Below are 115,343 nucleotides of genomic sequence, written 5' to 3' on the forward strand. Positions count from 1 at the left end.
TTTTACAACCGAATACGACTTCACATACGGTCCTCCTGCCGTCGCACAGGAACCCATCGCGATTACCCATTTTGGTTCAGGCATTTGATCATACAAACGGCGTACAATCGGAGCCATTTTCTTCGTAACTGTACCGGATACAATCATCACATCCGACTGTCTTGGGGACGTACGGAAAAAAGAACCGAATCGATCTAAATCGTAATGTGAAGAACCGACTCCCATCATCTCAATCGCACAGCACGCAAGGCCAAACGTCATCGGCCATAAAGAATTGCTCCGCGCCCATGCTTTAATCTGCTCCAATGTCGTCAAAAATACGTTTCTCTTCAACTCTTTCATTTCCTCAGATGAAATATTGTCTAATTTTAAATCCATTTCAACACCTTCTTTTTCCATGCATAGACAAGTCCAATGACGAGCATAAAAACAAATACCAACATTTCTACTAATGCAAAGATTCCGAGTTTTTCATATGCAACAGCCCATGGATACAAAAACACAGTCTCCACATCAAAAATGACAAACATAAGCGCAAAAATATAATAGCGGACATTGAACTGGACCCGAGAATCATGAAATGGTTCAATACCGCTTTCATAGGTAGTATATTTTGCATCATAAGGCTTATAAGGACGCAAAAGCTTCCCCAAAGAAAGAGCCGCCACTGGCAACAGCACCCCAAGACACAAGAACACAAAAACAAAGAGATAGTTATTCTGATACACATTCAGAAACTCCATGCCCATCCCCCCCAAAAATCGTAAAATATTCTTAAATTTTAAAAATGTAACCGATTCCATTATAGCATTCTTACCAATATGTGTCGACAAGCCCACCTGTTCTTTATTCTAACACCGGCTAACCAAACATTGCTACCAATATATGTTAATAGCCCTCCGACTATATGGTGGAAATGCTCTCGCCCGGCGATTGCGAGTGCGCTCGGAAAAAGTGGAATTTGCCTAGAACTATGTTCGCAAATACCTCTAACAATCCTGTCTCATTAATAGTGTATTATCTTAAATAAATATCTTTCTTATTTTAGAGATACTAACACAAAAAACTTCTTATACACTTGAGAGTTGGAATATCGAAAGGTACTCTTATGGGAGTATAAATTTACGAAAGCTCATAATATACTAGCTAACGGCTCATAAAAAGAAGTAAAGGCTCATAAAATAACTTAAAAGCTCATAAATAAAACTAAAAGCACATATATTATTTTTAAGGCTCATAAAACAAAATAAGGGCTCATATATTTATTTAATGGCTCATAAGATTAAATAAAGGCTCATAAAGATTTTTCAGAGTCGATATATCTTGAAAAGTGGTTGTTAATTTCAATTTGTGGTCGTTATTATCATAATGTGGTCGATATTTTTAAAAGTGGTCGATTATTCATGAAAAGTAGTCGATATTTTCATAAAGTGGTCGATTAATCATGAAATGTGGTCGATAAATTTTTTTGCAAGTTTGCCATTTTTATAGTTTGATAGATCCGGTCTATAAATCATTAAAAAAATACTGCAAATCCTCACATTACAAAACAATTACCGGGATTTCTTTAACGTAATTAAAAAACACCTCCCGGCTTTTCGAGAAAACCGAAAGGTGTTTGGATAACACTTATTATCTTTTCTCCGCAACAGATATACGGTTGATAGCGCGTTTGAGAGCAAGCTCGGCGCGTTTGAAATCGATATTTTCCTGATTTTGTGCCCGCAAACGTTCTTCGGCGCGTTCCTTTGCGCGTTTTGCACGCTCGACATCAATTTCTTCTGATCTTTCAGCAGCTTGCGCCAAAATGGTCACTTGATCAGGACGAACTTCCAAGAATCCGCCGCTTACTGCCATGTATTCTGTTTTGCCGCCTTTTTTTAGACGGACAGCACCAATTTGCAACGGTGCAACCATTGGAATGTGCCCAGGTAAAATTCCGAGCTCACCGCTTTGAGCTTTTGTGCTTACCATTTCCACATCTGATTCATACACCGGGCCATCGGGAGTAACAACACTGACTTTAATCGTCTTCATTTTTTACCCTCCTGGTCCGAAATTAGACCTGTACACCCATGCGTTTCGCGTTCTCAATAACTTCTTCGATTCGACCTACGAGACGGAATGCATCTTCTGGAATGTGGTCGTATTTTCCTTCAAGAATTTCTTTGAAACCTCTGACAGTTTCTTTTACAGGTACGTATGAACCCGGCTGACCAGTAAACTGTTCAGCAACGTGGAAGTTTTGAGATAAGAAGAATTGGATACGGCGCGCACGGGCTACGACAAGCTTGTCTTCGTCGGAAAGCTCATCCATACCAAGGATCGCGATAATATCTTGCAATTCTCTATAACGCTGTAATGTTTGCTGTACCCGACGTGCTACTGTGTAGTGCTCTTCTCCAACGATTTCCGGAGACAATGCTCGAGAAGTAGATGCGAGCGGATCCACTGCAGGGTAGATACCCATCTCAGTAAGCTTACGCTCAAGGTTTGTTGTCGCATCCAAGTGAGCGAATGTTGTAGCCGGAGCCGGATCGGTATAGTCATCGGCCGGTACGTAAATCGCTTGGATTGATGTTACAGAACCTTTGTTAGTAGATGTAATACGTTCTTGCAATTTACCCATTTCGGTTGCAAGTGTCGGCTGGTAACCAACGGCAGAAGGCATGCGGCCTAACAGCGCGGAAACCTCAGAACCTGCTTGCGTGAAACGGAAGATGTTATCGATAAAGAACAATACGTCTTGTCCTTGCTCATCACGGAAATATTCAGCCATTGTTAATCCAGTAAGAGCAACACGCATACGTGCTCCAGGCGGCTCGTTCATCTGGCCGAATACCATCGCAGTTTTCTTAATAACGCCTGAGTCCGACATCTCATGGTAAAGGTCATTACCTTCACGAGTACGCTCACCTACACCGGCAAATACAGAAATACCGCCGTGTTCTTGAGCAATGTTATTGATTAATTCCTGGATTAATACGGTTTTACCTACACCGGCACCTCCGAAGAGACCAATTTTACCACCTTTAATATAAGGTGCAAGCAGGTCTACTACTTTAATCCCGGTTTCAAGAATTTCAACTTCTGTTGAAAGCTGTTCAAATGGAGGTGCTTCCCTGTGTATGGAATCACGGCGTGCATTTGGATCAATTGGTCCGTCAAGGTCAATCGGTTCACCTAAAACGTTAAATACACGGCCAAGTGTCACATCCCCTACAGGAACGGAGATTGGAGCACCAGTATCAATCACTTCCATACCGCGAGTTAAGCCGTCAGTGGAAGCCATCGCAATGGTACGAACTGTATCATCACCTAAATGAAGGGCTACTTCAAGGGTTAAGTTGATGTCAACTTCAGATTCGTTGCGAGCTTTATGCTCGATGCGCAACGCATTATAGATCTCAGGAAGCTGTCCGCTTTCGAACTTCACGTCAACAACCGGACCCATAACTTGAAGAACGCGTCCTTTGTTCATCTTTTTCCCTCCTATCGTTCTCTTAACACAAATACGTGCATCGAACTGGGAGGATGATGGCATCCTCACCAGTTATGCCTAGTTTTTTGCATTATGCCGTTCTATTTTTATTCAAGTGCCGCAGCACCGCTGACAATTTCGGTGATTTCTTGCGTGATTGAAGCCTGACGTGCACGGTTGTAGCTAAGGGTTAATGTATTAATAAGCTCTTTTGCGTTGTCCGTTGCATTCTTCATTGCTGTCATCCGTGCAGCATGCTCACTTGCCTTGCTGTCAAGGATTGCTCCATAAATTAAGCTTTCCGCATATTGAGGCAGCAATACTTCAAGAATTTCTTCAGCGGATGGTTCAAACTCGTAGGATGTAAGCTTATTGGAAGAAGTGATGTCCGTAATCGGAAGTAGTTTCTTCTCTGTTACATCCTGTTGAATAGCACTGACATAATGGTTGTAATACATATATAGTTCATCGAATGTTTCATCCGCAAACATGCCGACTGTCTTCGATGCGATATCTTTAATATCAGCAAAAGAAAGCTGGTCACCCACACCGACAATATCAAGAATGACATTCATGCCGCGCTTCTTGAAAAAGTCGCGGGCGATTCTTCCTATCGCAATGATGGCGTATTCATCGTTCGACTTATGGCGTCCTTGAATGGTTTGGAATACGTGACGCAATACGTTGCTGTTAAAAGCGCCCGCAAGGCCGCGGTCAGACGTAATAACCAAATAGCCGGTCTTTTTCACGGGGCGGGATATTAACATTGGATGTGCCACATCTTTGCTTCCAAGTGCGATGGATGCGGTAACCTCTTGAATTTTTTCCATATACGGAACGAATGACTTCGCATTCATTTCCGCCCGGTTCAGTTTCGCAGCGGATACCATTTCCATCGCTTTTGTAATTTGGCTCGTCTTCTTCGTAGAATTAATCCGAGATTTAATATCGCGTAATGATGCCACAGGTTCTCACCACCCTTTCAAAGTTTGTCAGACCCTAAATTACTCGGATACTGCGAAAGTTTTCTTGAATTCGTTGATCGCAGCAGCCATATCTTCATCAGCAGGCAGTTCTTTTGTTGTAACGATATGATCTAACAAATCTTTGCGGTTATGGTCTAACCAATTTAAGAACTCATCTTCGAAACGACGAATATCTTGTACAGGAATATCATCAAGGAAGCCGCGAGTCAATGCGTACAGAATCGCAACTTGCTTTTCAACTTTAAGCGGTTTGTGCAAGTCCTGCTTTAATACTTCAACAGTGCGGGCACCGCGGGCAAGTTTTGCTTGCGTTGATTTATCAAGGTCAGAACCGAACTGTGCGAATGCTTCCAGCTCACGGTAGGAAGCAAGGTCAAGACGCAATGTACCGGCAACCTTTTTCATCGCTTTAATTTGTGCGTTTCCGCCTACACGGGATACGGAAAGACCTGCGTTGATCGCCGGACGCACACCGGAGAAGAATAGGTCTGATTGTAAGAAAATCTGTCCATCTGTGATGGAGATCACGTTTGTTGGAATGTATGCAGAAACGTCCCCCGCTTGTGTTTCAATGAATGGAAGTGCTGTGATTGAACCTCCGCCCTTCGCATCGCTTAATTTAGCAGCACGCTCTAATAAGCGAGAGTGCAAGTAGAATACGTCCCCTGGATACGCTTCGCGGCCCGGTGGACGGCGCAATAATAGAGAAAGCTCACGGTAAGCAGCCGCTTGTTTTGAAAGGTCATCATAAATAACCAATACGTGCTTGCCGTTATACATAAATTCCTCTGCCATTGTAACGCCTGCATACGGAGCAAGGTACAATAATGGCGCAGGCTGGGAAGCAGATGCTGTTACGACAATTGTGTAATCTAATGCACCGTATTTGCGCAGTGTTTCAACTGCGGTACGCACTGTAGATTCTTTTTGTCCGATTGCTACGTAGATACAAATCATGTTTTGATCTTTTTGGTTTAGGATTGTATCGATCGCAACGGATGTTTTACCTGTTTGGCGGTCCCCGATAATTAACTCACGCTGGCAGCGTCCGATTGGAACTAGAGCGTCAATCGCTTTAATACCTGTTTGAAGAGGCTCATGTACGGATTTACGATCCATAACTCCCGGAGCCGGACTTTCGATTGGACGAGTTTTTGTTGTATGGATTGGACCCATTCCGTCAACAGGTTGTCCAAGTGGGTTTACGACGCGTCCGATTAGCTCCTCCCCTACCGGAACTTCCATAATGCGGCCCGTACGGCGGACCTCATCGCCTTCGCGGATTTCTGTAAATGGTCCTAAGATAACGATACCGACGTTATTTTCTTCAAGGTTTTGCGCCATCCCCATAACGCCGTTTGAAAATTCAACAAGTTCTCCGGCCATGACATTGTCGAGGCCATGAGCACGGGCGATACCGTCACCAATTTGAATAACAGTACCAACATCACTTACTTGAATTTCCGACTGATAGTTTTCGATTTGCTTTTTTATCAGCGCGCTGATTTCTTCAGCTTTGATGCTCATGAATTTCACCCCTATCTACGAATCTTAGCCTAACAATTGACGTTCCAAGCGCTCAAGCTTGCCGCGCAAGCTGCCGTCAAAAATACGGTTTCCGATGCGAAGCTTAATGCCTCCGAGCAAATTGGAATCGATAATATTTTCAATTCGAAGCGATTGTTTTCCGACTTTCGATGCAAATACAGAGGATAATGCTTCGCTTTCAGCCTCTGTTAAAGGACGGACAGAATACACTTTTGCTTCTGCTATACCTTTTTCATCATTTACCAGTTCGATAAAATGATCCGCCATATCGGCTATGTAATCTTCCCGATGCCGGTCGATTAAGATCATCAGTGTATTTAATACATACGTATTTGCAGAAGAAAATGCTTCTTTTAGAATCTCTTTTTTCTTCTCATTCGGAAGTTTTGGAGATTTTAACACAGCTTTTAATTCATTGTTTTGAATGATCACTTCTTTTACAACACGCAGTTCTTGTTCCATTTGGTCAAGAAGCCGGTGTTCTTTCGCAAGCTGGAAAAGAGCCAACGCGTAACGTTTTGCTACTGCAGAGCTGCTCATCGCCCTTCTCCTGCCTCTTGAATGTATTCGTTAATGAGCTTTTCCTGGTCTTCTGCACTTAGTTCTTTTTCAATTACTTTCGAAGCGATCAAAACGGATAATGAAGCCACTTGCTCACGAATAGCTGCAACAGCTTTTTCTTTTTGCTGTTCAATTTCAAGTTTTGCTTGTTCTTTTATGCGATCAGCTTCAGCGCGTGCAAGACTGATGATTTCTTCACGCTGCACTTCGCCTTGCTTTTTCGCATTTTCAATAAGTCCTTGAGCTTCTGCGCGCGCTTCTTTTAATAGGCTGCGCTGTTCTTCCAAAAGCTTGCTTGCTTCAGCACGGCTTTGTTCTGCCGCTTGAATTTCGTTTGCTATATGCTCTTCACGCTGTTTCATGATGCCCATTAATGGACCCCATGCATATTTCTTAAGCAATGCTAACAAGATGATGAACATCAATAACTGGAACACAATGTCCCCGCCGTTAAAGCCGCTGTGAGCCGCGCTCTCAGCTGTACCTAAAACAAAACTGCTTGTTAACACCCTCGATTCACTCCCTTCAAGAGTCGCTACTTAGGAAAACAATAAATGAAGTTTATATGAATATCCGAAAGTTTGACAGATATTATGGACATAAAGCAATGGCGAAGGTTCTCATCGAATGATCTTCGCCATTTTGAACGTTAAGTTTGCGTAATAATTATCGGCCGATTACCATGAACGCGATAACAGTCGCGATGATAGGAATCGCCTCAACTAACGCTACCCCGATAAACATTGTTGTTTGAAGCATACCGCGAGCTTCAGGTTGACGAGCCATACCTTCAACTGTACGAGATACGATAAGACCGTTACCGACACCAGCACCTAGTGCCGCTAAACCAATTGCAATTGCTGCTGCTAATAGACCCATTCTAAAGTTCCTCCTTTAATTGTATAGATAAATAATTTTGTTTTTTAGGGTTTGTCCATAAAAAGAACAGTTTATATAATTAATGGTCTGAGCTCACTTTGTGAGACAAATAAACCATTGTTAACATTGTAAAGATAAACGCCTGGATCGCGCCGACAAAAATGGAGAATCCTTGCCAAGCAAGCGTCGGAATGACGGCTGCGATATGTCCTCCTACTCCGGTTGCAAGGCCTCCGGCAAGCAAACTGAGAAGGATTTCCCCGGCGAATATGTTACCGTAAAGACGGAGACCAAGGGTTAATGTGTTTGCAAATTCTTCGATGAGTTTGATCGGGAACATAAACCAGAACGGCCTTAGGAATTCGCGGCCGTATTCCCCGACTCCCTTCATCTTAACTCCGTAGTAATGTGAAAGTCCCACTACCATAACAGCCAGCGTTAAAGTAACAACCGGATCGGCAGTTGGCGATTTCCACCACAGCTTGTCGTCAATTACGACTGAAAACGGAAGTCCTAACATGTTGGAAACGAAAATATACATAATTAATGTGATTCCAAGAACATGGAACCTTCCGCCAGTTTTCCAATCCATTGTGCTGTTAATGATATTTTTGACGAAGTCCATAACCCATTCCATAAAGTTTTGCATACCGGTAGGTTTCATGGCGAGTCTACGGGTGGAAAGAACAGCAATGATGAAAACAATTAGACTTGCAATGGTGATCATTAATACGTTTGCTAAGTTGAAGGTCAGTCCCATAAACTCCCATAATGGAGCTTCATGATGCATAGTAATTCACCTCTCTTCCCCGCTATTTACGCAAAAATAAAGACTGAAGAAAAAAATCTATCATAATGACAATATAAGATGTCATTAATCCAATAATAACGCTGATAAGGTGAAAGGTGTCCGGATACCTCATCGCAATGATTACGGCAAAGGCACCCGTTGCCATTCGGGAAAACGACCCGAGAGAGACCGTTTTATTCCCTTCCGTTACCGCTTCCCCGAATTTCCGCATTTTTCTGCCCAAGAGCCATAAGTTAAAAAGGCTCAAGCTTGTACCGAAAATTAAGCCCAAAAAGATCGATTGGTAAGATGTAACCCCCCAGCCGAGAACATATACAGCCAATAAATAAAATATGTATTTACGCTGTCTTGCAAACATTTCATTCATTACCGGCATTGTTGTTTAATCTCCTGAAAAGAAGTGACGGACTAATCGAAGCATGGCAAATATTCCTGCTGCAAGTCCTAACATAAGCCCAATTATTAAGAAAAGCGGTTCGGTTCCGATGGTACGATCCAACCATCTTCCTAAAAATATACCTATTAAAATGGAACCTACTAATTGTGAAAGAATGGCGGACATTAATGCCATCGCTTGAAACGGGTGGCGGTCTTTATGACGCATATAAACGCATCCTCACATTCAGAGAATGGTAAAGAAGGCTGCGGCAACAAATTCGCATTACCATCGTGCTAAAGCAAAAAACTGAACTGCACGATAATTCTGAAAAACTTGTCATTTATACCCTTTGTAAGCATACAATAGGGGCATGTCAATGTCAATGTGTTTTGGGGGAAAACTTCACAATTACATCGACTCATAAAGCGTATGTTCACAAATTTTTCAAATTTATTTTACGATTTTTGTCTTGCATTTTTTGTGAGAATTGTTCCGGCCTTTTTGAGTCTTTTTTAACCGTGATTTTTTCCTGTTTGAACCCGCTTATTTCCATCTACTTTCCGTTAATTCCGGAAGGATCTCAATCATTGCTTCAATCATGTCTTCTTTCCCTTTTTTCTTTACAAACACTTTTACTAGGTACAATCCTTCTTTTGGAAGGCGGTCGCGCTTAATCTCCTTTTGAAGGAGCCCTTTGCCGACATTTCTTTCCCAATCAAGGAAGCCGATAAACCGGTAATCATCCGGCTGAAAAAGCGCAATTCCAAATTCTTCCGCACCGCCCGGCAAATACACTTCATAACGGTAAGTGTTTTCTTTATCTCCTATGCCAAAATCAAATCCCATGACTCTTGGATAATCAGGTTCCTCCAGCACATATATATACGGAATTCTTATTTCATTTGAGTCTTCATGAAGGATAAGGTTCCCGTCATAAAGCTTTTTTGTTAATACGGCAGGATCTGCACTCATTCGAATTTCCAGTTTCTTTTTTTCCCGTGGTTTCAAGCGAAAAGAGAGAGGAAATTTCCATCGGATGCCCGCGGTCTGTTTCGGAATTGAAAAAGAATAGTTTTTAGTGCTTGAGCCGACATTTTGCACTTCAATAACTGCCTTATGCTCATGCAATTTATCTGAGAGCTGAAACATTCCGAATTGAAGCGAACCTGGTATCACAAGTGATTCTGGTTTTACAGCTTTCTCAAGCTGAATTCTTCCAGCTCCTTGTTCAAATGTTCGATATTGTGTTCCGTTTTCGTTCATGATCGGTTTTGCGGTGTTCATTAAAGCCGACTTAATTTGCGCAGGCCCCCAATCAGGATGCGCTTGTTTAATTAAAGCACAAGCACCGGCAACATGAGGGGCAGCCATACTTGTTCCCTGAAGCGACAAGTATCCTCCGGGAATGGTGCTCTCGATGGCTACACCTGGAGCGACAACATCCGGCTTAATTTCCCACGTACCAGTGACCGGACCCCGCGAACTGAATGATGCTAAAGTATCCTTTTCTTCAATTAATATCGTTCTGGTAAAACGCTTTCCTTTTTCAATCAGTCTCTTGATCCGTTCTCCATCCTTTTTTGAAAGAGCAGCTACGGGAATCGGGATATTTCCGTCAAGATTTCCAATAAAACTCCCATTTGTGTTGTTGTATATAATAACGGCTGAAGCACCTGCTTTTTGTGCATTTCTTGCTTTTTCAGTAAAAGTTAACTTGCCTCTTTCTATGAGTACAATTTTTCCTGCACAATTTTTCAGATCCTTTTCTTCTCCTAAATATCCGAATGTTATTTCTTTTGTTCTGTCAATCTTCCAATGATCAGAGCCATGCATGGGCTGAAGCTTGATTCGATCTCCTTCTCCTTCAATGGTAAGAAAGGGAATTTGCCGGGGCGGTGTCGAGGCTCCCACAGAGATTGCTTTTGAGGCGGTTCCCGGCGAGCCGACGGTCCAAACGTTTGGACCTGAATTTCCCGAAGAAGCAACTGCTGTAATTCCCCTTTCGACCGCTTTATTAAGGGCAAGGCTGATCGGCAAATCCGGTCCGTTCACATTGTTGCCGAGCGATAAATTTAATACATCAACTTTATCTTTTACTGCCTGTTCAATCGCAGCAATGACTTGTTCGGATGTGCCGGCTCCGCCCGGACCAAGAGCTCTGTAAGCAATTATGGTAGCTTCAGGAGCAACTCCTCGGATTTTTCCATTTGCCGCTATGATGCCTGCAACATGCGTCCCGTGAAGCGTACTTTGCCAATGCGGTGCTTTCGTTTTCATTGAATTTTTATTGTCATTGATCTTGTCGTGCCCGCTCCCGTAGCCTTTTCTTTGGTTGTAGTCAATCCCGGAATTGGTTTCTTTCTTTTCCATCGGATTGTTGCCACCATCAACAAAGTCTTTTTCGCCTCCGTCAGGGTTGTTGTATTTAACCCCAGCAGAATTGGATCCTTTCGTTTCCATCGGATCCTTGTCACTATCAACAAAATCATGCCTGCCTACGTCTGGGTTGTTGTAATTAGTCCCGGAATTGGATGCTTTCGTTTCCATCGGGTCCTTGTCACCATCAACAAAATCATGCCCGCCACCGTAGCTTCTTCTTAAATCAGGGTGGTTGTAGTCAATCCCGGTGTCGATAACCCCTACAGTGACACCTTTTCCAGTCAGACGTCTATCCGCGCGGTCAAAGATCCCTCTGACTTTGTCGCCGCCAATTAGCTTTATGTTTTCTAACGTTTCTACTCGGTACGTTTTCACCGGTGAAACCAGTGCTACTTCCCGTCCTTTTGACAGCTCATCCAAAGAACGTGCGTCTCCTTTTACGGAAAATCCGTTGATCGTATGTTCAAAAACATAGCGAAGCTTTACATTTGGATACTTGCTGATAAACGTTTTGATTTCCGGCACCGTTCTTTTTTCTTTTAATAAGATAATGGCAATTTTTTCAGTTTCCGGTGACTCTTTTGGTATTGGCGGATGATCGAGGTTTCGGGCGTAAGCCTGCGTGAGAGACATAAGTAACAATATCACGGTCAAAAGCGGGATGATTTTTTTCAAACCAAGCCACCCCTTCTCTTTTTTCATAGGATTTTCATGACAGGGGGAGAGTATGCAACTGAAAATCACTTTACATTTGATTTACGTATAGGACAACGGCACTTAAAAAATGGAAGGAGTGAGGAATGCGCGGTATATGACTTTCATTTCATTTATATCATAGGACAACGGCGCTCTAATAAAGGAAGTAATGAGAATATGTGAAATATGACTTTCATTTCATTTTAAATCTTAGGACAACGGTACTCAAATAAAGGAAGCTGATTAATGGTAGGTCAACCAAGCATGAGAAATTTTGTGAAAAACAACGGTACTCAAATAAAGGAATCAGATTTACATCTCGGGACGGTGGTAGATTCTTCCTTTGTTGGTGCCTGAGAAGGGGAGGTTCATGGAGGCTAACAGCTTGCTTGCAATACTACGTGAGGAAATTAAAAGAAATTCTCGAAAAGCCCGATTGGAGATTGAGGAGTTTATAAGGAGAAAATAGTCATTTAACGCTTGGATATGAGCTTTTTTGGAAGTAAATTTGCACAAAGAGCAATACCAGGTGCTAAATTTTCTGACCATTGGATATGAATTGCAATTGGGGCATTGGACTCCCTTTATCAGTTCTGAAGGGTCGATCCCATACTGTTGAAGAATATTATCGGTAATTGGAAAGTTATTCTTCATTAAAAGGTCGGTTATTTCTTGAATTTGTTTCTTTTCTAAAATTGGTTTATCGTATATTGCTTCCAACTCTTTTACCTTTTCTTCAAGATGGTCTGCATGAAGAACTCTGTTATAAATATGGTAGTTTCCATTTGATGTTTTTAGGATAGTAGAAGACTTGCTAACCACAACTAAATATTCGATTGGTACAGGAAGTAATTTTTGATGATCCATCCACTCTTTCAATCTTTGTTGCTGGCGTTGGACCTGTGTTAAAGGATTTGGGAAGCCTTCTTCATTACCTTCAATCAACCGTATTAGCTGTTTCGAATATTTTTCAAAAATTAATGTTCCAGAAATATTTTTTACTTCAATTATGAGGAAAAAATTAGGAGATAGTATAAGTGTGTCTATTTGGAAGGGAACACTATGATGGAGTCGCAAATCATGGAGAATATAGTATTCCTTATGGTTTAGGAATTTAAGATGATAATCTAAGCTTTGTTCGGCTCGAAAACCGGCCTCTCGCTTTGCTAAATCTTCCTCAATTTGAGGCCGTTTACGATGGTCTTTTGGCAATCTTCTTAATAATGCTTTGATCTGTTGAATTCTAAGCGGAATCGTTCGTTCTTTCACGATCATTAATCATTTCACTCCTTTTCATAAAATAATTATTAATTTCTTGTTTCGTAAAGAGATTCCTGCAAATATTTTAGAATTTAGATTTTTTATGAGCCACTTTTGATCATTTATGATCTCTTTTAAGATTTATGATCCACTTTTTGCATTTTATGATCCACTTTAGGGAATTTATAAGCCATTTAATAAAAATATTAAAAAGCCAGCCCATGATAGGCCGGCTTTCTGCTTGTAAAGCTTACTTCGTTCCAAATAAACGGTCTCCTGCATCTCCAAGTCCAGGGACGATATAGCCGTGGTCATTTAGTTTTTCATCAAGAGCGGCGATATAAATATCTACATCCGGATGGGCTTCCTTCACGACTTCAACTCCTTCAGGAGATGCGATTAAGCACATGAATTTGATGTGTTTGGCGCCTCGTTTTTTCAATGAGTTGATTGCTTCAACGGCAGTACCGCCTGTTGCCAGCATCGGGTCGACGACAATGAAGTCTCGTTCTTCCACATCGCTTGGAAGCTTTACATAATATTCAACCGGCTTTAACGTTTCAGGATCGCGGTATAAGCCGATATGACCGACTTTCGCAGCTGGAATCAATTTTAGTATGCCGTCCACCATTCCGATGCCTGCCCGCAAGATCGGAACGATTCCTAGTTTTTTGCCGGATAATACTTTTGATTTTGTTGAGCTTACCGGTGTTTCAATTTCAATTTCTTCAAGAGGCATGTCACGGGTGATTTCAAATGCCATTAATGTTGCGACTTCATCGACAAGTTCGCGAAATTCTTTCGTGCCTGTATTTTTATCCCGAATATATGTAAGTTTGTGCTGAATGAGTGGATGATCAAAAACATAAACTTTTGCCATGACAATCTCTCCTTTTTCTGTTTCATAACACGTTGATGTATGTAAAATATACGAACTACACACTTCGTCTAATTTTACAGAAAAAAAGTGCGTAGAGCAACAAGGAGAAAAAACTGTAATCGAAACAACAAAACAGATGTTTCTTTACCACTTTAAAGTGGTGCGGGTCTGGCCCTCAATGATTTAACGCTTTAACGTAGTGCGGGTCTGGCCCTCAATGATTTAACGCTTTAACGTAGTGCGGGTCAGACCCTCAATGCTTTAACGCTTTAACGTAGTACGGGTCTGGCCTTCAATGCTTTAACACTTTAAAGTAACGAGGGCCAGCCCCTCAATGCTTTAACGCATTAAGGGGCTGGCCCCGCACAACAATTAATATTCAGGGTATAAAGTGAATTTTCCGGTTAAAGCTTCGACGCGCTGTCTTGCTTCATTAAGCTTTGCTTCGTCTTCATGGTTTTTAAGGGTAAAGCCGATAATGGACGCAATTTCGTCCATTTCTTCAAGACCGAAACCGCGGGATGTTACAGCCGGTGTACCAATGCGGATACCGCTTGTTACAAACGGGCTTTCAGGATCAAACGGAATAGTGTTTTTATTTACAGTGATTCCAATTTCATCAAGAACTTTTTCCGCCACTTTACCGGTTAATCCCAATGAACGAACATCGACAAGCAGCAAGTGGTTGTCAGTTCCTCCGGAAACAAGGTTAAGGCCTTCTTTCTGAAGTCCTTCTGCAAGCCGCTTCGCGTTGGCAATCACATTTTTCGCATATTCTTTAAAGCTGTCCTGCAATACTTCGCCAAGTGCAACGGCTTTTGCCGCAATCACATGCATAAGCGGACCGCCTTGAATGCCAGGGAAAATTGATTTATCAATCTTCTGAGCATACTCTTCTTTGCAGAGGATCATACCGCCGCGAGGACCACGCAATGTTTTGTGGGTTGTCGTTGTTACAAAATCAGCATATGAAACAGGGCTTTGATGCAGACCTGCTGCCACTAAACCGGCGATATGGGCCATGTCGACCATCAAATAAGCGCCGACTTCATCGGCAATTTCCCGAAAACGTTTAAAGTCAATTTCACGAGGATAAGCGCTCGCACCCGCAACGATCATTTTAGGCTTATGTTCTCGTGCTTTTTCAAGGACATCGTCAAAATTAATCCGGTGCGTTTTTTCATCTACACCATATTCAACAAAGTTATATTGAACTCCGCTGAAGTTGACCGGACTTCCATGCGTCAAATGGCCGCCGTGGGACAAGTTCATGCCCAGCACTGTATCACCAGGCTTTAACACCGCATAATAAACCGCCATGTTTGCCTGAGCACCGGAGTGAGGCTGCACGTTGACATGTTCAGCACCGAAAATTTGCTTAGCACGGTCCCGTGCAAGGTTTTCTACTACATCGACATGTTCACAACCGCCATAATAACGGCGGCCCGGATAGCCTTCTGCATATTTATTTGTTAAAACCGAACCTTGTGCTTCCATGACCGCTTCACTGACAAAGTTTTCAGAAGCGATTAATTCGATTTTTGTACGCTGCCGCTTTAACTCATCTTGAATTGCTTGAAATACTTGCTCGTCCTGTTGCGCTAAGTGCTTCATCGTTATCCTCCCTTTTGAATTGCATTCATAAAATATGTATCCTTTAGAAAATTCTTTTTTATTTTATCACGTTTTCGTGATGAAAAGAAATAACCTATCACGTTTTTGGTATGAAAAGAAAAAACATCCCGTTTTCGGGATAAAAAGGTAACAGGAAAAGTAGAAACTCTCTTTTCTTGTTTCTTCTTCCAAATCCTGACGCCCTACTCTCCTTTCCGGTCAACGTTTTACTGTTATCCGTTTATTTTTTAGTGATAATATTTACTCTAATAATAAAGCCGACCCAATCTAAGAGCTAAGCACCCACGGGGCGCCAGGCACTTATAGGTCAGCCCTTTGCATTTACCGGTATATTTAACGGATCGAAAACCCCACCGGCCATATACTTTGCAGCCGGAAGGTGATGCCCTTCTCTTAAAAACGGTCTGAACTTCGCTGTTCACTTTTGCTTAATTCTTTCTCAACGGCATGAAGAAAAGTTCTGGACTTCTTCTACAAAAATTCCTTTTTTGCTTAACTCTTTCTCAATGACATGTATGCGTATCAGAACGCTCATAAACTGCGCGGGCGCCGCCGATCAGCTTTGGGCGGGTTTTGGCAAGAGTGACATGGGCATGGCCAACGTGTTTCAACGATACTCTGACAGGTACCGCAACATGTTTCAAATGCATGCCAATGAACGTATCACCGATATCAATCCCTGCACTGGCTTTAATAAATTCCACTACCACCGGTTCTTTAAAATGTTCATAAGCATATGTTGCCATCGCTCCGCCGGCGCTGCGGACTGGAATAACGGATACTTCCTCGAGGCCTTTTTCTATTGCGGTAGTTCGTTCGACGACGAGCGCTCTGTTCAAATGCTCGCAGCATTGAAAAGCAAGCTGGACGCCGGTTTGCTCTTGAAATTTTTTCATTTGTTTAAAAATCATGGCAGCAACTTCTTCTGTCCCGGCCGTTCCGATTCTATTTCCCGCTACTTCGCTAGTGCTGCAGCCTACGACTAAAATATCGCTTCCTGTCAATGAAGTTTGCTGTTTAAATTCTTCTAAGATCGTTGCTAATTCTTTTTCCCATTGTAAGATGGACATGAAAGCACATCCTTTCAGGAAGCTATTTTAAAAAAAATCGCTTCTTTTTTCCAGCGGCGCATGCCGACCGACCGCTTAAATCTGTATAAAATTCACATTTACGCTTGGGGCGATTAAGAGATCCCACCCTTGTTCTTTGGAGTTTACCAGAAAGGACTTACCCGCATCAAGGCGCGTTCCGCTATCGCTCCGCTTTCGACCTTAAATGATCTTAGCTTGATCGCACTATTACACGTTTACGTTTTCGTATTCGCAGATTTTTTCTATTCGATTTGCATGTCGTCCGCCTTGAAACTCTGTTGTCAGCCATGTTTTAGCAATTTCCCTGGCTAGTCCAGGTCCGATCACTCGTTCTCCCATTGCGAGAATGTTGCTGTCGTTATGTTCACGGGTTGCTTTTGCGCTAAAAACATCGTGGACAAGCGCACAGCGAATGCCTTTTACTTTATTAGCTGCAATACTCATCCCGATGCCTGTTCCGCAAATTAGGATCCCTCTATCAAACTCGCCTTTTGCCACTTTTTCTGCAACCGGCAAAGCATAATCAGGATAATCGACGGATGTTGTACATTCACAGCCGAAATCCTCGTATTCGATGCCCATTTCTTCCATTAAATTAATAATTTCTTGACGTATATTTACTCCGCCGTGATCCGATGCAATTGCTACCTTCATAAAAAAACTCCTCCCATCTTTTCATTACGGCCGCTTCTTGGCCAGTTTTTTTTATTATTGCATAAAATAAAAAAATTATAAAGAATTTCGTATTTTAGAAAGATTCCATTTTATATTCGAAGAAAATGTGATTTGATGAAAAAACCCTTTCTTTAAAAGGAAAAAGCTCCCTTCCGAAAGGGAAAAGAGCTTGGATCTTATAGTTTGAATCCGGCTGCACCTTGAATAGCAGGTTCATATTTCTCTTAAAAGAGCTTGGATCTTATAGCTTGAACCTAATAATGGTGCTTTTTAGATTTTCAGCCTGTTCTTTTAGTTCAACGGCGAGTTTTTCGACATTAGCGATAACTTCTGTCTGATGCTGTGTGGCGGTTGCCACTTCCTGGGCGCCTGCTGATGTTTCTTCTGCAATGGCGGCAACTTCCTGTGATTGTGTGGAAGTATGCATGATGCTTTCCATTTGCCGGTCAACCAATTCTGTTATTGTCTCAACGGATTCCGCCATTTCGTTGACAGTTTTTGTCATTTCTTCAATTGCTTCGTTTGTTTTTGTTCCTTTTGACACTTCCTCGTTGGCTGTTTCAACTTGTTCAGAAATTTGTTTTACGACATTTTGCACTTCTTGTTGAATATTTTTAATAAGATCTGATATTCCTTGAACAGCCTTCGCACTTTCATCTGCAAGGATGCGGACTTCTTCTGCCACGACTGCAAACCCTTTCCCATGCTCGCCTGCCCGGGCCGCTTCGATGGACGCATTGAGCGCAAGCAGGTTTGTTTGAGCGGCGATATCGCCGACAAGCTGAATGATTTGTTCAACTTTTGCTGCATTTTCCTCGAGGCGCTTGACCGTTTGCAAGGATTCCTGGTTTTCTTTTGCGAGGCGTTCGATTCCGGCAATTAATGAATGGATCACTTTTTTCGATTCCTGCAGATCTTTTACCATTTCTTTCGAGACGTTGCCGGAAGCTTTCGCTTTTTCCTGAACTTGTTCGGCAATTCTGATTACATCATCAACGGATTCAGCAGTCGCTTGAATCGAAACAGCGGAATTATCGGCACCTTGTGAAATTTCGTTTATCGTCCGGGCAATCGCTTTCGCCTGGTCAGCAGCAGCAGCAGATTCTTGTGAAATGGCGATGACTTTCTCATTTGTTTCACGGAAATTCTCTTCAATGCTCTGGACCATTTCTCTTAAACAAAAAAGCATATGATTAAAAGCAATGCCAAGAGAGCGGATTTCATCATCCGATTTAGATAATTCCACATCTTCTTGTATATTTCCATGGGCTGCTTTTATCGCCGTCTTTTCAAGTTTTTGAAGTGGTTTCGTAATAAAGCCTGCAGCGAAATAGGCTAAAATTCCCGACCAAATAATGCCTAAACATAATGTAATAATCGTAAAAAACATATCTCCTATCTCTATGAAGTCATTAATCAAGGGATAAAGTACATAAATAAAAAATGCACTCGTTGAATATGTAATTACAGCAAGAATAAAAGTGAATAAAACTAGTTTCTTTTTAAGCCCGAACTTATATCGTTTTTTCTCCTCCATCATTTTCCCCCTGAAACTTTGTACAATCTTTTTCTAGTTTCTCAATTAATTTCTCAATCGCTTTCTTTATTTCATTAAACGTTTTCCGGTATGCTTCGATCGGACCGCCAAAAGGATCTGCAATATCACTGACCTTCCCATGCGCAAACTCATTTAACGTATATGTTTTTCCTGCGGCTTCCGGGAATCGGCTGATCACCAAAGCTTTATGTCCTGATGTCATCGTTAAAATGTGTGTAGCCCACTCAATTAATTCATTCGTCAATAACGTAGATTGATGCTTTTGTTTAATGTTATTTTCTTCCAGTACTTTTTTTGCGTTAGGAGAGGCCTCGCTTCCATTAACGGCAAAGACACCTGCCGACTTGACTTCAACGCCGGGAATCGATTTGCTTTTTAGAAATGCTTCCGCCATCGGACTACGGCATGTATTCCCTGTACATATAAATAAAATGCGAGTCATGGAATACCTCCTTCTTTTTCATTATAAGCCAAATTTCAGTATTTCAATAGGCACTCTTTATGAAGTTTTTGAAAATTTTACATAAAAAAAGTAAAAAACACTCCGGCTGAAGTGATTGCTTCTTGCTTATGTTATGTAATTTTAAAAAGGCAAAAGAAGCCGAATCCCGAAAACAAGCAAAATGCTTCCTCCGAGTGCTTCACTATATTTGCCGATCCACGCCTGGACTTTACGGCCAATTAATAAGCCGATCCATGTCAGAATGGTTGCCGCTCCGCCAAAACAAATGAGGACAAGAATCGTCTTTGCTCCAAATATCCCTAATGTTAATCCGACAGAAAAACTGTCGAGGCTTACGCTTAATGCAAAAAAAAGCAAGCCAAAGCCAACAGGTGTGATGAATTTGTTTTCTTCCTTCTGAAAGCTGGCCAAAATCATTTGCAACCCCAGAACAAGAAGGAGCAAACCGCCAATATAACCGGTAATGGCTCCAAATTGATTTGACAAAAATTTGCCCGCAGTAATCCCTATGAGGGGCATCCATACGTGAAACATCCCGATTGTAATACCGATTTTAAAAATTTGTCTCAGCCGGAGTTTAAACATCCCCATTCCGAGACCGACGGAAAAGGCATCCATCCCCAAGGCGAATGCCATTAATGCTAATGCTAAAATTTCTCCAACCATTGGTGCCATCTATTTTCGCCCCCTTGGACCTGCTAATTCAACATATGCACGTCCAAAAGAAAATAGAATCTGATTGGAATCGTCTATAAAAAAGAACCGGGCGGGCATTCGGGCTCTTTTATAATGAAAGAACCGCATGAAAAAATGCGGTTTTTGTTCATCCTACCTATGTTCTGAGAAATCTGAGGTAAACGAAATCTGAATTCTTAATCCATCTTTTGAAATTCTGTCAAGACCCGGTGCCCGGCCGCTTTTAAAAGGCGGTTCATGATCGCCTGCCCAACGCCCTCTTCCGGGAACACTTCGCTAAATATTATATCTACTTCCGAATCATTAAATTTCCGTAATGTTTCATAAAGTGAACTTGCGACCGTTTCAAGGTTTGAGCGGTTGCCGCATGCAAGAACAAGATAGGCATCATAGAACCTTTTTCCATCCTCTGTCGTCAAGACGCCTGCCTTCAGTCCTTCGGTTTGTTTTTCTTTTATCAATTTTTGGATATACTCCCGGCTGCCATCCACCAAATAAAAAGGTGCATTTGGAGCGTAATGCCGGTATTTCATCCCCGGTGATTTCGGAGCCTGCCCGGTATCAAGCAAAGCAGGATCGACTTTTACCGGTCCAATGACTTTCTCAATCTGTTCCTTCGTGATTCCACCCGGCCGCAAAATGACCGGAACCGGTTCTGTACAATCAAGCACCGTTGATTCAACTCCGACACCTGTTGGACCGCCGTCGACGATGCCGGCAATTCGCCCGTCTAAATCATCAGCGACGTGTTTTGCTGTTGTCGGGCTCGGTTTTCCCGAACGGTTCGCACTCGGTGCTGCAATTGGAAGCCCTGATTCCTTAATTACTGCCAGTGCGACAGGGTGATCGGGCATTCGCACTGCAACAGTTGACAATCCTGCTGTCGCTTTTTCCGAAAGAAAGCCGTCCCGTTTGTTTAAGACAAGCGTCAGCGGACCCGGCCAAAATGTCTCCATTAATATTTTTGCATTTTCAGGAATGTTCTTTGCAAATCGATTTAATTGGTTTATTTCAGCTATGTGGATAATTAACGGATTATCAGACGGCCTGCCTTTTGCTTCAAAAATCTTCTGTACCGCTTCGTCGCATTCCGCATTGCCGCCAAGGCCGTATACAGTCTCTGTAGGGAACGCAATCACTTCATTTTTTTTCAACAAATCAGCAGCTTGTGAAATTTGTGGATAATTTTCGATATTATCCACATGTTTATCCACAGACCAAAATTGTGTTTTCATTTTCATCCACCTTTTATCATTAGGTCCAATTACCTGACACTTTCAAAAAAATATTGGATTTACAGGTATTTAGAATCTATTATCCTTTGAAAGTATAAAAGAAGATAAAGGGGAACACAAGTTTTTATCCACAAATTGTGTATAACAAAGGTAAATTCGTGGATAACTTTGTGGATGTATCCACAATTTCACAATTTTTGCTTTTAAAATTAGAGTTATCCACAATTAAAAACTTATTCAAGATTTGAAAATCTTTTCCCACAGTTCGACTAGAAAGAATTTTACTTTAACCGGTTCTTCATCTTCTGCGGTATAAAGTGAAGGCTTCTCTTTTTCCGTCGTTTTCGCTTCCCCTTTTACAGCTATTTTTTCAGTTTTTCCTTCTACCTTTTCAGATGTTTCCTCATTCATATCGCCGCTTACTGCTACTCCGTTTGAAAAATCAAGAAAACATAGTGGAGGAAATAGTACGCACCACCAGTTGGCCCCTTTTCCTTCTCCCAATGTAATTAAAACAGCTTCGTATTCACCGGCCGGATAAAGAAATTGGCCGTAAAGTTTTGTCGGGAATTGAACTTTAGCAAACTCTGCTTTCACTGTCTGAGAAGATTGTTCTTTTTCAACAACCTCTTCCGCAATTTGCTTAATTTCCGGAAGCCTCGACTTAATTAAGTTTCTCGCTTCTTCAATAGATGTTAACTCTTCAACCCATTTTGTAATTTCCGCGTTTACGGCATCTCTTACTTTTCGCTTTAAAGCTTGGTCAGCTTCTTGATCGCTATTGGCAAGGATCCGTAAACGAATGGCTTCATTTGGGATGACAATCGCTTCATCAGCGATCGCTTCCGTTTTTGGCATATATATATTTAAAATCGTTGCAATTGATAATAGAATGACATAAGTAAATGAGATTGTTTTTGTTTTCATATTTGGCACCGTCCCTTCCTAGCCTCAGTGTGGACAAAATGCCAGATTGTTAAACTAGTAAAATGAAAAAATCTAGAAAACTTTTAAAAAGAAGGCGCGGTCTTTGGAATGAAGGCTCATAAATTTGATCGAAGGCTCATAAATCAAATTAAGGGCTCATATATGAAAATAAAGGCTGATAAACGAGAATTAAGACTCATATCCCAAATTAAAAGCTCATAAACAAAAATTAAGGCTCATATCTCAAATTAAAGGCTCATAAACGAAAATTACGGCTTCCCTTGATAGTCAAGTCCTTAATATTGTGTAAAATACTAATTACAAGGTTTTAGCCTATTTATTTAATTTGATTGGAAGGGGGTACCCCCTTCCAATCAAATTAAATTTCGCGCTCGCGCGGGACATTCTCGTTTTTCGCAAAAATGCTTTTTTTCTTGGCTTGTTCCTCATCATAATCCATTAAGACAGCTCCAATCAGCCGATAGGCAGACTGCGTATTTGGAAATATGCGGATCACCCTTTCACGACGGCGAACTTCCTGATTTAATCGTTCCAGAGAGTTGGTGCTACGGATTAAGCGATGCCATTTTGCGGGATGACTTAAATATTGGATGGCGTCTTCAAAGCCCTCATCTAATATCTCCAGTGCCTTTTCAAGTTTCGGATTCTCTTCATAGCTCTTAAAGAACACATTGCGAAAGAAACGGGCATCTTCTACCGTAACGGCTTCGAATATCCTTTTTAAATCGACAATGACCTCTCCCATGCCTTTTTTAGGCAATGCTTCGATGATATTTCGTTTGAAATGAACGGTACAACGCTGCCATGATGTTCCGATAAATTCCTTTTCTATCGCTTTCTTTAATCCTTTATGGGCATCTGAAATCACCAGCTTGGGGGATTGCAACCCCCTTGACTTTAACTCACTCAAAAATTCCCGCCATGCTTCATAGCTTTCTTTATGATCGATTTTAAAACCGATCACTTCCCTTTTTTGGTCCTGGTTAATGCCGGTCGCAATATACACCGCTTTAGAGACGACTTTATGGTGTTCACGCACTTTGATATACATGGCATCTACAAAAATATAAGAGTAATATTGGACATTTAACGGTCGGTTTGCCCATTGTTTGACAACTGGATCAAGCTTTTCTGTCAAGGATGAAACAAAGGATTTCGAAACTTTTTCCCCGCATAATTGTTCTACAACATTCGTCACTTTGCGTGTAGACACTCCATTTACAACCATCTCGAGCATGGATAAGACAAAGGTTTGGTCCACACGCGCATAGCGTTCAAAAACAGATGGTGAAAAGTCACCATTACGTGTACGGGGAACTCTTAATTTAATCTTTCCAATACTTACAATAAAGTCACGGTCATAGTAGCCATTTCGGTAGTCTTGGCGTTCGGAGGTGCGCTCATAAGCCTTAGCCTGTAAATACTCATCACGCTCTTTTTCCATGTACTCATTCAAGACTAAAACAATGGTTGATTTAACTACCGCATCAATATTTGAATTCATGACCGAATCTTTTAAAAGGTCCATATTTAGGGTAAACTGTAATTGGGTCATAATTAAATCTCCTTTTCAATGTTTTATGTAGGCATTAAAACATTGTAACCAAAAGGGATTAATTTGACCCTTTTTCTTTTTACACAATTATACGGACTTAATCCCCTTGATCTTGTTTCAAAGAGCATTTTCAAGCTAAAAATCAGCTTTTTTTATGAAAAAATCGCCATTCAGACGGACAATTCAACGAATCTAAAGACATTTTACAGAGCTAAAAAACCCTTATCCAAAGAATTACTTTATTGCGAATTTCAATTGTTGTCTGTGACAATTTACAAAGCTAAAAAACCCCTTACCCAAAGGGCAAGGAGCTAGTTAGTTGTTAATTTCGGCAAAAACGATCCGGTCTTTGCCGTTTATATCATTCACTACTTCCACCGCGGCATTCGGAAAAGCCTGTTGTAAAAGATTGGCAACTGCTTTTCCCTGACCTGCTCCAATTTCAAAGCCTATGAGCGCTTTTTCACGTAACACAAATGGCAGTTCCTCCGTCAATCTTCTATATATATCAAGTCCGTCTTCACCGGCAAACAAAGCTTGATACGGTTCGTGGTCTTTTACAACCTCGGACAACACGGCCAAATCTCCGACTGGAATATAGGGTGGATTGGAAAGAATAATATCGAATTTTTTTCCGGATTCGATAAAAGGTTTTAACAAATCTCCGTGCACAAAATGAATGGAAGCACCAAGAGAAGAAGCATTTTTTTCCGCAACCTCGAGAGCTGCTTTTGATAGATCGGAAGCTGTTACCGTTAAATCCGGCCGCTCCAGTTTCATCGTAACGGCAATGACTCCGCTGCCCGTACCGACATCAAGAAGCTCAAGCTTTTTTTGCCTCGGAAAAAATGTTTCAATTCGCTTTAGCGCACCAAAAACGAGCTCTTCTGTTTCAGGTCTTGGGATAAGGATTGCTTCGTTCACACAAAATGTTCTGCCGTAAAATTCTTCAGCGCCTGTAATATATTGAACCGGTTTTCCTTGTGCATGAAGCAAAACAGCTTCGCGAAAAAGGTTCTCTGTTTCAAGGTCAAGATCCATTTTCAGTTCGGCGAGGAGCCGGGACCGGTCCATTTTTGTATAATGACGCAGCAATAGTTCTCCCGCATTTTCGTCACGGCCGTGTTTTTTTAAAAAAGAAGAAGCCCAGTTCAGGGCTTCGAATACTTTTACCATTTTATGCTTCGCCCGCGCTTTCCAGTTTCTTGGACTGGTCTTCAAGAATTAACGCATCAATCAGTTCATCAAGTTTTCCTTCAAGGATTTGATCAAGTTTTTGAAGCGTTAAGCCGATGCGGTGATCCGTGACGCGGTTTTGCGGGAAATTATACGTACGGATTCTTTCAGAACGGTCACCGGTACCGACTGCGGATTTACGCTGTTGATCGTATTCTGCCTGCGCTTCTTGCTGGTATTTATCATAAATGCGGGCGCGCAAAACTTTCATGGCTTTTTCTTTGTTTTTAATTTGCGATTTTTCATCTTGGCAGGAAACGACGATTCCTGTCGGTATGTGGGTAAGGCGAACAGCCGACATTGTCGTGTTTACACTTTGTCCGCCTGGTCCGCTTGACGCAAATGTATCAACGCGGATATCTTTTTCGTTAATTTCTACTTCAACTTCTTCTGCTTCCGGCAGGCATGCGACCGTTGCAGTTGACGTATGAATACGTCCACCTGACTCCGTTTCAGGAACACGCTGAACACGGTGGGCTCCATTTTCAAATTTCAGCCTCGAATAGGCGCCTTTCCCGGAAATCATAAAAATGATTTCCTTGTAGCCGCCCAAACCGGTCGGGCTTGCTTCGATTACTTCTGTTTTCCAGCCCTTCATTTCCGCATAACGGCTGTACATGCGGTATAAGTCACCGGCAAACAGCGCCGCTTCATCCCCGCCCGCAGCACCGCGGATTTCAAAAATAACGTTTTTATCATCGTTCGGATCTTTCGGCAATAACAGAATTTTCAGCTTTTCTTCAAGATCTTCAATGCGCTCTTCAAGTTCATCGATTTCTTCTTTTACCATTTCGCGCATTTCCGGATCGAGTTTTTCCTCGAGCATCGCTTTTGCATCTTGGTACTGCTTTTTCACTTCTTTATATTCACGGTACGTTTGCACGGTTTCTTGTATATCAGACTGCTCTTTTGAATATTCCCGCAGTTTTTTTGGATCATTGACAATTTCAGGATCACTTAAAAGTTCATTTAACTTTTCGTAGCGGTCCTCAACAGCTTGAAGACGATCGAACACAGTCATTCACCTCAATTTTGTTCCATAACATTCTAATTATAGTATAGGTGAAAGACACAGTCAAAACGAATTCAAGAAAAATGATTGTCGGGTCGGTAATTTATCAAAAATTCGAGTGCTTCACCATCACTAAGTACGGTCTTCCCGGACTCTGACTTCGATGTCATAACGGGGCAAAGCTTGCAGCAACATTTTGTGAATGCGGGATTGTGCGTCCATTTGATCTCTTTCGGAAAGCATTCCTTTTTTATAAACCGTAACCCACATATCCTCTCCATTTACCCAAATAGGGCCGGGCTCAAATTCTTTCGTTTGTTTCACAACATCGCGCGCCTTATCAACATCTTTTCCAATATCATTGCGGTTGCCGCTGAAATTAACAAAGTTCGGGTTTTGATCGCTAATCGTCCGATCCATGGGAGGGTCGTTGTCGATATCTATTTTTTGCAGTGCTTCCTCACGGCTTGTAATGAGTCGTGCTCCATCTTGATCTTCATTTTGGCCGTAGATCCCGCCATCTGCAGCATTTTGGTTGCACCCCGTTATCAATATAAGCAGCAAGAACATCATAAAGATCGCTTTTTTCATTGTTTATATACACCTCCGTTATTAAGATTTCCACATTCACGGAGGTGTCATCAGACCAATTTTAGGGAAAAATTTAAGGGGGATTGTTCTTGAGTAGTTTTTTCAAATTTGAAGTTATCAATAATTTCAAAGAAATGGCAATATGAAAAGTGTATATCCTTCTGAACAAGCAAAGCTTATGTTTTATGATCCACTTTTAATCAAATATGATCCACTTTTGACCATTTATGATCCACTTTTTAAGATTTATAAGCCAATAAGCCTGATTGATTCAACTAACGATCAGTGGGGGATGAACTCTTCGCCGGAACTCGTACGTCTGTACTTTGAAATCCCCCACTGATAGAAGTTTCAGTTATGATAATAATGTTTCAGAAGTTTCCTGATTGGAGTTTGCATTTGAAGTTTTCGGCACTTCGTGGTGGTGGCGGCAGCGCGGTTCGTAAGCTTCCGAGGCGCCGACTAAGATAACCGGATCATCGTAAGAAGCAGGCTTGCCGTTGATTAAGCGTTGTGTGCGGCTCGCCGGTGATCCACAAACTGCACATACTGCCTGGAGTTTCGTCACTTGCTCGGCAATCGCCATAAGTTTTGGCATTTCCCCAAAAGGCTCACCGCGAAAATCTTGGTCCAGTCCTGCTGCAATGACGCGATATCCGCTGTTTGCCAACTGCTGGAGTACATCCACAATGTCTTTGTCAAAAAATTGAACTTCGTCAATTGCAATGACATCTACATCCGTGTCAATATGCTGAAAAATTTCAGTCGAATGGGAAATCGGGGTTGCCGTAAAGGATGTTCCGTTATGGGATACAACTGCTTCATCACTGTAGCGATTGTCGATTTTCGGCTTAAAAACTGCAATTTTTTGTTTTGCGAATAGAGCTCTTCGAACACGCCGAATTAATTCTTCCGATTTTCCGGAAAACATGCTGCCGCAAATGACTTCAATCCATCCGCTTTGCTTCATGACGTACATGGTACGGCCTCTCCTTCCTGGTACTAGCGATAAAAATCCGGCTACCTTTCTATGTAAAAGCTAGCCTTCGTTTGAGTATTATACGTAAATGTAATAATAAAAAACAGGCAAGCGTCGAAACCTTCTTGCCTGTTTTATTGCAATCATTATTTAAGACCGTATTTTTTGTTGAATCGGTCAACGCGTCCGCCTGCATCAGCGAATTTTTGACGACCGGTATAGAATGGATGGCACTCGGAGCAAGTTTCAACGCGCACCTCGTCTTTTACGGATCCGCTTTCGAACTCGTTGCCACAAGCACATCTTACCATTACTTTTTTGTAGTTTGGATGAATTCCTGCTTTCATTCTTTTCATCTCCTTCCGCCCTGAATCTTTCGAAACAGAGTTATATGTTACGGCTTCATAAACCGCAATCTTCAAAAAAACACTGAACCTATTATAACAACCAGGCCTTTATTTTGCAAGAAAGGTTTTTACAACTTACAGAGAGTGTTTCGCCGAAATAGCCGCTCAGCCCATTAGAAAAGTTTAAACAACTTACAGAGTGCGTTTCGCCTTCATTTCTTCGTCAAGCTGTGCGAAAAACTCCTCGTTTGATTTAGTTTGCTTTAACTTGCGTAAAAATTTCTCGGCAAAGTCAGGAGAATCTGACATCGACTTCCTGATTGCCCATAATTTATCAAGGTGCTCTTTCGGAATGAGCAGTTCTTCTTTACGCGTTCCGGAACGGCGAATATCAATGGCCGGAAAAATCCGCCGTTCAGCCAGCGAACGGTCAAGATGCAGCTCCATATTTCCTGTTCCTTTGAATTCTTCATAGATGACATCGTCCATTCGTGAACCGGTATCAACAAGAGCTGTTGCTAATATTGTTAAGCTTCCGCCTTCTTCAATATTACGGGCAGCCCCAAAGAAACGTTTTGGACGATGGAACGCGGCAGGGTCAATTCCTCCGGATAATGTACGTCCGCTTGGAGGAATGACAAGGTTATAGGCGCGGGCAAGACGGGTAATGCTGTCCATTAAAATGACAACGTCTCTTTTATGCTCAACGAGGCGCATTGCCCGTTCCAAAACAAGCTCTGCGACTTTAATATGGTTTTCCGGAACTTCGTCAAATGTTGAGCTGACCACATCACCTGCAACCGATCGTTCAATATCGGTTACTTCTTCCGGGCGTTCGTCGATGAGCAATACAATCAGTTCAGCTTCCGGATGATTGGTTGTGATGCTATTGGCAATCTCTTTTAACAGCATCGTTTTTCCCGCCTTTGGAGGGGCAACAATCAATCCGCGCTGGCCAAAGCCGACAGGAGCAATTAAGTCCAAAATTCTTGTCGATAAATTTTGGGAGGTTGTTTCAAGTTTCATCTGGCGGTTTGGGTACAACGGGGTTAATGCCGGGAAGTGAACCCGTTCTTTCGCTGTTTCAGGGTCATCCCCGTTAACAGCTTCTACGTGCAGAAGACCGAAGTACCTTTCATTCTCCTTTGGAGGACGCACCTTTCCGGATACTTTATCCCCGTTTCTTAAGTCAAAACGGCGAATTTGCGATGCAGAGATATAAATATCTTCGGAGCTCGGCGAATAGTTGATCGGCCTGAGGAAACCAAAACCTTCGGACTGGATGATTTCAAGAACGCCTTCCATGAAAAAGTAGCCCTGCTGTTCGGCTCTTGCTTTTAAAATGGCAAAAATCAGTTCTTTTTTTGTTAATTTGCTGTAATAAGATATTTTATATTCTCGAGCAAGCTCGTAAAGCTCTTTTAATTTCATATTTTCTAAGCTTGAAATAGTTAATTCCATTTAGACACCACGCTTTACCATATTCGATTATTTCCTCCATATGAGTTTTTTGAGATAGGTTTTAAGAAGATATGGATGGAAAAGGAAGATAAGTTTTCACCAACTAGAGGGTTAATGAAGACGCTCTTTTCAAAAAGATTGCTGCTTGTAGAAAACCTGTGGGCTGCTTGTGTCTGTTCCCGTCAAACAAAGCGTGCATTCTCGGAATTTGGAAATCCTGTAGATGATCATAGTTTATTATAGAACGAATGTTCCCGCAATTGCAATAGCAGCACTATCTGCAAAAAGAGCCTTAATATAAATCTGTTAAATTCGCCAAAACAATTTATATTTTACCCTTTATCTTTAAATTTAATCAACTTATTTTTTTACAAGGGGTTTTGAGGAAAAGAATTAGAGGCTCCCTTGTCCTCGGAACAAAAGGCGCAAGCGCCCCGATTAGCCCCGACAAGCACAAGACGAATCACGCAAGAGTCGGTAAACTCTGGAGTGATTTGGCTTGTGACCTCGAGGGGCTGGGCGCTCCTCGAAAAGCTAACGCTTTTCTTCGTGCGATGAATCGCTTCCGCAGCGTTCCTTGTGGAGCCAGATTACGACAAACTCATTTCAAAGTTATACACAACGATGAAATTTATAATTGCCTTAACAACAAGAAAAGGGAGCATGGTGTATGGGATAGCAGCAGTTTAAAGATTTTTAAGGTTTGATCACTAAGTTTGGTTTCTTTTTCAAGCTGTGCCGGCCTTCGATGAAGCGCACTGTTCCTGATTTTGCACGCATAACAACGGAATGGGTTGAACCATATGAGCCTTTAAATTGTACGCCGCGAAGCAGTTCACCGTCTGTAACGCCGGTTGCTGCAAAAATCGCGTCATCCCCTTTTACAAAGTCTTCCATGCGCAGCACTTTATTGACATCAAGCCCCATTTTTTTGCACCGCTCTACCTCTGCATCGTTTTGCGGCAGCAGCCTTCCTTGCATTTCGCCGCCAAGGCATTTCAGCGCTACTGCAGACAGCACCCCTTCCGGTGCTCCGCCAGAACCGAATAAAATGTCAACCCCTGTTGACTCAAACGCAGTGTTGATCGCTCCGGCAACGTCTCCGTCGTTGATCAGCTTAATTCTCGCTCCGGCTTCGCGAAGCTGGGCAATAATATGCGCGTGCCGCGGACGATTTAACACTGTTGCCACTAAATCTTCAATATCTTTGTTTTTCGCTTTTGCTACCGCTTTCAAATTATCCAAAACAGGTGCATTAATATCGATCATTCCAACTGCTTCAGGACCTACTGCAATTTTATCCATATACATATCAGGTGCATGAAGCAGGTTTCCGTGATCAGCTACAGCCAGTATGGCAAGGGCATTCCATCCTCCTGATGCGACGATATTGGTGCCTTCAAGCGGATCAACGGCAATGTCTACCCGCGGTCCATCACCGGTGCCGAGCTTTTCGCCGATATAAAGCATCGGAGCCTCATCCATTTCTCCTTCACCAATTACTACAGTCCCCTTCATTGGCACCGTATCAAAAACATCTCTCATTGCCGATGTTGCCGCTCCATCAGCTTCATCTTTTTTTCCCCGGCCCATCCAGCGGGCCGATGCAAGGGCCGCAGCTTCAGTAACACGGACAAGCTCCATTGTTAAACTTCTTTCCATCAGTAAGTCCTCCCCATGATGTTAGTTCCTGTCAGTCGTTTTGGAAGAACCGGATCAAGCGTTTTCCATTTGTTCTTTTTCTTCCTGGCTTAAATCTTCCCGCCATACCGTCGCACCGAGGCCATTTAGTTTTTCGACTAGATGGCTGTAGCCCCTGTCGATATGCTCAATGCCGGTTATTTCTGTAATCCCTTCTGCCATAAGCCCGGCTATGACAAGAGCAGCGCCAGCCCTGAGGTCACTGGCTTTCACTTTTGCCCCTTGAAGACGCACAGGCCCGTTTACAATTGCTGAACGGCCTTCCACCTTAATATTAGCATTCATTCTCCTGAGTTCGTCAATATGTTTAAAACGGGCACTATAAATTGTATCTGTGACGACACTTGTTCCTTCTGCTTTCGTAAGCAATGATGTAAACGGCTGTTGAAGATCTGTCGGGAAACCCGGATAGACAAGCGTCTTAATATCAACTGCTTTTAATTTTTCCGCAGGAGCAACAAAGACTTGGTCATCTCCGGACTCGATCTGGACACCCATTTCTCTTAGCTTGGCAATCAGTGATTCAAGATGGTTCGGAATCACATTATCAATAAGGATCCCTTCTCCGACAGCGGCTCCAAGAATTAAATACGTACCTGCTTCAATCCGATCAGGTATGATTGTATGCCGGCAGCCATGAAGCCGGTCCACTCCGTCAATGCGAATAACGTCCGTTCCGGCACCTTTAATTTTCGCGCCCATATTGGTCAGCAAAGTTGCTACATCAATGATTTCCGGTTCCTTTGCGGCATTTTCAATGATCGTCCGTCCCTTTGCGCGGACAGCAGCAAGCATAATATTTATGGTTGCCCCTACACTGACAACATCCAAATAGATACGCGCTCCCTTTAGTTCATCGGCTCGCAAATAGATGGCACCCTGCTCATTTGTAACCTTTGCCCCGAGCGCTTCGAATCCTTTAATATGCTGGTCGATCGGGCGCGGCCCCAGATAGCACCCGCCGGGTAAACCAATTACTGCTTTATTAAAGCGGCCCAGCATGGCACCCATTAGATAATAAGAAGCTCTCAGCTTTTTCACTTTTCCATTCGGCAACGGCATAGAAATCATGGAAGACGGATCAACAGTCATCTCATTATTAGCAAATTCAACTTTCCCGCCAATTTCTTCAAGCAAAGCCTTTAAAATTTGAACATCTGAAATATCAGGCAAACCTTCAATGGTTACAGGCGAATCAGCTAAAATTGTTGCGGGAATCAATGCAACTGCACTGTTTTTTGCACCGCTAATACGAACAGTTCCTTTTAACGGATAACCGCCTGCGATCTTTAGCTTTTCCATTCGTGACTCCCTTCTGCCTTGCTTTACACTTATTATCATATTTTTCCAACACAATAAGGTATATTTCGACAGTTTGTCCTATTTTATAGTTTACACGAAATGACGGAATTACATGTATGGATATCCAAAAAAATTTTATTAAAAAATTTTTCCTGATCGGATCGACTGTTGACCGCATTCTAAAATCTTATTGCCCGCGTTTTTTCCAATCCGCTAAAAAGGCTTCAATCCCTTTATCTGTTAATGGATGTTTAAATAATTGAAGGAAAACTTTGTAAGGTAAAGTCGCAATATGCGCCCCTCTTAGCGCCGCTTCGGTCACATGCTGCGGATGGCGAATGGATGCCGCAATGATTTCAGTATGAATCTTGTGAACCGCAAAAATTTGAGCTATTGTCGATATTAACTCAAGACCGTTATGTCCTATGTCATCCAATCGTCCTAAGAAAGGAGACACATATGTTGCACCTGCACGTGCAGCAAGCAAAGCCTGGTTGGCACTGAAAATAAGGGTCACGTTTGTTTTAATTCCTTCTTTTGACAATGCATGAACTGCTTTCAAGCTTTCCGCGGTCATCGGAACTTTCACTGTGATATTCGGAGCAATCGCAGCCAGCTCTTTTCCTTCTTTGATCATTCCTTCCGCATCAAGAGCAAGTACCTCAGCACTGACAGATCCGGGAACAAGCTCTGCAATTTCACGCAGCCGGTCATGAAACTTAACATTCTTTTCTTTTGCAACAAGTGATGGATTTGTAGTTACACCTGATAAAATTCCTAAAGAATGAACCTCGCGAATTTCATCTATGTTGGCTGTATCAATAAAAAATTTAATAATGACTCCTCCTTTATTTCTCTGGATGCTGTTCTCAGTCATTAGTTTTCATACAATATATTATATTACCTTACGTTTTTATAAAAACATTTTACACTACCCGTTCCAAAAGTATTCGACGAAATTTTTAAACATGTAAAAATGAATTGAAACCGCCTTAAAAAAGGCGGTTTCAAGCTTTTATAATCTGGGCGTTTTCTTCGGTTTGCGCTTTGCCGGAAGAACCGAATTCGCGCATTTTGCCGATGACCGTTTCTTTAATCGCATCGCGGGCAGGGCCTAAATACTTGCGCGGATCGTACATATTTGGATTTTCTGCAAGAACTTCACGGACTTTTTTTGCGGAAGCAATTTGGTTCTCTGTATTAACATTAATTTTTGCAGTACCAAGGGAAATCGCTCTTTGAATATCTTTTGTCGGAATTCCGGTGCCGCCGTGCAATACTAGAGGAACACCGGTAATTTTTCCAATTTCCTCCATTTCCTTGAAGCCAAGATTCGGCTCCCCTTTATAAGGACCGTGGACAGAACCCAATGCAGGAGCAAGACAATCGATTCCTGTACGTTTTACAAGTTCTTCACACTCTTTTGGATCTGCGTAAATAACTCCGTCTGCTATTACGTCATCCTCTTGACCGCCAACTGTTCCAAGCTCAGCTTCAACAGAAACGCCTCTCGCATGAGCATATTCTACTACTTTTTTAGTCACTTCTACATTCTCTTCAAAAGGATGATGGGAAGCATCGATCATAACGGAAGTAAAACCTGCATCGATCACTTCTTTACATTTTTCGAAACTTGAACCGTGATCAAGGTGAATCGCTACCGGAACGGTAATTTTATAATCTTCCATTAATCCTTTAACCATGTTGACAACGGTTTTAAAACCGCCCATGTAGCGGCCGGCTCCTTCAGAAACGCCTAAAATAACAGGGGACTTTTCTTCTTCTGCAGCCAGAAGAATGGCTTGAGTAAACTCAAGATTGTTTAAGTTAAATTGGCCTACAGCGTAGCCTTCTGCTTTTGCTTTATTCAGCATTTCAGTCATTGAAACTAAAGGCATTTTTCTTCCTCCTCATAGGGGATCGTTTCATTTTAACCATATGATCCATATTAAGTTTTTCCTGCATCGAATTTGAATATGTACCTTTTGAAACTCAGTCAAAACGAAAGGACGATCCTTCAAAATTTCACTTGTATCATACCAAAAAGAAAATAGAAATGCTATTAAACATTTGCTTTTTTCAAATTATTTAAATATTCAATTAAATGCAATCGCTGACATCTGTTTAGTTTGTCGAAATCGGTATATATTTTTTTACTGCCGCACGAATATCATCAATGTCAAACGGCTTGGCAAAATGAGTGAGAGCACCCAATTCTTTTGCTTCCTGAATCATATCCAATTCTCCGTATGCAGTCATAATAATGACTCTGATGTCAGGGTCAATGACTTTTATTCTTTTTAAAATTTCGATTCCATCCATTCCGGGAATTTTCATATCTAAAAGGACTAGATCCGGGGAGTACTTGGTGACAATTTCAAGAGCGTGGACTCCGTTGGCGGCCTGGTATGTATCATACCCTTCTTTTTGCAGAACTTCATTTAGAAGTATTCGTATACCAAACTGATCATCGACAATTAGCACTTTTCCTTTCATAAACTCACCTTCCCATTATCTATTTTTTCCCCTGTCTTATAATGATAGCGATTTGTTGGCGGATATATATGTATACTTTCACTAGATATATTCTACTTTCTTTCTGATGATTCCTGCCTTTTTATTTGGTTATTTTTTCTTATCGGATTCAAATTTTACCCTGTCTTAAAAAAATTTTATAATGAAATAGTATTTCTTATGAACTTGGATATGATGGAGGCGAATACAATTGCTAAAAATGTTTTCTACCCAATTAACAGGGCTTTTTAATAGAATTCATGACAAGGAAGAATTCTCAATTGAGGATGGCGCCCGCCTGCTTGCCCAAGCAGCTGTCGGCGATGGATCTATTTATATTTGCGGATTAAAAGAAATGGCTGCTGTTGAAGCGGAAGCGACAGAGGGTGCTGAACCTTTGATTTCTGCAAAAAAATGGACTGCACTTGATGATATACAAGATACGGATCGAGTTCTGCTGCTATCCCGCTTTTCCCAAGACAAGGAAGCTGTTGAGATCGCACGGGCTTTATCCGAAAAACACATTCCTTTCGTTGCGGTTTCGACTGCTGTAGAAAACGACAGTGACGATTTAACGAGCCTTGCGGATATTCATATCGATTTAAGGCTTGTAAAAGGTTTGCTTCCTGATGAAAAAGGCGGCCGGTTTGGCTACCCATCGTCGATCGCTGCGTTATTTGTTTACTTCGGGCTTAAATTTACGATCGATGAAATCATTGGTGAATATGAATGATGTTTGATAACGAAGGTTTATGATTTATGTGGAAGGTTTATGAATAAGGATAAAGCCTCTTGAACGCGGCTGACGGATCATAATTGAGGATGAAGGCTCGTAAATGCGGCTGACGGATCATGATTGAGGATGAAGGCTTATATTTTTGAACGAGGGCTCATATGTTCGAACAAAAGCTCATAAATTCAAACGAAGGCTCATAATTGGTTCAGACAATTATAGTAACCTAGCAAGACAAGCACAAAGTATTGATTTTTTTTTAAAAAACCCCCCGGAATTTCATCTTCCGGGGGGTTTTTCGATTAATTTTCTGCCGCTTTTAAAGATGCTTCAATAAAATCGCGGAATAACGGCTGCGGACGGGTCGGCCGTGATGTAAATTCCGGATGAAATTGAGATGCAACAAACCATGGGTGGTCTTTAATTTCGATAATTTCTACTAAGCGGCCGTCAGGGCTGGTGCCTGAGAATACGAATCCGGCCTCCTCCATTGTCTCGCGGTAATGGTTGTTAAATTCATAGCGGTGGCGATGGCGTTCGTAAATAACTTCGTCTTGATACGCCTTGTAAGCTTTCGTATTTTCAGAGAGCTTGCATGGGTACAGGCCGAGGCGAAGTGTTCCGCCAAGGTCTTCAATATCCTTTTGTTCAGGAAGCAAGTCAATGATCGGATGCTTTGTATCAGGATCAATTTCAGAGGAATGTGCTCCTTCCAGGCCAAGAACATTGCGGGCAAATTCAACGGATGCCAGCTGCATTCCAAGGCAAATGCCGAAGAACGGCTTTTTCTGTTCGCGGGCATATTGGATTGCGAAAATTTTTCCATCAATACCGCGGTTACCGAATCCACCCGGTACTAAAATTCCGTCCGCATCATTCAGAAGCTCTTGTACATTTTCAGCAGTGACTTCTTCTGAATTGATCCATTTAATTTCCACTTCCGCATCAAAGTAATAGCCTGCATGTTTCAAAGCTTCGACAACGGAAAGATAAGCATCCTGCAGTTCAACATATTTTCCGACTAGTGCAATTTTCGTTTTCCGAGAAAGATTTGTTACCCGTTCCACGAGCTGGATCCACTCGGTCATGTCCGCTTCGCCGCACTCAAGCTTTAAGTGTTCACATACGATTTTATCCATGTTCTGCTCTTGAAGTGCCAACGGTATGGAATAAAGCGTATCTGCATCCCGGCACTCGATGACCGCCTTCGGATCAATATCGCAGAACAATGCAATTTTATCTTTCATATCTTGCGAGATCGGCATTTCAGTACGCACAACAATCACATTTGGCTGGATTCCGAGGCTGCGCAATTCTTTTACGCTGTGCTGGGTCGGTTTTGTTTTCATTTCACCGGCTGCTTTAATATAAGGAACGAGTGTACAATGTATATACATGACATTGTCCCTGCCGACATCACTTTTCATCTGGCGGATCGCTTCCAAGAACGGCAACGATTCAATGTCTCCGACTGTTCCGCCGATTTCGGTGATCACAACGTCTGCATTCGTTTCGCGGCCTGCGCGGAAAACACGTTCTTTAATTTCGTTCGTGATGTGAGGAATGACTTGAACGGTTCCGCCCAAATAGTCGCCTCGGCGTTCCTTTTTCAAAACGGCTGAATAGATTTTCCCGGTCGTAACGTTGCTGTATTTATTTAAATTGATATCAATGAAACGCTCATAATGGCCTAAATCAAGATCCGTTTCAGCTCCGTCATCCGTTACAAACACTTCCCCATGTTGGTAAGGGCTCATCGTCCCCGGATCGACGTTTATATAAGGATCAAATTTTTGAATGGTTACTTTTAAACCGCGGTTTTTCAGCAGCCGCCCTAATGAAGCTGCCGTAATTCCCTTTCCAAGTGACGACACAACGCCGCCTGTTACAAAAATATACTTTGTCATGTGTGTATTCCCCCTCTTAAACAGTTTGTGCATTATGCCTTCTCTTTAAAGGCTTAATCAGTAAAAAATTAATTTAAAAACAGGGAAAACGATTCATTAAAAGCTTTTATAAAAAAATAAAAACGCTCCGCCTACATTTTGTAAGGGAGCGTTTTACCGCTTTATTTTAAGACCGTTCCTAATTTATAGAGCCCAAAAAAGATTGTACAAGCCTTGTCGAAAAAAGTCAAGCTGATTATAAATCCTCTTCGTCCTCCAGATCTTCTAACTCATCATCGAGCAGCTCTTCTTCTTCATCGAGGTCATAATCATCCTCGTCATCTATTATATCACTTTCGTCATCATCTTCGTCTAAGGCGTCTAAGTCTTCATCAATTAAATCGTCGTCAAGAAGATCCTCGTCCTCATCTTCTTCAAACGCATCGATATCATCGTAATCAATTTCGTCTTCATCGATGTCGTCATAATCATCGACATCAAGATCATCATCAAGAGCCTTTTTCGCTTTTTTCTTCTTAGGCTTAACAGTTGTAATCGTTTCATCCTCAGTCTGGTCTATAGGATACCAAACACGAAGCCCCCACCGGTTTTCTCCAAGTGAAATAAACCGGCCGTCTATGTTCATATCTGTATAGAATTGCGCCAATTTCGCTCTTACTTCTTCTTCACTAAGGCCAAGAAGCTGCGAAACTTCATCTACAATGTCTTTAAATGGAACTGCTTGTTTCTTTTCATTCAACAGTTCATAAGCAATTTCAATGAAAGACATTTCTTTCAATTCCTCTTTTGAGTATTGGTTCAGACTCAATATCGGCACTTCCTTTCTCTATATCAAGCCACTATAAAGGGCTTCATCCCTTTATTGGCAAGTATTTCCCAAAATACATATTCTTCATTATAAACAAATTCCTCCTGTTTATGCTAGTTCTATCTTCTATTTCTCACACTTTTTTCGTTTATAAAATCATTATTTGTTAATGATCGGTCTGTTTCCGTTTCATCCGGGCGTTTGGAAAGCTGGTTAAAAGCTAAACTGAAGAAAAAAATCGATAAAATGAAAAAGGATATGGCGCCTAACTGACGCTGGTAAAGATAATATAATGCACCTAAGGCACCGATAATTGAAATGATGAAAAAAAATGATTTCAAATTGGTCACATCCTGTATCTTCATCTTCCTATGATGGCCGTTTTTAAAGCCCCAGCTTCCATATAGTTTGATTATAATGGAAAGTGTGCCAATTTGAAAAATCTTTATATACAAAAATGGCTTATAAACATAAGCCATTTTTTTATGAAGATTACATATTTCTGCGATATTGTCCTCCAACTTCGTAGAGAGCTCGGGTGATTTGGCCGAGGCTGGCCACTTTGACTGTTTCCATCAGCTCCGCAAAGATATTTCCTCCGCTTACGGCTGTTTGCTTCAAGCGGTTAAGCGCCTCGGCTGCGCGGTCTTTATTTCGTTCTTGGAATGAACGGAGGTTTTGGATTTGCAGCTCTTTCTCTTCTTTCGTTGCCCGCGCCAATTCCATGTTGTTAAGCTCATCTTCTGATGGCGGATTCGGATTTACATACGTATTCACGCCGATGATCGGCAGTTCTCCTGAATGTTTTTTCATTTCATAATACATCGATTCATCCTGGATTTTCCCGCGCTGATACTGGGTTTCCATCGCACCGAGAACCCCGCCGCGGTCGTTCAGGCGGTCGAACTCCTGAAGGACTGCTTCTTCCACTAGGTCTGTCAGCTCTTCAATAATAAATGACCCTTGAAGAGGATTCTCATTTTTCGTTAATCCATGTTCTTTTGTAATGATCATCTGGATGGCCATCGCCCGGCGAACCGATTCTTCTGTCGGAGTTGTAATCGCCTCGTCATAAGCATTTGTATGAAGCGAGTTGCAGTTGTCATGAAGTGCCATTAGTGCCTGAAGAGTTGTCCGAATATCATTAAAATCAATTTCCATGGCATGCAGCGAACGGCCCGATGTCTGGACATGGTACTTCAATTTCTGGCTTCTTTCATTCGCCCCGTATTTATCTCTCATCACAATTGCCCAAATTCGGCGCGCTACCCGGCCAATTACTGAATACTCCGGATCAAGTCCATTTGAAAAGAAGAACGATAAGTTTGGTGCAAAGTCATCGATCTTCATCCCGCGGCTCAAATAATATTCGACATACGTAAACCCGTTCGCAAGCGTAAACGCCAGCTGGGTGATCGGATTGGCCCCTGCTTCGGCTATATGATAGCCGGATATAGACACCGAATAGTAATTTCGCACCTTATGATCAATAAAGTATTGCTGAATATCTCCCATCATTCTTAATGCGAACTCTGTTGAGAAAATACATGTATTTTGTCCTTGATCTTCTTTTAAAATATCGGCTTGAACCGTTCCCCTGACTGCTTGCAAAGTCATTGCTTTCACTTGTTCATATTCTTCGCCGGTCAGCTTTCGTCCAAGTTCTGCTTCTTTCTTTTCTATTTGCTGTTCGATCGCTGTATTCATAAACATGGCTAAAATAATCGGCGCCGGACCGTTGATTGTCATCGAAACAGATGTCGACGGATGGCATAAATCAAAACCGGCATAGAGCTTTTTCATATCATCAAGGGTACAGACATTGACACCGCTTTCACCGACTTTACCGTAAATATCCGGCCGGTAGTCCGGATCCTCGCCATAAAGGGTGACGGAATCAAAAGCGGTGCTTAAGCGCTTTGCCGGGTCATCTTTTGACAAGTAATGGAAACGGCGGTTTGTCCGTTCAGGTGTTCCTTCGCCGGCAAACTGGCGTTTCGGGTCTTCTCCCTGGCGTTTAAATGGAAAAACACCGGCCGTATACGGGAATGACCCGGGAACATTTTCACGGTAAACCCACCTTAAAATCTCTCCGTAATCTTTGTATTTCGGAAGTGCAACCTTCGGAATCTCTAATCCTGAAAGGCTCTTTGTTTTTAACTCTGTAACGATTTCTTTATCACGGATTTTCGCAACGAACTTGTCGGCAGAGTATTTTTCTTTCAGCTGTTCCCACTCAAGTAAAATCTTCTTTGATTCCGGTGAAAGCTTAGACTCAATGTCTTCTTTCAGTGCTTCAAGAGACGAGAGAATTTCACCATTTGTTTCCCGTTCCTTCAACGCTTCAATGGCACCCTCCACTTGGAACAAGCGGCGGGCAAATGCAACTTGCTCTTCCGCTTTTTTATGATAGTTTCGAACCGTTTCGGTAATTTCCCGCAAATAATAGCGGCGTTCGTTAGGAATAATGACATTTTGCTTTTCGACATGCGCTTCTTTTGAGAAGGATGTCGACCAATTCGTTCCTGCTTTTTCATTGATTTTTTCAATCAATGCCGTAAAAAGCGCATTTGTTCCGGGATCGTTAAATTGGCTCGCAATCGTCCCGTATACAGGCATTTCCGAATAATCTTTGTCAAACAGCATGCGGCTTCGCTGATACTGTTTTTGCACTTGGCGCTTCGCGTCCTCTGAACCTTTCTTCTCAAACTTGTTAATCACAATTAAGTCCGCATAGTCAATCATGTCGATTTTTTCAAGCTGTGACGGCGCTCCGAATTCACTTGTCATAACATAAATGGAAACGTCGCATATTTCGGTAATTTCCGCATCTCCCTGTCCGATTCCGCTTGTTTCAACAATAATTAGGTCGAAGCCGGCTGCTTTTACAACAGAAATCGCATCTTTAATGGCTAATGACAGCTCATTTTTTGATTTCCTCGTTGCCAGGCTCCGCATATAGACGCGCGGTGAAAAAATGGCATTCATGCGGATCCGGTCTCCGAGAAGAGCGCCGCCCGTTTTTTGTTTAGTAGGGTCGACGGATAAAATGGCTATTCTTTTCTCGGGAATTTCATTGAGGAATCGGCGGATCAGTTCATCGGTTAAGGAGCTTTTTCCGGAGCCGCCAGTTCCGGTAATCCCGACGACAGGGGCGGATTTTTCCAGTGATTTCACTTTTTCCATTACCGACTCAACGGCCGCAGCTGTTTCTTTCTGAATGCTGACATGCTGTTCGGCAAGTGTGATCAGCTTGGAAACAGCGTTCACCTCGCCGGTTTGAAGTTTTTCGACATAGCCTGCCGCATCAAGAGTGACCGTCGGAAAATCACATTCTTTTAACATGAGTTCAATCATGCCTTGAAGGCCAAACCGGCGTCCGTCCTCAGGCGAAAAAATTTTTGCAATCCCATATTCGTGAAGTTCTTTTATTTCGCGGGGAATAATGACACCGCCCCCGCCTCCGTATATGCGAATGTGGGAAGCACCTTTTTCTTTTAACAAATCGTACATATACTTAAAATATTCGACATGCCCCCCTTGGTAAGAGGAAACGGCAATTCCTTGGACATCTTCCTGAATAGCGGCATTCACTACCTCTTCAACAGACCGGTTATGGCCAAGGTGTATGACTTCTGCTCCGCCGGCCTGCAGAAGCCTTCGCATAATATTAATGGAGGCATCGTGGCCGTCAAATAAGCTTGAGGCAGTAACAAAACGAATGTGATGCTTTGGCTTATACATGCTTCTCTACCCCCTGTTCGTTTAAGCAGATCCCTTTAAAAAGCAATTCCGTTTGCAATTCAATGTACTCTTCGAGAGTGTAAATTTTTTGAAGCGCCCAGCGGCGGAATCCCCACATCTGCCCCTGAACGAAAATATTGTGAGCAATCATTTGCACCTGCTTTTTTGTCAGTACCAGTTCCCCGTTTTCCACACATCGATTGATGACATCTTCAAACATGCCGACCATTTCAATTTCTTTTTTCAGCACATATGGAAGCGCATCTTTTGAGAGTGATTTCGCTTCCTGGTACATAACAAGCACTTCATCCTGCATGTCATCCATGACTCGAAAGTAATTTGCAATTCCACGCTTTAAGCTTTCCAGTGTACCCTGACTCGTATCAAGGTCTTTTTGAAGGCGCTCCCGCACTTGATCATAGATGCTGTCACAGACAAGGTATAACACATCTTCCTTCGTCCGAATGTATTCATATAGCGTACCGATGCTGAATCCGGCTGCTTTCGCTATCTCCCTTGTTGTTGTGCGGTGAAACCCTTTTTGTTTAAAAAGGCTGACAGCACCTTTAATCATTTGATTGCGTCGTTTATTAACAAGGCTCTCATCTTTGACAGAAGCATGCACTTCACGTTTTTCCATTGTCTTTTTACCGCCTTTACAAAAAAGGAATTTTGTACACTTTTTAAGTACTATTTTGTCAGCATCCGGGAAATAACAAGACGCTGAATTTCCTGGGTTCCCTCGTATATTTGTGTAATCTTCGCATCACGCATAAAGCGTTCAACCGGATAATCCTTCGTATATCCATATCCTCCAAAGATTTGGACTGCTTCGGTTGTCACTTTCATCGCTGTATCACCCGCAAACAGCTTTGACATCGCCGATTCTTTTCCGTATGGAAGGCCGGCGGACTCAAGCCATGCCGCCTGATAGGTTAATAGTCTTGCCGCTTCAATACTCGTTGCCATATCGGCCAGCTTAAAGGCGATCCCTTGGTGAGCGGCAATCGGACGGCCGAACTGATGGCGCTCTTTCGCATATTCAATGGCAGCATCCAATGCTCCTTGAGCAATGCCGACTGCTTGGGCTGCGATGCCGTTGCGGCCGCCGTCAAGGGTCATCATTGCGATTTTGAAGCCTTCTCCTTCCCGGCCGAGAAGGTTTTCTTTCGGAACCTTGCAATCTTCAAAAATAATCTCGGTTGTTGGGGACGAACGGATTCCGAGTTTCTTTTCTTTTTTGCCGACTGAAAAGCCGGGGAAGTCTTTTTCAATAATAAAAGCGCTTGTTCCCTTATGTTTCATTGATGGATCGGTAAGGGCAAAGACGACATAAATATCTGCTACACCACCGTTTGTTATGAAAATTTTCGAACCATTTAATACGTAATGGTCCCCTTCAAGGCGGGCCGTTGTTTTCATCGCGCCGGCATCGGAACCGCTTCCGGGCTCTGTCAGTCCATAAGCGCCGATTTTTTCTCCCTGTGCCATCGGCCGCAAGTATTTTTGTTTTTGCTCTTCAGTGCCAAATTTGTAAATCGGCCAACATGCAAGGGAAGTGTGGGCAGATAATGTGACCCCTGTAGAAGCGCACACCCTTGATAATTCTTCCACTGCAATACAATACGCCAAATAATCGCCGCCGATTCCGCCGTATTCTTCCGGCCACGGAATTCCGGTTAAGCCGAGCTCGGCCATTTTATCAAAAATCTCCCGGTCAAACCGTTCTTCTTCATCCCGTTCAGCCGCTGTTGGCGCTACTTCATTATTTGCAAAATCGCGGACCATTTTTCGAATCATTTCATGTTCTTCCGAAAGTTGAAAGTTCATGTCCTTATCCCCCGTTTCCTGTTTTACAGCTGTTTGCTGATAACAAGCCGCTGAATCTCGCTTGTTCCTTCATAAATTTCCGTTATTTTGGCATCACGGAAATACCGTTCAACAGGATAATCTTCCGTATAGCCGTAGCCGCCAAAAATTTGAATCGCTTCCGTTGCCGCTTCAACAGCTGTTTTTGAAGCAAACAGCTTGGCCATTGAAGCTTCTTTTCTGCATTGTTTTCCTTTCTGCCTTAAGTCGGCTGCCCGATAGATTAATAGTTTTGCAGCTTCGACATTTGTTGCCATATCTGCAAGCTTAAAAGCGACGCCTTGCTGCGCGGCAATCGGACGGCCGAACTGGTGCCGCTCTTTTGCATAGCCTGTTGCGGCCTCAAGTGCGGCCTCTGCAATTCCGAGTGCTTGGGCCGCAATGCCGATCCTGCCGGCATCGAGGTTTGCCATTGCAATGTTAAAACCTTCCCCTTCTTTTCCAAGCAGGTTTTTTGCGGAGATGCGCATATCTTCAAACGTAAGTTGAACGGTTCTTGAACCATGGAGCCCCATTTTATGTTCGTCTTTGCCGACAATAAATCCGGGCGTTCCTTTTTCAACAATGAACGCAGAGATCCCTTTCTTACCTGCCTCAAGGTTGGTTGTGGCAAACACAATATAAACATCTGCTTCGCCGCCATTTGTAATAAAAATTTTTGAACCGTTGATCATATAGTCGTCTCCATCTCTCACTGCCCTGGACTTGAGGCTTGCGGCATCGGAGCCTGCGCCCGGTTCTGTGAGGCAAAATGCCCCTAAATATTCGCCTGAAGCCAATTTCGGCACATACTTTTGCTTCTGTTCTTCCGTTCCGAAATAAAGGATCGGAATTGTGCAGACAGACGTGTGGACAGACAGGATGGCACCTACGGCTGCACTTACTTTTGACAGTTCATGAATGGCAATAATATAGGATGTAAAATCCATATCCGCACCGCCGTATTGTTCCGGCACAGGTATGCCCATTAAACCAAGTTCACCCATTTTTTTAAGGATGCCGCGCGGGAATTCTCCCTTTTCCATGTTTTCAACAAATGGCGCGATTTCGCTTTGGGCAAAATCACGGACCATTTTTCTCATCATTTCTTGCTCTTCCGTAAATCTCAGGTTCATATTTTGATCCTCCTGATGAAAAAAAAACATTCATTTGCTATTCCGTCTGAACGTGGAGTAAACTTTCCTTCGATGTTATTCGTATACATAGAAACCGCGGCCTGTTTTCTTGCCGAGCCAGCCTGCTTTTACATATTTCCGAAGCAGCGGACAAGGCCGGTATTTATCGTCTCCAAATCCTTCGTGAAGAGTTTCCATAATATACAGGCACGTATCAAGGCCTATGAAATCAGCAAGCGCAAGCGGCCCCATCGGGTGATTCATGCCCAGTTTCATCACTTCATCGATCGCTTCCTTTGTGGCTACCCCTTCGTACAATGTATAAATCGCTTCGTTGATCATCGGCATCAGCACACGGTTTGAAACAAATCCCGGAAAGTCATTTACTTCGACCGGAACTTTATTTAACGTTTTCGTGATGTCTTCAATTGTTTGATAAACCTCATCCGCTGTCGCCAGCCCGCGGATAATTTCAACAAGCTTCATAACCGGCACAGGGTTCATGAAATGCATGCCGATCACTTTTTCCGGCCTCTTCGTCGCCGCGGCAATCTCCGTTATTGGGAGCGAAGAAGTATTGCTTGCAAGAATCGTGTGTTCTTGGGCGATCCCATCTAGTTGGGCAAAGATTTTTGTCTTAATTTCCATGTTCTCTACTGCCGCTTCGATTACAAGATCGGCGTCTTTCGCATCGTGAAGGTCTGTGGAAACTTGAATGTTTCCAAGAATCTCTTCTTTTTTCTCTTTTGACATGCGGCCTTTTTCTACTTGGCGGGAAAGGTTTTTATTGATCACTCCAAGGCCGCACTCGACAAATTCCTGTTTTACATCATGTAAAATGACGCTATAGCCTGACTGGGCGCATACTTGGGCAATTCCTGAGCCCATTTGGCCTGCACCGACGACCATGATTTTTTTTACGTTCACTGCTTTTCCTCCTCTAAAATCAAACCTTTGGCACTCCTAAGATCGATTCCGGCATCACCTTATGTTTCATTGCTGCTTCGGAACTTCGATCATCACAGCGTCACCTTGGCCGCCGCCCGAGCAAATGGCTGCGATTCCGATTCCTCCGCCGCGGCGTTTCAACTCATGCATTAATGTGATCATGATGCGGGCTCCGCTGGCGCCAATCGGATGGCCGAGTGCAATTGCACCGCCGTTTACATTTACTTTTTCAGGATCGACATTTGCAATTTTTCCGCTTGCAAGAGCAACAGCTGCAAACGCTTCATTGATTTCAAATAAATCAATATCCTCTATCAATTTTCCGGTTTTCTTTAGCAATTGTTGAATGACAAGACCAGGTGTTTTCGGAAAATCCTTCGCTTCCACCGCAACGGCTGCATGTCCCAAAAGATAAGCTTCCGGTTTTCTGCCTTCACGCTCGGCCCGTTCTTCGCTCATCAACACTAAAGCTGCCGCCCCATCATTGATACCGGGCGCATTCCCGGCTGTAATCGTTCCGTCAAAATCGAAAACAGGTGCGAGCTTTGCCAGTCTTTCCAATGAGGTGTCTTTTCTTGGAGACTCGTCGTTCTGCACAATTATAGGTTCGCCTTTTCTTTGGGGAACTTCCACCGGAACAATTTCCTCGGCGAGCTTTCCGGCTTCGATTGCGGCAATCGCGCGTTCATGGCTCCTGTAGGCCCATAGATCCTGTTCCTCGCGGCTGATTTCCATTTCTTTCGCCGTGCCGTTACCGTAAGTTCCCATATGAACGCCTGTAAAGCTGCAGGTGAGGCCGTCATGAATCATCAAATCCTTTACGGTAGAATCACCCATCCTGAATCCCCAGCGAGCTTTCGGCAATAAATAAGGAGCGTTGCTCATCGATTCCATACCTCCGGCAACAATCAGTTCTTCATCACCGGCGCGGATCATTTGGTCCGCAAGGGTAACGCTCCTCATTCCCGATGCACAGACCTTATTAATGGTCTCCGTTTTTACTTCCCATGGAATTCCTGCATAACGCGCCGCCTGTCTGGATGGGATCTGCCCCTGTCCTCCTTGTAAAACGGTTCCCATAATGACTTCATCAACCTCTTCCGGGTTCACGTTTGCCCGTTTCAGCGCTTCTTTAATGGCAATTCCCCCAAGTTCAGATGCTTTCAGGCTGCTAAGCGCTCCTCCCAATTTTCCAAAAGGTGTCCGGACTCCGCTTAAAATAACCGTTTTTCCCATTCCATTCCTCTCCTTTTATTTGCTTATTTATTTTAAAAAATCAAAAAACTTTAAACGAAATAAGGCTCATTTGTTTATGATTAGAGTTATGCTGAAATGATTAAGATGCCAGCAGGTTGGGCGACTGAACGCTCGCTCAATTTATGTGGAAAGAAAAAGGGTAAATCCTTTTTTATAAAATTGAAAGCGTTTACCTATGCTCTATTTTACTGTAAGAATAGTAGAAATCGAAACACTTTTTAAAAAATTATAGGATGTGTTTCAATTTCTACTTGAAAATTAAAATAGATTTTACGAAACGAGGGTTTGTTTTTCCCCGATCACAGCTTTTTCCAAGAGCTCTGCCACGTCATACGTATGAACGGTTTCTTCCACTTCTTTCGCTTTCGTTCCATCTGACAGCATAGTCAAACAGTAAGGACAGCCGGAGCTGATTACAGAAGGATTAACGGCTAAAGCCTGCTCTGTACGCGCGACATTAATTCGATGGCCTGTTTTTTCTTCCATCCACATTAAGCCTCCGCCGGCACCGCAGCACATGCCTGTTTCACGGTTGCGTTCCATTTCTACAAGCTTCACGCCCGGAATGGATTTTAAGATTTCCCGCGGCGGATCGTACACGTCATTATATCGGCCTAAATAACAGGAATCGTGGAATGTGATTGTTTCATTAACTTCATATTTCGGAACGAGCTTTCCTTCTTTCACGAGTTTTGCGAGCAGTTCCGTATGGTGGTAAACTTCTGCTTTAAGCCCGAAATCAGGATACTCGTTCTTAAAAATGTTGTAGGCATGCGGGTCGATCGTAACAATCTTTTTCACTTCATTCTTTTCGAATTCTTCGATATTTTTCGTTGCAAGCTCTTGGAATAAAAATTCATTTCCCAGACGCCGCGGCGTATCGCCGGAGTTCTTTTCCTTGTTGCCAAGGATGGCAAATTTTACACCTGCTTCATTTAACAGTTTGGCAAAAGAAAGAGCAATCTTCTGGCTTCTGTTATCATATGATCCCATGGAGCCGACCCAGAATAAGTATTCAAACTCTTCCCCTTCTTTTTTTAACTCTTTTACTGTAGGAATATAAACATCTTCGCGGGCTTCACGCCAGTCTTCGCGCTCTTTCCGGTTTAGCCCCCAAGGATTGCCTTGGCGTTCAATGTTTGTCATGGCACGCTGTGCATCTGCATCCATTTTTCCTTCGGTTAAAACAAGGTAGCGGCGAAGATCAATGATTTTATCAACATGTTCATTCATAACCGGACACTGGTCTTCACAGTTCCGGCAAGTTGTACATGCCCAGATTTCCTCTTCGGTAATGACATCGCCGATCAGGCTTGGATTGTAGGCCAACCCGGCCGCCGCTTCTTCTGCGCCTTTTCCGGCTGCCGCTAGCGCAAGCTGATTTCCTTGTGTATGCTTAAACGCAAATGTCGGCACCCACGGCTGCTTTGAAGTAACAGCTGCCCCATAATTTGTTAAGTGGTCGCGTAGTTTTACAATCAGGTCCATCGGGGAAAGCATTTTTCCCGTTCCTGTCGCCGGGCACATATTTGTACAGCGCCCGCATTCCACACAGGCGTAGAAATCAATCATTTGAAGCCGGGTAAAGTCTTCAATTTTTCCTACACCGAATGATTCCTGAGATTCGTCTTCAAAATCGATTTTTGTCAATTTTCCTTTTTTATCAAGGCGGTCAAAATAAACGTTTGCCGGCCCTGCAATCAAGTGGGCATGCTTTGATTGCGGTACATATACGAGGAATGCAAGCAAGAATAATAAATGAATCCACCAGGCGATATAAAATAAAACAACTGCACCGGTTGCTCCTGTCCACGAGAAGGCTTGGGCTATAATCGAAGCAACCGGCTCTGTCCAGCTTGGCTCATGTCCGTGCCAAATGATGTTCATGCCGTTGCCAAATAAAACAGAAAGCATTAATCCGCCGATAAACAGCAATACAATCCCTGATTTGAAACCTCTTTTTAGACGAACCAGCTTTTCAATGTAGCGGCGGTGAAAAGCCCATAGAACCGCTACTAAAATCATGAGCGTTACGATTTCCTGAAAAAATGTAAAACCGGAATACAGAGACCCGAGCGGCAAATGGGAACCCGGGTTTAATCCTTTCCAAATAAAATCAATTGCTCCGAATTGGACAAGTATAAATCCATAAAAAAACATGACGTGGATGGCGCCGCTTTTTTTATCTTTCAAAAGCTTTTTTTGACCGAATACATTCACCCAGATATTTTTAAGACGTTCCTTCACACGATTGTCAAATTCCGTCTTTTTTCCGAGCTTAATGAATGCAATTCTTGTCTTCACCACGTATACAAACAAACCGACAGCGTAAGCGGTTACAAGCAGGAATGCAATAAGGTTTACCCATAACAATGGGGTCATTATGTGCAGCGCTCCTTTCATCGAAGTTTCAATTGCTTCAAATAGTATCAGGTAATTTGGGGAAAATTTTATTGTTTTAAAATTTTCAGAATACATCTATAGTTCCATTATATAATGAATGAGCATTCAGTCAACCATTTTTTTAACTTCCCTCCGATTCAAAAATGAATAGGAATTCGTAATAGAGGAACGATTTTCGGCAACAATAAGAGAAATGAATTGAGGTGCAGATTCCATTGACTTTTATCATCATTAGTATTCTATTGATCATCATCTTATGGCTGATCATTGATTATACACTCGGAAGAAAAAATCACTTATCTCAGTTAGAACGGAGAACTTTTCCGATACGCGAAAGCAATATTCAAATTTTTACAAATGGACCCGAGCTTTTTCATGATTTATTTTCAGAATTGAAAGCCGCTAAACAGCATATTCATATTCTATTTTACATCGTGAAAAATGATCAATTCAGCCAAGAGTTTCTCACCATTTTAACAGAAAAGGCGAAAGCAGGCGTGGAAACCCGCCTTCTTCTTGACTGGGCCGGTAGCTTGACTATCTCACGTACAACGATACGTGATTTAAAAACAGCAGGAGTAAATTTTTCCTTTAGTCAAGTTCCAAAACTGCCCTTCCTTTTTTATTCTTCGCAGGTTAGAAACCACCGGAAAATTACAGTGATCGATGGAAAAATCGGTTATATCGGCGGTTTTAATATCGGAAAAGAATACATTAATAAAGATCCGAAGCTGAGCCCGTGGCGGGATTATCATTTAAAGGTGACTGGCGAGGGGGTTCATGACCTGCAAAGAGAATTTTTATTTGACTGGCGCGAGGCTGCAAAGACAGATTTGCTGTATAACACTGTCTATTTCCCTGACCTTTCAAAGGGCCCGTTTCGGCATCAGATTCTCCCGTCTGAAGGTATTTTTATTGAGGAAACCTATTCTGCGCTTATCCGAAAGGCGGAATCATCCATCATTATCGGAACGCCTTATTTTATTCCGAGCCCGCAGTTGTTCAGCGATTTAAGAAATGCATTAAAAAGAGGGATTTCCGTAACGATTCTTGTTCCGTTTAAATCGGACCATTTGCTTGTAAAGGAAGCTTCTTTTTTCTATTTTAGGAGGTTGATTAAGGAAGGAGCAAACGTCTATGAGTATATGAAAGGATTCTATCACGCAAAAGTCATCATCATTGATGATTGTATTTGTGATATTGGAACAGCAAACTTTGACAAACGAAGCCTTTTTTTAAATCATGAAATAAATTGTTATGTATTTAACAAAGTTTTTATCGACGAGGTAAAAGCAATCTTGCAAAAAGATATCCAAAATGCGAAAAAAATGGAGTTAAGCGATATATACAATATCAGGTTATGGGGAAAAATAAAAGAAATGGCAGCAATGTCGATTTCTCATTTTTTATAATACAATTGAGGGCGGGTCCGAGGAGTTTGGATCCGCCCTTTGTTTATTTTATTTTATTGCAAAACCCCCAATGACAGAAGTTTCACTTAATTTTATTGTAAGACTCCTACTGACAAAAGTTTCACTTAATAAAATTTCCCAGCCAAGGAGTGATCAGTTCAAAGGCTTTAAATCCAAGATAAATGCCGATAATGCCCATAACACCTGCAAGTGCAGGCGGCGCCGGAATCGGAAGCTTGAAGAGTGCAAAGATAAAACCGACTGCAAAGCCTGTAATTAATGATAAAATGATGATTTTCATGGTTACCTCCTTGATTAGACAATCTACTGTTATATTCACCAAAAAATTTGCTTTAATTTTTTCGCGGAAATACCATCTTTATTTTTACGGAAAATGGGATGACAGTCATTAAAAAAGCTCCCGTATTTGTACGAGAGCCTTTATTGAGCTTTGCTTTACATTTTTTCAGGTGCGGAAACTCCGATCAAAGCAAGGGCATTTTTCAACGTAATCTGAACTGCTTTGACAAGTGCAAGGCGCGCTTTTGTTGTCGTTTCATTTTCCGTATCAAGTACTTTTTCCGCGTTATAGAAGCTGTGGAATGCGGAAGCGAGATCAAAAATATAGTTGGTAATCCGGTGCGGCATCCGCTTTTGGGCGGCTTCTCCAACGGCTTGCGGGAACTCGCCGAGCTTTTTCAAAAGATCTGTTTCTTTTTCAGACTGAATAACAGAAAAATCAGCGTTCCGGTCAATTGTTAATCCTTGCTCTTCTCCTTGGCGCAGGATGCTGCAAATCCGGGCATGCGCATATTGAGCATAATAAACCGGGTTTTCATTCGATTGAGAAACAGCTAAATCCAAATCAAAATCCATATGCGTATCCGAGCTTCTCATCGCAAAGAAATAGCGCACAGCATCGAGGCCTACTTCTTCGACAAGTTCACGCATTGTAACTGCTTTTCCTGTCCGTTTACTCATTTTCATTTTTTCACCGTTCTTGTATAGGTGAACGAGCTGGATGATTTCCACTTCAAGAGCGTCACGGTCATAGCCGAGCGCCTCAATGGCGGCTTTCATGCGCGGGATATAGCCGTGATGGTCCGCGCCCCAGATGTTAATCAATTTTTCAAAGCCGCGCTCAAGCTTATCTTTATGGTATGCGATATCAGGAGTTAAATACGTGTACGAGCCGTCCTGTTTGATTAATACTCTGTCTTTGTCATCGCCAAGTTCTGTCGAACGGAACCATGTAGCTCCATCCTTTTCATAAATATGGCCGTTGTCTTTAAGCAATTTAAGTGCTTCATCAATTTTTCCGTTATGATAAAGAGAAGTTTCCGAATACCATACATCGAATTTTACGCGGAAATTCTCTAAATCATTTTTTAATTTCTCCATTTCGTACTTCAATCCGTATTCACGGAAAAAGTCAAAACGCTCTTTTTCATCGGCATTTACATACTTGTCGCCGAACTCTTCAGCTAATTTTTTGCCGATCTCAACGATGTCCTCGCCATAGTAGCCGTCTTCCGGCATGTCTTTTTCAATTCCAAGAGCCTGGAAGTAGCGGGCTTCGACCGAACGGGCCAGATTGTTAATTTGATTTCCGGCGTCATTAATATAATATTCACGGGAAACATCATAACCGGCCTTGTCTAAAATATTGCACAAAGAGTCCCCGACCGCTGCACCGCGGGCATGGCCTAAGTGAAGGTCGCCCGTCGGATTGGCCGAAACAAACTCGACCAAAATCTTTTGATTTCCGCCGACTGTTGTTTCCCCGTAAGCATCGCCTTTTTCAAGGATTGTAGGAATCAAGTCCGTCAAATAGCTATTATTCATGTAAAAATTAATAAAACCCGGTCCGGCAATCTCGATTTTTTCAATCGATGCTTTTGAACGGTCAAAATGGGAAACTAATTGTTCCGCTATCATTCTCGGCGCTTTTTTTGCAATCCGAGCAAGCTGCATCGCCATATTTGTAGAATAGTCGCCATGTGACTTTTCCTTCGGCACTTCTAAAATGACTTCAGGGATCTCGTCAGGAGCAGCAAGATTCGCTTTTAATACAGCCGCTTTAATTTCTTCCTTTAATTTGCTTTGGACTTGCTCGACTATGTTCATTATTCATTCCTCCTCATATCGGATTGTCATATGATATGTACCCGAGTCTTGGCCTTGCATTTGCAAATCGTAAACAAGCTCAAGGGAACCGGTATTATTATATAGTGATTGGTTTATTCTTTTGGTAGAAGCAGAAGTTTGCAGGACTCCATAAGGCGTTTCGTATGTTCCGGCAAACGTTTTTTGCTCTTGGAACCTCATTCTCATTTTAACAGCTCCGCTTCTTAAAATGAGGACTTCCTGTCCGGATATTTTTACGGTTGTGTTAATTCGGCCTTCTTCCAATACTTCTTCATATTGCAAAAAGGAGCTTTCGCCTTTTTGATAATATCGCCCAAATGTAATAAGTTCAAAAGTTTCTTTATTTCCATCTTGGTGAATTTCAGTTTTTATCTTAATTTTAACAGGCATTTGTTCCGCTGGACGAAGTGGCAACGGCAACACTTCCTTTTAATTGTTGTAAAGAGAATGAGTATGAGTTTCTCCCTGTGTTCAATGGTTTGCATCTATTATAACCTTTTTAGTATAAATATTCTGTCGTGAAAGTGCAAGAAAGCGGGGGTATTATGTACTGCAATATATAAAAAGAACCGGACTGCTGACTCCGGTCGTTTTTAGATATATTGGAATGGAAGCTTATAAGCTCATAAACGTGGGCGACGGCTCATTTATCGGAATGAGAGCTCATATATCGGAATAAAGGCTCATATATCGGAATGACGGCTCATTTGTTGAAATAAAGGCTCATATCTCGAAATAAGGGCTCATTTTTCGAAATAAAGGCTCATATCTCGAAATAACGGCTCATTTTTCGAAATAAAGGCTCATAAATTAAAATAACAGCTCATAACCTACCCTTGATCATGATTCAGAACGAGTAAACCCCTCAACTTTTAGCAAATACGCCTTGCTGAATGATCAAATCTAAAACTTTCCTATCTTTTTTCAGATCGATGCCAGGCCCCTATCGTACATTAACGCTTTAACGCATTGAGGGCCTGACCCTCATCACGTTAACGCTTTAAAGCGGTGCGGGCCAGACCCTCAATACATGAAGTTTTATTTAATCCAGCCTAGTATCATTTCTCTTATTAGTTTGCTTGCTGTATTGGCTGTTTGTTCAGATGGGTCGTAAATAGGGGCGACTTCCACGAGATCTGCGCCTACTACTTTTACATCTGAATGAGCAATTTCATGAATGGAAGCGAGCAGCTCTCTTGAAGTAATTCCGCCGGCATCAACTGTTCCTGTTCCCGGAGCATGAGCCGGGTCGAGTACGTCAATATCAATGGTGACATATACAGGGCGACCGGCAAGTTTCGGCAATATTTCTTTTAAAGGCTTATGAACTTCAAATTTTGAAATATGCATCCCGACTTGTTTCGCCCATTCGAACTCTTCTTTCATTCCGGAACGAATCCCGAATGAAAAAATATTTTGCGGACCGATTAAATCCACTGCTTTGCGAATTGGCGTGGAGTGGGAAAGAGGTTCCCCTTCATAATGTTCACGCAGGTCGGTATGGGCATCCATATGGATAACTGCAAGATCTGGATACTTTTTGTACATTGCTTTAATTACAGGCCAGGAAACGAGATGCTCCCCGCCCATCCCTAATGAGAACTTGCCATCTGCCAGCAATTTATCGACATATTCTTCGATAAGGTCAAGGCTTCTCTGTGCGTTTCCAAAAGGAAGCGGGATATCGCCGGCATCAAAATATTTTACCTCTTCGAGTTCCCGGTCTAAATATGGGCTGTATTCTTCAAGGCCAATTGATACTTCCCGGATGCGGGCAGGGCCGAACCGGGAACCGGGCCGGTAGCTGACCGTCCAGTCCATCGGCATTCCATATAACACTGCCTCGCTCTCCTCATAGCTCGGATGGCTCTTAATAAACACGTTGCCGGAATAAGCTTCATCAAAACGCATACTGCACCCTCCTAAACGGGGATTCCCCCGGTATTTTGCTTGGGCCAGGGCCCCAATCACACATTAACGCTTCACAGCACTGAGGGCCTGACCCGCACTACATTAACGCTTTAAAGTGGTGCAGGACTGTTCCCTCAGTTTTCACTCCATTATTTTGTTAGGTCGCTGACGAATTTTGGCAATACGAACGCCGCTTTATGGAGTTCTTTTGTGTAGTATTTCGTGTCAATGTCATGGAAGCGGTCTTCGCTTACTTCAAAAGGATCATATTTCTTAGATCCAAGTGTGAATGCCCACATGCCGCTTGGGTATGTTGGGATGTTGGCAATATATAGGCGTGTAATCGGGAAGATTTCTTTCACATCCCTTTGCACATTACGGATTAAATCTGCTTTAAACCAAGGGTTGTCAGACTGGGCTACAAAAAGACCGTCTTCTTTTAACGCTTTTGAAATTCCCGCATAGAAGCCCTTTGTAAATAAATTCACTGCTGGTCCAACAGGTTCAGTGGAATCGACCATAATCACATCGTATTCATTTTCACTGTTGGCAATGTGCATAAAACCGTCATCAACTTTCACTTCAACGCGCTCATCATCAAGCTTTCCGGCAATCTCCGGCAAGTATTTCTTTGAATACTCAATTACTTTGCCGTCAATTTCAACAAGAGTCGCTTTTTTCACGCTCGGATGTTTTAACACTTCACGGATTACCCCGCCATCGCCGCCGCCAACAACGAGGACGTTCTCAGGATTTGGATGAGTGAAAAGTGGAACGTGGGCCACCATTTCATGGTAAACAAACTCATCTTTAATAGATGTCATCACCATGCTGTCCAGCAGAAGCATGTTGCCCCATTCTTCTGTTTCAACCATATCAAGCTTTTGGAATTCTGTTTGTTCTGTATGTAATGTTCGATTTACCTTCATCGTAATTCCGAAGTTTTCTGTTTGTTTTTCAGTAAACCAAAGTCCCATTTTGCATTCTTCCTTTCATCTATTGAATGGCTATTTCTATGTCTAATTTCTTTTATGTTTCCCCAACATGATAATTCCAAACATGAGAAAAAGTATAGTGGAATCTAGCAAAATTGCAAGAAAAAATTTGTTTTTTTCATAGAGAATGTTTAAAACTCCGCTGTTTTTTTCATACTGTGACTAAGGTATTTATTTTGTCATTGTTACAAAGGAAAACAGTGAGGTGATTCATATGGAAATTATTACGGATCAGCGCTTTCGCAAAACAATTAAATACGTTAGAGCCATAGTGATCCTAAGTTTAATAGGAATTGCCTTCATGCTGCTTATCCTTCTCGGGATTTTCGGTTATGCAAAGCTGCTGGGCCCTCCGCCCCTCGCTGTTCCGCAATCCACACTATACTATTCGGATGACGGGACCGTTATTGGAGAAAGCAACAGCGGCCAAAAACGATACTGGATTTCTCTTGATGAAATTTCGCCTTCACTTGTTGAAGCGACTATTTCAATAGAAGATAAAAACTTTTATGATCATAACGGCTTTGATTTCAAGCGAATTGCCGGTGCCGCTCTCGCTGATATAAAAGCGATGGCAAAGGTGCAGGGCGCGAGTACAATCACTCAGCAGTATGCCAGAAACCTCTTTCTCGAACATGAAAAAACTTGGAAGAGAAAGCTGCTTGAAGCGTTTTATACAATCCGGCTCGAAATGAATTATTCCAAAAAAGAGATTTTGGAAGGATATTTGAACACGATTTATTATGGTAATGGCGCTTATGGTGCTCAAGCTGCCAGCCAATATTATTTTGGGAAAAACAGTGATGAATTATCCGTTGCAGAGGCATCGATGCTGGCCGGAATTCCAAAAGGACCGGGAATTTACTCACCTTTTGCCAATTATGAAAAAGCGAAACAGCGGCAAAAAGTTGTGCTGAAATCAATGGTCGAGAACAAGTATATCAGTTCAGCCAAAGCAGACGAGGCTTCACTCGAACCTTTGGCTCTTAACGGAAAGCATCTTCATACAAAAACAGAGTTGGCGCCTTATTTCCAAGACGCCGTTCGGAATGCCTTAAAAACAGGATTACATTTTGATGACCGGACGATTGCTCTCGGCGGCCTAAGGGTCTATACAACGCTTGATCTGGACCAGCAGAAAAAAGCAGAAGAAACAATCGAAAAACTGATTTCAAAAGATTCAGAAATTCAAGTGGGCTTCGTGTCGATGAATCCGAAAAACGGGCACGTAAAAGCGATGGTCGGAGGGCGAAATTATGAACAAAGCCCATTCAACAGGGCCGTTCAGGCAGTTCGGCAGCCAGGATCAACAATAAAACCGATTTTGTATTATGCGGCCCTTGAAAATGGGTTTACCCCTTCAACATTAATGAGAAGCGAGCAAACAACTTTTCGCTTTGAGGATGGAAGGCCGGAATACACTCCTCATAATTTTAACAACCAATATGCGGATTCCGACATTACAATGGCTCAGGCACTCGCTTTGTCAGACAATATTTATGCAGTAAAGACGCATTTGTTTTTGGGCGAAGACTCCCTTGTGGAAAAAGCAAAGAAATTCGGCATTCATACAAAAATGTCAAAAGTGCCTTCTTTAGCTCTTGGAACTTCAGGAGTCCGTGTCATCGAAATGGCCAATGCATACAGTTTATTTGCAAACGGCGGCAAAAAGGTGGAACCTGTTTTGATCACCCGGGTAGAAAACCATCGCGGCGAAGTAATTTACGAGAAAAAAGAAGATTCAGAAAACGTTTTGCGCCCTGATCTTGCTTTTGTAATGACCCACATGATGACAGGGATGTTTGACACAAAACTGAATGGATATGCGAGCGTGACCGGAAGTACGATGATCAAAGATATGACCAGGCCATATGCAGGAAAATCCGGGTCGACAGAAACGGACAGCTGGATGGTTGGATTTACCCCCCAGCTTGTTGCGGCAGTCTGGACAGGATTTGATAAAGGAAAGCCGCTCGAACGAACCGTTGATAAAATGTACGCAAAAAATATTTGGATTCATTTTATGGAAAATGCCTTAAAAGATAAACCAGTAAAAAATTTTAAGGCGCCCGACGGAGTAGTAGGTGTTTATATCAATCCGCAAAACGGCAAATTGGCAACGGACGATTGTCCTGTAAAAAGGTTTACCTATTTTGCCGCAGGAACCGAACCGATCGAATATTGCAGCGAGCATCTTGAAAATTCGGACGGCTCCAGACCCAAAAAGAAAGAGAAAAAACACCCACTACCATGGTATAAAAGGATTTTTGACTAGTCATAAGAAATGAAAAACCTCGGGAAGAATTCTTTCCCGAGGTTTTTCGTGTCCTAGTTTTACGTGTGTTCACGCTGAATATAAGTTTACTTTTTTTAACCAATTTGGGCAAGTAGTTGGAAAAGTTTGTTCAAAAATATGTCATAATTCCGTCAAATTATTGTATGTTTTTCTCAGTTCACGTTCAAGTCTTTCTTTAACTGATCTGAAGAGCGTTCCCACATGCCGCTGTCATGATTGCGCAAAAAATCGGCCAGTACGGATTTTGATTTATCATCCATATGATCAACGATAATATGGCGTTTGATCGATTTATCGAGGCGGTTTACGTGCTCAGGAAGCAATTTATAGCCTCTCCTGATTTCTCTGTCAACCGTCATTTCACAAGCCGTTACGCCCGCATAATAAGGCCCTTCTTCTTTTCTGTCAATTGTTACCCAGACAAGCCAATAAGGCTTTCCATTTGGAACAGCTTCCCGGTCAGGAAGAAACTTGATCCCTTTTTCAACCGCACTTCTGGCATGCATTGCTCCAACATCAACCACGGCTTCCCCGGCTTCGACATCGATAATAACCGGCGATACGTTTTCAAGGCTGAGCGCGCCGGTTCCAAATCCGCCATGTCCGTCAGTAGGATCATTTTTGATTATATTAAAACCGATGTTCTTTTTCTTTTTTTCTTCCACTGGTTTTTCCTCCTTGTAAAACATCCTTACATTTATTCTACCCCATAAACAACTGATAGAAAAAGTTGTTAAACCCGTTTAAAAGGACAGGCAAGACGGTATTGAAGATGGGCTGTATCGTATATTGATTAAGGGGAGTAATGACAAGTATTAAAAATATTAATGAGCCGTAAACCTCAAACTGCGTCATTTTTACACGAAAATCTGCCGGAGCGAGATCTTCAAGAACCCTGTATCCGTCAAGGGGAGGAAGCGGCAGAAGATTAAAAACAAACAGCACGAAATTCAATGGAATAAAGATATTGAGAAACTCCTGCAGCATACTTGGCGCCAGTCCCGCTCCCTTAAGCGAATACCAGACAATAAACCCAACAGTACCTAAAAACAAGTTGCTGAGCGGCCCTGCAACGGAAACAAGAATTCCGGCAAGACGCGGATTTTTAAAATAAAAGCGGTTAACAGGAACAGGCCTTGCCCAGCCAAAACCGGCAATAAAAATCAAAATTGTTCCGATCGGATCCAAATGCTGAATCGGATTTAATGTCAATCTTCCTTGGTTTTTTGCAGTCGGATCCCCGAATTTATAAGCAACATACGCATGGGCAAACTCATGCAGTGTGAATGCAACAATTAACGTTGCAGCAACATACGGAATTTCTTGGAATGAATAAGCTAAAAATTGTTCCACTTCCCCGGCTCCTTTGCTTCTTTTCTAATAATACTGTTGTTTATTTGCATGATTTTATTTAAGTATACATGAACGATTCGCAGATGTGATTAAGAAGATTTGATAAAATCTTGCACTTTTCTTAAAAATATGAAAAACTACTTCTAGAATGAGATGGACAAGGAGGTATTCACATGCCATATGTAACAGTAAAAATGCTGGAAGGACGCTCTGAAGAACAAAAGAAAGCGCTCGTTGAAAAAGTAACCGACGCGGTCAGTGAAACAACCGGTGCTCCGAAAGAAAAAGTCGTTGTTTTTATTGAAGAAATGTCAAGAAACCACTACGCAGTTGCCGGAAAACGTCTGAGCGACGAATAAATAGAAATGCGTAAGCGCCTTGATTAGACCCGACAAGAAAAGATATGCTCCTTACGGAAATCCTGATTTCCGTAAGGAGACGGCTTATGACCTCGATGGCCTAGGCGCCCAAGCTAGACAAAATGAAAGCTAAGCCCAACGATCATTGGAGCTTAGCTTTTTGTTTTAGTTTCTCAATATATGAGTAAGCTTCCTCGATTTCGTCTTCTGTATAGCGCTGCTTGCTTTTCAGCGTGAAAATTTTCTCGCGGACTTCCTCTTTTGTTAAATTATCAAAATATAAGACCGTCGAAACAAGCTCTAAAAACCTGGCACTTTTACTGTTCATATCTGTTAAGCAGTCTGCTAAACAAGGTATTTCAATCTCATTTAAACTCAAAAACTCTTCGCCTGACTCTGTCAGTGTGTAACGATATTGATAATAGCCGCCTTTTTTCTCTTTTACTTCATTCAAAAATCCCATATTGCAAAGTTCTTCGACTCTTAAAGTTAATTCTTCAGAATATGGACCGTAGAAGTGAAATTGAAATCTTTCTTGAAAGGGAAAAGCAATTTTTTTCGCAATGTAAATAATTTTTTGCAGCTTTTTCCGTCCGATTATTTCCCCTGCTGCTGAAACAGCGTACATGATTTTTGCATGGTCTTTTAACAAAACTCGTCAACTCCTACTCCGTTTAATACCGTTTGCTGATCATAATTGGCTTATTGCTAAATCTCCAATAGCGAACGAATTTGCTTCTTAATATTTCTCTTTGTACGATCGTCATGAATGAAGTCAGCAGGATAATACAGCTTGTGGTCTGTTCTTCGTTTTCCTGAAATGGCATCGACAATCTCCGATTCTCTAGACAGCTCCCGAATGTCTCCGTTTTTCATCAATAAATGGATCGGCAGCCTTTCCTCTTCTTCTCCCGGACGGTAAAAATCATATGGCAAATCGGACGAAGAATCGACGACAAGATAATATTCCGGATCCAATCCTGCTTTTGTAAACAGAGCAGACAACTCCGCCAATTTTTTATACTCTTTTGCCGGATCGAACTCAACATACTTAAATAAATTACGGTTCATAAATCTTCGGCATAAATCGCTTAAAATCGGATCTTTTTCATCCTGCCAAATTTGAAAATAGTATTGAAATACAGCTTCATCCATTTTTAAATAATCTTGCAACGTACAATTTCCCTCAAACAGTGAATAAAAATGAACAGGGGGCAGTAAAAAAGAGTATGATTGCTCATAAAGATGTTTAGCCCGATGAAAGATTTTTGTCAAGATGACTTCTGCACTCCGTGTTACCGGGTGGAAATAAACCTGCCAGTACATTTGATACCTGCTCATTATGTAGTCTTCAACTGCATGCATGCCACTATGTTTTATAACAACTTGATCTTCCCTCGGACGCATGACACGCAAAATCCGTTCCATGTCAAAATGCCCGTAGCTGACCCCTGTAAAATAAGCATCTCGCTGCAAATAATCCATCCTGTCCGCATCAATCTGGCTTGAGATTAAGCTGACAACCAGTTTGTTTTTATACGTTTTTGCTATGACTTCCGCTACTTTTTTCGGAAAATCATCAGATACTTTTGAAAGAATTTTATTAACTTCTGTATCTCCTAAAATAATTTTCAGGGTAAATTCTTCGTGGTCGAGGTCAAAAACTTTTTCAAACGAATGGGAGAATGGACCATGGCCAAGATCGTGGAGCAGACCCGCACATAATGAGAGCAATCTCTCTTCTTTGTTCCATTCCGGTCGGCCGTCAAAGACATCATCAACAATGCGCCGGATAATCTCGTAAACTCCGAGAGAATGGGAAAACCGGCTGTGCTCCGCTCCATGAAATGTGAGAAAAGTAGTTCCGAGCTGTTTAATTCTGCGAAGGCGCTGGAATTCTTTCGTACCGATTAAATCCCAAATGACTCTATCACGAACATGAACATAACGGTGAACCGGATCTTTAAAAACTTTTTCTTCACTTAATTTCTCAACCGAATAGTCCATTTTCTTACCCTCTTCCTGAATATCCCGTTCTTTGTTTTTACGCCGAAACAAACCTGCAACCGAGCTGATGGCAGTTTCCCATTTTCTTTTTTCTATTATATCCCGTTTCTATCCTCAAATCATCTTATTTTCCGGCAAATTTCGACGCATTTTTTGACAAAACCACCGCCAGTGTAGTGGGGGCGACTTCAGAAAAATTATCAAAATCAAAGGGTCAGACCCCTGACAAACACTAAAAAACCATTCTATTTAGTGTCATTGTCGCAGGAGTCAGACCCTTATGAGATATGCCCTCTATTTTTTAAGTTTTTTCTCGATTTTTTCCATTAATTCCTCTTCTGTCAACGCAGCGACTGGACGGTTGTTAACGAATGTGAATGTTTTTTTCCGTCCGGGTCCGCAGTAGGACTGGCATCCTATGACTATTTTCGCTTCCGGATCAAGCTTTTTTAGTCGGGGAATTAACGTTTTTAAGTTTACTGCTTGACAATCGTCGCAAACACGAAATTCGTTTGCCATTTATATTACAACCCTTTCTGCGGTCTAATCTCTTAAATGATGCTAAAGGGTATTTTACAGTTTCCAACCAGCTAATGCAAGTTGAAAACACTGCTGAACGGGAGTAAAGGCACCCTGAACGAGAGTAAAAGCTCCCTGAACGAGAGTAAACGCACCCTGAACGAGAGTAAAAGCTCCCCGAACGAGAGTAAACGCACCTTGAACGTGAGTAAAAGCTCCCCGAACGAAATATTTTCCTAAAAAATCTACTATCCTTTCATTCCTGTTGTATAAAACTCGAAATAATGGGACAAGATGAGACTAGAACTTTTAAATAATCGCAAATTTTTAACAAACAAGGGAGTTGAGGAAATGAAAGTTCGTCAAGATGCATGGACAGATGAAAATGATTTATTACTAGCAGAAACTGTTTTACGCCATGTAAGAGAAGGAAGCACACAATTAAACGCGTTCGAGGAGGTAGGCGATAAGCTTAACCGAACATCTGCAGCATGCGGTTTTCGCTGGAATGCAGTTGTCCGCCACCGCTATGAAAAAGCATTGCAGCTGGCGAAAAAGCAGCGCAAACAAAGACAAAGAATTCTTGGAAAAGATCAAAGCGGCAAGAAAAAGCTTCTTTATAACCCGCCGGCTCCAACTATCGAAGATATAACACCTATTGAAGCAGCTGAGACAATGGACGTACAAGTTCCTGTTTCCGCTCCGGAAACCAGTTCAGATCATGAGCATGCAGCAGTTTCCCAAAATGGACTAACAATGAGCATGGTGATTTCTTATTTACAAAACTTAAATAGTTCTAATCTTCAAGCTGATATTTTGAAAATTGAGAATGAAAGATTAACGCGGGAAAACTCTGATTTGAAAAAGCAAAACGAAGAGCTTGAAAGCAAGATCAGCGAGCTTGAGCAAAATACAGTCACGATGCAGGAAGATTACGAGACGTTGATGAAGATCATGAACCGGGCAAGAAAGCTTGTTTTATTTGAAGAAGAGGACCGTCCGGCAACAAAATTTAAAATGGACCGGAACGGAAACTTAGAAATGGTTGCAGAGTAATTTTTTGCGACGAATAAAAAATAGTGAAGGAGAAGGCAACAAACCCTCGAATTCCATAGGAAAAAACCGCTGCAATGGCGGTTTTTTCTATTTGTACAGCTTCGGCGCTTGTCCGGATTAACCTAAAAGCTTGCGATTTCTTAATCTGCAATCAATCCGAGCATTTTTTCGTTTCGTTCGATGACACGGTCGTAATAACTATCAAAAAGAGGAATTTCCTCTTCTGTCAGTTGTCCGGCATAAAAATTCGCACTGTACTGTTTTATAACTTTTAAAAAGCGGAGCATCACATCTTGAATGGTAAGATTTATCCCAAGCAACTCGGATAATGAAGCCATGACATCAGGAATAATTTCCGGATACTTGAATTTCGTTTGTACTTGTTTTTTTGAAATCGAATAAAACTCTTTCAGCAGCTGAGCCCTTTCGCCCCCGCTTCCATTCACGCACAAGTAGATTTGTACAGCTATCCCGCTCTTAAGACGCCGCTGTGAAATTCCCGCAAATTTCTTTCCCCCGATGCTTAAATCGTAGCTCCCCGGACAGTAAGAGCCGTAAATTTCTCTTGCTTCAATTTCCTTTTGAAAATCAGCGAACATTTCTTTGACAAGAAGCCACATTGTATCATATCCGCGATTTATATCGATTCCTTTATCTTTTTCAGGAAGAATAAGAGAGAGGTTCAATACTCCTTCATCAAGTACGACCGCAAGCCCTCCGGAATTTCGGACAATATATTGATAACCTTTTGATTCAAGGAATTTCAGCCCGTCCTCTAAGAATGGCAGCTTTGAATCTTGAATGCCTAATACAATGGTATGATGATGGACCCAAGATCTCGCCGTTGCCGGAGCCAGCCCGGCACCGACCGAAGCGCAAAGGGCATCATCCATGCCAAAAGACTGGAGCGCACTAAAGTGAACGCCTAAAGCTGATTGATCGATAACCCGCCACTCTTCCTGACGCAATAACGAAAGCGCCTCGTCCATAGTTGTTACTCCTTTTATGCGCAAGTAAGTTTCGTGACCATTATAACATATTTAGAAGGAAGCACTTTGGGGGGAAATTGCAGCAATCTCAGACCTTTAAATTGATTTCAATGAAGATTTTGCTGTTTTAGACGGTCAAAATAATGATAGAACCGTGCAGTTTTATCTAATATAATGCTGGTTAATGTGCCAATAAGCGCACTTCCGATAATATCTGATGAGTAATGATGTCCTACCCAAATGCGCGAGAAGCCTGTTAACACAGATAATCCCCACATCATTGACCCAAGGACACGTTTATGAAGAAAAATAGAAGCAGACACAGCAAACGCAAGCAAAGTATGTTTGCTTGGAAATGAAGAATCCATCTTTGAAGGAATGAGTATGCCAACACGACGTTTCACAAACGGACGGGGCTTATAATAAAACAACTTAATCAACATGTTAATAAACAAAGTAGCCGCCGCTGATGTCACCGCATGAAAAGCCGCTTTTTTATAAGAATTGTTTCTAAACCACATGAAAATCAAAACGAAAATAAACACATAACGAATTTTATTTGAAATGACTATCATCAGCAAATCAAACGGTGAAAAACGATCTGTACGCTTTGACCTAATTTTTTGCTTCTCTGTAAAACGAACACAGTAATTGACGTTTTTTTCTTGGAGCTTTTTTCTATTTGATGCCAAATTTTGAGAGCTCTTCCATTACCCGAAACCTTATTTACAATAAAACAATACAAAAGTCTCACCTATTCAAAAAATTTTAACAAAATTATAGCCTATTTTACATGTGAATATTCAAGAAATAAAGTCGTTTCTATTTTGAAGTTGAACTAAAGACATGAAGATGTTGAGGCAGCACCTTAAAATTTAAATTTTTCACATATGCTTTTTCTCCGTCAAGATTGAGAGAGACGGAATCTGGAATCGTAAAGCTTCCGGTTTTTATTTTCGTATGATGGATGATTGATGGATTAGGAGTTATCATATGGAAAATATGATTGAACCGATCGACAGGGTTGCGATCGATCTCGGTCCGATCCAACTATACTGGTACGGTGTTATTATCATTGCCGGCGCCCTTCTCGGCCTATGGCTCGCCATGCGTGAAAGCGAGCGACGTGATCTGCCAAAAGAAACCTTTGCCGATCTCGTCATTTATGCATTTCCAGTTTCAATCATATTCGCACGCATTTATTACGTCATTTTTAAATGGGAATATTATGCCGAACATCCCATTAAAATTTTTGCCATCAGGGAAGGCGGACTGGCCATGCACGGTGTACTATTCGGGGCGGTATTGTCGATTATCGTGTTTGCAAAGGTACGACAAAATATCGTTTTGGAAACTTGCCGACATTTTGGCACCAAGCCTGATTTTGGGCCAGGCAATTGGACGCTGGGGAAATTTTATCAACCAGGAAGCCCACGGTGGACCTGTATCGAGGGAATTTCTCGAAAATCTGTATTTGCCCGACTTTATCATTAACCAGATGTACATAGACGAGACGTATTATCATCCGACGTTTTTATATGAGTCACTTTGGAATTTTGCAGGTTTTATCGTTCTAATGTTCCTCCGACGGGTAAATTTAAGGCGCGGCGAGTTGTTTTTGATTTATATTATCTATTACTCGTCCGGCCGTTTCTTTATCGAAGGAATGAGAACAGATAGCTTAATGCTTACGGAAAATTTCCGGATGGCGCAAGTCGTTTCCGTCGTTTTAATCTTTGTGGCTACGCTGATCATCTGGTACCGCCGAAAAAAAGGTTATGCAGATATCCGCTATTTAGATAATGGCATGTAATAGAATAAGGAAATGATCGAGATGAGAGGCAGGTTGTTGTCTTATATTATTCAGAAATACATTCCAATGGGCACATCTGCCTCGGCCGGGTAAACCAAAGTAAGTAACTCGGCTATGGTAAAAAAGAGGAAGCAGGAGAAATCCCCTGCTTCCTCTATACTCTATGTCCCTAAAAATTACTGCTGCAGCGCCTGGGCAGCTGTAATTAAAGCTAGTTTGTAGACGTCCTCTTCATTGCATCCGCGGGAAAGGTCGTTTACAGGGCGGTTTAATCCTTGAAGAATTGGGCCGACTGCTTCAAAGTTTCCTAATCGCTGAGCAATTTTGTATCCGATATTTCCTGCCTCAAGGCTTGGGAATACAAATACATTGGCATCCCCTTGGATTGGTGAATCCGGAGCTTTCTTTTTCGCTACAGATGGAACAAACGCAGCATCAAATTGGAATTCTCCATCTAAAACAAGTTGTGGATCGCGTGATTTTGCCTCTTGAACGGCTGCAACAACCTTTTCTGTTTCCGGTGATTTTGCAGAACCTTTCGTTGAAAAACTTAACATTGCAACGCGTGGTTCAATATCAAACATTCTTGCAGTTCTAGCACTTTCAATTGCAATTTCTGCAAGATCCTTGCTGTCAGGAGCGATATTAATGGCACAGTCTGCAAATACATATTTTTCATCTCCGCGTACCATGATGAATACGCCGGATGTTTTGCTTACTCCTTCTTTTGTTTTAATAATTTGCAAAGCAGGGCGAACCGTATCTGCTGTCGAATGGGCCGCACCGCTTACTAAGCCGTCAGCTTTGTTTGTATAGACGAGCATTGTTCCAAAATAGTTTTCGTCAAGCAAAATTTTGCGTGCATCTTCTTCTGTTGCTTTCCCTTTCCGTCTTTCAACAAATGATTGAACGAGTTCATCCATCATCGCATAGTTGGCCGGATCATAGATTTCCATTGCGTCCAATGATACGTTAAGGTCACGAGCTTTTGACTGGATTTCTTCAATATTTCCGATAAGGATCGGTGTTAAAACTTTCTCTTCTGCAAGTCTTCCCGCTGCTTTTAAAATGCGTTCATCAAGCCCTTCCGGAAAAACAATTTTTAGATTTTGCCCTGTAATTTTTTGTTTTAATCCTGCAAATAAATCGCTCATTTCTAAATCCTCCTTACATCTACATGTTTAGCATACTTCACCCATTTTAAAATTCAATCATTTAGAGTGATGTAAGCGTTTTCAAACAAAATGTGTTTGTTTTGAAAACTTTCATAATAATTTTGAAACGACTGTTTTTGCTAGAACATCATTAATATCTGCCTTCTATTTGTAAAATATCCTTGTTTTATGTAACTATAACCGTGAACTGCCAATATTCAGTGTTTATTCACATCTGTTTTGGCGAAACTATGTTATAGTATTGTTATCATAAGTTTTTAGGAGTGATAGTGAATGAGTGAAGCAACACAAACTCTCGATGGCTGGTATAGTTTGCATGATTTCCGCTCAATTGATTGGACCGCATGGAAAATGCTTTCCAGTGACGAACGCCAAGCAGCCATCCACGAGTTTTTAGGCCTTCTTGAGAAATGGAATGCAACTCAAGATCGCAAAGAAGGAAGCCACGCTCTATCCACAGTTGTCGGACAAAAAGCGGATTTCATGATGATGATCTTACGTCCTACAATGGAAGAATTAAATGAAATTGAAACGGAATTTAACAAAACGAAATTAGCTGAATATACAATTCCAACCTATTCTTATGTTTCAGTGGTTGAACTTAGCAACTACTTGCCATCTGAAGAGGATCCATATCAAAATCCTCATGTTCAAGCACGTCTTTATCCTATTCTACCGAAATCAAAATATATTTGTTTTTATCCAATGGACAAGCGCCGTCAAGGAAATGACAACTGGTACATGCTTCCGATGGAAGAGCGCCGCAACTTAATGAGAAGCCACAGCATGATTGGCCGCAAATACGCAGGCCTTGTAAAACAAATTATTACAGGTTCTGTCGGATTTGATGACTATGAGTGGGGCGTTACACTGTTTTCAGATGATGTCCTTCAATTTAAGAAGCTTGTTTACGAAATGCGCTTTGATGAAGTGAGCGCACGTTACGGCGAATTTGGTTCCTTCTTTGTAGGAAACCTTTTGGAAGAAGACCGTATCAGCAAGTTTTTACATGTAAATTAATTTAATATTATCAAACTCCCGGTAATGAAATGCCGGGAGTTTTTTTATCTATCTTCTTACGCAAAATCAACATCACTGAATAGGTTACAATCCGTGATATAGGCATAAAGGCATAAGGAAGCGAACTACACCTTTCTTTTTATGCATAAACTTCAAAGCAAAACATATGTATGAATCAGTGGGTATTTATCAAAGTTATCATTCAGTGCTGAATGTCATTTCACCAGCGAAATCTGCCATGATGTAAAGAGAGGTGAAAGGCAGAAAAGAATGTTCATAAAAACAATGTATGACGTTAAAAATTTCACCGCTTTTTTCATCAATGGCATTAGATCATCCAAGTGTTGATTAAGAAAATTCATTTTGATTCGGATATTTAGGAGGGAACTGCATGAATCAAACGAATCCTTATGCAAGTTATGGTACCTATCCATATGGCTATGGCTTTTATAATTATGGCGTTCAAGGCCAGCGCCAGCAAGCAGGTTCACAACAAGGCTATCCGTATCCGCAAGCCGGAGGACCTATGTATAGTGTTCCTATGCCGCAAAGCACTCCTACGACAGGGCCTCAAGTACCGGGAATGCTTCCCATAGAAGAATCATACATTGAGAATATTCTTCGTTTGAATAGAGGAAAGCTTGCGACTATTTATATGGCATTTGAAGACAAAGAACCGAGAGCTTTCAAGGGGATTATTGAAGCAGCCGGAAGAGACCATATTATTATCAGTGATCCACAAACCGGAACACGCTATTTGCTGCCAATGGTTTACTTAAACTATGTTACTTTTGATGAAGAAATTGAATATGAATATCCATTAGGCGGCGGACCCGGATTAGCTTCTTATCCTCCGAGGTAACATATGTTTTCAGAAACATTGGATAACTAACAGGAGAAAGACGTTAAAAATTTTTAAGAAAAGGACCGGGCAAGCTTGCCCGGTTTTTTTCTTTTTTAGAATATTGGAATGGAGGCTCATAAAATTGATCGACAGCTCATAAACGAAAATTATAGGCTCATATTTCGGAATGAAGGCTCATAATTCGAAATAAAGGCTTATATTTCAAAATGAAGGCTCATAATTCGAAATAAAGGAGTCAAGTCCTTAATATTGTGTAAAATACTAATTACAAGGTTTTAGCCTATTTATTTAATTTGATTGGAAGGGGGTACCCCCTTCCAATCAAATTAAATTTCGCGCTCGCGCGGGACATTCTCGTTTTTCGCAAAAATGCTTTTTTTCTTGGCTTGTTCCTCATCATAATCCATTAAGACAGCTCCAATCAGCCGATAGGCAGACTGCGTATTTGGAAATATGCGGATCACCCTTTCACGACGGCGAACTTCCTGATTTAATCGTTCCAGAGAGTTGGTGCTACGGATTAAGCGATGCCATTTTGCGGGATGACTTAAATATTGGATGGCGTCTTCAAAGCCCTCATCTAATATCTCCAGTGCCTTTTCAAGTTTCGGATTCTCTTCATAGCTCTTAAAGAACACATTGCGAAAGAAACGGGCATCTTCTACCGTAACGGCTTCGAATATCCTTTTTAAATCGACAATGACCTCTCCCATGCCTTTTTTAGGCAATGCTTCGATGATATTTCGTTTGAAATGAACGGTACAACGCTGCCATGATGTTCCGATAAATTCCTTTTCTATCGCTTTCTTTAATCCTTTATGGGCATCTGAAATCACCAGCTTGGGGGATTGCAACCCCCTTGACTTTAACTCACTCAAAAATTCCCGCCATGCTTCATAGCTTTCTTTATGATCGATTTTAAAACCGATCACTTCCCTTTTTTGGTCCTGGTTAATGCCGGTCGCAATATACACCGCTTTAGAGACGACTTTATGGTGTTCACGCACTTTGATATACATGGCATCTACAAAAATATAAGAGTAATATTGGACATTTAACGGTCGGTTTGCCCATTGTTTGACAACTGGATCAAGCTTTTCTGTCAAGGATGAAACAAAGGATTTCGAAACTTTTTCCCCGCATAATTGTTCTACAACATTCGTCACTTTGCGTGTAGACACTCCATTTACAACCATCTCGAGCATGGATAAGACAAAGGTTTGGTCCACACGCGCATAGCGTTCAAAAACAGATGGTGAAAAGTCACCATTACGTGTACGGGGAACTCTTAATTTAATCTTTCCAATACTTACAATAAAGTCACGGTCATAGTAGCCATTTCGGTAGTCTTGGCGTTCGGAGGTGCGCTCATAAGCCTTAGCCTGTAAATACTCATCACGCTCTTTTTCCATGTACTCATTCAAGACTAAAACAATGGTTGATTTAACTACCGCATCAATATTTGAATTCATGACCGAATCTTTTAAAAGGTCCATATTTAGGGTAAACTGTAATTGGGTCATAATTAAATCTCCTTTTCAATGTTTTATGTAGGCATTAAAACATTGTAACCAAAAGGGATTAATTTGACCCTTTTTCTTTTTACACAATTATACGGACTTAATCAATAAAGGCTTATATTTCAAAATGAGGACTCATAAATCGAAATGAAGGCTTATATATCTAAATGACGGCTCATTTATCAAAATAAAGGCTCATTTATCAAAAAAATGCTCATAACCCAGCCAAAGCTTTTCTTATAAATATTTCACAGCGGCAATCACGAGCAGCGCCCAAGCAGCGAGAAATGAAATTCCACCGAATGGGGTAATTGCTCCGAGAATACTGATTCGGGTTACACTTAAAACATAAAGGCTTCCTGAGAATAATACAATTCCAATGAACATGAGCCAGCCTGACGAGGACAACAGCGAACTAGCCGGAACCTTACCCAAAAGAATTCCGATTACCAATAATCCGGCAGCATGAAACATTTGATATGTAACACCGGTCTTCCATATTTCCAGATATTTCGGCTCAATTTTCCCTTCCAGTCCATGAGCCCCAAAAGCTCCTAAAGCTACGGATAAAAAAGCATTAATCGCTCCTAGTAATATAAAAAGCTTCATTTTTCTTCCCTTCTTTTCCATATTGAATTTTCATTGAACTTTTTTCACTGCATACAGATTTTAAAAATCGAAAATTGACTCACCATTTGCGTCATCTTCCATTTCCATTCGCCGAGGCTGCTGTACGTTTATTTTTCCTGACGGAGAGGCAGAAACAAACTTGGCAGCTTCCACCTCTGTCGGCCATTCGGTTTCTGACTCTTCTAAAATCAAGTCACACATCGTTTTAATCGCATAAATTTTTTCCCTAACCAATGAAACGGATGAAACATTTTTTGCCGCCTGTAATTCCTTTTCTATCTTACCAAGCATTTTCTGTATAGAAATATTCATATTTCCACCTCATTAAACGGTTCCAAAAATTGAGTTTTCATCAAACAATACTATTCTTTTCGTTCATATTTCAGGCAAGCCCGGCCGGAAGCGCGAAAAACTTCAACAGAAGGAAGGTTTCTTGTTTTAAATTGAAATGCTTTGCAGCCTCTTGGAAAATTCGGATCCCATGTAACATAAAAGTGGCTGCATTTTACACAGTTAATTTTTCTTTTCTCCAATTTCGCCTCTTCCTTTTCATCGCGAACTCTTATTTATCATACAATATTTTTCTTTCGGTGACACCATACCAACTCTTTCTGTTTTGCTTCCACTATCAACAAGAAAGAACGGGGCTGACTCATAAGCAAAGGGTCAGCCCCCTCCAATACAACTTATACACAAACTCTGAAAAAGCCATTCTATTTATTTTCATTGCCGGAGGGGGCCAGACCCCTTTGTCTGTTTCACGTGAAACATGTCATTTTCTGTGGAAAAGGGGCGGAGCTACGCTAACAAAAATAAAAATGCCAACTTATCTTTAGCAAGATACTTGTTTGGCTTTGTAAATATTAAGAGCTTAGCTTCGCTCACACCTCCTTATTATTTTGGTTCTGTTTTATAATGGAAACTATTTCCATGTTAGAGTTGGGAGTTTAAAACTCATGCTCGTTTTTCGTCAAATATTCTCAATCTGCCAGTCAATTTCTTTTTCACCCAATTCTTGTAGAATCTTATTGATTCTTGAAAAAGGGCGGCTGCCAAAAAAGCCTTTGGAAGCAGACAAAGGGCTCGGATGAGGGGATGTAATAACAAAGTGTTTATCGTTGGTTATTAATTTTTGCTTCATCTGTGCCGGACGGCCCCAAAATACAAAAATAACCGGCTTTTCCCGTTCATTTAGTAGGGTGATAATGCGATCCGTGAAAAATTCCCAGCCTTTCCCCTTATGGGAATGAGCTTGTCCTTTTCTTACTGTTAAAACAGTATTTAGTAGCAAGACGCCTTCCTCAGCCCACTTTACTAAATATCCATTATTCGGAATAAAGCAACCAAGATCATCGTTTAACTCTTTAAAAATGTTTTTCAAAGACGGCGGAATGTCCACCTCAGGCTTTACAGAAAAACTAAGGCCATGCGCCTGGTTTGGGCCATGATAAGGATCTTGTCCCAATATTACTGCTTTGACATCTTTATACGGGGTATAGTGCAAAGCATTGAAAATTTCGGTTTTAGGAGGATAAATCGTTCTTGTTTTATATTCTTCTTCAAGAAAATATTGCAGCTTCATAAAATATGATTTCGTAAATTCGCCTGCCAAAAGCCGGTCCCAGTCATTCCGGAAAATTTTTTCGGTAAATTCCAAATCACTCACCTGCTGGTCATTCGTTTTCCCCACATAAATGGGTTTCAAACTAAAGGGGCTGACTATAAGCAATGGTCAGACCCCTCAAATACAACTTATAGACAAACTTTGAAAAAGCCATGCTATATTTTGTCTTGCTGAATGGAGTCAGACCCTTTTCAATCGAATTTATTACCCGTGTTCATTATAAAGGAATGGCAGCCGGTTTGCCGCTTCAGACCCTTTTCATTTTATTACCCCCCGCTTACCGGAGGAATAAAAGCGATTGTATCTCCATCCTTGATGACTTCTTCATTTCTTGCAAATTCTTCATTAATGGCTGTCATAACGGTTTTCGGTACTTCAATCCCGTACTTTTCAGCAATTAAATCTTTTAGTTCTGCAATTGTCTTTCCGCTTGCATCCAGCTGAACGAATTCTTCACCGACCAATTCCCGCAAATGAGCAAAAAATAAAATATTATTCATTTAAATCTTCCACCTCCGGTTTTCCAGTCGGGTAAGCAACGGTTTCCAACTGGTTGCCGACCCATTCTTCCCCGTCTTCCCAATGTTCCTTTTTCCAAATCGGCACAATTTCTTTTATTCTCTCAATAGCATAGCGATTCGCTTCATAGGCGTCCGCACGGTGGGGAGTGGAAACTGCAATTACGACAGCGACATCCGTAATATCCAATTTCCCGACTCTATGAGTGATCGCAACTTTTGCACCTTTCCACCGCTCCTGAATTTCATTTCCAATCTGCTCCAGCTTTTTCACAGCCATTGCCTCATATGCTTCATAAATGAGGAACAGCGTTTTTTTTCCATTCGTCAGCTCGCGCACTGTCCCGATAAAAACCGTGATGGCGCCGGCCTCACGCTGAACAACTTTATCAATGACCGATTGGATATTAATTGGTTCTTTGGAAACTTCATAGTTCATCGTGCTCACCTCTATTTTTAAATCATGACCGGGGCCATTTCCAGCACAGCAACAGTCCGAAATCCAATGATTTTTCCCTTACTATATTTATATTCTGTATATTTAACAGATTTCCTTTAGTATAGTTCTTGCTTGAAGTATTTTGAGACCAGGAAGATGGATGTACCCCCCTATCTCAACTGCCGTTAACCCCTTCTATTTTCGGACTGTATTCTCAATGCCTGTTCGTATTCTTCGGGATGGTTCATGTTAAATAAAAATTTTTCGTTCAGAGTAAAGGGAAAGTCGTTTTCCTTTACGGTTTTTGCATTCACCATCTTGAGAAAATGACGGATTTTTAAATTTTCATCAGCTATGGCCCGATTCACCGTTCCAAGTGTTTCTTTTCGATAGGCGGCGTATAAAGGATGCAGCCTTCCGGAAACTTCAGGGACGGCTGCCTCGTATTCGTCGAGTGTTTGTAAAAGAAATGCCCCAAGTTCAGCGGAGATAAAAGGCATATCGCAAGCGACAATTAAATTCTTTTCATTTTTGCTTTCGGCCAGACCGGCCTGTATTCCGGCCAAAGGACCTTTTCCTTTAATTTTATCCTCAACCATAGGAAGATTCAGAAATTGATAATCTTCAAAATTATTGGTTGCGATGATGATTTCAGTGGTTATTTTTCCAAGTTCTTTAGCAATTCGTTCAATGATTGTCAATCCATCCACTTTTAGCAGCGCCTTATTTGTTCCCATTCTCCTTGATTTTCCGCCGGCCAGAATAATTCCCGTTGCTTGCACTTTTATCACCTCTTTTTAGCTGGTCGTTTTTTGTGGAAAAGGGGCGGAGCTACGCTAACAAAGATAGAATTGCCAACTTATCTTTATTTAGCTTTCTAAATATTTAGAGGTTGGCTTCGCTCACACCGCCTTATTATGTCGGTTCTGTTTTATATTGAGGGTTGGGAGGTTAAAACTCATGCTCGTTTTTTGTTCGATAATTCCGATTCCTTTTTCTTGATATTCTAGCATACTTTCATACAATTTCGGTTTATTCGTTCAATGGCCTTCTTTTTGTAGTTTTTAGTATTTTGTACTCTCTTTTTGTAGTGATATAATTTTAAAATAAACGAATATTTGGACTTTTGGACTGCAAGGGGGAAGCAACGAATGACAATGAAAAAAGTTTTAACGATTGCCGGATCTGATTCCAGCGGAGGCGCCGGGATTCAGGCAGATTTAAAAACATTCCAGGAACTCGGCGTCTATGGAATGACGGCGTTGACGACGATTGTGACAATGGATCCTAAAAACCACTGGCATCATCATGTGTTTCCGATTGCAATCGAAACATTGAAAGCACAGTTAGAAACAATCCTTTCGGTCGGTATTGACGCGATGAAGACAGGCATGCTCGGATCAGTTGAAATCATTGAATTAGCAGCCAAAGTAATTGATGAAAATAAATTGGACAAAGTCGTCATCGACCCTGTTATGGTATGTAAAGGGGAAGATGAAGTGCTTCATCCGGAAACCGCGGAAGCTTTAAGAGAAGTGCTTGTTCCAAGGGCAACCGTCGTTACGCCAAATCTGTTTGAAGCATGGCAGCTTGCAAAAACAGGTCCGATCAAAACCATTGATGATATGAAAGAAGCTGCGGCAAAAATTCATGAACTTGGTGCAAAATTTGTGCTCATTAAAGGCGGAAGCAAACTTCAGCATGAAAAAGCAGTTGACCTTCTATTTGACGGAAAAGAGTATCAATTTTTAGAGTCTGAAAAAATCGATACAACCTATACTCACGGAGCCGGCTGTACGTATTCTTCCGCTATTACCGCAGAATTGGCAAAAGGAAAAACTGTTCTTGAAGCTGTGGAAGTGGCAAAAGATTTTATTACGGAAGCGATTCGCCACGGCTTTAAATTAAACCAATATGTCGGACCGACTATGCATGGCGCATACCGCTATTTTGGCGCAGGCCGCCGTCTTGAACATGCTGCAAATTAAGTAATGACTGCATGTTAAACCACGGTTTCTGGTTACTACCCCTGCAACGTCGATGATTTGGAATGGGAATTCGACAACAATTTTCACCAAAAACAAAGCCGGGAGAAACCCGGCTCTTTTTATGCATAATGATACAAATGACCTACCCCTCTATACCGCATTAACGCATTACCGCAGTGCGGGTCTGGCCCTCATTGCATTAACGCTTTAAAGTGGTGCGGGCCTGGCCCTCGTTGGATTAACGCGTTAAAGCATTTAGATTTTTGTTGCAGCTGTGACAAGCGTCTGTTTCGCATTTGTGAGTGATTTTTAGTATGATAATAAAAAGCGCAAACGTTTTCGGAACAAGCGAATTTGTTCCTGAGATCACTTTTCTAAAAGCAGCTATCCCATTCTGATAGATATTTTTGTGTTGAAAGGAGAACTCTCCGATGGAACCTGTGATTCCTGAAAAAGTTCAAAATGAAATCGATTCATTTGCCAATAAAAAGGTTTATTTGCATTTAGAAACGACGAATGGAGCTTATGCTTCCCACTATAATCAATCTTTTTTTTCCGCAGGAGCTTTTATCCGAAATGCTCAAATTCAGTACGAACACGGAAAAATTACCGGAAATGGCCCTTACCGTGTTGGACTTAAAATGGAATTTGGCTGGGTTTATGCGGAAGGGATTACCCATTTTGAAATCGACGAAAACGGACGGCTTTTGCTCGCCGGCCATGATTTTAACGGCAAACTCGCAGTAGCGCTGCAAATAAGCCTGACCCCATTTGAATAATCAGAACATTTGAAAGGAGCATAAACGTGGAGAAAGAACGGCAAATATTAATTGTTTTCCCCCACCCTGATGATGAAGCATTTGGCGTTTCCGGCACAATTGCCTCTTATACCCGAAATGGCACACCAGTAACATATGCATGCCTGACACTTGGAGAAATGGGGCGGAATATGGGAAATCCCCCGTTTGCTAACAGGGAGAGCCTTCCGAAAATCCGAAAGCAGGAGCTTCAGGAAGCTGCAAAAATTCTCGGCATTCAAGACTTGAGAATGATGGGTTTAAGAGATAAAACAATTGAGTTTGAAGATGAAGAGAAACTGACGAACATGGTTTCTTCCCTCATTGAAGAAGTAAATCCTTCGTTAATTATCACATTTTATCCCGGCTATTCTGTTCATCCCGATCATGAAGCAACAGGCGCCGCAGTTGTCAGAGCGGTTGAGCGGATTCCGGAACAAGAGCGGCCGAAACTCCATTGCGTTGCTTTCTCCAACAATTGCGAGGAAGAACTGGGACCACCGGATATCGTCAACGATGTCAGTGCAGTAAAAGAAGTGAAAATGAAAGCTATGAAAGCCCATAAGTCGCAAACACAGCTTATGACAGCAGAAATGGAGGAAAAACTGAAAAAGAATGATCCTCAGGTTCTCGCCTGGCTGCAGTACGAAAGATTTTGGACGTATAAATTTTCTGCTCCAACGAATACTTTTCATCCGCCATTGTAAAATCGAATGGAGGGGGTGACTAGCCCCCTGCTCGGTTTGTTTTTTCGATTACTTCTTTCAATGAGTCAGCAAACCTCTGATAGTCTTTTCATCTGGAAATCCCCATTATACATGATAGGCAGATGCTTTACTCACCATTTTACATGATGTGGATATTTTTCATATCAAGGCTAGAAGAGGAACAAGATAGCGTTTTACGTGCGGTTAAAAAGAAAAGCTGACCGAAAACAAGTGTCAGCCTCTGTATGTGAGGTTAAACATGGATTGGTCAGCTTCTTTGCGTTAAAGTATATGTTTTGCGAGTTCCTCTTTTTCCTCATCAGATAGCATTCTTTCAGCCATAGGGAAGAGGACATTTTCTTCTTTCATAAAATGTTCTGTTAAAATCATATATGCATTGATGACATAGGAAGCTAATTCTTTTGCCGCCTCCATGTTCACTTCTTTATCTAACATGGTTGTTTTTTCAAGAAATGCTGCAATATTTCGTTTTGCTTGGTCGTGTTCATATTCCATTACTGCAATAGGGCCAGTCGTACTGCCGATGTACTTCGCCATCATTGGAAATAGTACGCCTTCTTCACGTTCCGAATGTGGGTCAAGATGAGAAAGAAATAGTTTTACTTTCTCGCGCAACTGCAACAGCTCTTCTTTCCAATCCGCCTGTTCTGCATTGTTTCCAATTTGCTTCGCAGTTTCAAATAAAGCCTGTTTTTCTTCATTTAATGGTCCATGCTCAGCTAATAATTGCTGGAGAGCAGGACATAAAGTCACCGAACCATTTTGTAACATATGGCAAGGAGAAAATTCCATCGCGAGCACCTCCTAAAATCTCTATGCTTTTATTGTACAAATGATTTCTAAGAAATGATGTGATACTCATCACGTTGTCCATTCATTATGTTTCCTCATGGTGTCTATTTGAATCCGGAAATCAAACGATTAAAAAGTCGAGTTGGTCAGTGGGAGTTTCCGTTTTGACCGATAGAAAAGCAGTGAAAAGCGTTGTTTTGGCAGTAAATTTGTTCCATTGGAATATAAGATGATTAAAGAAATTTCGCTTCCTGTTAAAAATTTTTACAATAATGAGTGATTACTCACTTTACAAATCATCTGTTTCGATTTACTCTATAAGTAAGTGATTACTCACTTTAAAAAATGAGGTGAAACTATGAATAATGTGGAAGCCATTATATCCACAAGGAATGTTTCAAAGTCTTTCGGCAAACAGGAAGTCTTAAAGGATATTAACCTGGAAATTTTTCGCGGAGAAATTTTCGGCCTTCTTGGCCCGTCCGGTGCAGGCAAAACAACGCTCGTCAAGCAGCTGGTGGGGCTTGATTTGCCAACAAGCGGCGAAAATTTTGTTTTTCAAAAACGGATGCCTTCTTTATCTCTTATTGAAAAAATCGGTTATATGGCGCAATCCGATGCGTTATACGGGGAACTTTCGGCAAAAGAAAACCTTGAATTCTTTGCGGCTCTATATGGATTAAAAGGAGAGCGGCGCCAAAAAAGAATAAAAGAAGTGATGGAAATTGTCGAGTTATCGGAGCATCTCAACAAACTCGTGTCCAATTATTCAGGCGGAATGAAGCGGCGCTTATCATTGGCGATTGCCTTGCTGCATGAGCCCGAGCTTCTGATCCTTGACGAGCCGACTGTCGGGATTGACCCGGTCCTGAGAAAAAACATTTGGAACTCTTTTTACGACCTAAAGAAAAATGGCACTACCATCATTGTTACAACGCATGTGATGGATGAAGCGGAAAAATGCGACCGGCTCGGAATGATTCGCAGCGGGGAATTGATTGCAGTCGGAACTCCGGAAGAGTTAAGAAGAAACACAAACACTGCAACGATTGAAGAAGCCTTTCTTGTATTCGGAGGTGCGGAGTCATGAGAGTGACAGCCTTGATCATACGGATTTTACGGCAATTTATCCGCGACAAACGGACGATGGCTTTAATGATATTTGCCCCGATTTTAGTTCTGACAATGCTTCATCTCGTTTTTAACGGCGATGACTACGAACCGAAAATCGGGCTTGTCGATGTTCCCCAGGCTGTTCAAGATCAATTAAACTTAAAAAATGCGAATCTTTCAGACTATGAAAATACCAAACTGGCAAAAAAAGATCTTAAGGAAAAAAAGCTGGACGCCTATATCGCGATTAATGAGCAAATCCCGTCCATCACGCTTGAAGGAAGCGACCCTAGCGTCAATGGGGCTGTTATAAAATGGTTCCAGGAAGCGTTCAAGCCGCTGCAGCAAACTGGAACAACCTTGGAACCGGACATCAGCTATTTACACGGATCCAAAGATATGGGGCAGTTTGATTACTTTGGGCCGGTGCTGCTCGGATTTTTTGTCTTTTTCTTCGTATTCTTGATTGCCGGCGTTTCATTTTTAAGGGAAAGAACGACCGGAACATTGGAAAGACTGCTTTCGAGCCCGCTTCGCCGCTGGGAGATAGTCGCAGGTTATATCCTCGGTTTTGGAATTTTTACAATGCTGCAAGCAGGGATTATTGCATGGTACGCCATTTATGTCCTAGGTATGTTAATGGAAGGGTCGTTTGGCTATGTCCTGCTGATCATCTTGCTTTTGTCCTTGACAGCTTTAACACTTGGAATCTTTCTGTCGGCTTTTGCAAATAATGAGCTTCAAATGATTCAATTCATTCCGATCGTCGTAGTGCCGCAAATTTTCTTCTCCGGGTTGTTTAACCTAGAAACCATTTCCGAATGGTTAAGCTGGATTGGACCGTTCACTCCGCTCTACTATGCTGCGGACGCACTCCGGGATGTTATGGTAAGAGGATACGGCTGGAATGATATTTATGTTGATTTGCTCGTCCTTGCAGGTTTTTCAGCTATATTTATCACACTAAATATTTTTGCGTTAAAGAAGCACAGGAAGATTTAAGAACGATGATGGCTTTTTTCGGTATGAAGGCTGTCTCAAAAGCCTAAGGGTCAGACCCCATAACACAATATATAGGACATAATGTTGGATAAATGTGCTATATGTTGATAAATGCAAATGAGGTCAGACCCTTACGATACAGCCTTACACTTTGGCAGTACTTTAACAAAAAGATTTATTTTATTTGAAGGAGCACATGATGTACAACGAAGATTTTATGATGGAAGAATTTTTTGAGAATGAAGAAGGACTGACAGAAAAGCAGAAAAAAATCATCATTGCAGCGATTGAGTCCTTTTCTGAAAAAGGCTATGCCGCAACTTCAACAAGTGAAATAGCCAAAAAAGCAGGAGTCGCCGAAGGCACCATTTTCAGGCATTATAAAACGAAAAAGGATTTGCTTGTTTCGATTGTCGCCCCGATGATGGCGAAATTTATAGCGCCATTCGTCATTAAAGATTTATATAAAGTCCTTGACCAGCGGTTTGAGCGATTTGAAGATTTCTTACAAGCAATGATCGAAAACCGGGCAGAGCTTTTAAAGAACAACTTGCCGATGTTTAAAATTTTCATCCAAGAGATTCCTTTTCATCCTGAACTGAAAGCATTGTTTAGAGAACATATCGCAAATAAGGTCTATGAACGGTTCTCGGAGCTTGTTAAACATTATCAGGAGAAAGGACAGATTATTGAAATGCCTGCTTATAGCGTTGTCAGGCTTGTTGTTTCGTCCATTTTCGGCTATTTATTTGGCCGCTATCTGTTATTCCCGGAAGCAGATTGGGATGACGAAGCAGAAATTGAACGAACCATCCATTTCATTATGCATGGACTGGAACCGAAAAACGAATAACACTCCAACACACTAAAGCGTTAATCCGTTGAGGGTCTGGCCCGCTGTGCTTTAAAGTGTTAAAGGCCTGGCTGAACTCAATCAGCCAGGCCTTGCTTCTTATAAATCGGGTAGTGATATTTTATATAGTTTATCATCGTTTTCGTCAGGGGTTCCGCGGCCGTCTGTGTTATTGCTGATAAAGTAAAGATCGTTTCCTTCAATAAAAACGTCGCGGATTCGGCCAAGCCCGTTGACAACTTCCCTTGTCGTCCCTTTTTCTAAGTCAAACTCCTTTACCGCGATTCCCCTCAGTGTTGCAACGTACAGTTTGCCATTATGATAAACCATGCCGGATGGCGCCCATGTGTCTTCTCCGGATTGGAAGAGGGGCGGGATCATCCCTTTTTGCTTTTCTTCGCCCATAATGACAGGCCAGCCGTAATTTCCGCCGGCTTTTATTAAGTTAATTTCATCGTGGCCGGACGGTCCGTGCTCACTTTCATACAGCGTACCATCAGGGCTCCAGGCAAGCCCTTGAGGATTCCTGTGCCCGTAACTGTACGTATAAAAACCGGAAATCGGATTATCATCAGGTACGGATCCATCGAGATTCAGCCGCAATATTTTTCCTCCGAGAGATTTAGGATCCTGGGCAGTTTCCGGATTGGTGGCACCGTCTCCTGCAGTTGCGTACAGCTTGCCGTCAGGGCCAATTTCCAGCCTTCCGCCGTGATGAAATTGGCCGCTTGGGATTTTATCAAGCAAAACACGCTGTTCATTCCATTCCCCGTCTTGAAAAACAAGTTCAACAATCTGATTGAACTGGCCTGTTTGATCTTCGTATGTGTAATAGGCAAAAGCTTTATTTGTCTTTGAAAAATCAGGAGCGAGCACAAAGCCAAGAAATCCTGCTTCCTCTGCACCGGCCAGCCGTTTTCTTAATTTGACATTCTGTCTCTCTGTTTTGCCATTTTCAATTTTTACGATACTTCCTGTTCTCTCGCTTATGTAAAAAGTGTTCCCGGTTTTGTTAATGGACCAAGGAATTTCAAGGCGACCAGCAATGATTTCCGGTTGGGTCAGCTGCCTTACAGTTTCTTGCTCGCCGGAATCAGTGTGAAGCTGACCTTCTTCTTTCTCCGGTTCATTCGAACATCCAAACAGCAGCAGTAAAAGACTCAACGATAATAAAATTTTTTTCATTTGCTCGTTCCTTTCATTTATTTTTTGTACGCTGCCTCCTTAAGAACATCAAAAATGGCTTTGCCGACGCCGCTTTCTTCATTCGTTGCCGTTACAAAATGGCATTGTGCTTTGATATTTTCATCGGCATTTCCCATTGCTACCGATCGGCCCACAAGTTGAAACATGGAAAGATCGTTGTAATTGTCCCCGATGGCCATTGTTTCTTGCAGGGAAATGCCTCTCTCCTCAACAAATTTTTTTAAGGCAATTCCTTTCTGGGCATTTTTATCGGTTATTTCCAGGTTTTCATAACCTGAAGAGCTAACTGCAAGCCCTTCGATCTTCTCCAGCGATTGCATTGCAGCTTCCAGTCTGATTGGGTCTGTACTGAAAGCCAACAGCTTATATAGGTCATGCTCATCGTTGGTAAACAGTTTTTCATAATCATCTATTTTTTTTACAAACCCTTGATCAAGCCGATCTTCTGCAGCTTTATGAATCTTTTCGATAGGTGTATCCGGATTGGCTGTTTGAAAAATATCTGCGATGGTCGATATGGCCTTATCGGTATCTTTCGTATACATGCCCTTATTTGTATAAACCTCAAAATAAACATTGTTTTCATCAAGTGCTGCAGCAGCCTTTTGTGCCGCTGATTTGCTTAAAGGGTTTGAATCGATAATTTTTCCTTCATTCGATCGGATCTCAGCTCCGTTTACGCAAATAACAGGGCATTTTAACCCATATTGATTCAAAACGAAACTCGCTTCCTGATAGGATCGGCCCGTTGCAATGACAACTTCAATGCCTTTCTCTTGCGCTTTTTTAATGGCTGCTACATTTTCTTCAGTAACAGTCTGTCCAGCAGTCAGCAATGTTCCGTCCATATCGATTGCAATGCATTTAATCATGTTCTCACCTTCTGTTTGAAAATTTTAAAGGGGTCTGTCCCCTGATCCAGTAACGCGATAATGCGGTGACGCGTTAATATAACGGGGGTCTGGCCCCCAACGCGGTAATGCGGTAATGCGGTATCGCGTTAATACAACAGGGGTCTGCCCTCCGACTTTTATAGATATTTGCTCCCCTCTCGTACACTTAAAGGAGCGAGGCGATTGTTTTCTATAAAGTGTCTGACGGAGTCGGGATTCGTCTTCGAATATTCCCGGAGCGCCAAGCCGATCGCCTTTTGAATAAAAAATTCCTTACTTTCAGCGTTCATTTTTATATATCGATAAAGCAACTCTTCATTTGTTTTTTTCTTATATTTCAGCTGAAACAAAATAGCCGTTCTTCTCAGCCACAAATGATTGCTGCCGGCCCATTCTTCGATTGTTACCGGGATGATCTCAGGGTCATCAGCTGCAATCTTGCCAACCGCTTTTTGTGCAAGCATATCAACAGTATCCCACCAAGATTTTTCCGTAATCAAAAATTCCAACAGCTTTACGTGCTCTTTGCCAAGTTTTTTCAGCGATTTCTCGATATATGTTAGAGCTGTGTATTGATACTCTCGTTCCAGCAAATTCCATAGCTCTTTGACAAATTCAGGATAAAAAGGTTCCTTTAAAATGCCTGTTTTCTTAAAAAATTCTTTTTCTATCTGTACTCTTTCCGGCTTTTTGATCCCCAAAAAAGGAAAATGCCCTTTCATATATTTCTCCATTGCTGCAGCGTTTTCACTATTGCGGCTCAATTCCATCATTTCTTTTAACTCATTTACCATTTTGATCATATTCGATTCTCCTTAAACCGGGGCCCGGCCCCATTACGTTAATGCGTTAAAGCGATGAGGGTCTGGCCCGCGCTACGTTAACGCGTTAAACCAAAGAGGGATTGCCCCCCCTCCGCTATATATTTCCATTTTAAGATGTTTCACCTGACATTTCCAATGGAAGAGGATTTATGATTTTAGGAATAATTTGTCGAAAAATTTAATTTTACTATTTTATGGTTTTTGGTATTCTTTATATGAATAGAAAAATAAATTATTCATATATTCATAAGGTGGGAGACCGATGCGAGGTTTTACAGAACAGGAACGCGATTATATTCGCCAACAATTGCTTGAAAAAGGGAAAGAGCTTTTCTCTGTTCACGGATTAAGAAAAACAAGCATTAAAGATCTAACTGAATCAGTCGGAATTGCCCAGGGATCCTTTTATTTATTTTTTCAATCAAAGGAAGAATTATATTTTCGGATTCTTGAAAAAGAAGAAGAACAAATTAAAGAAAGCCTGTTGCATCATCTTAGCAAGCCGAAAACTCCAGAAGATTTCGCTTCCTTCCTTCTGAAAGGAATGGATCTGATTCAAGGCAACTCTTTTATACGGCGTTTATATTTTGAAGGGGACATGGAGCTGCTCGTCAGGAAACTTCCCGTTGAAACGGTCGCTTCCCATATTCAAAAAGACGATAACTTGTTAATGCCGCTTTTATATTCATGGGGTTTTTCCGGATTTGATGAACAGACAATAAGCGGGGCGGTTCGTGCATTCTTTTTAATGACGCTGCACCGGAAAGAAATTGGTAAAGACCATTACGAAAAAACAATACGTTTCCTTGCCGAGGCCATTTCAAATCAGATTTTTAAAGGCGTGAATTCACATGATTGAAGTAAAAAACTTAACTTATACATATCCCGGGAAAAATAGCCCTTCCGTAAAAGGAATTCATATGTCGATTCATAAAGGAGAAATATTCGGTCTTCTCGGCCCATCGGGTGCGGGAAAAAGCACGACGCAAAAAATATTAATCGGACTTCTGAAAGGCTACAGCGGTTCCGTCCGTGTTTTTGGAAAAGAAGTCCGCGACCTTCAATCCGATTATTATGAAAAAATCGGCGTTGCTTTTGAATTTCCTAACTTTTACAGTAAATTCAGCGCCATTGAAAACTTGCGCCATTTCAGCAGGCTGTATTCTGTTGAAACTGCTGATCCGGATGAGCTCCTTTCAATGATGGGTCTGTGGAAAGACAAGGATACAAAAGTATCAGCCTTTTCAAAAGGGATGAAAATGCGGCTGAATTTTTGCCGTGCATTATTAAACAATCCTGAAATCATCTTTCTGGATGAACCAACTTCCGGATTGGACCCGGTAAACGCAAAGATGATGCGCAACAAAATTTTAGAATTAAAAGCAGCCGGAAAAACCATTGTGATTACGACCCATAACATGCGTTTAGCGGAAGAATTGTGCGACCGGGTTGCCTTTATCGTAGACGGCGAGATCCATTTGATTGATTCCCCTAAAAATTTAAAACTCCAAAAAGGAAAAAAGACAGTAAGAATTGAGTATATGGAAGGAAACGAAACGAAAGAAAAAGATTTTCCGTTATCAACATTAAAGGACAACAGCGAATTTCTATCGTTAATCCAGTCCGGTCAGATTTTAACGATTCATACACAGGAAGCCTCACTTGAAGATATTTTTATCGAGGCTACTGGAAGGAGCCTGTTATGAGACTATTGGCAGCCATTCATACTGATATTAAGTTTCAATTCCGGAACTATCTTTACTATGCATACTTTATTGTCTGCATGCTTTATGTGGCGCTTTTATACTGGATTCCTTTTCACTGGAAAGAGCAAACAGCCATGTTTCTGTTGTTTACAGACTGTTCCTTCCTTGGATCTTTCTTTATCGGAGGAATTGTCCTTTTAGAAAAAGAACAAGGGATCTACGACCACCTTTTTGTCACACCATTGAAAATTTCCGAAGTTATATGGTCGAAAGTTATTTCTCTTGGTATTTTATCGGTTGTGTCAGGTTTGTTTATCTTTTTGCTTTCTTTCGGGTTTTCCTTGCAAATATTTTCTCTGGCAATTGGAATAGCCCTTAATTCCGTATTTGCAAGTTTATTAGGATTGATTTTTGCTGTCAGAGTCAAATCGATCAATCAGTATTTAATGATTTCCCCTTTATTCGCAACAGTCTTCTTCCTTCCCGTTTTGGAAGTGATGCATTTCTATGAATCTCCTTTGTTTTTACTTATTCCGGGAAAGGCAGGGCTTTTATTGATGGAAGGGGCCTTTCATCCGTTATCTTCTGCGGATTGGCTCTATGCGCTATGTATGTTTTGTGTCTATATTTATCTGGCATACCGGCTTGCCTACAGAGCTTTCTATCAACATATAATTTTGAATATCGGAGGCTGACCAGCCATGAAAAAAATATTGGCTCTCTCTCTTTTTGATCTGAAATACGCATATCGGGATTTTATGCTCATGGTTTCGATTCTAGCCCCTCTGTTGCTTGCTCTCATATTCCGTTTCGGAATCCCGTTCATCTTTTCTTATTTAGAGGGCCGGTTTTCGATTACATTAAAAGACTATTCCGAATTACAAGCCATCATCCTTATGATCACAGTGCCAGTCTTACTTGGGATGTTTGCAGCGTTCATCATTTTAGATGAACGGGATGAAAACGTACTAACTTTTTTAGCCGTTACCCCTCTTTCGAAAAAAGAGTATTTGGCATATCGGTTAGGGACTCCTGTTTTCATCAGCACGCTGCTATCTTTTGCGGCTCTCTTTATAGCAGGATACGCGGATATTATTTCATGGCGGACGATCCCGGTTATATTGCTGCTATCTCTCGAGGCACCGCTCGTTGCTTTGTTCGTGGCCGGAACAGCAAAAAATAAAGTTGAAGGCCTTGCAGTCGCCAAAGTAGCAAGCATTTTGCTGCTTGTGCCGCTTATGTTCGATTTTATCGAAGGACCGTGGAAGTATATCGCAGGGATGTTACCGCCATTTTGGCTTGTTGCTGCTTTCTTTTCTGCACTGCATTCAGAAGTGGATAAGTGGTTGATATTTATAGGGGTTTCTTTATGTGCCCATTTATTTTCTATATGGATTTTATTCATTCGATTTAAAAATGCCGTTTTATAGAAATTGGGGGTGTGTTTACATCCCTTTTTTGTGGAAAAGGGGCGAAGCTACGCTAACAAAAATAGAAATACCAACTTATCTTTAGCAAAATACTTGTTTAGCTTTGTAAATATTTAGAGCTTTGCTTCGCTCACACCGCCTTATTATATTGGTTATCTCTTAGAATGAAACCTATTTCCATGTTAGGTTGGGAGATTAAACTTGTGCTCGTTTTTTTTGTTTTATTGATTTTCAAGTTGCGTTAGGGTTTATGATAGAGAAAGAAAAGATTTCTATACTTTTCCCTTTTTCCAAAGAGGAAGAATAATAGGCTGCATAAGCTTTTGACATTTTCATAGCGAAAGAAGGGATTGTGCTGAATGGAAAAGAATCGTGAAATGCCTGGTAAAGAAAATTGGAAAGCTTTCTGGGGGCTGATCAATAGCGCCAGACCGCCAAAATGGATTTTTGCAGCTGCAATCATTCTTAGTTTAATAGAGACTGGCGCCGGGCTTGTCGTTCCCTGGTTTACTAAGTCGCTTGTCGACCAGATTTCCCGGTCTGCACTTGAAATGTCTGTTATTATTCTGCTTGCTGTATCATTCATTGTACAGACTATATCCTCCGGTTTTTCCTACTATTTCATGACCTATATCGGTGAGTCTGTTGTTGCGTCAATCCGGAAAATGCTCTGGAATCACATTTTATTATTGCCGATTCCATTTTTTGACCAGCATCAATCCGGCGAGACAATGAGCAGAATCACTCAAGATACGAACACAGTAAAAATGCTGATCACCCAGCATTTAATATCTTTTCTGACCGGGTTGATTTCGATCATTGGAGCGATTTCCATCCTGCTCATTATCGACTGGAAAATGACTCTTATCATGATCACCGCTGTTCCGGTTTCGATCTTGCTTCTCTGGCCTCTTGGCCAAAAGATGTACAAAATTTCGAAAGCTACCCAGGATGAAATGGCCAATTTTTCAGCGAATCTTGGAAGAGTGCTTTCGGATATCAGGCTTGTGAAAGCATACCATGCTGAGAAAGCGGAACAGGAAAACGGTGAGAAGGGGATTCGCCATTTATTTCAATTTGGTCTAAAAGAAGCGCGGATTCAGGCAATCATCTCCCCATTTATGACATTTGTGATGATGCTCGTTTTAGTCATCTTAATCGGCTACGGCGGGGTCCGTGTCGCTTCAGGCACTCTTTCAGCAGGTTCTCTTGTCGCGATTATTATCTATATGTTTCAAATTGTTGTTCCTTTTAGCCAGATGGCTGTATTTTTCACCTCATTTCAGAAAGCAATGGGTGCAACGGAGCGAATTCAAAGCATTTTATCTTTAGAGAAGGAACCTGTCGAAAGCTTGCTGCCGGTTGATAACCCTGCGCAAGACTTATGTTTTCGAAATGTTTCTTTTTCCTATAAAGAGGGTGAGCCTGTTTTAAAAAATGTGACGCTTACAATTCCTTCGGGCAAGACAACTGCTTTTGTCGGTCCGAGCGGGAGCGGCAAAACGACTTTGTTTGCGTTGCTGGAGCGTTTTTACACCCCTGAGGAAGGAGATATATTGCTCGGAGAAACGAATATTGAAAATTTTCACCTACATTCGTGGCGCAGTCAGATTGGATACGTTTCCCAAGAAAGTCCGATTATGTCAGGGTCCATTCGGGATAATATTTGTTACGGACTGGACCGAGACGTTTCAGACGAGGAAATTGAACGGGTCGCAGAACTCGCAAATGCGGCAGAGTTTATTAACAGGCTTCCGGAGGGGTATTCGACTCAAGTTGGAGAACGGGGCATTAAATTATCCGGAGGGCAGCGGCAAAGGATTGCAATTGCCCGTGCTCTTATACGCAACCCGAAAATTCTCCTTCTTGATGAAGCAACCTCAAACCTCGACAGCTCATCAGAAGTTCTTGTCCAAAAGGCGCTGCAACGGCTTATGGAGGGAAGGACCACGCTTGTCATCGCACACAGACTTTCGACCGTTGTCGATGCGGACCAAATTGCCGTGTTAGAGAACGGAACCATCACCGGAGTCGGACCCCACCATCAACTGCTCGAAAACCACCCGCTCTATCGAGAACTTGCCGAACAACAGCTGCAAACTTCGGGGGATGTCGATTCATCACGTTAATGCGTTAAACTATTGAGGATCAGTCCTGCACCGAATTAATGCGTTAATGCTTTAATTTGATGAGGGCCAGACCCCTATAAGTGGTCTGGCCCTTTGACAGGTACTTTTCTTCTTTTCTCTTCTAAAAACATTGGAACGAACGGATTCTTTGCAAGTCTGTTCCGTAGTATTCCCATCTGTTTCCTCTCCAGCGAAAACCTGATACAGATGTTCTGCCGACATAGGTTGGATAAAACCAGAAGCTGCGGCCGTTTTCTAACCAAATATAAGTATATCGGTATAAACAGCCCCTTATCGCTCCTGGGTCGACCGCCTGAAGGGAAACAGTCTGCTGTGGTGTAAACGAAGGCGGAGGCGATGTCGGCGCTCCTCCTGTTTGCTGGCCTCCTGGGAATGGAGATCCTCCTGTTTGCTGGCCGCCCGGGGATGGAGATCCTCCAAATTCATCGGAAGGATTTCCGGGGGCGCCGAACGGCGGGGATGTCGGATATCCCTGCTGACTTCCCTGGTACGGTGAACTTCCGATATCGCCGGAAGGAGATCCGGGAGTACCGAACGGCGGGAACGTCGGATATCCTTGCTGGCCCCCGGGGTACGGATAACTTCCGATATCGCCGGAAGGAGATCCGGGAGTGCCAAACGGCGGGGATGTCGGATATCCTTGCTGGCCTCCGGGGTACGGATAACTTCCGATATCGCCGGAAGGAGATCCGGGAGTGCCAAACGGCGGGGATGTCGGATATCCTTGCTGGCCTCCGGGGTACGGATAACTTCTGAAATCACCGGAAGGATATACGGCACTACCGAAAGGAGGGACTGATGAATACCCTTGATGACCGCCGGACACTGGCAGAATATTAAATTGGCGAAACCCGTCTTGAGGTGAGAAATTTGGGAAAACTGTCGGGAAATACGGATAAAAATTCAATTTTTAATCCCCTTTCAAATGTCTTACTTTGTAATGTATGCAAAACGCCTATTATGGTGAAAAAAGAATTAAACCGTAATTTCTGCCAGTCTCTTAAACTCATTTGTGATGTTGTCCGTGAGCCGGTCAACAACCGAAAAATTCATAGCTTGAACATATATTTTCTCAAGCTCATCATGTAAAGACTTTGCCAATTTTAAATACGAAGTGGCCTCTTTCATTTTGAACCTGTACTGCTTTGACAGCATTTCAATTTTGTCGGCAAATATTTCATCGGTATTTGGTTCAATAATGCTTTTATACATATCGATAATCTCGTCACCTTCCCTGCTTGGGAAGTATTCATGTGGAGCAGTGCTGTCAAAAATGCAAATGCCAAGCTCCCGGATAATGACCATATCAAGACTGTTCGGATCAAATCCACAATGATACACTTCCGCATCAAAACCGGTTTCTTCTGCTTTCGCAGCTATTTTTTTCAAAAGTGTTGATTTCCCTGAGCCGGGCCGGCCTTTAATAAAATACCTTTTCGGAACATCTTCGGTTAAATTTTGAACAAAATTAACCGCTCCTTTCGGCGTCGCGGCCCCGAGGAAACGATGCTTTACGATTGATTTCTTATTAAGAATAATGTTTCCAAAGAAATCTTCTAGAAGGGTACTGGTCAGTTTGTTTGCTTTTTCAAAATCCATATTCTCGATATAAATTTTTTCCCATTCATCGTGAATTTTTAATGCCTCTTTAAATACGGCATATGCTGATTTAAACGCCTTGCTGATGTCATTTGTAAGTTTCTTGATTTCCTCTTTTTGGCCGGAAAGAACATCTGCATCCCATGCTTCCCCTAAATTAATATAATTCTCGATCGCTCCCGGCACTTTCGGCTCAATCACATGTGGAGCCGTTCCGTCAACGATCCCTGCTTTTAACGCCGGAATGATCACACCATCAATGGAATCATTATCAGAAGAACAATGAATGTATTCAATTGTAAATCCTTTTTGAAGCCATTCTTCGCCCACTTTTTTCATTAGCGTCGATTTACCGGTTCCCGGTCCGCCTTTTAAAATAAACAAACGATTTAAATTTTGCAGATTTGATTCGAATAAGCTGTGAAAACCACGGGCTGTATTTCCGCCGGCATAGTAATTCAAGACTTTCCCCGCCACTATCAACACTCCCTCTTTTCGTTTCCTGGACTTAACTTTCATCCATTAAAATATGCATAGGTTTACAATTAGGTGAATGCCTATGCGATCATTCGTTTTACAAAAATGAAAAAGACTGATATTGGGTTTTAACCCTGTAATATCAGTCTTTTTCTTTTAAAGCATTATATGTCTTAATTTAAGTAAACATCAGGTGTTTCATTTTGAATACATTTGAAAATTAATTTCTCAAGATTCTCAAGATTTAAATCTTTTAGAGAGCTTTAATAGAGCTTAAAACATTGGTTCCAGGATATACATATGGATCACTCATACGATAGTTCTAGAACCTTTCTTAGAAATTCCTCTTCAGAAATCAAACCCAATGTTTTTGATTTTATTATCTCCTCTTCTTTATCTCGTAAATAAAATCCTTCAATTGCCAATGTTGCTTTTACCTGTTTCATTCCTTCATTCATATCAAAAACAGGACTTTCTGACAAAGGAGTTAAACCTCCCCTCATAAAATGACTTGTAATTCTATTTCTTTTCTAAATGCACGAGAGAACGTTCTATTTTTAAATTTGCCTTTTTTTACCCTAGATGGAACAGACGATTTAGCAAATTTTATTCCTTGTCCATATAATGACATAAAAAACACTCCCATTAATTATTGCAAGTCAATAAAAAGAAGTCAGTCGTATATTGTAACTTTTATTATATCATTTATCGCAATATATTTCAGAAATTGACATTTGTTTTCGTTTTTTGTATTAACAGCACTCAATTTGTTCTGATATATAGATTATAGTAGAAAAAGCCAACACCTTTTACAGGTATGAGCTAAATTTATTTTTTTAAATTAGCCAATGTCCCTTCAGTCACTGATAAAAGATCTTCAACAGCTAGTTCCATTTGCACACCGATTTTCCCGGCGCTGACAACAATGGTTTCCCATTCAGAGGCTGATATTTCAAGGAATGTTTTGTACTGCTTCTTCATGCCGATAGGTGAACAGCCGCCTCTGATATAACCTGTTAATTTTTGAATATCTTTTACAGGAACAAGGTCCACTTTCTTTTCCCCGGCGGCTTTAGCTGCTTTTTTCAAATCCAGTTCTTCGGCTACAGGGATAATGAATACATATACTTCCTTGCTTGTTCCTTGCGCTACCAGCGTTTTAAAAACTTGCCGCGGGTCTTTATTAATTTTTTCCGCGACGGAAACCCCGTCAATTTTTCCATCCTTATTGTCGTATGCAGTAGTTTGGTAATCGATTTTCTTAGCGTCAAGAATTCGCATCGCGTTCGTTTTTGTCTGTGCCATTCTTTCGTTGCTCCCTTGCTTGTTATCTTTTATTTATTTTAGCACTTGAATGAACGATTTCAAAAAGAAGGGTCTAGCCCCTACAATACTTTAAAGCGTTAATGTGGTGAGGGTCTGGCCCGCTATGCTTTAAAGCAATAAAGCACGATGTTGAATGAATAACTTTCTTAGGTAAGGGAAATAATGGTAATAGAGTGGGGAATTTGTGCATTTTGGCCTTATTGCGAGGAGGAAGATACAGGAATGCTGATTTTTGAGGAGGTAGAAGAATGGCTGAAAACTATGATGTTAGCAAAAGAATGCCTCAGTTTCCCGAACCGTATTGGAGGAAATCTGCCAATTTTCCGTCATTTGAAAAACTGAACAGTGACAGAGAAGCAGATGTGGTCATTGTCGGAGGCGGAATTACCGGGATCACTGCCGCTTATTTGCTTGTAAAAGAGGGGCTTCAAGTTGCCCTTATAGAAGCCGGGAATATTTTAAACGGAACGACCGGCCATACAACTGCTAAAATTACTGCCCAGCACGGCTTGATTTATGGTGAATTGATCAGCCACTTCGGGGAAGAGAAAGCGAAGCTTTACTATCAAGCAAGCATGGATGCACTGACATTTATAAAGAATACAGTAAAAGATCAGCAAATTGATTGTGATTTAAACGAAGAGGATGCCTATATTTATACAAACTCGAGTAACTACACGCAAAAAATCATCAATGAATTCAAAGCTTATGAAAAATTGGGGATTGACGGCGAATTCCTATCTGAAATTCCCATTCCGGTAAAAATGAAGGCTGCAATTGTCATGAAAAAACAAGCACAATTCCATCCTTTAAAATATTTATCGAGATTTGTCGAATATCTATCTCAAAACAACTGCAGCATATACGAAAATACAACAGCCGTTAATATCGAGAAAGGCGAACAGCCCGTTGTCATAACAAGAGATGGCCATAAGATCACTTGCCGGAATGTCATCATCGCTTCCCATTTCCCATTCTTTGAAAAAACCGGCGGATATTTTGCGAGGATGTATGCAGAACGCTCGTATGTTCTCGGGGTAAAAACAGAGAAAGCATATCCAGGCGGAATGTATATTAATGCTGAACAGCCGACCCGCTCTATCCGTTATGCAGATTTAGACGGGGAAAAACTCATCTTATTCGGCGGCGAAGGCCATAAAACCGGACATGCCATTAATACCATTAAACATTATGAAGCTCTTGAAGCATTTGCCGAAGAAACATTCGGCATAAAGGAAATCGCGTACAGATGGTCTGCACAGGATCTAACTACATTGGACAAAGTTCCATATATCGGACCGATTACATCAAACAATCCAAATATTTATGTCGCAACCGGTTACCGGAAATGGGGAATGACAAACGGAACGGCAGCTGCCATGTTGATTACAGATCTCATTTTGAAAAAAGAAAACCGTTATGAAGAATTGTTTACACCTTCCAGATTTAATGCTGATCCAAGCTTAAAGAAACTTATATCGCAAAATGTACAGGTTGCAAAAGATCTCATTGAAGGAAAGCTTGAACTCCCTGCAAAACACCCCGATGATTTAGGTGCTGACGAGGGAGCGGCTGTGACTGTCAATGGCAAAAGAGCCGGAGCTTACAAAGACGAAGACGGCAAGCTGTATGTTGTAGATACAACATGTACGCACATGGGCTGCGAATTAGAATGGAATAATGGGGAACGAACATGGGACTGCCCGTGCCACGGCTCGCGTTTTACTTATAAAGGAGAAATAGTCGAAGGCCCTGCGGAAGTTCCTTTAAAACAAATCGAAAATCAATAGCATTGATAATGACACGCGTAGTAGATTAAAAAAGTGCAGAGATCGACCCCTCTGCACTTTTACACTTTAAAGCAGCGCGGGTCTGGCCCTCAATACATTAACGCTTTAAAGCAGCGCGGGCCTGGCCCGCACTCCATTAACGTTTTAAAGTGTTAGTGTGTTGTTTTTAATAAACTTTTATGGATCCATATGGCTGCCTGAGAACCTTCTCCCATGGCAAGGGTGACAAGCTCTGAATGAGCAACAACATCTCCAGCCGCCCAAACATTTTGGATATTCGTCATTTTCGTTCTTGGATTGACAAGTATATGGTTGTTTTCGAGGACTTCCACCCCAAGTTGTCTTGCAAGATCGGAGCGGACCTCATTGCCTCCAAAAGCGAGAAAAGCTCGGCTGCTCATGACATTATTCCCGTCTGCAAGCACGACTCCCAGAAAATTCTCCCCATCTGCCATCACTTCTTTAATAGGAACACTCATATACTCAATATTTTTTGCTTTTAGCTTTTCTAAAATCTCTTCATCCACTTCGGCTTGTTCATGATTAATATAAATAATTTCCTTTGTCCAATACTTAAGCGTCATTGCCATATTAGCGCCCGTATTTCCCGAACCCAATACAATTGTTCGTCTATTTTTGACCTCATAGCCATCACAGTCCGGACAAACAAACACACTTACCCCAAGACATGGGAAAAGCGGAGGGAAGTTTGGAATTCGGTCTTTCACTCCTGTTGTAATCAAAAGCCTTTTTCCGGTGTATTTTCTTCCATCCTTGCCGGTCAAAACAAAATTCCCTTCAATTAATTCAGCTTTTTCAATTTTATCATCAGCAAAATGCACTCCAAAGTTTTCGGCCTGTTTTTTGCCAATCTCCCTTAGCTTCGGGCCGCTAATACGGTCCGGCCAACCTAATATATTGTTATAGCCCTTGCATAAGTTGGAGCGGCCGTCGCCGGAGTCAATGACAAGCACATTGTGATCATATCTTCCAAGCTGGATAGAGCTTTGCAGACCGGCAATTCCCCCGCCGATGATTAAACAATCGTAAATCATATGTACCTTTCCTCTCCTATCATGAAATGATTCTCCTTACTATCGTGTCCTCTTTTCCGGCCTGCAACACATCAAAAAAAACACCTATTTCTCCCGGGCCTCCGGCTCGAAGCATTCCATTTGAAGCCTGATTAAGAAAAAATTCAATTCAAATTTATAATGGTTCCTTAAAAAATAAAAAAACCAAAGACCATTGTTGGATCTTTGGCTTAAAGATGTACTTTCACTTATTCATCTGTTCAAGAAATCCTCCAAGCAGGGTATCTAGGTCGTCTTCCTCTTCTTCTTTTTCATCCTCAAAACTCGACTGTTGTTTTGCACTGTCCCAACTAAAGTTAGCTAGGTCATCTTCCATTTCATTGAAATTTTCATTCGATTCATCAAGTGATTGATTCACAGGTTCATCCGAACGTTCGTCAAGTTCAAAATCAACTATTGGTTCTTCTTCCTGCAAATACAGGGCTTGATCAATATCAGTCGCTTTGCTGTTTAACGCTGCAAGAAGAGATGTGGAACGAACCGGATCATTTATCAGGTGATAAAGAATACTCCCTAACAGAGCCTCTGAATGCTCATGTTTAAGCCAGTCCCGCTGAACTTTGCTCAGCTTCTGCGGAAGAGGAATGCTAATCATTTCCCGTTCTTTCGAAAGTGACTGGCTGACACCTTGAATTACGAATTCAGCAATTTTACTCGAAAAATTCCTCTTCTCTGTTTCTTTCAGTTTCTGGAGCTGTTTGACTATGTGGTCGGGAGTATCCGAAGGTATACGAAAGGCAATGGTTTGGCCTCTTTTAATCCCGTTTGATGATGATTTGCTCATAATATCACCTTATTTAAGCCTTCACAGGTTTTTGTTCCTCTCCCTTTTTCTCTTTAGCCGTTCTGCGAACATAGTCAGAAATTAATTTATAATAAGCATTCGCCATCATCCAGATGCTTTCTTTTTCATCTTCAAAAAAATCAATATTATAGCCGTCTAAATTATTATTTAGCGTTTTTATATAATCTTTTAAAATAATGGAACCTCCACCTACAAAGTAACAAATCTCTGTTTGGGAATTCTTTAGCCACATATTTCGTAAAAGGCGATACTGCTTCTTCGCCAAATCAAGGAGGATCCGGTCGGTGATATCATGGACACTTGTACGGCTGCCCCTTACCATAATATGATTCCGATCGTTCTTCTTTGTAATAATCTCCACAACATCGCGGCGACTGTCCAATTCCACTCCGTGCCGGGAGCGAATCTCTTCCCTGATCGCCTCTAAAGCCTCAGAAACGCCAAGATTAAATCCTTGCGCTTTATCATCATCCACTTTTCGGTCTTTAATGACGGCGATATCCGTCGATAACCCGCCAATATCTTGGATAAGGATTCTTTTATTAATTAAATCTTTATTAATAATGTTCAACTCATTATCCATGACAAGGTTTATAAAAGCAGCAAACCCTTCAGGATACACCTTCACTTCATCAAATTTGATATTTACTTTCAATCCTTGATATTTAGGGGTAATCAAAAATTCAACTTGGTGAACGGAACCTAATAATTTCGAGCGGTAACCGGTATCTCTTCCTTCTTTTACTTCGCGAAGAGGCAAGCCCGTGCCCAAAGTATAATTCGCATCGATGACATTTTTCGACTTTGGAAACACTTTGGCATTTTCCGGCCTCGCTGCATCTAAAGCAAGGGAAGCAAACAGCAAGATCAATGTTTGATCCTCTGCCGACTTGCTGCTGCCGGGGTCTAATTCAGAAGCATTGTCGCTTTTCGTCGCTAAATGGCCGACGCGGTAAATCACGTTATTTTCTTTTAGAGCAGGGGAGTGTACTTTTATATGTATACCGTCCAAAGGATCTTGATTATCTAATTCTTCTATACCGATAACAGGTCTGTCCTCGATGTCTCTGGCAATCACGTTCGGAATATTTAATTCATATTCTAATTTTCCAAAAATTGCTTTTAACGAATCATTTCCAACGTCTACCGCAGCAATTCTGCTATTGCTCATAAAAAATCCTTCCTTTCTTTCGTCAGCTTATAGTAAGCGTAAATGACTGCGGCCGACGATTCAATCATATTGGAAAATATTAATGAAAACGTAAACATGTACACGAAAATGTAAACTTAAAAACAAAACTGCAAACATGTCGAATTATAAGGAAGTAAACGGTTTTGTAAACATGCAAACAAACTTGTTTACAATCGCAAACACTTTTGCAAACACGTAAACATATTTGTTTACAAACGAAAACAAAACATAAACACGCAAACATTTTTGTTTACAAGGAATGATCGTATGGTTCTGTTCTATAAAGTCACTTACAGAAAAAAGCAGAAGTCTTCAGTGGTCTTTATGCCCACGATAGACTTCTGCTTCAGCTTCCGTAAATATTAGCTTTTTTTACCATCTTTTAATTCATCAACTAGCTTTTCCGCTACCCTTCTATATAAGTTGCTAATGCCAACAAATGCAGCGATTAATAACACCTTCTCCAAATACTGTGAATCTTGTTCTTCCAGCTTTTTGATTTCTTCGTTTACTTCTTTCGCCTTTTCTTCAATATCTTCTTTAAAGGATTCGACATTTTTCTTAAAAAGATAGAGATAGCTTTCGTAAAAAGCCTCTAAATTGAAATCCCCTGCTATGATCTTTTCATTCAAACCATCAAGAGTCGTTTTAATATCATTGAGCGACAGCGCCCCTTTTAACTGATAGATCAGGCTGATTAAAAGTAAATGTTCTTTTGAATATTTTTTATTCTTAATAGGAAAAAACAGTTTTCCTTTGGCATAGTTATTGATCATCGTTTTCGTTAAAACTTTTTCATCTTCCGTACGTTTGGATGCACCATATTTTTGTTCAAATAATTGAATTACTTGATCCATGTACAAGTCAATTTTCGGAAGGTCCTCCAATGTAATGATATTTTCTAACCCAAGATCTGCAATGATTTCATTTACATTCTCCATTGTTCCAACCTCTGTTTTTTCTTTCATTTTATCCTAATAAATTTTTAAAGTAAATTATTGACTACTTATCATTATGATTATATTATTATATATAGTATTGAAAACTACATATTGCCATAGGAGGACGATTCAGTGAACAATTATATACGCGAACCAATTAACGGACTGACACATTTAGCCGGTGCAATTTTATCATTTGCCGGACTGCTTGCGATGGTCATCAAAGCTTCGATGGCAACATCATCGGCACTTGCCATTACATCTGTGATCATTTTTGGCATCAGCATGATCCTTTTATATTCTGCTTCTGCGACGTATCACATGGTCATTGCGAAAGATAAGGTTATTGCCTTCCTTAGACGGCTCGACCATTCGATGATCTTTGTTATGATTGCAGGATCGTATACGCCTTTTTGCCTCATTACCTTAAACGGGACAACAGGCTGGACGATTTTTGCCATTGTCACATCAATAGCTGTTTGCGGCGTGCTATTCAAAATGATCTGGTTTAAATGTCCGAGATGGCTGTCAACTTTGCTTTACATTCTGATGGGATGGATTATTATTTTTGCTTTTTCGCCCCTTGCCGAAACATTAGATCGTAATGGCGTGTTCCTTTTAGTGCTCGGAGGGATTTTCTATACGGTCGGCGGCATTATTTACGCAACAAAGCCGAAATTTTTACAATCAAAATACATGGGCTTTCATGAGATTTTTCACATCTTCATTCTGCTCGGAAGCGTCTCCCATTTTTTGAGCGTCTTTATGTATGTTCTATGAATAGGCCGGTATTGCAGTTCTGAGCGAAACTGCAGACCGGTCTTTTTACTTTCGTTTAGAAAAATTTTTTCATTTATATTTGCATAAAATCAGCTGAAGCATATTCTGAACAATAAAAACCTTAACTGACTTCTTCCCTAGTTCAATCGAGTCGACAACAAACAACTTTATTGCTACAATAAAGTTGTTACTTTGTTAGGGGGAATAATATGATACAGTTTCAAAACATCGTTAAGAAGTATGGCAACAAAACAATTATCAACAATTTCAATTTGGATGTTGAAGCAGGACAGCTTGTTGTATTTATCGGACCGAGCGGCTGTGGAAAAACGACCTTGCTTAAAATGATTAATAAACTGATTCAACCGACATCAGGGAAGATTTATGTAAACGGTACGGATATCTCGAGAGCAGATCCGATTGAACTGAGAAGAAACATCGGTTATGTCATTCAAAATACCGGGCTGTTTCCCCATATGTCCATAAAAGAAAATTTAGAATTGATTCCGAAGCTCAAGGGAGAAGATCCGGCTGCAATCGAAAAGAAAACGGAAGAATTGCTTGAATTAGTCGGTTTGGACCCGAAGGAATATTTGCATCGGTTTCCTAAGGAATTAAGCGGTGGACAGCAGCAAAGGATTGGGGTAGCAAGAGCCTTCTCTACAAACTCCGATATTATTTTAATGGATGAACCCTTCAGTGCTTTAGATCCCGTCACAAGAAGCTCCCTTCAAGAAGAACTATTCCAAATGCAAAAGGAATTAAATAAGACGATTATTTTTGTTACACACGATATGGATGAAGCGATAAAAATAGCAGATAAAATTTGTCTATTAAAAGACGGGAATATTCTCCAATATGACACACCGGAGAACATATTAAAAAATCCAGCTTCTGAGTTTGTAGAAAGTTTTATTGGCAAGAGAAGAGTTTGGAACAACCCGGAATTATTAAAAGCAGAGGATATTATGATTTTTAATCCTGTGAAAATTTCTCCTAAGCGAAATGTGATTCAAGCGATCGAAATTATGAAAGAAAATAAAGTGGACAGCTTAATGGTTACAGACAGGCACAATACCCTTTTAGGATTAGTGACGTTAAAAGCGATTCAGCTATTGAACAGAAATTCTTTGATAGAAGATGTAATGGAGAAAAATGTCCTGGCTGTATCAGAAGATGCTAATTTAATATCTGTTTTGAAGACGATGAATGAGCATAAAATTGGCTATGTCCCTGTTGTGAACAGTACGGGACATTTAACCGGACTCATTACAAGAAGCTCCATCCTGTCAGCATTAAGCAGTCAGCTGATTGATTTGGAGGTGACCTTTTAATGGGCGGATTATGGAATTTTATAATGACGAAATATGATCAAATCTTAAGTTTACTTGGCCAGCATATTTATTTAAGTGTGATTTCTGTCTTAATCGCCATCATCATCGGAATTCCTCTCGGCATCATGATTTCGAAAGAACAAAAGCTTGCAAAACCTATTATCGGGGCAGCCAATGTTATTCAAGCAGTACCGAGCTTGGCCCTGCTCGGTTTCTTAATTCCTTTCATCGGAATCGGAAGCGCCCCTGCCATCGTGATGGTCGTCCTTTATTCCCTGCTTCCAATTGTGAAGAATACGTATACAGGATTAACAAATATAGACTCAGACATCCTTGAAGCTGCAAAAGGAATCGGATTAACCAAGAGCCAAACGATGAGAAAAGTGCAGCTGCCTTTAGCCTTCCCGATGATTATGGCAGGAATCAGAATTTCGGCTGTAACAGCTGTCGGATTAATGACAATCGCAGCATTCGTTGGTGCCGGTGGACTCGGCTATCTCGTATTTTCGGGTGTTCAAACAGTCGATAATTACATGATTCTAGCCGGCGCCATTCCGGCTTGTATTCTCGCCCTTCTCATCGACTATGTTGTCGGCAAGCTGGAATCCAAACTTTCGTATACAAATAAACAGCGTCCTTCACAATCCGGAACAAAAGTATCCACCAGTCCATTGAAAAGAATCGCAATTCCTTCGTTGGTGATCTTACTTTTTGCAGCAGGAATCATCACGGTCTATTCGAACGTAAATTCAAAAGATAAAATTGTGATTGGTTCAAAAAATTTCAGTGAACAATTGATACTAGGGAACATGTTAGCAGATATAATTGAAGACAAAACTGATATTCAAGTAGAAAGACAACTGAATCTCGGCGGAACACAGGTCGCCTTCAATGCCCTCAATAGCGGCGATATTGATCTATATGTCGAATATACAGGCACCGGTTTAGTGAATATTTTAAAAGAATCGGCAATGAACAATCCTGATGAGGTCTATCATGTCGTGAAAAAGAAATTTCATGAAAAGTATGGGGTTGAGCTATTAGAGCCTCTCGGGTTCAATAATACGTATACTTTGGCGGTAAAGCAGGATACGGCCGAAAAGTTCGGACTGGAGACGTTTTCCGACTTGGCCAAGGTAAGCGACCAGTTAATACTTGGTCCGACAGTCGAATTTCCTAATAGAAGTGATGGTTTAATCGGGCTTTCCAAAACCTATCATATGAACTTTAAAGATGTGAAAGCTGTTGACGGCGGCTTGAGATACACGGCATTGAAAAATCAAGAAAGTGATGTCATCGATGCCTTTTCGACCGACGGCTTGCTGGAAGCATTCCAGTTAAAGGTGTTAAAAGATGATAAAAACTTCTTTCCTCCGTATTATGCTGTACCCATTATTAGAGAGGATACGTTAAAAGAATATCCGGAGCTGAAAAGCGCCATCAATACCTTAGCAGGCAAGCTTACCGATGAGAAAATGAGAAAGCTAAACTACAAAGTTGACAGTCTGAGAGAATCTCCGGAGAAGGTAGCAAAAGAATTTTTAAAAGAAGAAGGTTTGATTGATTAATAGGATCGTTTTTAGCATTAAAACCGGGCTCAGTCCCGGTCCTTTTTTGTTACTATATGGAGTGAAGGCTCATAAATGTGATCGATGGCTCATATTTTGAAATGAAGGCTCATAAATTTGGATAAGGGCTCATTTTTCAGAATGACGGCTCATATATCGGCATAAGGGCTCATATTTCAGAACGACGGCTCATATATCTGAATGAAGACTCATATATCGAAATGACGGCTCATAACCCGAAAAACTCTAGAATCGTTTGGCTAATTTAGATACGATTTTATGCTCAAAACGCATTAAACGCCCTGTTGTATCTTCGAAAAAAGCTGGTTTAACCCGCTTTTCTTATTCTCCCAAAAAATGCATGACCCGGTCATATGTTTTTTCGTCACCGATAATGAGAAGCACATCTCCTTCGAGTATGCTTGCGTAAGGTCCCGGAGAAATGATTAGTTTTCCGTTCCTCTTGATTCCAACCACGGTTCCCCCGGTATTTTGCCAAAACTTCACTTCCGAAATCGTCTTTCCGATATGGCTGCAGCCCGGAACGATCTCCACCTCAATGGGCACCATTGGATTTGTATGACGGAGCTTTCCTGAATAATCAATGATTTTATTCACCGTGTCAAAAATCTGTTGATCCAGTTCCTCTCTCTTACTAAAAAGCGACTTCATTTGCTTTTCTAAATCCTTGATAGTCTCCAAACTTGAAAACCTGTTTATATATTTAAATGCATTTTCCCGGGATGAAACGATAATTCCACTTCCCTTGGCAGATTGAACAATCCCTACGTCTTCTAAGATTTTAATGGCTCTCCTTACCGTTTCGGGAGACACATTATATTCGCTCGCTAAAGTTGATCGCCCATGGATTTTTTCTCCGACTTTAAATTTCCCATCGTATATTCGATTTGCAAGATCGATCGCGATTCGTTCATATGTTGGTATTTGTGTTCTCTGCTGCATAATATCCTCCACCGCAATAAAATCGTTTACTTTTACTATACTCTTTTCTACGTGCATATGCGAATATCCAAACGCTGCCCATGCTTTGATAAGTAAAGTAGGAGTCTGGTAAGATGAAAATATAACAATCAAAGGGAGATGAAGGAAAATTGAAAGATGAAATCATTAAGAGGTTTACTACTTATGTGAAGGTAGACACGCAGTCCAATGATGAGAGTAATACATGTCCTTCCACGCCTGGACAGCTGACCCTTGCCAACATGCTGGTGGAAGAATTAAAAGCGATCGGGATGGAAGAAGTGACAATTGATGAAAACGGATATGTAATGGCAACACTCCCTTCCAATACAGAAAAACAAGTGCCTACAATCGGATTTTTGGCACATGTTGATACAGCGACCGATTTTACCGGCGCGGGCGTTAAACCGCAAATTGTAGAAGACTATGATGGCAACGATATTGTATTAAATAAAGAATTACAGATCGTGCTGTCTCCGAAAGACTTCCCAAATCTTCTCCAATATAAGGGCCACACGTTAATCACAACAGACGGAACGACTCTTCTCGGCGCTGATAACAAAGCCGGCATTGCTGAAATTATGACAGCAATGGCTTATTTGATAAACCATCCGGAAATTAAGCACGGAAAAGTAAGAGTAGCTTTCACGCCTGATGAAGAAATTGGCAGAGGTCCTCACAAATTTGATGTGGCCGCTTTTAACGCCAAGTTTGCATATACGGTAGACGGAGGTCCGCTCGGAGAACTAGAGTACGAGAGCTTCAACGCTGCCGCTGCAAAAATTACGATTAAAGGAAGAAACATTCATCCTGGTTCAGCCAAAGGGAAGATGGTGAACTCTGCTAAAATCGCCATGGAATTGCACAGAAAGCTTCCGGCGAGTGAGGCACCTGAATATACAGAAGGATATGAAGGGTTCTATCATTTGATTTCTATCAATGGCGACGTGGAACAAACAAAACTGCACTACATAATCAGGGATTTTGATAGGGACAGCTTCAATGCAAGAAAAGCCACGATCGAAAAGATTGTAAATGAATTTAGAGAAACATACGGAAAAGACAACATCATCCTGGAAATGAAAGATCAATATTACAACATGAGAGAAAAAATTGAACCGGTAAAAGAAATTGTCGAAATTGCTTATCAGGCAATGGAGAATTTGGGTATTCAGCCAATCATTAAGCCAATTCGGGGCGGCACAGACGGTTCGCAGCTATCTTTTATGGGACTGCCGACACCGAATATTTTTACAGGCGGAGAAAACTATCACGGCAAGTATGAATATATTTCAGTCGATAATATGATCAAAGCAACAAAAGTGATCATTGAGATCATCAAACTATTTGAACAAAGAGCTTAAAAAAGCGGCAGGCACCATCAGAAGACAAATGTCCACGGATGGTGCCTATCAGTCTAATTGCGCGCTGCTTCCATTAGCTTTTTCAGCTCAGTAGGATTAAAGCCTTTTACCGCTTGATCTGCAACTACAGTTACGGGTATTCCCATAAAGCCAAACTTTTCAACTTCTTTTTGATATTCCGGGTTGGCCAACACGTCTCTAACCTCAAATGGAATTCCTTCCTGAGTGAGCATTTGTTTGACCATGTTGCATTCATTGCAGCCCTGTGCAGAATAGACAATTACTTGTTTGTTCATTGATTTACCGCCTCACTAATAGATTCCTTCGTAATCTTCCAATGGGAAGTATTCCAGCGTACTTTTCCATCTTCAAGAAGGAAAATTTGCGGAGATTCATGCTTAATTCCAAATTCCTCTGCAATTTTATTGGAAACCGGGCGGTCTTCAATTACGTGGACTACAGCAGCAGAAATGTCCGTTTCCTTCAGGAATGATTGAAACTCCTCATAGGCTTTTGCACTGATCGGACAAGTGGTGCTGTGCTTAAAAAGCAACTGTTTTCCCGGTTGTTGAACAAATTGATGAAAATCTTCTATTGTTTGAAGTTGTTTCATTGCCATGGCTTTCACTCTCCTTGATTCATTTATGCTTTTACCGTGTTCAAAAAAGCCTCAATTTTATCACGGTCAAACACATGAAAAGTTTGGCTGCCCATCACGATAAAAGGTGTAGCAATCCCCCCTCGCTCAAGCATTTGGTCAAACTTCCGCTGATCGAAAGTAACATTGAACACTTCATAAATTAAATCTTTTTCCTTGAAAAAACGCAATACCTGTTCACATGACTCGCAATGGTCGCTTACATACAGGGTTATTTTCATGTAAAAACCACCTGTCTATTGTTGAATATTTTCAGATTACCCCATCAAAGCGGCCATGACTGTAAGATAGTTTACATAAAAGATATTACAAAATTATCTTTCTTTTTTCCAAAATTAATACCTATTTTTTTAAGAATTTTTAAAAATTAATTTAAGCGAATCGACCGGCCATAAAAAATAATGAATTACCCTTTCAAAAGTGCATGAACAAAGATTTTCTAAATTGAAATCAAGCAATTTGTTTCTAGCCAAAAAGCTGTCCTTTTGCCAGTTCACGATGAATAGAAATGATTTTGCGGCCTGTTCGCACAATATCTTCCTTAACCAGTTCATTGATCGTTGAGGTTACTGATTCACGAGTGGCACCTATCATGTTGCCGATTTCCTGATGAGTGAGAGGGAGATCAATTCGGTGATAGCCATCTTCTAACACACCAAATTCTTCGGAAAGATTCAGCAAAAGAAAGAGAAGCTTCTCTTTGACCGTACCTAAAGCCATCTTCTCCAGCATGTCGTTTTTTTCTTTCAATTGATCGCTCAAAATCCTCATAATCCGTTTCATAATATAGGGGCGGGTGGATATGAATTTTTCAAACTGTTCACTGCCTATGGAGCAAAGCAGAGTGTCTTCAATCGTTTCAATATACACTCCATGGGTCCCTAAAGAGACAGAATCGATTTCACCAAACGTACTCCCTTTCCCTAAAATACCGACAGTAAACTGTTTCCCTTCCGAATTGACAATATACAGACGCAAAGCCCCTTCTTTTACAAAAAAAAGCCCTTCCCGAACCATATCAGGGGTTTGAATAATCGTATGTTTTCGTATTTTGGCATGGTGTGTCCCTTTATTAATCTCTTCCATATCTTCCGGAGAGACTTTGTCAAACAATTTTATTTGAGACAAATACCACAGTTTGTCAATCATGAACCTTCTCCCCCAAACTTTGTGGTCTATTTTTACTTTAACATAGGAAGGATATGCATGACTAACTTAAAGATTGGTCATCATAATGTATGCTACTTCACATTTAATAAAGGAACTGGATTACAGACTTGCTATTCAAAACGAAACTATAATGAAACCATAAACAGAAAGCAAACCAAAGGAGAGATATACATGAAAAAAGTAGCAATTTTTGTTCACGCAACTGAAAACGAACTAGGAAGAGCAGTTCATGCATTGGTGTATGCAGATGAGATCCACGCTGTCGGCGGAGAAGTAAAAGTAATTTTTGATGGTCAAGGAACACAATGGATTCCTCGTCTTGAAGACGAAAGCCATCCGATGAACCCGTTGTACAAAAAAGTGAAAGGTTTAGGCGTGATCGAAGCTTGCGAATCTTGCGCCGGAGCTTTCAATGTTCAGGAAGACATTCAAAAAGCAAACATTTCATCATCAAAAGGCAACGACGGCCACGCAAGTATTGCAGACCTAATCAAAGAAGATTATCAAATTATTACGCTATAATTCAAGCGAATTTGGACAATATATCAGTGGGGTTTTTTATCCCCACTGATTATTTTATTTATCATGGGAGGTTTATAAAATGGCTCGCATACAATTAAGAGCTTCAGGTGTTGCTGAAGGAACTACATCCGAAATTAAAACAGGCAACCACACTTTTTATATTGACGAACCGGAAAGCTTAGGCGGCAACAACAAGGGACCCAATCCGCTTCAAACAGTTTTGGGCGCTCTTATCGGCTGCGAAAACATTGTTGCAAACATGGTGGCAAAAGAGATCAACTTTGATCTTCAAGGAATTATTTTTTCTGTCAAAGGAGAACTCGACCCGCGCGGTTATAAGGGAGATCCAAATGTCCGCACTTACTTTCAAAAAGTAGAAATTTCCGCAGAAGTAAAGACGAGTGAATCGGAAGACCGTATTCAGGAGCTGAAAAAGATAACAGACAGCCGCTGCCCGGTATTTAATTTGTTGAAAGCAGCCGACGTTGAAATCGTAACGAACTGGAAAAAAGCCGAGTAGTCGGAAAGCAAAAGGAGCGGTGCGTTTGGTGACGCGTAACGAATTTTCTCAAAATTTGTTCTGCCTTGGACATTGATAAGACAATAGGAGTGGCGTATTCGTTGCCACTCCTTTTTAAAAAGTTAGGAAAATTTGATTATACAAAAGCTGTTTTTTTGCGTAACTGGCATAAAACGAAGCATTCTGTAATCTATCGGGTATGAGTTTTTAAATATATGAGCCTATATTTTCGTTTATGAGCCCTTATTTGGATTTATGAGCCTTTATTTCGGTTTATGAGCCGTCATTTCACTTTATGAGCCGTCGTTCTGATTTATGTTTAAAAGGTCCATATTTAGGGTAAACTGTAATTGGGTCATAATTAAATCTCCTTTTCAATGTTTTATGTAGGCATTAAAACATTGTAACCAAAAGGGATTAATTTGACCCCTTTTCTTTTTACACAATTATACGGACTTAATCGATTTATGAGCCTTCGTTCCGATTTATGAGCCGTCATTCTGAATTATGAGCTGTCACTCCATATTATGAGCCGTTATTCCAACTTATGAGCCGTCACTCTAGTTTATGTGCAGTCGATCACATTTATGAGGCGGGCATTGCTTTCATTCCAATTTAAAGAACCGGGCGGCAAGCCCGGCTTTATTTACTTCGATAACTATAAAAGCAATTCCGCCCAGTGCGGATGTTCATCAAGTCTACGGTCCATGTCACGCAATGCTTTGAGAGAGCGGCTCAGCTTACTGTAAGCGTCGCCCCCCTCGCTCCAACCTTGATAGCCAACCATTCCATTAAAGCCGATCTTTTTAAGCTGCCCGAGCAATGCGAAATTGTCCAGCTCGCCGACGTCCAATGGCTCGATTGTCGCAACGTTCCCAAAACCGAGCGGACTCCGACGGCTTCCGGATAAGTTTACTTGCCTTAAGTATGGTGCTACCTCTCCAAGCGTAGCCTGAATGTCTTCCCCGTCAACGGCGTACCAGTGGTAGCCACAGAATACGATCCCAAGATTTGGATGATTCAGCCGCTGACACAACCGCACTGCATCTTCGTGGCGCTCTACCCAGAAAGATAGGTGAGAATAAAGCAAGAGGTTGATGTTTCGCCGCTCGCAAATCTCGAGCGCTTTTTCCAGCCATTTTACCGCAATGTCGTCACCCGCCGGATCGGAAGGACGAATATGCCTTGCAACGGATTGGATCGCCAGTTCAACTGTTGAACCCTCATCGATCGTCTCCAACATCGTATAAATGCCTTCGTTTCTCGGATGACTCTCGCCTACTGAAAGATCCAACACGACGTATACACCCGCGACGTCCAGCCCGTACTTCTGCTTCACATCGCTGAGTTTCTTCACGTCCCACCAACGCTCTCCGTTCCAAACGGACAAATGCATGGCATCGTACCCGATCTCTTTCAGCATCTCGCACCGCGCCTCAAAGCTGTAAAGTCCCATTGAGTTGTAGAAAGCAAAATCCATTGCATAAAAACGATAAGCCATAGAAGCTCGTTCCTCCTTTTTTGCGAATCGGTGCACTGACTATTTGAATATCCAATAAAACAGCAGGGCCGATAGGAGGTCAATTTTCATACCAACCACCTAAAAGATAGTATGACCGGTTAGCGATCCATAAATGCCACCTGAGCTACTATTTACATAAAACGTAAGAGACTTAAAATTTACCTGATCTAAAAATAGAAAAAAGGATCCAAAGAAACATCACTGTAGCGACCACAAAGCCGAGTTCAATCGCGGGAATTCTCCATAGCAGCGTCGATTGTCTTCCGATCGATGAACCGATGATCAATCCGACCATAATAATGCTAAAAGAAAGTAAAACAATACTGAATGAAAGACGGTTGCTGATTCTGTCCATTTTCGTCAAAAAAAGATGAAGTTCGGGAATGGTAATTTCGATTCGCAATTTCCCTTGTTGCATAATGGAGGTTATTTCTCTTAACTTTTTAGGCAAATCGGAGATGATTTCCGAGTATTCAACGATATGGCTCCAAGCGTTTTCTGCAAGTTTTTTCGGATGATAGCGATCCTTCATCAAACGTTCACCGAAAGGTTCTGCCACACTCATAATGCTAAACTCCGGATCCAATGATTCCACAACTCCTTCAACGGTTAGAAGGGCTTTACCAAGTATTGTTAAATCCGCAGGGATCCGAATGCGATGATGGAACGCAACGGTAAATAAGTCATTGACAGCTTCTCCAAGACTAATTTGACTTAAAAGAACGTCATAATACTTATCCCTTAAGTCATCGATATCTTGCCGCAATAATCCCATATCAGCATCTTCCGGTATTAGTCCCATGCGGGAAACGGCTTTGATGATCGCATCCGTATTTCCCCGCTTCAAAGAGATAACGAGAGACGCAAACTGGAATTTCATGTCATGATTTAGACGGCCCACCATACCAAAATCCATCAAAGCAATCACTTCACCGGGAAGTACAAGTACATTCCCCGGGTGAGGGTCGCCATGAAAAAATCCTTCCATTAATATTTGATGAAAAATAGAATGAGCAAGCCTTTCAGCAATTACTTTACGGTTATATCCTTTTTCATCCATTTTTTTCAGGTCATTTACTCTTATTCCTTCTATGTATTCCATCGTTAAAACGTTTTTCGTTGAAAAGTCCCAATAAATTTTTGGAATGCGGATCGCAGAATTACCGGTAAATTGATTGGCTATTTTTTCTGCATTTCTTCCTTCGGTGCGATAATCTAATTCTTGGCGCAACGATTTGGCAAACTCTTCAATCATATCCCGTAATTGATATCTCTTTGCCCAATCGATTCGCAATTCCATCAGTCTCGCCAAATCTTCAAGTATTTCCAAATCTGTTTCGATGACATGACGAATGTTCGGCCGTTGAATTTTTACCGCAACTGATTCTTTGGAATGCAGCCTTGCATAATGTACTTGTCCGATCGATGCAGCAGCGAGGGGCTTTTCATAGAATTCATCAAAAATAGTTTCGAGTGTATCTCCTAATTCTTCTTCGATAATTTGTCGTACTTGATCAAAAGGAAAAGGCGGTACACGGTCCTGTAATTTTTCCAACTCTTTTATAATATGCTCAGGAATTAAATCACGCCGGGTACTTGCAATTTGACCCATTTTTATAAAAGTTGGACCCAACTCTTGCAAACAAGACCGAATTCTACCGCCAATCCGTCCCTGATTCAAATCTGTATCTGTGTTCAATTTTTTATTAGGAATAGACATAATCTCTGATATTCCTAAATCTTTTACAATATAACCAAAACCATTGCGTAAAAGAACATTGATAATTTCCTGATAGCGCTGAGCGTGTTTCATTCTCTTACCGAGCATAAATAATTCCTCCCGAACTAGGACTCGTCTTCAATCACCTTTTCTTTCTCTTTCCAACATTTCGATTCTCCGCTCTAATTCACGGACTTCATCTTTTGAAACTAGGTTTAGTTCATCCAACACTTGTTTAATTCTCAATTTAACCATTTCATCTATCTCTTTCCTGGCTTGATCGCCTCTTTCCGTCAGCTTATCAATCCATTCTTTTGATTCCGCCTTACTTAGTTCTCCCTTTGATACAAGATCATTTACAATTTTTTCAATTTGCTCTTTACTGGTAATTGCCACGCCTAATCCTAACGAAAAAACTTGATTGATTAAATTTTTCATGCTACATTCCTCCTTTATAAGTTAAGCAATGATTTTAACTCTTTGATTTTTCTCTCAGCTGCTCGTTCTCCGGCATCAATGCATTCTTTTGCTTTTGTCGTGTCTAATGCTGCAATATGCCCTACCTCAGGACGAATAACGACATCCGCATGGCGCAGCCTGGAACGGCGCACTTCCCTCGTCATTAACGTATAAGAACGATAAACAACTTCAAAAAGGCTTCTCGGTTCACGTTCCTCGTATCCTCGTTCGACATCAACACCAACAACTATATCTACCCCTGCTTTTCGGGCAAGGTCAGCCGGCAAGTTGTTTAGAACACCACCATCTACTAATACTTTATCTTCATACGAAACAGGTGAAAAAATAGCAGGCATCGACGTTGTCGCCCGAATTGCCAATGATAAATTTCCTTTGGTAAAAACAAATAATTCCCCTTTATTCAAATCCACGGAAACTGCTTGGTAAGGTATTGGAAGATCCTCAATCTGAATTTCATTTAGACCGTTTTGTTTAAATAATTGATCTAAAATCGTAAATATTTTATTGCCGGCAAAGATTCCCCGATTGGGAATACCGATTTCTAAAATTCGATATGATGGAGTTTCCAGAACAAACCTTTCAATTTTTTCAATATCAATCCCGGCAGCAACCAGCCCTCCAATTGCAGCTCCCATGCTAGTACCCACAATGAAGTCAATAGGGATGTTGTGTTTTTGGAATACTTTTAAAACACCAATGTGTGCTAATCCCCGGACTGCTCCTCCTCCTAAAGCCAAACCTATCTTTTTCATTTTTCCCTCCATTTGAGATTGTAAACTTTTCGTTCAGACGAATTGATTAGAATTACTTTTCCTTATATAAACAAGATCTATGTAATCGTAAGTTTATGTGTCTTTTTTGGTTTTTGGGTATTTTGGGTTGATAATACTAGATTAACTAACTATAATCAAGATGTAAATATTTTAGGGTGGTTTTACTCATGAATCTAACAGAACGAAAAAAACAGTTTTTGCAAAAATTGATGGATTTATATGAAAGAACCGAACTGCCCGTTCATTACGAAACTTTAGCGAAAGCAATCGGTGTTAGTAAATGGACGGCTTATGATATGTTGAAACAGCTTGAAAAATTAGGTTTTCTAACTCGCGATTATACGATTAATAATCGCGAAACCGGCCGCTCCCAAATCGTGTACACACCATCAAAAAAGGCATTTAACTTATTGAATAACTCGTCTTCAATCGAAGTAAGTATGGAAGAATGGGAAGAGATTAAGAAAGAAGTGTTGGCTTTCTCTAAACAATTAAAGGACTTAAATCCTAATTTAGCGATTCAAAAAGTTTTAGAGGAAATGTCAAAGATTAAGAAGAAAGCAATTCTTTGTACTTATATCTTATGTCTGCTCATTGTTTATTTAAACAATTCCAGTGAAGGGACGATTTTTTTGATTAAACATATCGTTGAAGACATTCATGAACACCATACAAGACTCATCATGTTTGTTGGAACGGTTATAGGTACAATTATTCAAACAGCGAACAAAAATTTAGGAAGTGAATTAGCAAAATTAGGAAGCGAGTTTGTCGGTATGATTGGGCAGCTTTCAAAAAAAGAAAAAGAAATGATTTCCAACTTCCTTATCGAAAGTGTATCTTAATTTACATTCAATTTTTCAATAAATGTTTCCGATCATGTTTTTTTGTTTTTTGGGGGATCTATTCATGAAAATCTTATTCAAGTTTTTCTGGCTGTCCGAAAATAACGTGCATGAGTTTTAAACTCTCAACCCTAACATGGAAATAGCTTTCATTATAAAACAGAACCAACATAATAAGGCGGTGTGAGCGAAGCAAAGCTCTAAATATTTACAAAGCTAAACAAGTATCTTGCTAAAAATAAGTAGGCATTTCTATCTTTGTTTGCGTAGCTCCGCCCCTTTTCCACAGAAAAGCCCTTCATTAAGTGAAACAATAGGAGTTGATTCTTTTGGGAGGAAAAACGGCATTGATAGCAGGAGCAAGTGGTCTTGTCGGCAGAGAGCTGCTTTATTACTTGCTGGACGGAAATCAATACGACAAAGTTGTTGCAATAGTACGTAGACCTCTTGGCATCAAACACCCAAAACTCGAGGAAATAATTGTCGATTTTGAAAATCTGTTCAACTATAAATATCATTTTAGAGTTGATTATGTGTTCTGTTGTTTAGGGACTACGATTAAAAAAGCCAAATCGAAAGAAGCAATGTTAAGAGTTGATGTTGATTATCCATTAATCATTGCAAGGGTTGCAAAAGAAATGGGGGCAAAACAGTTCCTGGTTATTAGTTCCATAGGGGCAAACCCTAACTCTTTCATATGGTATACCCGAATGAAAGGGTTGCTTGAGGAACAACTTAAAGAGGTCGGGTTCCGTTCACTACATATATTCAGACCATCCCTTCTTCTTGGAAAAAGAACAGAATTCAGACTTGGTGAAACAGTGGGGGCATTTCTGTCTGGAAAGCTTTCGTTCGCTTTTATTGGTCCGTTGAAGAAATATAAAGCTATATCAGGAAAAACAGTCGCTTTATGTATGTATAAAATTGCTCAAAATAATAAAAAGGGAGTAAATGTTTATATCTCGGATGAAATTGAGACGATCGCGCAAACACAATAAGCAGTTCCAAAAAGGGCTGCTGTTTTTGTTTTGGGCGGTCGGTACACAAATTTATACGATTACTCTCGTTCGACGGGTCTTTACTCTCGTTCAATGGACGTTTACTCTCGTTCGGCACGTCTTTACTCTCGTTCATTACACGTTTACTCCCGTTCAATATTCTTTTACTCTCGTTCAGCCAAATTTCCATTTCAAATCTCAACTACTTTTATCAGACTCGATAGAAACAAATTATTTGATTTTATGATCATAAATTACTAATATTGAGATATCGTAATTTCTCGATATCTCAATATTAGTATTGATATTTCTTGTTTTACAAACTGTAAAAAGAAAGGGGGCAGACATTATTGACTCAGGAATTTCTTGGGATGACTGATGAAAAAGCGGTTGAAATCTTTAAAGCACTTTCGAATCAAACAAGGGTGAACATTCTCCAAATGCTAAAAAATCCAGAAACAAACTTTTCGACAGAAGCACATGTCATTAAACAAGGAGAATTTGAAGGCGGGGTTTGTGTAAGTGATATACACAAAAAATCAGGAGTATCCCAGTCCACAACTTCCCAATATTTATCCATTTTGCTGCAAAGCGGTTTATTGGAAATGAAAAGAATAGGACAATGGACTTATTATCGCCGAAACGAAGAAACGATTAAACAATTTGAACACTACATCCGTACAAAACTATAACTTTATGAGATATTAACGCTTTAAAGCGAAGCGGGCCAGACCCTCAATACATTAACGCTTTAAAGCAGCGCAGGACAGACCCCTCAACATGAAAAAATAACTAGAAAGAGGATGATTATATGTCAGAAAATAAAAAAGCAAAACGAATTACCGATATTCCGTTTTCGGTACTTGATCTTTCTCCGATTGTAGTTGGTGGTACTCCATCCGATTCTTTTCGAAATACGCTCGATCTTGCTCAACATGCGGAAAAGTGGGGTTATCACCGGTACTGGCTGGCAGAGCACCATAATTTTTCTGCCGTCGCCAGTTCTGCAACATCTGTTGTCATTGGCCATGTAGCCCAAGGAACTTCAAAAATCCGAGTAGGTTCAGGCGGAATCATGCTGCCTAACCACGCTCCGCTGGTCATTGCTGA

116 protein-coding genes and 1 pseudogene (2 of these 117 cut by a window edge) are annotated in these 115,343 nt (G+C 41.3%); 30 read left to right on the forward strand and 87 right to left on the reverse strand.

Annotation, left to right across the window (positions count from 1 at the left end):
• From C0966_RS13305 to C0966_RS13475, 35 genes are all read right to left on the reverse strand, one after another.
• Positions 1–378 carry the 5' portion of a NuoB/complex I 20 kDa subunit family protein gene (locus tag C0966_RS13305; RefSeq protein WP_274856217.1) on the reverse strand. It extends 135 nt beyond the left edge of the window, so only the first 378 of its 513 coding nucleotides appear in the window; it begins with the start codon at positions 376–378; its stop codon lies beyond the left edge, outside the window.
• A complete protein-coding gene (locus C0966_RS13310) occupies positions 369–743 on the reverse strand; it encodes an NADH-quinone oxidoreductase subunit A (RefSeq protein WP_274856218.1) in 375 nt (124 codons plus the stop codon). The genes C0966_RS13305 and C0966_RS13310 overlap by 10 nt, the downstream gene beginning before the upstream one ends.
• An 889-nt stretch (positions 744–1,632) precedes the next feature.
• Positions 1,633–2,037, reverse strand: a complete 405-nt coding sequence (locus C0966_RS13315) for a F0F1 ATP synthase subunit epsilon (RefSeq protein WP_274856220.1) — start codon at positions 2,035–2,037, stop codon at positions 1,633–1,635.
• Positions 2,038–2,059: 22 nt separating this feature from the next.
• Complete coding sequence (gene atpD / locus C0966_RS13320) at positions 2,060–3,481, reverse strand: F0F1 ATP synthase subunit beta (RefSeq protein ID WP_274856221.1); 1,422 nt, start codon at positions 3,479–3,481, stop codon at positions 2,060–2,062.
• A gap of 107 nt (positions 3,482–3,588) precedes the next feature.
• Positions 3,589–4,446, reverse strand: coding sequence for a F0F1 ATP synthase subunit gamma (locus tag C0966_RS13325; RefSeq protein WP_274856222.1), 858 nt, complete (start codon positions 4,444–4,446; stop codon positions 3,589–3,591).
• Between the two features lie 39 nt (positions 4,447–4,485).
• Complete coding sequence (gene atpA / locus C0966_RS13330; RefSeq protein ID WP_274856223.1) at positions 4,486–5,994, reverse strand: F0F1 ATP synthase subunit alpha; 1,509 nt, start codon at positions 5,992–5,994, stop codon at positions 4,486–4,488.
• Between the two features lie 24 nt (positions 5,995–6,018).
• On the reverse strand, positions 6,019–6,555 hold the full coding sequence (locus tag C0966_RS13335) for a F0F1 ATP synthase subunit delta (RefSeq protein ID WP_274856224.1): 537 nt from the start codon (positions 6,553–6,555) through the stop codon (positions 6,019–6,021).
• Positions 6,552–7,085 (reverse strand): F0F1 ATP synthase subunit B, encoded by a 534-nt coding sequence (locus C0966_RS13340; RefSeq protein WP_274856225.1) that lies wholly within the window; start codon positions 7,083–7,085, stop codon positions 6,552–6,554. Before C0966_RS13340 ends, C0966_RS13335 begins: the two co-directional genes overlap by 4 nt.
• A 157-nt stretch (positions 7,086–7,242) precedes the next feature.
• Positions 7,243–7,455, reverse strand: a complete 213-nt coding sequence (gene atpE / locus C0966_RS13345; protein WP_274856226.1) for a F0F1 ATP synthase subunit C — start codon at positions 7,453–7,455, stop codon at positions 7,243–7,245.
• A 79-nt stretch (positions 7,456–7,534) separates the two neighbouring features.
• Positions 7,535–8,245 carry a F0F1 ATP synthase subunit A gene (atpB, locus tag C0966_RS13350; protein ID WP_274856227.1) on the reverse strand — a complete coding sequence of 237 codons (711 nt, stop codon included), beginning with the start codon at positions 8,243–8,245 and terminating at the stop codon, positions 7,535–7,537.
• 22 nt (positions 8,246–8,267) lie between these two features.
• The gene (locus C0966_RS13355) at positions 8,268–8,642 is read right to left on the reverse strand and encodes an ATP synthase subunit I (protein ID WP_274856228.1); all 375 of its coding nucleotides are present in this window, start codon (positions 8,640–8,642) and stop codon (positions 8,268–8,270) included.
• 6 nt (positions 8,643–8,648) lie between these two features.
• A complete protein-coding gene (locus C0966_RS13360) occupies positions 8,649–8,870 on the reverse strand; it encodes an AtpZ/AtpI family protein (RefSeq protein WP_274856229.1) in 222 nt (73 codons plus the stop codon).
• 318 nt (positions 8,871–9,188) lie between these two features.
• On the reverse strand, positions 9,189–11,699 hold the full coding sequence (locus tag C0966_RS13365) for a S8 family serine peptidase (protein ID WP_274856231.1): 2,511 nt from the start codon (positions 11,697–11,699) through the stop codon (positions 9,189–9,191).
• A 333-nt stretch (positions 11,700–12,032) separates the two neighbouring features.
• Positions 12,033–12,995 (reverse strand): nuclease-related domain-containing protein, encoded by a 963-nt coding sequence (locus C0966_RS13370; RefSeq protein ID WP_274856233.1) that lies wholly within the window; start codon positions 12,993–12,995, stop codon positions 12,033–12,035.
• Positions 12,996–13,230: 235 nt separating this feature from the next.
• On the reverse strand, positions 13,231–13,860 hold the full coding sequence (gene upp, locus C0966_RS13375) for a uracil phosphoribosyltransferase (RefSeq protein WP_274856234.1): 630 nt from the start codon (positions 13,858–13,860) through the stop codon (positions 13,231–13,233).
• Between the two features lie 372 nt (positions 13,861–14,232).
• The gene (gene glyA, locus C0966_RS13380) at positions 14,233–15,474 is read right to left on the reverse strand and encodes a serine hydroxymethyltransferase (protein WP_274856235.1); all 1,242 of its coding nucleotides are present in this window, start codon (positions 15,472–15,474) and stop codon (positions 14,233–14,235) included.
• A 524-nt stretch (positions 15,475–15,998) separates the two neighbouring features.
• Entirely contained in the window at positions 15,999–16,565 is a 567-nt protein-coding gene (locus C0966_RS13385) for a TIGR01440 family protein (protein WP_274856236.1), read from the reverse strand.
• 228 nt (positions 16,566–16,793) lie between these two features.
• Positions 16,794–17,240 carry a ribose 5-phosphate isomerase B gene (rpiB, locus tag C0966_RS13390; RefSeq protein ID WP_274856237.1) on the reverse strand — a complete coding sequence of 149 codons (447 nt, stop codon included), beginning with the start codon at positions 17,238–17,240 and terminating at the stop codon, positions 16,794–16,796.
• Positions 17,241–17,502: 262 nt separating this feature from the next.
• The gene (locus tag C0966_RS13395) at positions 17,503–18,798 is read right to left on the reverse strand and encodes a methyl-accepting chemotaxis protein (RefSeq protein ID WP_274856238.1); all 1,296 of its coding nucleotides are present in this window, start codon (positions 18,796–18,798) and stop codon (positions 17,503–17,505) included.
• Positions 18,776–19,261: a low molecular weight protein arginine phosphatase gene (locus C0966_RS13400; protein ID WP_274856239.1), complete on the reverse strand. Its 486-nt coding sequence runs from the start codon at positions 19,259–19,261 to the stop codon at positions 18,776–18,778. The genes C0966_RS13395 and C0966_RS13400 overlap by 23 nt, the downstream gene beginning before the upstream one ends.
• Before the next feature lie 141 nt (positions 19,262–19,402).
• Entirely contained in the window at positions 19,403–19,957 is a 555-nt protein-coding gene (locus C0966_RS13405; protein WP_274856240.1) for a manganese efflux pump MntP family protein, read from the reverse strand.
• Positions 19,958–20,154: 197 nt separating this feature from the next.
• The gene (locus C0966_RS13410; protein WP_274856241.1) at positions 20,155–21,213 is read right to left on the reverse strand and encodes an L-threonylcarbamoyladenylate synthase; all 1,059 of its coding nucleotides are present in this window, start codon (positions 21,211–21,213) and stop codon (positions 20,155–20,157) included.
• Between the two features lie 237 nt (positions 21,214–21,450).
• Positions 21,451–22,140: a stage II sporulation protein R gene (gene spoIIR, locus C0966_RS13415; protein WP_274856243.1), complete on the reverse strand. Its 690-nt coding sequence runs from the start codon at positions 22,138–22,140 to the stop codon at positions 21,451–21,453.
• A 379-nt stretch (positions 22,141–22,519) separates the two neighbouring features.
• On the reverse strand, positions 22,520–23,716 hold the full coding sequence (locus C0966_RS13420) for an IS256 family transposase (RefSeq protein WP_274853204.1): 1,197 nt from the start codon (positions 23,714–23,716) through the stop codon (positions 22,520–22,522).
• A 315-nt stretch (positions 23,717–24,031) separates the two neighbouring features.
• On the reverse strand, positions 24,032–24,892 hold the full coding sequence (gene prmC, locus C0966_RS13425) for a peptide chain release factor N(5)-glutamine methyltransferase (RefSeq protein ID WP_274856244.1): 861 nt from the start codon (positions 24,890–24,892) through the stop codon (positions 24,032–24,034).
• 1 nt (position 24,893) lies between these two features.
• Complete coding sequence (prfA, locus tag C0966_RS13430) at positions 24,894–25,967, reverse strand: peptide chain release factor 1 (protein WP_274856245.1); 1,074 nt, start codon at positions 25,965–25,967, stop codon at positions 24,894–24,896.
• 129 nt (positions 25,968–26,096) lie between these two features.
• Positions 26,097–26,555: a hypothetical protein gene (locus C0966_RS13435; RefSeq protein ID WP_274856246.1), complete on the reverse strand. Its 459-nt coding sequence runs from the start codon at positions 26,553–26,555 to the stop codon at positions 26,097–26,099.
• Between the two features lie 355 nt (positions 26,556–26,910).
• On the reverse strand, positions 26,911–27,534 hold the full coding sequence (locus tag C0966_RS13440; RefSeq protein ID WP_274856247.1) for a thymidine kinase: 624 nt from the start codon (positions 27,532–27,534) through the stop codon (positions 26,911–26,913).
• Positions 27,535–27,680: 146 nt separating this feature from the next.
• Positions 27,681–27,881 carry a 50S ribosomal protein L31 gene (rpmE, locus tag C0966_RS13445; protein ID WP_003346847.1) on the reverse strand — a complete coding sequence of 67 codons (201 nt, stop codon included), beginning with the start codon at positions 27,879–27,881 and terminating at the stop codon, positions 27,681–27,683.
• 192 nt (positions 27,882–28,073) lie between these two features.
• Positions 28,074–29,342, reverse strand: a complete 1,269-nt coding sequence (gene rho, locus C0966_RS13450) for a transcription termination factor Rho (RefSeq protein WP_274856248.1) — start codon at positions 29,340–29,342, stop codon at positions 28,074–28,076.
• A 696-nt stretch (positions 29,343–30,038) separates the two neighbouring features.
• Complete coding sequence (glpX, locus tag C0966_RS13455) at positions 30,039–31,004, reverse strand: class II fructose-bisphosphatase (RefSeq protein ID WP_274856249.1); 966 nt, start codon at positions 31,002–31,004, stop codon at positions 30,039–30,041.
• A gap of 54 nt (positions 31,005–31,058) precedes the next feature.
• Positions 31,059–32,345 (reverse strand): UDP-N-acetylglucosamine 1-carboxyvinyltransferase, encoded by a 1,287-nt coding sequence (locus C0966_RS13460; RefSeq protein ID WP_274856250.1) that lies wholly within the window; start codon positions 32,343–32,345, stop codon positions 31,059–31,061.
• Positions 32,346–32,532: 187 nt separating this feature from the next.
• A complete protein-coding gene (gene fsa, locus C0966_RS13465) occupies positions 32,533–33,180 on the reverse strand; it encodes a fructose-6-phosphate aldolase (protein ID WP_274856836.1) in 648 nt (215 codons plus the stop codon).
• A 172-nt stretch (positions 33,181–33,352) separates the two neighbouring features.
• Positions 33,353–34,243: a class II fructose-bisphosphate aldolase gene (locus tag C0966_RS13470; RefSeq protein WP_274856251.1), complete on the reverse strand. Its 891-nt coding sequence runs from the start codon at positions 34,241–34,243 to the stop codon at positions 33,353–33,355.
• A gap of 226 nt (positions 34,244–34,469) precedes the next feature.
• Positions 34,470–34,841 (reverse strand): response regulator, encoded by a 372-nt coding sequence (locus tag C0966_RS13475; RefSeq protein WP_274856252.1) that lies wholly within the window; start codon positions 34,839–34,841, stop codon positions 34,470–34,472.
• Between the two features lie 229 nt (positions 34,842–35,070).
• Between C0966_RS13475 and C0966_RS13480 the strand changes: the two genes are divergently transcribed.
• Positions 35,071–35,592 (forward strand): DUF2529 domain-containing protein, encoded by a 522-nt coding sequence (locus C0966_RS13480; protein WP_274856253.1) that lies wholly within the window; start codon positions 35,071–35,073, stop codon positions 35,590–35,592.
• Positions 35,593–35,894: 302 nt separating this feature from the next.
• Here the strand turns inward: C0966_RS13480 and C0966_RS13485 are convergent, their stop codons facing one another.
• The 10 genes from C0966_RS13485 to C0966_RS13530 form a co-directional block, all read right to left on the reverse strand.
• Positions 35,895–37,499, reverse strand: coding sequence for a CTP synthase (locus C0966_RS13485; RefSeq protein WP_274856255.1), 1,605 nt, complete (start codon positions 37,497–37,499; stop codon positions 35,895–35,897).
• 235 nt (positions 37,500–37,734) lie between these two features.
• Positions 37,735–38,307, reverse strand: coding sequence for a DNA-directed RNA polymerase subunit delta (rpoE, locus tag C0966_RS13490; protein WP_274856256.1), 573 nt, complete (start codon positions 38,305–38,307; stop codon positions 37,735–37,737).
• A gap of 119 nt (positions 38,308–38,426) precedes the next feature.
• Positions 38,427–38,648: a hypothetical protein gene (locus C0966_RS13495; protein WP_274856257.1), complete on the reverse strand. Its 222-nt coding sequence runs from the start codon at positions 38,646–38,648 to the stop codon at positions 38,427–38,429.
• A 151-nt stretch (positions 38,649–38,799) separates the two neighbouring features.
• On the reverse strand, positions 38,800–42,051 hold the full coding sequence (gene icmF / locus C0966_RS13500) for a fused isobutyryl-CoA mutase/GTPase IcmF (protein WP_274856258.1): 3,252 nt from the start codon (positions 42,049–42,051) through the stop codon (positions 38,800–38,802).
• Positions 42,044–42,691, reverse strand: coding sequence for a TetR/AcrR family transcriptional regulator (locus C0966_RS13505; protein ID WP_274856259.1), 648 nt, complete (start codon positions 42,689–42,691; stop codon positions 42,044–42,046). The genes icmF and C0966_RS13505 overlap by 8 nt, the downstream gene beginning before the upstream one ends.
• 50 nt (positions 42,692–42,741) lie before the next feature.
• Entirely contained in the window at positions 42,742–43,881 is a 1,140-nt protein-coding gene (locus C0966_RS13510) for an acyl-CoA dehydrogenase (protein ID WP_274856260.1), read from the reverse strand.
• A 23-nt stretch (positions 43,882–43,904) separates the two neighbouring features.
• Complete coding sequence (locus C0966_RS13515) at positions 43,905–45,035, reverse strand: acyl-CoA dehydrogenase (RefSeq protein WP_274856261.1); 1,131 nt, start codon at positions 45,033–45,035, stop codon at positions 43,905–43,907.
• 75 nt (positions 45,036–45,110) lie between these two features.
• Positions 45,111–45,962: a 3-hydroxybutyryl-CoA dehydrogenase gene (locus C0966_RS13520; RefSeq protein ID WP_274856262.1), complete on the reverse strand. Its 852-nt coding sequence runs from the start codon at positions 45,960–45,962 to the stop codon at positions 45,111–45,113.
• A gap of 66 nt (positions 45,963–46,028) precedes the next feature.
• Positions 46,029–47,219, reverse strand: coding sequence for an acetyl-CoA C-acetyltransferase (locus tag C0966_RS13525; protein WP_274856263.1), 1,191 nt, complete (start codon positions 47,217–47,219; stop codon positions 46,029–46,031).
• 291 nt (positions 47,220–47,510) lie between these two features.
• A complete protein-coding gene (locus C0966_RS13530) occupies positions 47,511–49,622 on the reverse strand; it encodes a (Fe-S)-binding protein (protein ID WP_274856264.1) in 2,112 nt (703 codons plus the stop codon).
• Between the two features lie 236 nt (positions 49,623–49,858).
• On the opposite strand from C0966_RS13530, the gene cls reads away from it, so the two are divergent.
• Positions 49,859–51,055: a cardiolipin synthase gene (gene cls / locus C0966_RS13535; protein ID WP_274856266.1), complete on the forward strand. Its 1,197-nt coding sequence runs from the start codon at positions 49,859–49,861 to the stop codon at positions 51,053–51,055.
• A 121-nt stretch (positions 51,056–51,176) separates the two neighbouring features.
• On the opposite strand, the gene C0966_RS13540 is transcribed toward cls, so the two are convergent.
• The 5 genes from C0966_RS13540 to speE form a co-directional block, all read right to left on the reverse strand.
• Positions 51,177–51,356 carry a XapX domain-containing protein gene (locus C0966_RS13540; protein WP_274856267.1) on the reverse strand — a complete coding sequence of 60 codons (180 nt, stop codon included), beginning with the start codon at positions 51,354–51,356 and terminating at the stop codon, positions 51,177–51,179.
• A 155-nt stretch (positions 51,357–51,511) separates the two neighbouring features.
• Positions 51,512–53,182 carry an arginine--tRNA ligase gene (gene argS, locus C0966_RS13545; protein ID WP_274856268.1) on the reverse strand — a complete coding sequence of 557 codons (1,671 nt, stop codon included), beginning with the start codon at positions 53,180–53,182 and terminating at the stop codon, positions 51,512–51,514.
• A 3-nt stretch (positions 53,183–53,185) separates the two neighbouring features.
• Entirely contained in the window at positions 53,186–53,626 is a 441-nt protein-coding gene (locus tag C0966_RS13550; protein WP_274856269.1) for a DUF1934 domain-containing protein, read from the reverse strand.
• Between the two features lie 615 nt (positions 53,627–54,241).
• The gene (gene speB / locus C0966_RS13555; RefSeq protein WP_274856270.1) at positions 54,242–55,114 is read right to left on the reverse strand and encodes an agmatinase; all 873 of its coding nucleotides are present in this window, start codon (positions 55,112–55,114) and stop codon (positions 54,242–54,244) included.
• A 149-nt stretch (positions 55,115–55,263) separates the two neighbouring features.
• Entirely contained in the window at positions 55,264–56,091 is an 828-nt protein-coding gene (speE, locus tag C0966_RS13560) for a spermidine synthase (protein ID WP_274856271.1), read from the reverse strand.
• A gap of 232 nt (positions 56,092–56,323) precedes the next feature.
• Between speE and C0966_RS13565 the strand changes: the two genes are divergently transcribed.
• On the forward strand, positions 56,324–58,384 hold the full coding sequence (locus C0966_RS13565; RefSeq protein WP_274856272.1) for a transglycosylase domain-containing protein: 2,061 nt from the start codon (positions 56,324–56,326) through the stop codon (positions 58,382–58,384).
• Between the two features lie 173 nt (positions 58,385–58,557).
• Here C0966_RS13565 and C0966_RS13570 read toward each other — a convergent pair whose 3' ends face one another.
• Both C0966_RS13570 and C0966_RS13575 read right to left on the reverse strand, forming a co-directional pair.
• On the reverse strand, positions 58,558–59,070 hold the full coding sequence (locus C0966_RS13570) for a YwhD family protein (protein WP_274856273.1): 513 nt from the start codon (positions 59,068–59,070) through the stop codon (positions 58,558–58,560).
• Between the two features lie 37 nt (positions 59,071–59,107).
• Entirely contained in the window at positions 59,108–59,758 is a 651-nt protein-coding gene (locus tag C0966_RS13575) for a site-2 protease family protein (protein ID WP_274856274.1), read from the reverse strand.
• A 173-nt stretch (positions 59,759–59,931) separates the two neighbouring features.
• On the opposite strand from C0966_RS13575, the gene C0966_RS13580 reads away from it, so the two are divergent.
• Positions 59,932–60,117, forward strand: a complete 186-nt coding sequence (locus C0966_RS13580) for a 2-hydroxymuconate tautomerase (RefSeq protein WP_274856275.1) — start codon at positions 59,932–59,934, stop codon at positions 60,115–60,117.
• A gap of 142 nt (positions 60,118–60,259) precedes the next feature.
• On the opposite strand, the gene C0966_RS13585 is transcribed toward C0966_RS13580, so the two are convergent.
• The 3 genes from C0966_RS13585 to C0966_RS13595 all read right to left on the reverse strand — a co-directional run bounded on the left by C0966_RS13585 (position 60,260) and on the right by C0966_RS13595 (position 62,643).
• Positions 60,260–60,769 (reverse strand): YwgA family protein, encoded by a 510-nt coding sequence (locus tag C0966_RS13585; RefSeq protein ID WP_274856276.1) that lies wholly within the window; start codon positions 60,767–60,769, stop codon positions 60,260–60,262.
• A 56-nt stretch (positions 60,770–60,825) separates the two neighbouring features.
• Positions 60,826–62,124 (reverse strand): HD domain-containing protein, encoded by a 1,299-nt coding sequence (locus tag C0966_RS13590; RefSeq protein ID WP_274856277.1) that lies wholly within the window; start codon positions 62,122–62,124, stop codon positions 60,826–60,828.
• A 294-nt stretch (positions 62,125–62,418) separates the two neighbouring features.
• Positions 62,419–62,643, reverse strand: coding sequence for a DUF1450 domain-containing protein (locus C0966_RS13595; RefSeq protein ID WP_003351694.1), 225 nt, complete (start codon positions 62,641–62,643; stop codon positions 62,419–62,421).
• Between the two features lie 351 nt (positions 62,644–62,994).
• Between C0966_RS13595 and C0966_RS13600 the strand changes: the two genes are divergently transcribed.
• Positions 62,995–63,699, forward strand: coding sequence for an RsfA family transcriptional regulator (locus C0966_RS13600; protein ID WP_274856280.1), 705 nt, complete (start codon positions 62,995–62,997; stop codon positions 63,697–63,699).
• Positions 63,700–63,839: 140 nt separating this feature from the next.
• Here C0966_RS13600 and C0966_RS13605 read toward each other — a convergent pair whose 3' ends face one another.
• Both C0966_RS13605 and C0966_RS13610 read right to left on the reverse strand, forming a co-directional pair.
• Positions 63,840–64,688, reverse strand: a complete 849-nt coding sequence (locus C0966_RS13605) for a lipoate--protein ligase family protein (protein WP_274856281.1) — start codon at positions 64,686–64,688, stop codon at positions 63,840–63,842.
• Between the two features lie 107 nt (positions 64,689–64,795).
• On the reverse strand, positions 64,796–65,263 hold the full coding sequence (locus C0966_RS13610) for an undecaprenyl-diphosphatase (RefSeq protein WP_274856837.1): 468 nt from the start codon (positions 65,261–65,263) through the stop codon (positions 64,796–64,798).
• Positions 65,264–65,681: 418 nt separating this feature from the next.
• Between C0966_RS13610 and lgt the strand changes: the two are divergent.
• A pseudogene (gene lgt, locus C0966_RS13615) lies at positions 65,682–66,501 on the forward strand (prolipoprotein diacylglyceryl transferase).
• A gap of 176 nt (positions 66,502–66,677) precedes the next feature.
• On the opposite strand, the gene pta reads toward lgt, so the two are convergent.
• Positions 66,678–67,655 carry a phosphate acetyltransferase gene (pta, locus tag C0966_RS13620; protein ID WP_274856282.1) on the reverse strand — a complete coding sequence of 326 codons (978 nt, stop codon included), beginning with the start codon at positions 67,653–67,655 and terminating at the stop codon, positions 66,678–66,680.
• Between the two features lie 294 nt (positions 67,656–67,949).
• On the opposite strand from pta, the gene hemQ reads away from it, so the two are divergent.
• Both hemQ and gerQ read left to right on the forward strand, forming a co-directional pair.
• Positions 67,950–68,696 (forward strand): hydrogen peroxide-dependent heme synthase, encoded by a 747-nt coding sequence (gene hemQ / locus C0966_RS13625; RefSeq protein ID WP_274856283.1) that lies wholly within the window; start codon positions 67,950–67,952, stop codon positions 68,694–68,696.
• A gap of 391 nt (positions 68,697–69,087) precedes the next feature.
• Positions 69,088–69,558: a spore coat protein GerQ gene (gerQ, locus tag C0966_RS13630; protein WP_274856285.1), complete on the forward strand. Its 471-nt coding sequence runs from the start codon at positions 69,088–69,090 to the stop codon at positions 69,556–69,558.
• Positions 69,559–69,887: 329 nt separating this feature from the next.
• Here gerQ and C0966_RS13635 read toward each other — a convergent pair whose 3' ends face one another.
• The 8 genes from C0966_RS13635 to mobA all read right to left on the reverse strand — a co-directional run bounded on the left by C0966_RS13635 (position 69,888) and on the right by mobA (position 75,074).
• On the reverse strand, positions 69,888–71,084 hold the full coding sequence (locus tag C0966_RS13635) for an IS256 family transposase (RefSeq protein ID WP_274853204.1): 1,197 nt from the start codon (positions 71,082–71,084) through the stop codon (positions 69,888–69,890).
• A gap of 234 nt (positions 71,085–71,318) precedes the next feature.
• Positions 71,319–71,690 (reverse strand): DUF423 domain-containing protein, encoded by a 372-nt coding sequence (locus tag C0966_RS13640; RefSeq protein ID WP_274856287.1) that lies wholly within the window; start codon positions 71,688–71,690, stop codon positions 71,319–71,321.
• Between the two features lie 60 nt (positions 71,691–71,750).
• Positions 71,751–72,023 (reverse strand): YwdI family protein, encoded by a 273-nt coding sequence (locus C0966_RS13645; protein WP_274856289.1) that lies wholly within the window; start codon positions 72,021–72,023, stop codon positions 71,751–71,753.
• A 50-nt stretch (positions 72,024–72,073) separates the two neighbouring features.
• A complete protein-coding gene (locus C0966_RS13650; protein ID WP_274856290.1) occupies positions 72,074–72,244 on the reverse strand; it encodes a uracil-DNA glycosylase in 171 nt (56 codons plus the stop codon).
• A 437-nt stretch (positions 72,245–72,681) separates the two neighbouring features.
• Entirely contained in the window at positions 72,682–73,368 is a 687-nt protein-coding gene (locus C0966_RS13655; RefSeq protein ID WP_274856296.1) for a uracil-DNA glycosylase, read from the reverse strand.
• A 233-nt stretch (positions 73,369–73,601) separates the two neighbouring features.
• The gene (gene moaD, locus C0966_RS13660) at positions 73,602–73,835 is read right to left on the reverse strand and encodes a molybdopterin converting factor subunit 1 (RefSeq protein WP_274856297.1); all 234 of its coding nucleotides are present in this window, start codon (positions 73,833–73,835) and stop codon (positions 73,602–73,604) included.
• Positions 73,828–74,292 (reverse strand): molybdenum cofactor biosynthesis protein MoaE, encoded by a 465-nt coding sequence (locus C0966_RS13665; RefSeq protein WP_274856298.1) that lies wholly within the window; start codon positions 74,290–74,292, stop codon positions 73,828–73,830. The genes moaD and C0966_RS13665 overlap by 8 nt, the downstream gene beginning before the upstream one ends.
• Positions 74,293–74,477: 185 nt before the next feature.
• Complete coding sequence (mobA, locus tag C0966_RS13670; protein ID WP_274856299.1) at positions 74,478–75,074, reverse strand: molybdenum cofactor guanylyltransferase; 597 nt, start codon at positions 75,072–75,074, stop codon at positions 74,478–74,480.
• A 369-nt stretch (positions 75,075–75,443) separates the two neighbouring features.
• Between mobA and pdxK the strand changes: the two genes are divergently transcribed.
• The 3 genes from pdxK (at position 75,444) to bshB2 (ending at position 77,784) form a co-directional block, all read left to right on the forward strand.
• Positions 75,444–76,280, forward strand: a complete 837-nt coding sequence (gene pdxK / locus C0966_RS13675) for a pyridoxine/pyridoxal/pyridoxamine kinase (protein ID WP_274856300.1) — start codon at positions 75,444–75,446, stop codon at positions 76,278–76,280.
• A 431-nt stretch (positions 76,281–76,711) separates the two neighbouring features.
• Positions 76,712–77,059 carry a YojF family protein gene (locus C0966_RS13680; RefSeq protein ID WP_274856301.1) on the forward strand — a complete coding sequence of 116 codons (348 nt, stop codon included), beginning with the start codon at positions 76,712–76,714 and terminating at the stop codon, positions 77,057–77,059.
• Between the two features lie 26 nt (positions 77,060–77,085).
• On the forward strand, positions 77,086–77,784 hold the full coding sequence (gene bshB2 / locus C0966_RS13685) for a bacillithiol biosynthesis deacetylase BshB2 (RefSeq protein WP_274856302.1): 699 nt from the start codon (positions 77,086–77,088) through the stop codon (positions 77,782–77,784).
• A gap of 282 nt (positions 77,785–78,066) precedes the next feature.
• On the opposite strand, the gene C0966_RS13690 is transcribed toward bshB2, so the two are convergent.
• Positions 78,067–78,597 carry a hemerythrin domain-containing protein gene (locus C0966_RS13690; protein WP_274856303.1) on the reverse strand — a complete coding sequence of 177 codons (531 nt, stop codon included), beginning with the start codon at positions 78,595–78,597 and terminating at the stop codon, positions 78,067–78,069.
• A gap of 358 nt (positions 78,598–78,955) precedes the next feature.
• Between C0966_RS13690 and C0966_RS13695 the strand changes: the two genes are divergently transcribed.
• The 3 genes from C0966_RS13695 to C0966_RS13705 all read left to right on the forward strand — a co-directional run bounded on the left by C0966_RS13695 (position 78,956) and on the right by C0966_RS13705 (position 81,565).
• On the forward strand, positions 78,956–79,687 hold the full coding sequence (locus C0966_RS13695) for an ABC transporter ATP-binding protein (protein WP_274856304.1): 732 nt from the start codon (positions 78,956–78,958) through the stop codon (positions 79,685–79,687).
• Complete coding sequence (locus tag C0966_RS13700) at positions 79,684–80,712, forward strand: ABC transporter permease (protein WP_274856305.1); 1,029 nt, start codon at positions 79,684–79,686, stop codon at positions 80,710–80,712. The genes C0966_RS13695 and C0966_RS13700 overlap by 4 nt, the downstream gene beginning before the upstream one ends.
• 199 nt (positions 80,713–80,911) lie before the next feature.
• A complete protein-coding gene (locus C0966_RS13705) occupies positions 80,912–81,565 on the forward strand; it encodes a TetR/AcrR family transcriptional regulator (RefSeq protein ID WP_274856306.1) in 654 nt (217 codons plus the stop codon).
• A 99-nt stretch (positions 81,566–81,664) separates the two neighbouring features.
• Here C0966_RS13705 and C0966_RS13710 read toward each other — a convergent pair whose 3' ends face one another.
• The 3 genes from C0966_RS13710 to C0966_RS13720 form a co-directional block, all read right to left on the reverse strand.
• Positions 81,665–82,750, reverse strand: coding sequence for a PQQ-dependent sugar dehydrogenase (locus C0966_RS13710; protein WP_274856307.1), 1,086 nt, complete (start codon positions 82,748–82,750; stop codon positions 81,665–81,667).
• A 17-nt stretch (positions 82,751–82,767) separates the two neighbouring features.
• Entirely contained in the window at positions 82,768–83,643 is an 876-nt protein-coding gene (locus C0966_RS13715) for an HAD family hydrolase (RefSeq protein WP_274856309.1), read from the reverse strand.
• Positions 83,644–83,801: 158 nt separating this feature from the next.
• Entirely contained in the window at positions 83,802–84,458 is a 657-nt protein-coding gene (locus C0966_RS13720) for a DNA alkylation repair protein (protein WP_274856838.1), read from the reverse strand.
• Between the two features lie 292 nt (positions 84,459–84,750).
• Here C0966_RS13720 and C0966_RS13725 point away from each other — a divergent pair, with 292 nt between their 5' ends.
• The 5 genes from C0966_RS13725 (at position 84,751) to C0966_RS13745 (ending at position 89,753) form a co-directional block, all read left to right on the forward strand.
• Entirely contained in the window at positions 84,751–85,347 is a 597-nt protein-coding gene (locus tag C0966_RS13725; RefSeq protein ID WP_274856310.1) for a TetR/AcrR family transcriptional regulator, read from the forward strand.
• Positions 85,340–86,194 (forward strand): ABC transporter ATP-binding protein, encoded by an 855-nt coding sequence (locus C0966_RS13730; RefSeq protein ID WP_274856311.1) that lies wholly within the window; start codon positions 85,340–85,342, stop codon positions 86,192–86,194. The genes C0966_RS13725 and C0966_RS13730 overlap by 8 nt, the downstream gene beginning before the upstream one ends.
• Entirely contained in the window at positions 86,191–86,889 is a 699-nt protein-coding gene (locus C0966_RS13735; protein ID WP_274856312.1) for an ABC transporter permease, read from the forward strand. Before C0966_RS13730 ends, C0966_RS13735 begins: the two co-directional genes overlap by 4 nt.
• Before the next feature lie 6 nt (positions 86,890–86,895).
• Entirely contained in the window at positions 86,896–87,624 is a 729-nt protein-coding gene (locus C0966_RS13740) for a hypothetical protein (protein WP_274856313.1), read from the forward strand.
• A 359-nt stretch (positions 87,625–87,983) separates the two neighbouring features.
• The gene (locus C0966_RS13745) at positions 87,984–89,753 is read left to right on the forward strand and encodes an ABC transporter ATP-binding protein (protein WP_274856314.1); all 1,770 of its coding nucleotides are present in this window, start codon (positions 87,984–87,986) and stop codon (positions 89,751–89,753) included.
• A 121-nt stretch (positions 89,754–89,874) separates the two neighbouring features.
• On the opposite strand, the gene C0966_RS18695 is transcribed toward C0966_RS13745, so the two are convergent.
• The 4 genes from C0966_RS18695 to ybaK all read right to left on the reverse strand — a co-directional run bounded on the left by C0966_RS18695 (position 89,875) and on the right by ybaK (position 93,155).
• Entirely contained in the window at positions 89,875–90,363 is a 489-nt protein-coding gene (locus tag C0966_RS18695; protein WP_274856840.1) for a hypothetical protein, read from the reverse strand.
• Positions 90,364–90,749: 386 nt separating this feature from the next.
• A complete protein-coding gene (locus C0966_RS13755; protein ID WP_274856315.1) occupies positions 90,750–91,850 on the reverse strand; it encodes a PRK06851 family protein in 1,101 nt (366 codons plus the stop codon).
• 305 nt (positions 91,851–92,155) lie between these two features.
• Positions 92,156–92,332 carry a hypothetical protein gene (locus C0966_RS13760; protein ID WP_274856316.1) on the reverse strand — a complete coding sequence of 59 codons (177 nt, stop codon included), beginning with the start codon at positions 92,330–92,332 and terminating at the stop codon, positions 92,156–92,158.
• Between the two features lie 346 nt (positions 92,333–92,678).
• Positions 92,679–93,155: a Cys-tRNA(Pro) deacylase gene (gene ybaK, locus C0966_RS13765; protein ID WP_274856317.1), complete on the reverse strand. Its 477-nt coding sequence runs from the start codon at positions 93,153–93,155 to the stop codon at positions 92,679–92,681.
• 269 nt (positions 93,156–93,424) lie between these two features.
• Between ybaK and C0966_RS13770 the strand changes: the two genes are divergently transcribed.
• Positions 93,425–94,966: an FAD-dependent oxidoreductase gene (locus C0966_RS13770; RefSeq protein WP_274856318.1), complete on the forward strand. Its 1,542-nt coding sequence runs from the start codon at positions 93,425–93,427 to the stop codon at positions 94,964–94,966.
• Between the two features lie 152 nt (positions 94,967–95,118).
• Here the strand turns inward: C0966_RS13770 and C0966_RS13775 are convergent, their stop codons facing one another.
• From C0966_RS13775 to C0966_RS13790, 4 genes are all read right to left on the reverse strand, one after another.
• Complete coding sequence (locus C0966_RS13775; protein ID WP_274856319.1) at positions 95,119–96,021, reverse strand: NAD(P)/FAD-dependent oxidoreductase; 903 nt, start codon at positions 96,019–96,021, stop codon at positions 95,119–95,121.
• Between the two features lie 223 nt (positions 96,022–96,244).
• Positions 96,245–96,844: a hypothetical protein gene (locus tag C0966_RS13780; protein ID WP_274856320.1), complete on the reverse strand. Its 600-nt coding sequence runs from the start codon at positions 96,842–96,844 to the stop codon at positions 96,245–96,247.
• Between the two features lie 13 nt (positions 96,845–96,857).
• Positions 96,858–98,036 carry a ParM/StbA family protein gene (locus C0966_RS13785; protein WP_274856321.1) on the reverse strand — a complete coding sequence of 393 codons (1,179 nt, stop codon included), beginning with the start codon at positions 98,034–98,036 and terminating at the stop codon, positions 96,858–96,860.
• Positions 98,037–98,419: 383 nt separating this feature from the next.
• Entirely contained in the window at positions 98,420–98,998 is a 579-nt protein-coding gene (locus C0966_RS13790) for a DUF1836 domain-containing protein (RefSeq protein ID WP_274856841.1), read from the reverse strand.
• A gap of 132 nt (positions 98,999–99,130) precedes the next feature.
• Here C0966_RS13790 and trhA point away from each other — a divergent pair, with 132 nt between their 5' ends.
• The 3 genes from trhA to C0966_RS13805 all read left to right on the forward strand — a co-directional run bounded on the left by trhA (position 99,131) and on the right by C0966_RS13805 (position 102,680).
• Complete coding sequence (gene trhA / locus C0966_RS13795; RefSeq protein ID WP_274856322.1) at positions 99,131–99,778, forward strand: PAQR family membrane homeostasis protein TrhA; 648 nt, start codon at positions 99,131–99,133, stop codon at positions 99,776–99,778.
• Between the two features lie 209 nt (positions 99,779–99,987).
• The gene (locus C0966_RS13800) at positions 99,988–101,112 is read left to right on the forward strand and encodes a betaine/proline/choline family ABC transporter ATP-binding protein (protein WP_274856323.1); all 1,125 of its coding nucleotides are present in this window, start codon (positions 99,988–99,990) and stop codon (positions 101,110–101,112) included.
• Positions 101,112–102,680 carry a glycine betaine ABC transporter substrate-binding protein gene (locus C0966_RS13805; protein WP_274856324.1) on the forward strand — a complete coding sequence of 523 codons (1,569 nt, stop codon included), beginning with the start codon at positions 101,112–101,114 and terminating at the stop codon, positions 102,678–102,680. The genes C0966_RS13800 and C0966_RS13805 overlap by 1 nt, the downstream gene beginning before the upstream one ends.
• Positions 102,681–103,022: 342 nt before the next feature.
• On the opposite strand, the gene C0966_RS13810 is transcribed toward C0966_RS13805, so the two are convergent.
• A complete protein-coding gene (locus C0966_RS13810) occupies positions 103,023–103,700 on the reverse strand; it encodes a TrkA C-terminal domain-containing protein (RefSeq protein ID WP_274856325.1) in 678 nt (225 codons plus the stop codon).
• Positions 103,701–103,792: 92 nt separating this feature from the next.
• Between C0966_RS13810 and pepT the strand changes: the two genes are divergently transcribed.
• Complete coding sequence (gene pepT, locus C0966_RS13815; RefSeq protein WP_274856326.1) at positions 103,793–105,025, forward strand: peptidase T; 1,233 nt, start codon at positions 103,793–103,795, stop codon at positions 105,023–105,025.
• 53 nt (positions 105,026–105,078) lie between these two features.
• Here the strand turns inward: pepT and C0966_RS13820 are convergent, their stop codons facing one another.
• The 4 genes from C0966_RS13820 to C0966_RS13835 form a co-directional block, all read right to left on the reverse strand.
• The gene (locus C0966_RS13820) at positions 105,079–105,321 is read right to left on the reverse strand and encodes a glutaredoxin family protein (protein ID WP_274856327.1); all 243 of its coding nucleotides are present in this window, start codon (positions 105,319–105,321) and stop codon (positions 105,079–105,081) included.
• On the reverse strand, positions 105,318–105,644 hold the full coding sequence (gene ytxJ, locus C0966_RS13825; protein ID WP_274856328.1) for a bacillithiol system redox-active protein YtxJ: 327 nt from the start codon (positions 105,642–105,644) through the stop codon (positions 105,318–105,320). The genes C0966_RS13820 and ytxJ overlap by 4 nt, the downstream gene beginning before the upstream one ends.
• A 23-nt stretch (positions 105,645–105,667) precedes the next feature.
• On the reverse strand, positions 105,668–105,904 hold the full coding sequence (locus C0966_RS13830; RefSeq protein WP_274856329.1) for a glutaredoxin family protein: 237 nt from the start codon (positions 105,902–105,904) through the stop codon (positions 105,668–105,670).
• Between the two features lie 244 nt (positions 105,905–106,148).
• Positions 106,149–106,832 (reverse strand): Crp/Fnr family transcriptional regulator, encoded by a 684-nt coding sequence (locus C0966_RS13835; RefSeq protein WP_274856330.1) that lies wholly within the window; start codon positions 106,830–106,832, stop codon positions 106,149–106,151.
• Positions 106,833–107,024: 192 nt separating this feature from the next.
• Between C0966_RS13835 and C0966_RS13840 the strand changes: the two genes are divergently transcribed.
• The gene (locus C0966_RS13840; RefSeq protein WP_274856331.1) at positions 107,025–107,375 is read left to right on the forward strand and encodes a DsrE family protein; all 351 of its coding nucleotides are present in this window, start codon (positions 107,025–107,027) and stop codon (positions 107,373–107,375) included.
• A gap of 79 nt (positions 107,376–107,454) precedes the next feature.
• On the forward strand, positions 107,455–107,895 hold the full coding sequence (locus C0966_RS13845; protein ID WP_274856332.1) for an OsmC family protein: 441 nt from the start codon (positions 107,455–107,457) through the stop codon (positions 107,893–107,895).
• A 658-nt stretch (positions 107,896–108,553) separates the two neighbouring features.
• Here the strand turns inward: C0966_RS13845 and C0966_RS13850 are convergent.
• From C0966_RS13850 to C0966_RS13865, 4 genes are all read right to left on the reverse strand, one after another.
• A complete protein-coding gene (locus C0966_RS13850; RefSeq protein ID WP_274856333.1) occupies positions 108,554–109,396 on the reverse strand; it encodes a sugar phosphate isomerase/epimerase family protein in 843 nt (280 codons plus the stop codon).
• Positions 109,397–109,568: 172 nt separating this feature from the next.
• Positions 109,569–111,245 carry an ABC1 kinase family protein gene (locus C0966_RS13855; protein ID WP_274856334.1) on the reverse strand — a complete coding sequence of 559 codons (1,677 nt, stop codon included), beginning with the start codon at positions 111,243–111,245 and terminating at the stop codon, positions 109,569–109,571.
• A 30-nt stretch (positions 111,246–111,275) separates the two neighbouring features.
• Positions 111,276–111,575, reverse strand: coding sequence for a phasin family protein (locus C0966_RS13860; protein WP_274856335.1), 300 nt, complete (start codon positions 111,573–111,575; stop codon positions 111,276–111,278).
• A gap of 14 nt (positions 111,576–111,589) precedes the next feature.
• Entirely contained in the window at positions 111,590–112,369 is a 780-nt protein-coding gene (locus C0966_RS13865; RefSeq protein ID WP_274856336.1) for a patatin-like phospholipase family protein, read from the reverse strand.
• Positions 112,370–112,557: 188 nt separating this feature from the next.
• Here C0966_RS13865 and C0966_RS13870 point away from each other — a divergent pair, with 188 nt between their 5' ends.
• The 4 genes from C0966_RS13870 to C0966_RS13885 form a co-directional block, all read left to right on the forward strand.
• A complete protein-coding gene (locus C0966_RS13870; RefSeq protein WP_274856337.1) occupies positions 112,558–113,235 on the forward strand; it encodes an Lrp/AsnC family transcriptional regulator in 678 nt (225 codons plus the stop codon).
• 329 nt (positions 113,236–113,564) lie between these two features.
• Complete coding sequence (locus tag C0966_RS13875; protein WP_274856338.1) at positions 113,565–114,233, forward strand: oxidoreductase; 669 nt, start codon at positions 113,565–113,567, stop codon at positions 114,231–114,233.
• Positions 114,234–114,604: 371 nt separating this feature from the next.
• Complete coding sequence (locus tag C0966_RS13880) at positions 114,605–114,925, forward strand: ArsR/SmtB family transcription factor (RefSeq protein ID WP_274856842.1); 321 nt, start codon at positions 114,605–114,607, stop codon at positions 114,923–114,925.
• 119 nt (positions 114,926–115,044) lie between these two features.
• Positions 115,045–115,343 carry the beginning of an LLM class flavin-dependent oxidoreductase gene (locus C0966_RS13885; RefSeq protein WP_274856339.1) on the forward strand. 751 nt of this gene lie beyond the right edge of the window, so only the first 299 of its 1,050 coding nucleotides appear in the window; the start codon lies at positions 115,045–115,047; its stop codon lies beyond the right edge, outside the window.

Source organism: Bacillus methanolicus (assembly GCF_028888695.1).
Lineage (GTDB): Bacteria > Bacillota > Bacilli > Bacillales > Cytobacillaceae > Bacillus_Z > Bacillus_Z methanolicus_B.

What these genes read in the sequence shown, in the direction of transcription:
- C0966_RS13370 (WP_274856233.1), bottom strand. Translation starts at nt 12,995, where the DNA reads ATGATCGTGAAAGAACGAACGATTCCGCTTAGAATTCAACAGATCAAA.
- prmC (WP_274856244.1), bottom strand. Translation starts at nt 24,892, where the DNA reads ATGGTAAAAGTATTCGAAGCCCTGAACTGGGCTTCTTCTTTTTTAAAA.
- C0966_RS13865 (WP_274856336.1), bottom strand. Translation starts at nt 112,369, where the DNA reads ATGAAAAAGATAGGTTTGGCTTTAGGAGGAGGAGCAGTCCGGGGATTA.
- C0966_RS13820 (WP_274856327.1), bottom strand. Translation starts at nt 105,321, where the DNA reads ATGAACAAACAAGTAATTGTCTATTCTGCACAGGGCTGCAATGAATGC.
- speB (WP_274856270.1), bottom strand. Translation starts at nt 55,114, where the DNA reads ATGCGTTTTGATGAAGCTTATTCCGGCAACGTGTTTATTAAGAGCCAT.
- spoIIR (WP_274856243.1), bottom strand. Translation starts at nt 22,140, where the DNA reads ATGAAAACAAAAACAATCTCATTTACTTATGTCATTCTATTATCAATT.
- C0966_RS13590 (WP_274856277.1), bottom strand. Translation starts at nt 62,124, where the DNA reads ATGGACTATTCGGTTGAGAAATTAAGTGAAGAAAAAGTTTTTAAAGAT.
- atpA (WP_274856223.1), bottom strand. Translation starts at nt 5,994, where the DNA reads ATGAGCATCAAAGCTGAAGAAATCAGCGCGCTGATAAAAAAGCAAATC.
- C0966_RS13335 (WP_274856224.1), bottom strand. Translation starts at nt 6,555, where the DNA reads ATGAGCAGCTCTGCAGTAGCAAAACGTTACGCGTTGGCTCTTTTCCAG.
- C0966_RS13740 (WP_274856313.1), top strand. Translation starts at nt 86,896, where the DNA reads ATGAAAAAAATATTGGCTCTCTCTCTTTTTGATCTGAAATACGCATAT.
- atpD (WP_274856221.1), bottom strand. Translation starts at nt 3,481, where the DNA reads ATGAACAAAGGACGCGTTCTTCAAGTTATGGGTCCGGTTGTTGACGTG.
- C0966_RS13510 (WP_274856260.1), bottom strand. Translation starts at nt 43,881, where the DNA reads ATGAACTTTCAACTTTCGGAAGAACATGAAATGATTCGAAAAATGGTC.
- hemQ (WP_274856283.1), top strand. Translation starts at nt 67,950, where the DNA reads ATGAGTGAAGCAACACAAACTCTCGATGGCTGGTATAGTTTGCATGAT.
- C0966_RS13880 (WP_274856842.1), top strand. Translation starts at nt 114,605, where the DNA reads ATGACTGATGAAAAAGCGGTTGAAATCTTTAAAGCACTTTCGAATCAA.
- pta (WP_274856282.1), bottom strand. Translation starts at nt 67,655, where the DNA reads ATGAGCGATTTATTTGCAGGATTAAAACAAAAAATTACAGGGCAAAAT.
- C0966_RS13565 (WP_274856272.1), top strand. Translation starts at nt 56,324, where the DNA reads ATGGAAATTATTACGGATCAGCGCTTTCGCAAAACAATTAAATACGTT.
- C0966_RS13870 (WP_274856337.1), top strand. Translation starts at nt 112,558, where the DNA reads ATGAATCTAACAGAACGAAAAAAACAGTTTTTGCAAAAATTGATGGAT.
- atpB (WP_274856227.1), bottom strand. Translation starts at nt 8,245, where the DNA reads ATGCATCATGAAGCTCCATTATGGGAGTTTATGGGACTGACCTTCAAC.
- C0966_RS13665 (WP_274856298.1), bottom strand. Translation starts at nt 74,292, where the DNA reads ATGAACTATGAAGTTTCCAAAGAACCAATTAATATCCAATCGGTCATT.
- C0966_RS13785 (WP_274856321.1), bottom strand. Translation starts at nt 98,036, where the DNA reads ATGAGCAATAGCAGAATTGCTGCGGTAGACGTTGGAAATGATTCGTTA.
- C0966_RS13700 (WP_274856305.1), top strand. Translation starts at nt 79,684, where the DNA reads ATGAGAGTGACAGCCTTGATCATACGGATTTTACGGCAATTTATCCGC.
- C0966_RS13580 (WP_274856275.1), top strand. Translation starts at nt 59,932, where the DNA reads ATGCCATATGTAACAGTAAAAATGCTGGAAGGACGCTCTGAAGAACAA.
- C0966_RS13605 (WP_274856281.1), bottom strand. Translation starts at nt 64,688, where the DNA reads ATGGACGAGGCGCTTTCGTTATTGCGTCAGGAAGAGTGGCGGGTTATC.
- C0966_RS13735 (WP_274856312.1), top strand. Translation starts at nt 86,191, where the DNA reads ATGAGACTATTGGCAGCCATTCATACTGATATTAAGTTTCAATTCCGG.
- C0966_RS13515 (WP_274856261.1), bottom strand. Translation starts at nt 45,035, where the DNA reads ATGAACCTGAGATTTACGGAAGAGCAAGAAATGATGAGAAAAATGGTC.
- C0966_RS13310 (WP_274856218.1), bottom strand. Translation starts at nt 743, where the DNA reads ATGGAGTTTCTGAATGTGTATCAGAATAACTATCTCTTTGTTTTTGTG.
- C0966_RS13690 (WP_274856303.1), bottom strand. Translation starts at nt 78,597, where the DNA reads ATGGAATTTTCTCCTTGCCATATGTTACAAAATGGTTCGGTGACTTTA.
- icmF (WP_274856258.1), bottom strand. Translation starts at nt 42,051, where the DNA reads ATGTATAAGCCAAAGCATCACATTCGTTTTGTTACTGCCTCAAGCTTA.
- C0966_RS13405 (WP_274856240.1), bottom strand. Translation starts at nt 19,957, where the DNA reads ATGGCACCAATGGTTGGAGAAATTTTAGCATTAGCATTAATGGCATTC.
- C0966_RS13855 (WP_274856334.1), bottom strand. Translation starts at nt 111,245, where the DNA reads ATGCTCGGTAAGAGAATGAAACACGCTCAGCGCTATCAGGAAATTATC.
- C0966_RS13710 (WP_274856307.1), bottom strand. Translation starts at nt 82,750, where the DNA reads ATGAAAAAAATTTTATTATCGTTGAGTCTTTTACTGCTGCTGTTTGGA.
- upp (WP_274856234.1), bottom strand. Translation starts at nt 13,860, where the DNA reads ATGGCAAAAGTTTATGTTTTTGATCATCCACTCATTCAGCACAAACTT.
- C0966_RS13640 (WP_274856287.1), bottom strand. Translation starts at nt 71,690, where the DNA reads ATGAAGCTTTTTATATTACTAGGAGCGATTAATGCTTTTTTATCCGTA.
- atpE (WP_274856226.1), bottom strand. Translation starts at nt 7,455, where the DNA reads ATGGGTCTATTAGCAGCAGCAATTGCAATTGGTTTAGCGGCACTAGGT.
- C0966_RS13400 (WP_274856239.1), bottom strand. Translation starts at nt 19,261, where the DNA reads ATGACTCGCATTTTATTTATATGTACAGGGAATACATGCCGTAGTCCG.
- C0966_RS13845 (WP_274856332.1), top strand. Translation starts at nt 107,455, where the DNA reads ATGGCTCGCATACAATTAAGAGCTTCAGGTGTTGCTGAAGGAACTACA.
- glpX (WP_274856249.1), bottom strand. Translation starts at nt 31,004, where the DNA reads ATGGAAAGAAGTTTAACAATGGAGCTTGTCCGTGTTACTGAAGCTGCG.
- glyA (WP_274856235.1), bottom strand. Translation starts at nt 15,474, where the DNA reads ATGAAGCACTTAGCGCAACAGGACGAGCAAGTATTTCAAGCAATTCAA.
- C0966_RS13770 (WP_274856318.1), top strand. Translation starts at nt 93,425, where the DNA reads ATGGCTGAAAACTATGATGTTAGCAAAAGAATGCCTCAGTTTCCCGAA.
- C0966_RS13410 (WP_274856241.1), bottom strand. Translation starts at nt 21,213, where the DNA reads ATGAAAACACAATTTTGGTCTGTGGATAAACATGTGGATAATATCGAA.
- C0966_RS13745 (WP_274856314.1), top strand. Translation starts at nt 87,984, where the DNA reads ATGGAAAAGAATCGTGAAATGCCTGGTAAAGAAAATTGGAAAGCTTTC.
- C0966_RS13540 (WP_274856267.1), bottom strand. Translation starts at nt 51,356, where the DNA reads ATGAAAATCATCATTTTATCATTAATTACAGGCTTTGCAGTCGGTTTT.
- C0966_RS13355 (WP_274856228.1), bottom strand. Translation starts at nt 8,642, where the DNA reads ATGCCGGTAATGAATGAAATGTTTGCAAGACAGCGTAAATACATATTT.
- C0966_RS13645 (WP_274856289.1), bottom strand. Translation starts at nt 72,023, where the DNA reads ATGAATATTTCTATACAGAAAATGCTTGGTAAGATAGAAAAGGAATTA.
- rpiB (WP_274856237.1), bottom strand. Translation starts at nt 17,240, where the DNA reads ATGAAGGTAGCAATTGCATCGGATCACGGCGGAGTAAATATACGTCAA.
- C0966_RS13635 (WP_274853204.1), bottom strand. Translation starts at nt 71,084, where the DNA reads ATGACCCAATTACAGTTTACCCTAAATATGGACCTTTTAAAAGATTCG.
- C0966_RS13840 (WP_274856331.1), top strand. Translation starts at nt 107,025, where the DNA reads ATGAAAAAAGTAGCAATTTTTGTTCACGCAACTGAAAACGAACTAGGA.
- C0966_RS13610 (WP_274856837.1), bottom strand. Translation starts at nt 65,263, where the DNA reads ATGATAGTCATTTCAAATAAAATTCGTTATGTGTTTATTTTCGTTTTG.
- C0966_RS13595 (WP_003351694.1), bottom strand. Translation starts at nt 62,643, where the DNA reads ATGGCAAACGAATTTCGTGTTTGCGACGATTGTCAAGCAGTAAACTTA.
- C0966_RS13460 (WP_274856250.1), bottom strand. Translation starts at nt 32,345, where the DNA reads ATGGAAAAGCTAAAGATCGCAGGCGGTTATCCGTTAAAAGGAACTGTT.
- rpmE (WP_003346847.1), bottom strand. Translation starts at nt 27,881, where the DNA reads ATGAAAGCAGGAATTCATCCAAACTACAAAAAAGTAATGGTAAGATGT.
- C0966_RS13705 (WP_274856306.1), top strand. Translation starts at nt 80,912, where the DNA reads ATGTACAACGAAGATTTTATGATGGAAGAATTTTTTGAGAATGAAGAA.
- C0966_RS13395 (WP_274856238.1), bottom strand. Translation starts at nt 18,798, where the DNA reads ATGGAGGAGAAAAAACGATATAAGTTCGGGCTTAAAAAGAAACTAGTT.
- gerQ (WP_274856285.1), top strand. Translation starts at nt 69,088, where the DNA reads ATGAATCAAACGAATCCTTATGCAAGTTATGGTACCTATCCATATGGC.
- C0966_RS13835 (WP_274856330.1), bottom strand. Translation starts at nt 106,832, where the DNA reads ATGATTGACAAACTGTGGTATTTGTCTCAAATAAAATTGTTTGACAAA.
- C0966_RS13715 (WP_274856309.1), bottom strand. Translation starts at nt 83,643, where the DNA reads ATGATTAAATGCATTGCAATCGATATGGACGGAACATTGCTGACTGCT.
- C0966_RS13440 (WP_274856247.1), bottom strand. Translation starts at nt 27,534, where the DNA reads ATGTACGTCATGAAGCAAAGCGGATGGATTGAAGTCATTTGCGGCAGC.
- C0966_RS13860 (WP_274856335.1), bottom strand. Translation starts at nt 111,575, where the DNA reads ATGAAAAATTTAATCAATCAAGTTTTTTCGTTAGGATTAGGCGTGGCA.
- C0966_RS13385 (WP_274856236.1), bottom strand. Translation starts at nt 16,565, where the DNA reads ATGTCCATCTTACAATGGGAAAAAGAATTAGCAACGATCTTAGAAGAA.
- C0966_RS13420 (WP_274853204.1), bottom strand. Translation starts at nt 23,716, where the DNA reads ATGACCCAATTACAGTTTACCCTAAATATGGACCTTTTAAAAGATTCG.
- C0966_RS13360 (WP_274856229.1), bottom strand. Translation starts at nt 8,870, where the DNA reads ATGCGTCATAAAGACCGCCACCCGTTTCAAGCGATGGCATTAATGTCC.
- C0966_RS13830 (WP_274856329.1), bottom strand. Translation starts at nt 105,904, where the DNA reads ATGAAAATAACCCTGTATGTAAGCGACCATTGCGAGTCATGTGAACAG.
- C0966_RS13485 (WP_274856255.1), bottom strand. Translation starts at nt 37,499, where the DNA reads ATGACAAAGTATATTTTTGTAACAGGCGGCGTTGTGTCGTCACTTGGA.
- C0966_RS13730 (WP_274856311.1), top strand. Translation starts at nt 85,340, where the DNA reads ATGATTGAAGTAAAAAACTTAACTTATACATATCCCGGGAAAAATAGC.
- C0966_RS13810 (WP_274856325.1), bottom strand. Translation starts at nt 103,700, where the DNA reads ATGCACGTAGAAAAGAGTATAGTAAAAGTAAACGATTTTATTGCGGTG.
- ytxJ (WP_274856328.1), bottom strand. Translation starts at nt 105,644, where the DNA reads ATGGCAATGAAACAACTTCAAACAATAGAAGATTTTCATCAATTTGTT.
- C0966_RS13505 (WP_274856259.1), bottom strand. Translation starts at nt 42,691, where the DNA reads ATGGAAAAACGTGAAGTGCATGCTTCTGTCAAAGATGAGAGCCTTGTT.
- C0966_RS13720 (WP_274856838.1), bottom strand. Translation starts at nt 84,458, where the DNA reads ATGGTAAATGAGTTAAAAGAAATGATGGAATTGAGCCGCAATAGTGAA.
- C0966_RS13850 (WP_274856333.1), bottom strand. Translation starts at nt 109,396, where the DNA reads ATGGCTTATCGTTTTTATGCAATGGATTTTGCTTTCTACAACTCAATG.
- C0966_RS13600 (WP_274856280.1), top strand. Translation starts at nt 62,995, where the DNA reads ATGAAAGTTCGTCAAGATGCATGGACAGATGAAAATGATTTATTACTA.
- C0966_RS13435 (WP_274856246.1), bottom strand. Translation starts at nt 26,555, where the DNA reads ATGAAAAAAGCGATCTTTATGATGTTCTTGCTGCTTATATTGATAACG.
- C0966_RS13525 (WP_274856263.1), bottom strand. Translation starts at nt 47,219, where the DNA reads ATGGGAAAAACGGTTATTTTAAGCGGAGTCCGGACACCTTTTGGAAAA.
- argS (WP_274856268.1), bottom strand. Translation starts at nt 53,182, where the DNA reads ATGAACATAGTCGAGCAAGTCCAAAGCAAATTAAAGGAAGAAATTAAA.
- moaD (WP_274856297.1), bottom strand. Translation starts at nt 73,835, where the DNA reads ATGAATAATATTTTATTTTTTGCTCATTTGCGGGAATTGGTCGGTGAA.
- C0966_RS13790 (WP_274856841.1), bottom strand. Translation starts at nt 98,998, where the DNA reads ATGGAGAATGTAAATGAAATCATTGCAGATCTTGGGTTAGAAAATATC.
- C0966_RS13680 (WP_274856301.1), top strand. Translation starts at nt 76,712, where the DNA reads ATGGAACCTGTGATTCCTGAAAAAGTTCAAAATGAAATCGATTCATTT.
- C0966_RS13775 (WP_274856319.1), bottom strand. Translation starts at nt 96,021, where the DNA reads ATGATTTACGATTGTTTAATCATCGGCGGGGGAATTGCCGGTCTGCAA.
- C0966_RS13475 (WP_274856252.1), bottom strand. Translation starts at nt 34,841, where the DNA reads ATGAAAGGAAAAGTGCTAATTGTCGATGATCAGTTTGGTATACGAATA.
- C0966_RS13315 (WP_274856220.1), bottom strand. Translation starts at nt 2,037, where the DNA reads ATGAAGACGATTAAAGTCAGTGTTGTTACTCCCGATGGCCCGGTGTAT.
- pdxK (WP_274856300.1), top strand. Translation starts at nt 75,444, where the DNA reads ATGACAATGAAAAAAGTTTTAACGATTGCCGGATCTGATTCCAGCGGA.
- C0966_RS13530 (WP_274856264.1), bottom strand. Translation starts at nt 49,622, where the DNA reads ATGACCCCATTGTTATGGGTAAACCTTATTGCATTCCTGCTTGTAACC.
- C0966_RS13805 (WP_274856324.1), top strand. Translation starts at nt 101,112, where the DNA reads ATGGGCGGATTATGGAATTTTATAATGACGAAATATGATCAAATCTTA.
- speE (WP_274856271.1), bottom strand. Translation starts at nt 56,091, where the DNA reads ATGGGACTTTGGTTTACTGAAAAACAAACAGAAAACTTCGGAATTACG.
- C0966_RS13695 (WP_274856304.1), top strand. Translation starts at nt 78,956, where the DNA reads ATGAATAATGTGGAAGCCATTATATCCACAAGGAATGTTTCAAAGTCT.
- C0966_RS13725 (WP_274856310.1), top strand. Translation starts at nt 84,751, where the DNA reads ATGCGAGGTTTTACAGAACAGGAACGCGATTATATTCGCCAACAATTG.
- ybaK (WP_274856317.1), bottom strand. Translation starts at nt 93,155, where the DNA reads ATGGCACAGACAAAAACGAACGCGATGCGAATTCTTGACGCTAAGAAA.
- C0966_RS13780 (WP_274856320.1), bottom strand. Translation starts at nt 96,844, where the DNA reads ATGAGCAAATCATCATCAAACGGGATTAAAAGAGGCCAAACCATTGCC.
- C0966_RS13470 (WP_274856251.1), bottom strand. Translation starts at nt 34,243, where the DNA reads ATGCCTTTAGTTTCAATGACTGAAATGCTGAATAAAGCAAAAGCAGAA.
- rho (WP_274856248.1), bottom strand. Translation starts at nt 29,342, where the DNA reads ATGGAATTAACTATTTCAAGCTTAGAAAATATGAAATTAAAAGAGCTT.
- C0966_RS13800 (WP_274856323.1), top strand. Translation starts at nt 99,988, where the DNA reads ATGATACAGTTTCAAAACATCGTTAAGAAGTATGGCAACAAAACAATT.